72 protein-coding genes are annotated in these 94,443 nt (G+C 37.2%); 19 read left to right on the top strand and 53 right to left on the bottom strand.

The window, feature by feature from the left end:
* The 4 genes from B176_RS19165 to B176_RS0107230 form a co-directional block, all read right to left on the bottom strand.
* On the bottom strand, positions 1-819 hold an 819-nt coding region (locus tag B176_RS19165; protein ID WP_237739811.1), incomplete at its 3' end, for an alginate lyase family protein.
* A 3-nt stretch (positions 820-822) separates the two neighbouring features.
* Positions 823-3,285, bottom strand: coding sequence for a glycoside hydrolase family 2 TIM barrel-domain containing protein (locus B176_RS0107245; protein ID WP_017258128.1), 2,463 nt, complete (start codon positions 3,283-3,285; stop codon positions 823-825).
* A 358-nt stretch (positions 3,286-3,643) separates the two neighbouring features.
* Positions 3,644-6,037: a glycoside hydrolase family 3 N-terminal domain-containing protein gene (locus B176_RS0107235; RefSeq protein WP_017258126.1), complete on the bottom strand. Its 2,394-nt coding sequence runs from the start codon at positions 6,035-6,037 to the stop codon at positions 3,644-3,646.
* Positions 6,038-6,050: 13 nt separating this feature from the next.
* Positions 6,051-6,920 (bottom strand): AraC family transcriptional regulator, encoded by an 870-nt coding sequence (locus B176_RS0107230; protein WP_017258125.1) that lies wholly within the window; start codon positions 6,918-6,920, stop codon positions 6,051-6,053.
* A 472-nt stretch (positions 6,921-7,392) separates the two neighbouring features.
* Here B176_RS0107230 and B176_RS0107225 point away from each other — a divergent pair, with 472 nt between their 5' ends.
* Together B176_RS0107225 and B176_RS0107220 are read left to right on the top strand one after the other, a co-directional pair.
* Positions 7,393-9,549, top strand: coding sequence for an alpha-galactosidase (locus B176_RS0107225; protein WP_017258124.1), 2,157 nt, complete (start codon positions 7,393-7,395; stop codon positions 9,547-9,549).
* Between the two features lie 11 nt (positions 9,550-9,560).
* Positions 9,561-10,397: an SMP-30/gluconolactonase/LRE family protein gene (locus tag B176_RS0107220; protein WP_017258123.1), complete on the top strand. Its 837-nt coding sequence runs from the start codon at positions 9,561-9,563 to the stop codon at positions 10,395-10,397.
* Positions 10,398-10,544: 147 nt separating this feature from the next.
* Here the strand turns inward: B176_RS0107220 and B176_RS0107215 are convergent, their stop codons facing one another.
* The 6 genes from B176_RS0107215 to B176_RS0107185 form a co-directional block, all read right to left on the bottom strand.
* Entirely contained in the window at positions 10,545-11,333 is a 789-nt protein-coding gene (locus B176_RS0107215) for a DUF4350 domain-containing protein (protein WP_017258122.1), read from the bottom strand.
* Between the two features lie 36 nt (positions 11,334-11,369).
* The gene (locus B176_RS0107210) at positions 11,370-11,714 is read right to left on the bottom strand and encodes a cupin domain-containing protein (RefSeq protein ID WP_017258121.1); all 345 of its coding nucleotides are present in this window, start codon (positions 11,712-11,714) and stop codon (positions 11,370-11,372) included.
* A gap of 48 nt (positions 11,715-11,762) precedes the next feature.
* Positions 11,763-12,650 carry a heparin lyase I family protein gene (locus B176_RS0107205; protein ID WP_017258120.1) on the bottom strand — a complete coding sequence of 296 codons (888 nt, stop codon included), beginning with the start codon at positions 12,648-12,650 and terminating at the stop codon, positions 11,763-11,765.
* Positions 12,651-12,831: 181 nt separating this feature from the next.
* The gene (locus tag B176_RS20200; RefSeq protein WP_083852694.1) at positions 12,832-15,195 is read right to left on the bottom strand and encodes a S8 family serine peptidase; all 2,364 of its coding nucleotides are present in this window, start codon (positions 15,193-15,195) and stop codon (positions 12,832-12,834) included.
* Position 15,196: 1 nt separating this feature from the next.
* Positions 15,197-15,661 (bottom strand): hypothetical protein, encoded by a 465-nt coding sequence (locus B176_RS0107190; RefSeq protein ID WP_017258117.1) that lies wholly within the window; start codon positions 15,659-15,661, stop codon positions 15,197-15,199.
* Positions 15,662-16,181: 520 nt separating this feature from the next.
* Complete coding sequence (locus B176_RS0107185) at positions 16,182-18,233, bottom strand: glucosidase family protein (RefSeq protein ID WP_237739810.1); 2,052 nt, start codon at positions 18,231-18,233, stop codon at positions 16,182-16,184.
* Positions 18,234-18,760: 527 nt separating this feature from the next.
* Between B176_RS0107185 and B176_RS0107180 the strand changes: the two genes are divergently transcribed.
* The 5 genes from B176_RS0107180 (at position 18,761) to B176_RS0107160 (ending at position 24,733) form a co-directional block, all read left to right on the top strand.
* Entirely contained in the window at positions 18,761-20,272 is a 1,512-nt protein-coding gene (locus tag B176_RS0107180) for a hypothetical protein (protein ID WP_017258115.1), read from the top strand.
* A gap of 3 nt (positions 20,273-20,275) precedes the next feature.
* The gene (locus B176_RS0107175) at positions 20,276-21,418 is read left to right on the top strand and encodes a glycoside hydrolase family 88/105 protein (RefSeq protein ID WP_017258114.1); all 1,143 of its coding nucleotides are present in this window, start codon (positions 20,276-20,278) and stop codon (positions 21,416-21,418) included.
* Positions 21,419-21,657: 239 nt separating this feature from the next.
* Positions 21,658-22,932, top strand: coding sequence for a PQQ-dependent sugar dehydrogenase (locus B176_RS0107170; RefSeq protein ID WP_017258113.1), 1,275 nt, complete (start codon positions 21,658-21,660; stop codon positions 22,930-22,932).
* 2 nt (positions 22,933-22,934) lie between these two features.
* Entirely contained in the window at positions 22,935-23,357 is a 423-nt protein-coding gene (locus B176_RS0107165; protein WP_017258112.1) for a c-type cytochrome, read from the top strand.
* Positions 23,358-23,866: 509 nt separating this feature from the next.
* Positions 23,867-24,733: a hypothetical protein gene (locus B176_RS0107160; protein WP_154647924.1), complete on the top strand. Its 867-nt coding sequence runs from the start codon at positions 23,867-23,869 to the stop codon at positions 24,731-24,733.
* A gap of 363 nt (positions 24,734-25,096) precedes the next feature.
* Here the strand turns inward: B176_RS0107160 and B176_RS0107155 are convergent, their stop codons facing one another.
* The 17 genes from B176_RS0107155 to B176_RS0107070 all read right to left on the bottom strand — a co-directional run bounded on the left by B176_RS0107155 (position 25,097) and on the right by B176_RS0107070 (position 53,784).
* Entirely contained in the window at positions 25,097-25,414 is a 318-nt protein-coding gene (locus B176_RS0107155; protein WP_017258110.1) for a transposase, read from the bottom strand.
* A 517-nt stretch (positions 25,415-25,931) separates the two neighbouring features.
* Positions 25,932-28,916, bottom strand: a complete 2,985-nt coding sequence (locus B176_RS0107150) for a hypothetical protein (protein ID WP_017258109.1) — start codon at positions 28,914-28,916, stop codon at positions 25,932-25,934.
* Between the two features lie 34 nt (positions 28,917-28,950).
* Positions 28,951-30,618 carry an alkaline phosphatase PafA gene (pafA, locus tag B176_RS0107145; RefSeq protein ID WP_017258108.1) on the bottom strand — a complete coding sequence of 556 codons (1,668 nt, stop codon included), beginning with the start codon at positions 30,616-30,618 and terminating at the stop codon, positions 28,951-28,953.
* Positions 30,619-30,826: 208 nt separating this feature from the next.
* Complete coding sequence (locus tag B176_RS0107135) at positions 30,827-32,263, bottom strand: alpha-L-fucosidase (protein WP_017258106.1); 1,437 nt, start codon at positions 32,261-32,263, stop codon at positions 30,827-30,829.
* 282 nt (positions 32,264-32,545) lie between these two features.
* Positions 32,546-33,955: a GDSL-type esterase/lipase family protein gene (locus B176_RS0107130; protein WP_017258105.1), complete on the bottom strand. Its 1,410-nt coding sequence runs from the start codon at positions 33,953-33,955 to the stop codon at positions 32,546-32,548.
* A 157-nt stretch (positions 33,956-34,112) separates the two neighbouring features.
* On the bottom strand, positions 34,113-35,597 hold the full coding sequence (locus B176_RS19155) for a polysaccharide lyase 6 family protein (RefSeq protein WP_051130012.1): 1,485 nt from the start codon (positions 35,595-35,597) through the stop codon (positions 34,113-34,115).
* A gap of 290 nt (positions 35,598-35,887) precedes the next feature.
* On the bottom strand, positions 35,888-37,225 hold the full coding sequence (locus tag B176_RS20195; protein WP_017258103.1) for a T9SS type A sorting domain-containing protein: 1,338 nt from the start codon (positions 37,223-37,225) through the stop codon (positions 35,888-35,890).
* Positions 37,226-37,654: 429 nt separating this feature from the next.
* Positions 37,655-38,428 (bottom strand): heparin lyase I family protein, encoded by a 774-nt coding sequence (locus B176_RS0107115; RefSeq protein ID WP_017258102.1) that lies wholly within the window; start codon positions 38,426-38,428, stop codon positions 37,655-37,657.
* Positions 38,429-38,725: 297 nt separating this feature from the next.
* The gene (locus B176_RS0107110) at positions 38,726-39,475 is read right to left on the bottom strand and encodes a hypothetical protein (RefSeq protein WP_017258101.1); all 750 of its coding nucleotides are present in this window, start codon (positions 39,473-39,475) and stop codon (positions 38,726-38,728) included.
* Positions 39,476-39,485: 10 nt separating this feature from the next.
* Positions 39,486-41,030 (bottom strand): RagB/SusD family nutrient uptake outer membrane protein, encoded by a 1,545-nt coding sequence (locus B176_RS0107105; protein ID WP_237739809.1) that lies wholly within the window; start codon positions 41,028-41,030, stop codon positions 39,486-39,488.
* Between the two features lie 7 nt (positions 41,031-41,037).
* Positions 41,038-44,160 (bottom strand): SusC/RagA family TonB-linked outer membrane protein, encoded by a 3,123-nt coding sequence (locus B176_RS0107100; protein WP_017258099.1) that lies wholly within the window; start codon positions 44,158-44,160, stop codon positions 41,038-41,040.
* 691 nt (positions 44,161-44,851) lie between these two features.
* Positions 44,852-46,729 (bottom strand): alpha-L-fucosidase, encoded by a 1,878-nt coding sequence (locus B176_RS0107095; RefSeq protein ID WP_237739808.1) that lies wholly within the window; start codon positions 46,727-46,729, stop codon positions 44,852-44,854.
* Between the two features lie 4 nt (positions 46,730-46,733).
* On the bottom strand, positions 46,734-47,270 hold the full coding sequence (locus B176_RS0107090) for a hypothetical protein (RefSeq protein WP_026063205.1): 537 nt from the start codon (positions 47,268-47,270) through the stop codon (positions 46,734-46,736).
* A 33-nt stretch (positions 47,271-47,303) separates the two neighbouring features.
* Complete coding sequence (gene tnpA, locus B176_RS0107085) at positions 47,304-47,750, bottom strand: IS200/IS605 family transposase (RefSeq protein WP_017258097.1); 447 nt, start codon at positions 47,748-47,750, stop codon at positions 47,304-47,306.
* Positions 47,731-48,912, bottom strand: coding sequence for a hypothetical protein (locus B176_RS20190; RefSeq protein ID WP_051130011.1), 1,182 nt, complete (start codon positions 48,910-48,912; stop codon positions 47,731-47,733). The genes tnpA and B176_RS20190 overlap by 20 nt, the downstream gene beginning before the upstream one ends.
* A gap of 138 nt (positions 48,913-49,050) precedes the next feature.
* Entirely contained in the window at positions 49,051-51,198 is a 2,148-nt protein-coding gene (locus B176_RS0107075; protein ID WP_017258096.1) for a glycoside hydrolase family 31 protein, read from the bottom strand.
* A 39-nt stretch (positions 51,199-51,237) separates the two neighbouring features.
* Positions 51,238-53,784, bottom strand: a complete 2,547-nt coding sequence (locus B176_RS0107070) for a glycoside hydrolase family 95 protein (RefSeq protein ID WP_017258095.1) — start codon at positions 53,782-53,784, stop codon at positions 51,238-51,240.
* Between the two features lie 367 nt (positions 53,785-54,151).
* On the opposite strand from B176_RS0107070, the gene B176_RS0107060 reads away from it, so the two are divergent.
* Entirely contained in the window at positions 54,152-55,357 is a 1,206-nt protein-coding gene (locus B176_RS0107060) for a metallophosphoesterase (RefSeq protein ID WP_017258093.1), read from the top strand.
* 155 nt (positions 55,358-55,512) lie between these two features.
* On the opposite strand, the gene B176_RS0107055 is transcribed toward B176_RS0107060, so the two are convergent.
* The 3 genes from B176_RS0107055 to B176_RS0107045 all read right to left on the bottom strand — a co-directional run bounded on the left by B176_RS0107055 (position 55,513) and on the right by B176_RS0107045 (position 61,194).
* The gene (locus B176_RS0107055) at positions 55,513-59,586 is read right to left on the bottom strand and encodes a hybrid sensor histidine kinase/response regulator transcription factor (RefSeq protein WP_017258092.1); all 4,074 of its coding nucleotides are present in this window, start codon (positions 59,584-59,586) and stop codon (positions 55,513-55,515) included.
* Between the two features lie 168 nt (positions 59,587-59,754).
* Positions 59,755-60,312 (bottom strand): DUF4256 domain-containing protein, encoded by a 558-nt coding sequence (locus tag B176_RS0107050; RefSeq protein ID WP_017258091.1) that lies wholly within the window; start codon positions 60,310-60,312, stop codon positions 59,755-59,757.
* 90 nt (positions 60,313-60,402) lie between these two features.
* Positions 60,403-61,194, bottom strand: coding sequence for a C40 family peptidase (locus tag B176_RS0107045; protein ID WP_026063204.1), 792 nt, complete (start codon positions 61,192-61,194; stop codon positions 60,403-60,405).
* Between the two features lie 52 nt (positions 61,195-61,246).
* Between B176_RS0107045 and B176_RS0107040 the strand changes: the two genes are divergently transcribed.
* Together B176_RS0107040 and B176_RS0107035 are read left to right on the top strand one after the other, a co-directional pair.
* Positions 61,247-61,714: a universal stress protein gene (locus B176_RS0107040; RefSeq protein ID WP_017258089.1), complete on the top strand. Its 468-nt coding sequence runs from the start codon at positions 61,247-61,249 to the stop codon at positions 61,712-61,714.
* A gap of 31 nt (positions 61,715-61,745) precedes the next feature.
* Entirely contained in the window at positions 61,746-63,050 is a 1,305-nt protein-coding gene (locus B176_RS0107035; RefSeq protein WP_394330188.1) for an anthranilate synthase component I family protein, read from the top strand.
* Here B176_RS0107035 and B176_RS0107030 read toward each other — a convergent pair.
* Entirely contained in the window at positions 63,047-64,063 is a 1,017-nt protein-coding gene (locus B176_RS0107030; RefSeq protein WP_017258087.1) for a LacI family DNA-binding transcriptional regulator, read from the bottom strand. The genes B176_RS0107035 and B176_RS0107030 overlap by 4 nt on opposite strands.
* Before the next feature lie 42 nt (positions 64,064-64,105).
* A complete protein-coding gene (locus B176_RS0107025) occupies positions 64,106-64,570 on the bottom strand; it encodes an Lrp/AsnC family transcriptional regulator (RefSeq protein ID WP_017258086.1) in 465 nt (154 codons plus the stop codon).
* Between the two features lie 212 nt (positions 64,571-64,782).
* Here B176_RS0107025 and B176_RS0107020 point away from each other — a divergent pair, with 212 nt between their 5' ends.
* On the top strand, positions 64,783-66,660 hold the full coding sequence (locus tag B176_RS0107020) for an Nramp family divalent metal transporter (protein WP_017258085.1): 1,878 nt from the start codon (positions 64,783-64,785) through the stop codon (positions 66,658-66,660).
* Between the two features lie 302 nt (positions 66,661-66,962).
* On the opposite strand, the gene B176_RS0107015 is transcribed toward B176_RS0107020, so the two are convergent.
* From B176_RS0107015 to holA, 11 genes are all read right to left on the bottom strand, one after another.
* The gene (locus B176_RS0107015) at positions 66,963-68,276 is read right to left on the bottom strand and encodes an MFS transporter (protein ID WP_017258084.1); all 1,314 of its coding nucleotides are present in this window, start codon (positions 68,274-68,276) and stop codon (positions 66,963-66,965) included.
* 249 nt (positions 68,277-68,525) lie between these two features.
* On the bottom strand, positions 68,526-70,559 hold the full coding sequence (locus B176_RS0107010; RefSeq protein ID WP_017258083.1) for a S9 family peptidase: 2,034 nt from the start codon (positions 70,557-70,559) through the stop codon (positions 68,526-68,528).
* A 161-nt stretch (positions 70,560-70,720) separates the two neighbouring features.
* On the bottom strand, positions 70,721-71,311 hold the full coding sequence (locus B176_RS19140; protein WP_017258082.1) for an SCO family protein: 591 nt from the start codon (positions 71,309-71,311) through the stop codon (positions 70,721-70,723).
* Positions 71,312-71,379: 68 nt separating this feature from the next.
* A complete protein-coding gene (locus B176_RS0107000; protein ID WP_017258081.1) occupies positions 71,380-72,168 on the bottom strand; it encodes a formylglycine-generating enzyme family protein in 789 nt (262 codons plus the stop codon).
* Positions 72,169-72,171: 3 nt separating this feature from the next.
* Positions 72,172-73,605, bottom strand: a complete 1,434-nt coding sequence (gene nirK, locus B176_RS0106995; RefSeq protein WP_017258080.1) for a copper-containing nitrite reductase — start codon at positions 73,603-73,605, stop codon at positions 72,172-72,174.
* A gap of 295 nt (positions 73,606-73,900) precedes the next feature.
* Complete coding sequence (locus B176_RS0106990; protein WP_017258079.1) at positions 73,901-74,797, bottom strand: polysaccharide deacetylase family protein; 897 nt, start codon at positions 74,795-74,797, stop codon at positions 73,901-73,903.
* An 89-nt stretch (positions 74,798-74,886) separates the two neighbouring features.
* On the bottom strand, positions 74,887-76,134 hold the full coding sequence (locus B176_RS0106985) for a glutamate-5-semialdehyde dehydrogenase (protein WP_017258078.1): 1,248 nt from the start codon (positions 76,132-76,134) through the stop codon (positions 74,887-74,889).
* 27 nt (positions 76,135-76,161) lie between these two features.
* The gene (proB, locus tag B176_RS0106980; RefSeq protein WP_017258077.1) at positions 76,162-77,196 is read right to left on the bottom strand and encodes a glutamate 5-kinase; all 1,035 of its coding nucleotides are present in this window, start codon (positions 77,194-77,196) and stop codon (positions 76,162-76,164) included.
* A 231-nt stretch (positions 77,197-77,427) separates the two neighbouring features.
* Positions 77,428-77,826 (bottom strand): hypothetical protein, encoded by a 399-nt coding sequence (locus tag B176_RS0106975; RefSeq protein ID WP_017258076.1) that lies wholly within the window; start codon positions 77,824-77,826, stop codon positions 77,428-77,430.
* Positions 77,827-77,839: 13 nt separating this feature from the next.
* Positions 77,840-78,244 carry an EVE domain-containing protein gene (locus tag B176_RS0106970; protein ID WP_017258075.1) on the bottom strand — a complete coding sequence of 135 codons (405 nt, stop codon included), beginning with the start codon at positions 78,242-78,244 and terminating at the stop codon, positions 77,840-77,842.
* A 121-nt stretch (positions 78,245-78,365) separates the two neighbouring features.
* Positions 78,366-79,370, bottom strand: coding sequence for a DNA polymerase III subunit delta (holA, locus tag B176_RS0106965; RefSeq protein WP_017258074.1), 1,005 nt, complete (start codon positions 79,368-79,370; stop codon positions 78,366-78,368).
* A 69-nt stretch (positions 79,371-79,439) separates the two neighbouring features.
* On the opposite strand from holA, the gene B176_RS0106960 reads away from it, so the two are divergent.
* Both B176_RS0106960 and B176_RS0106955 read left to right on the top strand, forming a co-directional pair.
* Positions 79,440-79,898 carry a type I restriction enzyme HsdR N-terminal domain-containing protein gene (locus B176_RS0106960; protein WP_017258073.1) on the top strand — a complete coding sequence of 153 codons (459 nt, stop codon included), beginning with the start codon at positions 79,440-79,442 and terminating at the stop codon, positions 79,896-79,898.
* A 219-nt stretch (positions 79,899-80,117) separates the two neighbouring features.
* Positions 80,118-80,588 (top strand): hypothetical protein, encoded by a 471-nt coding sequence (locus tag B176_RS0106955; protein ID WP_017258072.1) that lies wholly within the window; start codon positions 80,118-80,120, stop codon positions 80,586-80,588.
* Positions 80,589-80,643: 55 nt separating this feature from the next.
* On the opposite strand, the gene B176_RS0106950 is transcribed toward B176_RS0106955, so the two are convergent.
* From B176_RS0106950 to B176_RS0106940, 3 genes are all read right to left on the bottom strand, one after another.
* Positions 80,644-81,498, bottom strand: a complete 855-nt coding sequence (locus B176_RS0106950) for an AMP nucleosidase (protein ID WP_017258071.1) — start codon at positions 81,496-81,498, stop codon at positions 80,644-80,646.
* A 206-nt stretch (positions 81,499-81,704) separates the two neighbouring features.
* Positions 81,705-82,946, bottom strand: a complete 1,242-nt coding sequence (gene clpX / locus B176_RS0106945) for an ATP-dependent Clp protease ATP-binding subunit ClpX (protein WP_017258070.1) — start codon at positions 82,944-82,946, stop codon at positions 81,705-81,707.
* A 3-nt stretch (positions 82,947-82,949) separates the two neighbouring features.
* A complete protein-coding gene (locus tag B176_RS0106940) occupies positions 82,950-83,651 on the bottom strand; it encodes an ATP-dependent Clp protease proteolytic subunit (RefSeq protein ID WP_017258069.1) in 702 nt (233 codons plus the stop codon).
* A gap of 529 nt (positions 83,652-84,180) precedes the next feature.
* On the opposite strand from B176_RS0106940, the gene B176_RS0106935 reads away from it, so the two are divergent.
* Positions 84,181-84,498 carry a hypothetical protein gene (locus B176_RS0106935; RefSeq protein ID WP_017258068.1) on the top strand — a complete coding sequence of 106 codons (318 nt, stop codon included), beginning with the start codon at positions 84,181-84,183 and terminating at the stop codon, positions 84,496-84,498.
* 121 nt (positions 84,499-84,619) lie between these two features.
* Here B176_RS0106935 and B176_RS0106930 read toward each other — a convergent pair whose 3' ends face one another.
* From B176_RS0106930 to B176_RS0106905, 6 genes are read right to left on the bottom strand one after another with little or no spacing between them, the layout of a single operon-like run.
* A complete protein-coding gene (locus B176_RS0106930) occupies positions 84,620-85,102 on the bottom strand; it encodes a heme-binding domain-containing protein (RefSeq protein WP_017258067.1) in 483 nt (160 codons plus the stop codon).
* Between the two features lie 3 nt (positions 85,103-85,105).
* Complete coding sequence (locus B176_RS0106925) at positions 85,106-85,900, bottom strand: inositol monophosphatase family protein (protein ID WP_017258066.1); 795 nt, start codon at positions 85,898-85,900, stop codon at positions 85,106-85,108.
* Entirely contained in the window at positions 85,901-86,362 is a 462-nt protein-coding gene (locus B176_RS0106920) for a GtrA family protein (RefSeq protein ID WP_017258065.1), read from the bottom strand.
* Complete coding sequence (locus tag B176_RS0106915; protein ID WP_017258064.1) at positions 86,363-87,526, bottom strand: prolipoprotein diacylglyceryl transferase; 1,164 nt, start codon at positions 87,524-87,526, stop codon at positions 86,363-86,365.
* Between the two features lie 9 nt (positions 87,527-87,535).
* Complete coding sequence (gene mtaB, locus B176_RS0106910) at positions 87,536-88,855, bottom strand: tRNA (N(6)-L-threonylcarbamoyladenosine(37)-C(2))-methylthiotransferase MtaB (RefSeq protein WP_017258063.1); 1,320 nt, start codon at positions 88,853-88,855, stop codon at positions 87,536-87,538.
* 32 nt (positions 88,856-88,887) lie between these two features.
* Positions 88,888-89,463 carry a UbiX family flavin prenyltransferase gene (locus B176_RS0106905; protein ID WP_017258062.1) on the bottom strand — a complete coding sequence of 192 codons (576 nt, stop codon included), beginning with the start codon at positions 89,461-89,463 and terminating at the stop codon, positions 88,888-88,890.
* A gap of 450 nt (positions 89,464-89,913) precedes the next feature.
* Between B176_RS0106905 and B176_RS0106900 the strand changes: the two genes are divergently transcribed.
* On the top strand, positions 89,914-90,303 hold the full coding sequence (locus tag B176_RS0106900) for an acyl-CoA thioesterase (protein WP_026063203.1): 390 nt from the start codon (positions 89,914-89,916) through the stop codon (positions 90,301-90,303).
* Here the strand turns inward: B176_RS0106900 and B176_RS0106895 are convergent.
* Positions 90,293-91,534: a DEAD/DEAH box helicase gene (locus tag B176_RS0106895; RefSeq protein ID WP_017258060.1), complete on the bottom strand. Its 1,242-nt coding sequence runs from the start codon at positions 91,532-91,534 to the stop codon at positions 90,293-90,295. The two genes, B176_RS0106900 and B176_RS0106895, sit on opposite strands and share 11 nt — an antisense overlap.
* Before the next feature lie 665 nt (positions 91,535-92,199).
* On the opposite strand from B176_RS0106895, the gene B176_RS0106890 reads away from it, so the two are divergent.
* The 4 genes from B176_RS0106890 (at position 92,200) to B176_RS21585 (ending at position 94,329) form a co-directional block, all read left to right on the top strand.
* A complete protein-coding gene (locus B176_RS0106890; protein WP_017258059.1) occupies positions 92,200-92,607 on the top strand; it encodes a GNAT family N-acetyltransferase in 408 nt (135 codons plus the stop codon).
* A 130-nt stretch (positions 92,608-92,737) separates the two neighbouring features.
* Complete coding sequence (locus B176_RS0106885) at positions 92,738-93,154, top strand: hypothetical protein (RefSeq protein WP_154647923.1); 417 nt, start codon at positions 92,738-92,740, stop codon at positions 93,152-93,154.
* 100 nt (positions 93,155-93,254) lie between these two features.
* A complete protein-coding gene (locus B176_RS20915; protein WP_017258057.1) occupies positions 93,255-93,413 on the top strand; it encodes a hypothetical protein in 159 nt (52 codons plus the stop codon).
* Positions 93,414-94,164: 751 nt separating this feature from the next.
* Entirely contained in the window at positions 94,165-94,329 is a 165-nt protein-coding gene (locus tag B176_RS21585) for an IS3 family transposase (protein WP_394330187.1), read from the top strand.
* The last annotated feature ends 114 nt before the right edge of the window (positions 94,330-94,443 follow it).

The following is a 94,443-nucleotide window of genomic DNA, read 5'->3' as shown; positions in this document are numbered from 1 at the left end:
TTTGGTACGGGCCATCTCTAGGGGGAAGCTTCCGTCTGTTGCCATCTGGCTGGGTAGTAGAACAGTTTTGTAACGGTCTGAGGCAAACTTAAGCAGTTCCCCATTGCCCGTAAGCTTTGCAAAACCGGCTATCTGTAAAGTAAAACAGGTTCCGTGATTGTTCTTTGCGTTCATCTCCTCGATACCGTTCTTGCTGGTCATCAGCCATTTGGTATAGCTGGAGAACCAGCTCTTGATGGCTTTCAGATCGGCAGGACTGATTTTATCTGACATCACCAAAGCTCCCTGTGCAACATCCAGCAGATGGATGGTATCGATGATACCGATACCCCTGCCTTTGAACCTTCCGGTAATGGCCTGTGCGTATTCCAGGTCTGGGTTCATCTTGGTGCTGGCGTTTACAAACCAGGCTTTCAGATGAAGAACTGCCTGCTTTACATACTTTTCCTCTCCCGTGATCTTATATGCTGATGCCAGAGCACCCACGATCCTGTTCAGACGGATCATCGCCAGCCGGTGTGCAACAAAGTTGTCCGGATTGGTCAGCCCGTCTTTCTGGATATAGGGCGCACTGGCGTCTTTTGGATCCGGCCACCAGTAGTCTCCCTCCGAAAAGAAATCATGCTTCCCGCCCGCACTTCTTGTTGATGTTTCTGCGGTGACGGTGACCGGTTGCTGTTGCATGGCCCAGTCTGCCTCGGCCAGGGTCTGTTGTTTCAGAACTTCTTCTGCCTGCTGTGCTATATTGGTTTTCTTGTCCAGTTTGGGCGAACATCCCACAAAAAACAACACTCCGATAATACTTAAGAATCTCTTCATTTTTTACAAGTTTAAGAACTGGGTCGGGATACTATCTGACTTTACAGAGGCAATGCTTTTCCCCTTGTTTGTATATAAACTGATTACTGCTCTTCCGTTGTACAGCTGTACTTTGCGTGAGCCTGAGGAGGTTCCCTGATCATCGATCAGTTTCCCGTCTCCGGTCAGCCCGAAATAAACGTATTCTTTCGCATCCAAACATAAGACACCATTGGCATCCAGCAGTTTTGCCTCTATCGTGATCTTCCCATCGGCCTCTTGTAGCTTTGTCAAGGTCAGCTTTGCGGGCTTGCCCCATTTGGCGGTCTGGTACTCTTGTCTTATCTCATCGGTTACGGTCTGTTTTCCTCTTTTGGCCACAACCCTGATCTCGTTGTTCCCTTCTTGGTAGTTCACCATCCAGCGTAAACCAGAAGCTGGAAAGTCTTGGCTATTCCGTTTTTTAACGCCCTGGCTTTTTCCGTTCACGAAAAGCTCTGCCTCATCGGCATTGGAATACACTTTTACCATCCGCTTATGTCCCTTATCGCCCCAGCGTACCGGCCAGCTGTGCCCGTAGATGTGTGCCATCAGTCCTTCTGTCCAGTACGACTGGAATACGTAGTATGCTTCTTTCCTGGTAAAATCTCTTTCCACTACTCCCTTCTGGTTCATGTATGGAACGGGATTCTCTGGACGTACTGGTGTAGAGAAATCTTTGAACGGCCAGTATGCGGTCCCGCTCAGCCAAGGCATGGTCTCCTGTTCTTTCAGGTGCCAGTCGATCAGGTTCACGATATATGACTCGCTCCAGTCGCCATCTTTGGATACTCTTGCGCTCCCGCCGTAGAGCGAGGCATCTCCTGCCCGCTCGTCTGCACTGTCTGCTTTCCTTACCTTGCTCAGTGCATCGTCCGGGGATTCTGAATGGCGCCCTGCATGGCTGTCCCCTCCCCATTCTACGTGTATAAAGCGGTCGACGGTATCGAACTCTTTCTTGGATACTTCTTTGTAATCTGTGTAGATCCCGCGGTACCAACCTGCCCAGATAGATGGAGAATACACATCTACGATATCCTTACAGAAATCACAGCGTCTGATCGCGGTCAGCCGGGTGTTGTCAAGTTTATGGCTCAGGCTGTTCAGTTCGCTCATGTAGGTTCTGATCTTTCCTTGGTCAAAGGTGGTAAAATCATTCGGCCAGTCGTTCTCGTTACCCAATCCCCAGATGATTACAGATGGATGGTTGTAGTGCTGTTCGATCATATTGGTAAGCATCCGCTTGCCCTGCGCCTGGTAAACTTCGCCTCCCAGACCGCCACGGCACCATGGAATTTCTTCCCAAACCATAATCCCTAGGCTGTCGCAGAGATTTAGTACGATGCGTGACTGCTGGTAATGCCCCAAACGAATAAAGTTTACACCCATATCTTTCATCAGCTTCATCTCGCTGCGAATCATATCTTCTGTCATGGCTTGGGCCACCCCAGCGTGGTCTTCATGGCGGTGTGTTCCTCGTAACAAAAGACGCTTTCCGTTCAGCATAAAGGGTCCCTTCTTTACGAACTCAAAATTACGGAATCCTACTTTTTCTGTGTGTACTGCTCTCTCGCCGTTCTGTTCCACACTGATCTCTACGGTATAGAGGTTCGGCGTTTCCGGGGACCAGAGCGTTGGCTTTGTCACCTTTAAATGTGCTAGTTCTTCCTGCAGTTTTAAACCTATTATGCTTTTTTGGCTGTTGCTGATGGTTTTCCCTTTTGGGTCGATCACTTTGATATTGACACTGGCTTTCGCGATGTTCAGCGGGTTGTAGAAACGTGATGATATCTTCAAGATTCCCTGTCTGCCTTTTGCATCAACTTCTGACAAAGCAAAAACTTTATCTATTGACAGCTGTGGAGCGTAGACGAGGTTAAGGTAACGGTAAAGTCCGCCATAAACGTTGAAATCGGAAAGATCCGAAGGCATCATCTCTAAATCTCGCGTATTGTCGCAACGGATGGAAATGGGGATTCTGCCCCTGAACCTACCGCTGAACACGCTGTCTTTTCTGAAAGATGCAACCGCATCCGTGATGTCGACAGTCCATTCATCGTATCCACCTACGTGTTCGCCTACCTTGGTATTGTACACATACACCTGTGTCTTCTGCCCGGCACCTTCAAAATGCAGTAGGGTTCTACCGTTCTTATATGGATTCTCAATTTTTAGATTACTGCGGTACCAGCCGGGTCCCTGATAATAATTTACGTCTGGGTCTACCGCGTCTGTGGCGTTGAAGCAGTGCGGAAGGGTTACTCCTGTCCAGATCGGAACTGTCTCCGAACTCCCCGCCTTTGCATCGCGGTTCGCCTCCCAGATCCCGCCAAGGTCGCTCCTCAAGAACTCCCAGCCCTGCCTGAGCCGTTCGCTCTGTTGGCCATAGGTGGTTATATAAGGAAACAAAAATAGGGCTGTAAGTAGAATAATTTTTAGTCTAATCATTGATGGTTTGTGATTTGGAAGTAGGGTTTTAAAACTCCTATTGTGTAATAATTAAAAGATAGATTCGTATTCATATTAATTTCACCTCGCATCAATTCCAAAAAATTGAGCTTGGCTTAACATACACAATTGGATACAACCGCTATCGTCTAATTGCATTGCTCTAGATTTCGAAAAAAACAATATTGTAAACACGTTTTTGAAATTAAAACAGCAGGTTAACAACTCCTTTAAATGTTTAAAGCAATCCCAAAAAAAGGAATTTTAAAATGGAAAAGATTAATGAGATTTGGCTATTTCATAAACTTAATTGGTAAAGTGCAAAACACCTTTCAATAATTAACACTTAAACAAAGAACTAATTGTTTATGGAGAAGTCCTTTCTTAATCTAATATCTTCGGAAGAACTACCAATCATTAGTTCAAACTCACCAGGTTCCACTACCCAGTTCATGTCTTTATCTAATAATTCTAAATCCTGAACCGCGAACTTCAAAGCCACCAGTTTTTCCTCATTTGGCGTAAGATTTACACGTTTAAAAGCTCTTAACTGAGATTCATAAACAATAACACTGCTCAGCTTATCCTTAAAGTAGAGTTGAACCACCTCGTCTCCAGCAAATTTACCGGTGTTTTTAAGGTTAAAACTTACGCTGATACTATCTTTTTGAGATTGATTGATAGACAAATTACTATAGGCAAAAGATGTATAACTTAAACCATAGCCAAAAGGGAACAACGTTCCGTTAACTCTGGTTTTACCAAATCCATTATCTCCCGATGAAGGCTGACTAGCTTGTGAACCAGGCTTAAAAGGAAAGTTCATCTCTATTTGTCCGATAGATTTTGGAAAAGTAACGGGCAATTTACCACCTGGATTATATTCGCCAAACAAAGCTTCTGCTATCACTTTACCTGCACTTGGTCCGGGGAACCAAGCTTCCAAAATAGCGGGTAAATAATGGTTTTCCCAGTTTATAGTTAAAGGGCGCCCATTAACCATTACCAAAATCACGGGTTTTCCTGTGGAATATAAAGCTTTTAACAGCTGATGTTGCCGACCCGGTAAATCTAAACTTGTTCTGGAAAGGCTCTCTCCTACTAATTTTTCGTTTTCGCCAACTACAGCAATAATAACGTCTGATAATTTTGCTTTTTCTACCGCTTCATCAATCATTTGTTGCTCATCAGCGCTTAATGGCGTTTCTATAATTTCTGTCCCAGGCCAACCCGGATTAGTAATATCGCAACCTTTTGCATAATCAAAACTTAATTGTTGGCTTTCGTATTTCTTTAAACCATCAAAAACTGAAACGGATTGATTGTTTGACGGACCATACCTGCTTACGGTATAGTCGATTTCTTTGGCTAACGGACCGGTTATTAAAATTTTCTGTTTCTTATTTTTTGATAATGGAAGTAATTGATCGGCATTTTTTAGCAACACCAGAGATTCTCTATTCAGCTGCTCTGCAAATTTTTGTTCCGCTGCTTGATGAACAATTTTATCTGCTGATTTGGGGTTACTATTTAAAGGCTGATCAAACAATCCTAAACGGAATTTCACACTTAAAACCTCCTTTACTCGTTGGTTTAGTACATCGATACTCAACGTACCTTCTTTAACCGCATCTCTTAAGTTATTGATGTAATTATCTGGTTGTCTAAAATTGGTCCAAACATTTAAACCAGCGTTTAATGCCTTAACAGATGCGTCTTTAAAATCTTTAGCGACACGGTGTTTTGAATAAATAAATTCCACCGCCTCACTGTCAGAAACCACATAGCCGTCAAAACCATATTCCTTGCGCAATAAATCGGTTAAAAAATAAGAACTCGCAGTAACTGGAATACCATCCCAATCGTTATAACTACTCATTACGCCCATTGGGTGCGCTTGTTGGATAACTCTTTTAAACGGATAAAGATAAATTTGGTGTAACTCTCTTGGCGACACATGCGGATCGGTACGAGCATTTCCATCTCTACCACCTTTTGGAACACTGTAAACGGCGTAATGCTTTAAAGTTGCTGCAACTCCGTTGCTCTGTATACCTTGTACCATCTTTTTTCCGAGTTCCGAAATCAGGAAAGGCTCTTCGCCGTAACATTCTACAATTCGTCCCCATCTTGGGTCTCTGGCTACGTCTAAAATTGGCGCATAAACATTCGTATAACCTAAAGCTTTAGCTTCTTTACCCACAATTTGCCCTGCTTGATATACCAAATCTGGATTCCAAGTACTACCAATGCCAATGGGTGCACAAAGTGGTGTTGCCCTATCATGACAAAGACCGTGAATGCCTTCATTTGTAAAATCAACCGGAATACCCAGTCGCGTTTCTTCTATAAACCATTTTTGCAAGGTATTGATAGCCATTGCGTGTTTACTGTATGGAAAGGAGTATGCTGTAACTGCCTTTTTATTATTGGGCAAGCTATTTAAAGCTTCGTCCATATTGGCAATTCCGTCTTTCCAGATGGAATTTTTCCATTCCTGCGTTGGCATTTCATCTTTTAAAACTCTCCCATAACCGTATAGTGTTGCGGTCTGGTTGGTTTTTTCTGCTATTGTCATTTGTGATAGCAAATCATTTACTCTTTCATTTATAGGTTTAGTAGGGTCTTCGTAGATGTCTTTAACGCCATTTTTATTAAAATCTATCCAATTTTTATGAAAGATATTAGTGTTTTGTGCGTAGGAAAGGCTATTTAGAACAGTAAAAAGCAAAAAAGGTAAAAAAAATCTCATAGTTATTATATGTTTAAGCTGCCATCATTTCTTTCTGATAAATTAACGGACTTTTTCCCATAATACTTTTAAAACACTTATGAAAACTCGCAAAATTATTAAAGCCACTCTCGTAACAAACCTGCTTAATATTTAATCTATTATCTATCAATAATTTACAAGCTTGGCCGACTTTTATTTCTGTTAAGAACTGGGAGTAGGTTTTTTGTGTACGTGATTTAAAATATCTGCAAAATGAATTAGGGCTTATTTTTGCCACGTCTGCAATCTCTTCTAAATTTATTTTATTCCGATAATTTGCAAATGTATAATCGTAAATATCGCGGATTCGATCTCTTTCGGACGGCTCGGTATCCATGGCAAAACCAATAGACGTAAGTACCTCAACCTCTTCACATTTACTAATTTCAATTAAAGCATGGATTAGGTAAATAATTCGCTCGGCGCCACTTGCTTTTAACATATTGCCCAACATTTCTGCTATCCGCTCTTTATTTCCTTTGATAATTTTAAGCCCTCTTTTAGATTTCTCAAGCAATACCCTTAATGGCTTGTTTTCGGGTAAATTTAAAAATGCCTCACCCAAAAAGTTTTCGGAAAAGTGAGCCACGTTAACATCCGGAGCTAATGTATTTTCTTCTTGAGAATAGCACTCATCAAACCGCCAATAATGTGGCAAATTTTTACCAACCAAAATAATATCGCCATTGCCGAAAGGCATTACACTATCTCCAACAAATTGTGTCCCTTTTCCTTCAATAAAATGTATAAGTTCAACTTCTTGATGATAATGCCATTTATTATTTATAAAAGGCTTAGAGTCTTGGCGTACACTTAAAGATTGTGTTGGCTCCATGGATACTTTTAATAATTGTGGTTTCATCTTAGTTAAATTTAGGTTAAGAAAAAATAAATTAAAACACAATTAGACTGCGCAACAAAGCCTTCCGCCTTACATCATTCTCTTTAAATCATGTAAAAGCTTATTAAACTCTAGAAGATTATTTCTTTATTCTCGCTTTATAATTGGTATTGCTAAAGTAGGGCTAGTAGCTGAATAGTATAGGTGAATATCTTAGGGAAGATACGGTAGAATCTTAGTATTCGTCGTTTTTCGATGCAAAAACGGGAATCAACCAACATTCTGAAAAATAGTAATGGAAAATGAAAAAGATTGACATTTTTAGTTTTAGCAGCTAATGCTGTTTCTGGAATGAGTTATATTAAGGTGCTGTAAAATTACTAATTGAACATCTTGAACCTTACACTTTTTGATGAAATGCTAATTAGGCTGACTAACTAGCTAATAAACAGCAATAAGTCTGATAAAATTATCACTTCCTTCATCCCTAATTATGAAAAAAATAGCTTTACTATCTACCGCCTTTCTGTTTAGCATTTCACTGCTATATGCACAGCCTGCAAATATAATCGAGGTGAGCACCAATCATATCAACTACCTTTTTACGGGTACACCGGGTGCAACACTTTATCAAAACTACCTTGGTACTTCGCTAAAAAAAGAAAGCTACGGAAACCTTAAGGATGCAACGGAGGCTTATGTTGGTGCTGGAATGAAAGACGTTTTTGAACCTGCAGTTAGAGTAGTTCATGCAGATGGCAACCCCTCTTTAGATTTACGTTTTGTAAAAGTGCAAACCCAAAAAACCAATAGCAACTTAACGGAAACTATTATTTACCTCAAAGATCCGGTGTATTTAACTGAAGTAAATTTACACTTTAAAAGTTTTTACAACGAGGATGTGATTACCACCTGGACCGAAATAATTAACAAGGAAAAAAGTAATATCAGCTTAAGCCATTATGCTTCGAGTATGCTTCATTTTAATGCAGATAAATACTTTCTTACGCAATTTCATGGAGATTGGGCAAGGGAAATGGACATGCTCGAAAGCGAGTTAACCAGCGGAATTAAAATTATTGACAGCAAACTGGGCAGCAGAGCAAATATGTACCAAAGCCCGGTTTTCTTTTTAGCAAATAACCGCCAGGCTACCGAAACAGAAGGTGAAGTTATTGCTGGCACTTTAGCATGGACCGGTAATTTCCAGTTTCTTTTTGAAATCGACCGCACCAATAGGTTACGGGTGCTAACGGGAATAAATCCTTTTGCTTCTACTTTTTCTTTAAAACCTGGCGAAACGTTTAGCACCCCCGAATTTATATTTACCTATAGCAATTCGGGAAAAGGACAAGCCAGCAGAAATTTACAAAAATGGGCTCGGAAATATGCCGTATTAGATGGCGAAGAATCCAGAATGACACTACTCAATAATTGGGAGGCTACCCATGTAAAATTCGACGAAGAAAAACTGGTGGAGCTTTTTGATGGCGCAAAGCAATTAGGTGTTGATTTGTTTTTGTTGGATGATGGTTGGTTTGGCAATAAATACCCCAGAAATGATGATAAAACCGGGTTGGGCGATTGGCAGGAAGACCGAAAAAAATTACCAAATGGAATCTCATATCTGGTAAAAGAAGCTACTGCAAAAGGAATTAAGTTTGGCATTTGGTTAGAACCCGAAATGGTAAGCCCAAAAAGTGAATTGTATGAAAAGCACCCGGATTGGGTTTTAAAACTTCCTAATCGCGAGGAAGCCTATCAACGTAACCAATTAATTTTAGATTTAATTAATCCAAAAGTTCAAGATTTTGTTTTTGACCTCGTTGATAAAATGATGATTAAAAACCCCGATTTAGCTTATATTAAATGGGACAACAATAGATTTATGACCAACACCTATTCGCCTTACTTAAAAAAAGACCAATCGCGTTTATACATTGATTACACCCTTGGCTTTTATAAAATAATGCAAAGAATAAGAGCCAAATATCCACACTTGCCAATTATGTTATGTGCTGGTGGCGGAGGCAGAACAGATTATGGTGCATTAAAATATTTCACTTCTTTTTGGCCGAGTGACAATACAGATCCTGTGGAAAGAGTGTTTATCCAATGGGGATATTCTAACTTTTTCCCTACAAATACCATCTCTAGTCATGTAACCTCCATGGGCAAGCAATCACTCAAATTTAGAACAGATGTTGCCATGATGGGCAAATTAGGATACGATATTAAAGTAAACGGAATGACGCCGGACGAACTAAGTTTTAGCCGTTCTGCAGTGCAAAATTACAAGCAGTTAAGTCCAATAATATGGTTTGGAGATTTGTACCGATTGATTTCTCCGTACGAACAAGACCGGGCAGTACTTATGTACGTTGATTCGACCAAAAACAAAGCGGTACTTTTTAGCTATAACCTATACCTCAGAAAAAAACAAATCTTTGAAAAAGTAAAACTGCAAGGTTTATATCCGCAAAAAGAATATCTGATCAAAGAAACCAACTTAATGCCCGGTTCATTGGCAGAAAACCCTGAAAATGGAAAACTGTACACTGGCGAATACCTCATGAATATTGGGTTAAATGTGAGTCCAGCGAAGTTAAAACCTGTAACCAGTACCGTTTTAGAAATTATATCAGAATAAAAAACCTCAGCATGAAAAAAATATCAAGCATTTTTATTGCACTATTAATCAACAGCATAACAACAAAAGCTCAACAAAAACATCAATTGACAAAACTTTGGCAAACCGATACGGTGGTTGCGGTACCCGAATCGGTTTTACCCGATTTTAAGAAAAATATTTTGTACGTATCGCAAATTGGCTTAGGCAATAACATGGCGTTTGACAATAATGGCAAAATAGCAAAACTTGGAACCGATGGAAAAATAATCGATTTGCACTGGGCTAGCGGATTGGATTCGCCTAAAGGGTTGGGGAGGTTTGGGAATAACCTTTACGTTGCCGATTTAAATAAAGTAGTGATTATTAACATCGCTACCGGAAAAGTAAAGAAGAAAATTTTAGTTGAAAATGCAGTAATGTTAAATGATATTACTGTAAATGATAAAGGAGTAGTTTACATTTCCGACTCTAAAACCAAGAAAATCCATACCCTAAAAAACGACGAACAGCTTAGTACTTTTATGGAAGGTGTTGGCGGTGTAAATGGTTTAAAAGCTATTGGCGATGACCTTTATATTTTAGGTGGAAAACGTTTTTTTAAAGTTGATGCAGAAATGAAGGAAACCGATATTGCGCAAATTTCACAAGGTGGAGATGGCTTAGAACCTATTGGAAATGGCGATTTTTTAGCAACCAGCTGGGGAGGCTATATTTTTTACGTTCATGAAAATGGTGCTGTAGAAACTTTATTAGACAGTCACAGCCCAAGAGTAAACACTGCCGATTTAGCTTATGACGCTAAAAAGAGAATTTTATACGTTCCTTCGTTCAACAATAAAATGGTAACTGCTTACCAACTTAAATAAATTAGGTTAAATTAATATTATCACAAAAGAAGAATCCTTCAGGAATTTACATACACCATGCTGAACCACATTTATCCGAATAGTTTGGACACTATTTAGATGAATGTGGAAACTTGCCAATCTTCATTCCTCTAACAATAAAGAAGGTTATTTACGCTTTACAGGTACCTGCTTAATTAGCCATTTACTCAATTCTTCCATGGCATTATAATTCTCATACTCTTTAGGTATCCTTTTACCGTCAACGTACTCGTTATAAATCCAAGGGTCGCCTACCGCAAACACTGTCCCTTTACCATATTTAGCTACCGCCATAATTACATCCCCTTTATCGCTAATTAAAGCCGTTGCGGGCTGTTTTACAGCTATGGCTGATATTTCTTTTAGATATACTGCTTTAGGTTTGGGAAACACCTCGTTTCCAGCAGGAATATCAATCTTTCCTATTAAGAAATTTTTATCTTTTACCATATTGCGATTATGAGTAAAAGTAACGCCAAATTTACCGGCGAGTTTATTAAAATGTTTAAGTTCTACATTGGTGCTGTCATTGGCCATCAAAACTAATACACCCCCTTTTTTAACCCACTTTGCAATTGCTTTGATATGCTGATTTTCAATATAATTGGGGTTCGGATTTTCTTCTGGTCTATCAGGGTCAACTATAATATAAACATCAGTATTCGCTAAACTTTTTAATGTGGGAGCAGTTTCTAAGCTATTAATTTGAGCACCATACTTTTTAAAAACATCACCCCACATAGAAAAACCAGTCATTTTAGCATCTTCCCACAGGTAATGGAAACGGTAAATTTCGCCAGAAACATCCTTTTTAGTTTCCCGATTAAAATAATAGTCGAGCGTAACTGTTTGTGCATGTGCAACAGTAAAAAAGCTAGCCATTAAAACACTAGTAAAAAATTTTAAGTTGATCATTATTTTTTATTTAAATGATTTCGAACCAAAAAAATGCTAAGAGTTTGTTTTTAAAAAATCCTCACGATGTGGCGTAAATACGTCAATCAGCACACCCGGTTCTTTACAAACCACGCCATGTATTTTGTGGGGAGGTGCATAAAACCCATCACCTTTTTTTAAGGTTTTTGTTTGGTCGTCAATTGTTGTTTCAAAAACGCCGGTTTCTACATAAGTAACCTGTGAATGATGGTGCTGATGTAAAGTTCCAACTGCACCAGCTTCAAACTTCACCTTTACCATCATTACGGTATCGTTATAGCCGTAAATCTGGCGTTTAATTCCGTCTCCTAGATCTTCCCAATTGGTTTCTGTTTCTATTTGGAATAGGTTGTTCTGCATTATTAAGAATTTTATATTTTTTGTTAAACGTATTTACAATTTATCTTTTTATTGGCCATCTCCTTCTACTATAGAAAAATCAGCAAACCTTACCTGCTCATCTCGTAAGTACGATTTGTTATTTAAACTTCTATATATCCCCCATTTTGGTCGGCAAAAAGTGGTTTCTTTACGCCACAAATCTATATCGCTATTGGAGTAAGTCAACAGGCTCGCACCATCAGAAATTCTATTTATCTTCACTTCATAAGTACCATGAGTACCATATTTTATCTTTTCTGTCACTTCTACCCATACTCCTTTGAAAGCAGATAAATCAACTTCCTTCACCTTTCCTAAAGTAGTAGCCGAGGTTCCTGCCGTGTGGATAATTTCTAATTTATCCTGATTTCCATATCTTGGAGAAATGGTAATCAGTGGTGAACCATCGTCTCCGTCGCCAGCTTTAATTTGATGAATATGGGTAAAACTTGGCGATGGCTGAAAACCAACAGGCAACATAAATTTCCAACGATAGGTAACCGTTTCATTTAGAGCTCCTTTTAAACTATCTGGCGAAGGTCCGTAGGTTTTAATTTCATTCCTCTGCCTGTCGGTTGAGCCATTGCAACGATCATCATCTGGGCTTGTGTGGATGGTAAATACAAAAACATTTTTCTTCAAAACATCATCGTAAATTTCAGAAATATGCCTTCCAAAATCTGTATGTCCGCAATCCGGAACTTCCATTGCGGTTCCTCCGAGCTTGCTATTCAACAATTCATAGGTATTCCCTGGGCCGTCTGCCTCTAGTAAAAACCCTAGTTTAGTTTTAATGGGTGGTTCTTCCTTAACCGGCGGATCTTGGTTGTTTTTTTGGTTAGATTTTGATTTAGAACAATTTACGAATAGTAGAATGGTAAAAACCCAAGTCCATTTAAGTGTTGTTTTTTTCATAATATAATTGTCTTTGAAAATGTTTCTTTTTAAATGATTGAGCAAAGCAGGCAATTAAATCATTTAGGTATAAAGTTTATTAACCTATTTTACCATTTTAATAAAGGTTATGAACATAAAAGCTCTTGTTATCCCGAAAATGATACAACAAGAGCTAAAATATATTTGGTCTTTGTAAAATTTAATGCTGTACTACTATCTGCTTTCTGATGGTTTTTCCCTTGTTTAGGATGTGCAGATAATAAGTACCATCAGGTACATCTTTGGTTGAGATATTGATAGCATTTTTATGTCCATCGCTTTTGGCAGATTTCAGCACCAAGCCTTTATTATCTATCAGCTTGATCTCGAATGCCGGCACTTGTATTTTTTTGGCAAAAACTTCATTTTTAACGGGTTGCTTCTGTGGAGCTTCGTAAGTTACCGTAAGTTCGTTTTTTACTGGATTGGGGAAATAGCTATAAGACCTGTTTTGGCTATAATCTACATGTACAGACCGACTATAGCTTTCCACTTCCCCACAAGGCGTGGTTATTTTAACCTGTATATCATAGTAGCCCTCGTAAGGAAAAATGATATCAATTGACTGCTCACTTCCGGTTTCAAATGTGTAAACCGGGTTTCCGGTAATTATCCATTCATAAGAAATGGCATCTGGACATTCTGGAACGAAGTAACCAAAAGAATCTCCATAATCGGTAATATATTCAGGTCCCGAAGGTCTATATAAAGAGGCTAATGGAAGTCCAGTAGTAATGTTTTTAACCGGGAGCGTCAGGTTGCCACAAGCAGTATTCACTGTCGCTGTTAAGGTTCCTGTACCGTTTGCAGTTTTTGTTACACTTACCGGGTTGGCTGTATTTGAACTTGAAATACTGATAGTGCCTGTTGTTGTCCAGTTTACAGTTGCACCACTGAGTAAGTTTGGTATTTCGTAGGTTTCTGAAGTAGAACAAAAAGTGGACGGGCCGGAGATAGATAATGTCGTAGCTAATGCTTTGGTAACCGCTGCACATGCGTTAACACGGCCGTAACCAGCATCAGCGCACCATCCACCATTGGGCTGCCCGGAAACGCCGAAACTATACGTATAGCCACCTACTTTGTCACAGGTTGTTTCTAAAATATTCCTTACCTGTGCAGATGTAAGATAAGGATTTACAGAAAGAATTAAGGCAACTACCGCTGCGGCATTGGGACAGGCTGATGATGTGCCATTAAAACTAGTAGTATAACCACCACTATTTATAGTTGTAGGTATCAAAACTCCTGGAGCAATTATATCTAATCCAGTCCCATAATTGCTTCCCCACCATCCTTCGCCATCGCAACTTACCCCATTCGGATCTGTCGAAACTCCAGAGTTCACTACAGTTGATGAGCTTGAAGAACGCTTCCTTGTGTCACAATTACTACTTGCACCAACAGCGATAACCGATGAATTTGAAGCAGGATAACTTATTGAAGTATTATAATTCCCTGTTGCAAATAGAACGACAGCATTCTTATTTACAGCGTAACTTATCGCGAGGTCAATGGTACTTGAAGGCGAAGTGCTCCAAGAGTTTGATAAGATTCTCGCACCCATATCTACTGCGGTAACAATAGAGTTACTCATTATAGTGCTACTTGAGATGAACCCACCTCCAGAAGTACCAATCCCTATTCTTACAGGGATAATTTTTGCATTATAAGCTACTCCCTTGATTCCTTTATTGTTATCAACACCCGCAATGATTCCTGCACATGCGGTACCATGATAATCAGAAGAATTACTTCCACCAGAACTGCCATTCCCCGTCGCATCGTATCCACTTAGTAAATTATTTTGGAGATCTTCATGGGTTAACTCTACCCCAAGATCCAAAACAGCTACTTTTATTCCACTTCCGGAATACCCCGCGTCCCATACCGGCTTAATTTTCATGTCGGCACCTGTAGTTCCTCCATGTTGTCCCGTATTTTCTATATTCCATTGGTAAGGTAGATATGGATTTTCCATTTTTCCGATCACGATAAAGTTTGGTTCGGCGATACTTACGATTCCCAGATCAAAAAGCTTATTGCATAATGCGATAATGTCATTTCCCGAACGATATTTTGATTCATAAAGACTTAGATAATAACATCCCTCAAATTTTGGATGAGGGATAAGTTTACCATAACCGCTGAATTGCTTAGCTAAATTGTTTTTATTTGTAGGCATAATAAAGAGTTCTGAAGTCGGGACTTGTAACATCCCATTTTCAGTTTTATAAAAGGGCATTATAAACTTTCGTTCGTACATTTTTAAATTTCTTGACACACTCGTTGTATCAGTTACAACGAAGCCGAAAGTACTATCGGTTTTAAAAAAAATCTGTCCTAAAATTTCCTTTAGATTATAATGTTCATTCTTTTCTTTAGTTGTTCTATACTCAACATAATAAACTGAATCTGCTTGGGTCATTTCAGTTCGATATCCATTCGAATATAAGGTTATGCTCTGTGCAGTTACAAAAAAGTAATTTGACAGACAGAATAAAAGTAGGAGTGTTCTTTTCATTCTATTTTTGTGTATTGTTTAGTTTGACCGAATCTATGGATAAGTTATAAGCTGTTATTGGCTGTGTGATCTGATTATCACTGGCACACATGATTTTGTATTTTGCAGAATAGATTACCGATACCGATTTTTGAGCAATAGCATTATCTCTGATTGGTTGAGGAATCAGGGTTGAATCACATACAACGCCATAAAACACTCTTTTGTCATCGCTACTTGTAAACGGATTTGTTAAAACATTACCATGCGAATCGATGCCATTATAAATATTAATATACCACGTTCTAATACTTGTTTCATGATTAAGATCGGTTGTTAATTCACCTAAAAAATTTTGAGCTATGTATTTAAAAGAATTGGCGGCGCATCCGCAATCAGACTCTGATTTTTTCTCACAGCTTGAGATTAAAATCACTAATGCCCAGCTACAGAAAATAGCTGTAAATAATTTTCTTGTCTTTTTCATAGTATTAAATTTTGTTAGAAAAACACCCAAATGATTAATGATATTATTTTTTCATATCAATATTAACTTATAGTGTTTTTCTGATTCGTAAAAAAATATTTTTTTCTTACGAAGATAAAAAATAGCAAGATTAAAAAACTAAACCAAATTGGTATAATAGTATGGCTAATTAGCTATTTTGTGTGGTTTTCATACTTTCAAGATTTATCTTAAATGCTTTTAAAAAATCTGTAATGGCGAGTCGGAGACTCTTATCTGTTATTCAATCCTTAGAAACGCTACGATAACCCTAAGGACAGGTTAGGTAGTTTTTCTCCGTAATGATAAGAAGGATTATATATTGGCTTTTATCAGCTTAAATAAAATATTGAAGTAAGACTTCCGTTTCCGTCATTTCGAACGAGGTACGGGGAGAAATCTGTGAGTTCCATCGAAGAACCAAGCGATTGCAAAGAAACTTGGGGGCCTCTCCTATTGTCGAGATGACGCTCTTAAAAAAATTTCAATACTCCTGGTGGTTTCATAATATAATTTGTTTTGTGACACCTTCTTCAATCATGTATTCTTTGAAACTTTCTCCATTTTGCTGTACACTTATTTTCAGCTTATCAGCACTCACCCGATTTACTGTAAGACTAAAAACCCGCCCAAAGGAATGGATATTTTTAAGCGACATTTGGCTCCAGTTTTTTGGCAAACGGGGTGTACAGTCAAAACTGCTAAAGCCTGTTGGTCTCATCCCAAACAATCCTTCAGTATAAATCCTACAGTATAATCCGCTTTCTGCTGATAAATGTCTTTGGTTACCTTCTGGGTATGCCTCTACGGGGTAAGGCACATGTTCGCCCAATAAACGTCGGTTGCTATAATATTTCAGATAAGCCATCGCTTTCTCTGTTTCGCCCGCCTGCAATACACCACGCAAAGCATATAAAGTAGATCTATCCCAAAAAGTCTCTTTACCGGCTTCTGTTGCTAAACCATCTGCTGTCCAAAGTTTAGGCGAAAACAATGCGGCAATGGTAGCGTCTTTTCTATCTAAAATCCCCATGGTTAGCGGTAAGCAAATCCAGGCTCTTAAAACATCATTATCCTCGTAATATTTGTAAGTATCAAAACCTTGAACATTTCCTCCAAAGTACTTTTCAATATTTTTCTTTAATGCTGCCGCTTGTTGCTGATATAATTTAACGGCGGCGAAGGGTTCATCCAAATTCTGGGCTAACATTGCGGACGAAACCAATGCATCGTAATACAAAGAATTGGTAGAAAGATTTGCTTTTCCAGATGGAAAACGACCTTCGAGCTCGTCAGAGTCTGAAGCTACCACACCAGCATTGTTCATTTTGGTTTGGTTGTAGTGAAGGCACCACTTAATTAACGGCCATAATTTTCTAGCAGAATCAATATTTCCAAAAGTTAGCGCATATCGCGATGCTCCGTAAGCAATCATTGCGGCATCGCCTCTGTCTTTTGCTCCCTGCCAAGTGCTTATACCTTCGGCTATGATAGAACTAGGCAAAGGTTTATATTCCGGATTCATGTATTCGGCAAATAGGCGGTAAGTATTCATCGCCGAAAGGTTGGCAATACTATCCCCTAAAAAACCAAAAAACGGATTGATATACTCGGCTTGGTCATTTGCCCAAACAGCCGCATAATAAGATAAACCGCCGGGTGCATGCATATAACCGCCTTTGGTTTTAAAAATACTCTCAGTAGCTCTAATTTTAGCAAAGTTAAACGCCGTATTTAAAACCGTTTCGGGCGTCTCTAACTGTAAAAGATTTAAAATAGCGTTAACCCGCTCTTCTCTTTTTTGCTCTTCTTGTTGAGGGTGAATTGGTGTTTCTTTTTGAAGTGTATTGCTTGCCAAATAATAAACCGAAAAAGTGGTTGTTGCACCTGGTTCAAGTGTTCTGGTTCCGTCTTCAAAAGAAGCCATCATCACCGAATGCGCTACCGGCGTACTCCGTTCGGGGTTGGTTCGTATCTCTTTTTTTAAATACTCCATAGAAACGGTAATTGCTTCATGAGTTACGTTGGTAAAAGTGAAGTTTTCTAAAGCGAGTGGCCGATTTACGGAAGGAAAAAAAGAGCGTTCAATTTTGGCGAGCGTAGGTGTACCACCTTCTGCATAAATACGCATGATTCCGCCTTGAGTAATAGATTTGACTACGTAAGGCAGATTCCCAGTTTTACGACCTTTACTTAAATCGAGCTGTAACAAGCGGTTGTTGATATAAAATCGTGGTAAATCGTTATCAGAAAAAAAGTAAGAAATATGACTTCTGGTAGAAACCGGCAACACCCGAAAAGTTGGAAAAACAAGTGTCCGATTGACTGAGGATCTTCCTACGCTATCCAATCCATACTTTACCCATAACGAGACTTTTTCTCCGCTCATTTCGATATGGTCTTCATGCGGAATTTTACCATTTATATCCCAACGGATACTACTTCCATCATTTTGAATATGCCACCGATTATTTTGCCCACTTAAAAGCTGAGCGTTGGCCGTTAATATTAGGAAATAAAAAATAATAAGACAGCTGCTTTTCTTTATCGACACAAGTTTTAGGTTTATATAAAGACGTGAATTTTGAATAAGTAACATCATCCTGAAACTTTCTAAATGGCAGTTTTAGCCTTCTAGCACAACCTTCCCTGCCCTCTGCCGGGCAATGGCAGGTACTTTTTTAGCAAAAAAGTACCCAAAAACTCTCGCCTACGCCGGTTGCTACAAAAGAAGTGCTTCAATTTCTTCATCATTTCCGCAACCGCCAAGGGCGAATTAAAGGTCAAGTTAAGTCAGTGCTTAGGCTTGACAATGTTGACAGAGCCAAAACTCACGTTAAGTAGGCAATTACCTTATTTAAACCCAAACTTCATTAACCCATTTTACCTTTCTAGTATAGATTATTAGCATGATGATTTAAGCTTCCGCTCTATATTTTGTTAATATGGCTGAATAACCTGCTAATAAACAACAGTAATGGTTCAATTTAAATGACTTAATTGCATTTTAAAATTCAAGTAAATACTATTAGAATTTTCGAATAAATTGAACTGTGAACCCAATTATTGATAGCTAAAAATATGAGTCGTTTAAATAAATCATTCCTTATCCTTGGCGTAGGTTTTCTCGCTTTAAGTTCTTTTAAACTGGTAAAAGAATGGAATTCAAAGTTTGTACATCAAGGAAAAAATCATGAACTCGTTTACCTGGCTGATGAAAAAGGAAATACCATCCCCGATTTTAGCCATGTAGGTTATCATCATGGAAATAAAGAAATTCCGGATGTAGCCATTGTAAAAACTCTAACAGCACCCGAAGGCGATGCTGGCTCCACAATTCAAAAAGCTATCGACGAAGTTTCAGCTTACCCTATACAAAAAGATGGTTTTAGAGGTGCCATCCTTTTAAAAAAAGGAACTTACCAGATTGCTGGAACTTTGTTTATTAAAGCCAGTGGTGTCGTTTTAAGAGGCGAAGGAGAACAAACAAAATTAATCGCAACTGGAACAAAACAACGGTCTTTAATCATCATCAACGGAACAGGAAAACCTAAAGCTTTAACAGATACTCAAACTTTCATAACCGATGAATATGTACCTACCGGTGCATTTTCTTTCCGTGTAAAGAATGCAGATCAGTTTAAAGCTGGTGACAAAGTGATGGTATACCGCCCTGGTACAGAACAATGGATCAAAGATTTACAAATGGACCGCATTGTAGAACGTCCGGGGACTAAACAATGGAAACCTGAAGAATATAATTTGAGTTACGAAAGAGAAATTACTCAGGTTAAAGGCGATTTAATAACACTTGACAACCCAGTAGTAATGCCTTTAGAATTAAAATATGGTGGTGCTCAGCTTTATAAATACAGTTTTGCGGGCAGACTTGCTGAAATAGGGATAGAGCAGATGAGTTTTGAGTCGGAATTTAGTACTGACACTGCAGAAGACCATGCGTGGACGGCTATAGAAATGGATAATATTGAGAATGCTTGGGTTAGAAACGTGAGTGCTAAATATTTTGGATATTCCTGTGTTTATTTAAAGAGCTGGGCAAAAAACATTACGGTAATAGACTCAAGATGTACGGATGCAAAATCAATCATCACCGGCGGACGGAGGTATTCTTTCAACAACAACGGTCAACAAAATCTTTTCATGAATTTAGAGAGTGAAGATGGAAGACATGACTATGTTACGGGCGCAAAAACCTGTGGGCCAAACGTATTTTATAACTGTAAAGCCAGAAAAACCCATGCAGATATTGGTCCACACCATCGCTGGGCTTCGGGTACGCTTTACGATAATATTGATACCGACGGAGAAATAAACGTTCAGGATAGAGGGAATTGGGGAAGCGGACATGGTTGGTCTGGTGTAACTCAAGTTTTATGGAACTGTAAAGTGAGTGCCGCTGCGATCCAAAACCCTTGGGTTTCTGGTAAAAATTATGCCATTGGCGTTCAAGGCAAAAAAACTGAGGGCCGGTTAAAAGGAAGACAAGAAGCCGAATGGGAAGGACAAAACAAGAATGACCTCCAACCCTCTTCGTTATATTTAGCTCAAAAAAATAACAGAAAAAACAAATAACAAATGAAATTAAATTCCCTCCATGTTTTTAAAACAGCAAGCTGTCTAATAGCCATCACTACTTTATTGAGTAGCTGTGCGGTTTCAAACTACGATTTAAAGCATTGGGCAAAAGCTCAATCTCCAGAAAAAATTGGCGATAAATTAGCTTGGCGATTTAATGCTTCCGCACATACCAATTTTAACAAAACCACGCCACCACGCGTAATCACTTATCCCGAAAGTTGTGCATGGTATGGTGCACTTACTTTTGCTAAAGAATCAAAAAACACCGCGTTAAAAGATGCTTTAATCAAAAGATTTCAGCCGCTTTTTACCGAGGAAGCCAAAATGATTCCTATTCCTGACCATGTTGACTATGCCGTATTTGGAGCTGTGCCTTTAGAAATATACAACATCAATAAAGAGCATCGTTACTTAGAAATGGGGCAAGAAATTGCCGATAAACAATGGGCACCACCTTTTGGTCCGCGAGTAACCGAAGATTCGCAAAAATACTATGACATGGGTTTAACCTGGGAAACCCGACTATGGATTGACGATATGTATATGATTACTGCCATACAGTCTCAAGCTTACCGAGCTACCGGCGATGAAAAATACATTGCAAGGGCAGCCAAAGAAATGGTGTTTTATTTAGACCAGCTGCAACAGCCCAACGGCTTATTTTACCATGCTCCAGATGTTCCGTTTTTTTGGGGAAGAGGAGACGGTTGGATGGCAGCGGGAATGGCCGAATTACTGCGCTCGCTTCCGAAAAGCAATTCCGATTACGATAGAATCATGAAAGGTTATCGTTTAATGATGGCTTCTTTGTTAAAATACCAAACCAAAGACGGTATGTGGCGACAGTTAATTGACGACCCAGAAGCATGGCCAGAAACCTCGGCTACGGGAATGTTTACTTTTGCCATGATAACAGGCGTAAAAAATGGTTGGTTAGATCAAAAAACTTATGGCACAGCCGCTCGCAAAGGTTGGTTAAGTTTGGTTTCTTACTTGAATGCCGATGGTGATGTACGTGAAGTATGTGAGGGAACAAACAAGAAAAACAGCAGACAATATTACTTAGATAGAAAAAGAAACATAGGCGATTTACACGGGCAAGCCCCTATTTTATGGTGTGCAACTGCCTTGCTTCGTTAATTTCTTTATATAATAACCTGAATTCGATTGAAAATAACCAATTATTATTGATAAAGGTTTTTTTTGAATTGGAAAAGATTTGCGTTAGGGATTGCAGTGAAAATCCTTTTTGCGCTTCTTCAGCGTAAAAAGATTGCAACGAAAAGCCCGCTCGAACGCCCAAATGCTATTAATAACACAACTCAGGTTAATAATGTACTAAATCGAAAAAACAAAATCCCTTGATTAAAATTCAGAGAATGAAAACTAAAACTTCCATAATTATTCTTTCGAGTGCGGTTTACCTATTCCTTTTTCCATTTGCATCTGCACAAGAAAATAAAAGTACACCCGAGAACGCCGGATTAGTTTTACCCGCAGGGTTTAAGGCTTCTAAAATAATTGAGAATACCGGAAGGCCTCGGCATATTGCAGTGACAAGCAAAGGCGAAGTGTATGTTAAACTGCAACGTTTATTAAACGGGAAAGGTATTCTATGGCTCACAGATGAAGATAAGAACGGCACTTTCACCATCAAAAAAAGCTTTGGCGATTACGCGGGAACAGGCATTACCATTAAAGATGGCTATTTGTATACTTCGTCTGACCGGGAAGTGTTTCGCTACAAATTAGATGCACAAGAACATGTTATTGACCCAGAGCATCCCGAAAAAATCATCACTGGTTTAATAGCCGGGAAACAGCACCAAACCAAATCAATTGTTTTAGATAACGACCACCATATTTACGTAAATATTGGGGCTTATTCCAATGCTTGTCAAGAACAAGACAGAGGTTTAAACTCGCCTGGAAGACCCGGTTGCCCATTGTTGGATTCTATGGGCGGTATCTGGAGATTTAAAGCCGACCAGCTCAACCAATCTTACAAAGAAGGGTTGCGTTATGCCACTGGACTAAGAAATGTGATGGGCTTAGATTGGAACCAGCAGGACAATAGCTTATATGTGATGCAACATGGAAGAGACAATTTGAACAGCTCGTGGCCAAACCTTTATACCGAAAAACAATCAGCAGATTTACCATCAGAAACTTTTTACAAAATAAAAGAAGGCGATAATGCTGGCTGGCCTTACATCTATTATGACCATTTTCAGAAAAAGAAAATTATAGCGCCAGAATACGGTGGCGATGGAAAAAAAGAAACTAAAGAGAATTTTATTGATCCAATAATGGGTTTTCCAGCGCACATGGCCCCCAACGGATTGCTTTTTTATACGGGCAAAATGTTTCCTGAGCATTATAAAAACGGTGCTTTCATCGCTTTTCACGGTTCATGGAACCGTTCGCCAGAACCTCAAGAAGGCTATTATGTAGCTTTTGTTCCTTTTAAAAATGGCAAACCAACGGGTAAATGGGAAATATTTGCAAATGGTTTTTCTGGCGTTGAGCAAGTAATATCGACCCGAGAAGCACAGCACCGCCCATGTGGTTTAGCGCAAGGTCCAGATGGAGCATTATACGTTACCGATGATGTAAAAGGAACTATTTATAAAATCACTTACCCTAAAAATTAGTTATGAAAAAGTTTTTAGGCTTTACGCTACTGCTGAGTATAGTAACAGCTTTAACCGCTTTAGGGCAACAGAAAGCAACGCCACCAGTTTCTGCAGAAACGATGTTAAAAGGGAAAGCGGTTTATCAAAAATATTGCTTGTCATGCCATCAGGCAGATGGTGGTGGTGTACCCAATTTAAATCCTCCTTTAATTAAAACCACCTATGTTTTGGGAGATCAAACTCGTTTAATCAATATCCTTTTAAAAGGGATGAGTACCGGTGTAATAATTGATGATGAAGAATACACCAACCCAATGCCTCCGCTTAATTTTTTAAGCGATGAACAAGTGGCAGATGTTTTAACCTACGTTCGTAATAATTTTCAAAATAAAGCAAGTGAAATTACGGCTGGTCAAGTGAAAATTGTGAGGGCGAAGAAATAATAAGGAGAAAGGTTAATAGAATTCGATTAAATTTACTGTTAAAAAATGCACTCATAAATAAGCACACAACAAATTCATCAAACAATATTTATGAAATCTATAACCGACAATAATATTATAAACGAGAACATTCATTGGTCCTCTCTACAAAAGTCCACATTTCGGTTTACATTTATTTTACTATCAAGTTTTGTGTTCTTTTATTCAAATGTTTTTGGATTTAACTTTCTATTTAAGATCCAATCATATTAATCAAAATATTACAACCCATTATAAATTTTACAGGTAAATATTTTTTCTCAATTTCCGATGAAACAAAATTTCAATGGAAAGGAGGCGGAGATACCACATCAGATTATCTGCTCGTGTTTTCTCTTATCATTGTTGCTACAACTTTTTCCATTATGTGGACTTATATAGACAAAGACAGAAAGAATTACTATCAGTTATACTTTTGGCTAAGGTTAATCATTAGATATTATTTAGCTATAATCTTAATGCAGTATGGGATGTCAAAAATCATCAAAACTCAATTTCCTTTCCCAGGCTTAGATACACTTACAAATACATATGGAAATTCTTCTCCGATGAATTTAGCATGGACATTTTTTGGCTTCTCAAAAGGCTATAATTTTCTTATCGGCTTTTTTGAGTTACTCGGAATGTTATTAATATATAGACGAACTGTGACTCTTGGCGCTTTAATCTCACTAGGCACCACAATTAATATCATGGCGATTAATTATTTCTATGACGTACCTGTCAAAATATTATCAACAGCCTTGGTGGTTTTATGTATCTTCTTATTGTTGCCCAATATTAAACAGATTTGGAATTTCTTTGTGATGAATACCTATTCTAAACTAACCGTTTTTAACTCATCGACTCTCAAAAGAGCACCTCTCAAAGGGATTATTGGAATTAAAATAGCTTTTATCTCTATTGTATTCTTCATAACCATAAAAGACATAAAAAGTCGTGAACGTATTATCGGAGATACCGCTATAAAAACACCTCTATATGGAATTTATGAAGTAGAGACATTTGTGATGAATTCTGATACTTTATCTCCTTTACTAACAGATAATATTAGATGGAGACAATTGGTAGTTAACTGGCCCGGAAATGCAAGAATTAGACTAATGGATAATACTTCGTATTACACCAATTTTAAAGTAGATACTCTCAAAGAACGAATAACAATAGGGCATGAAAATTCGCTAAACTATAAGACCAACTATAAAAATCAGTTAATTATTTCTGGTGAATTTAACCAAGATTCGATTCTTGTAACATTTAATAGCGTTGATCTTCGAAAATTTAAGTTAATTAATAGAGACTTCCGTTGGATTAGTGAAGTTCCTTTTAATGAATAACGTAAAACCGTTGTCTAGCGCAAGTCTTAGCGGATTAGGTTGTGCGGAAGCCTGACTTGGGCTTCAATGTCCTAGCAGGGTCTCTCGTAGAGGACCCTGCGTTTAATAGCACTACCCTTCTAAATCCAAATAGTGTTTAAGAGCAATATATTTATTTACTAGATTTTTTTCATAAAACCCAGCGCTACTATGTTCGTAATCCATAAAAGTATCCGCTAAATTCCATTTGCCAGAAACAGACTCATAATGGATATAATCTAATTTCTGTTGAAGAAAAGTATCTGTTAAAACTGCCTTTGCATCAAATGATGGTTTGAATACTCTGTGTAATTGACCTTTCTTCTTTTCATCTACTGAACAGGCTTACCTTAATTTTAAAAGTATATCATCTTGAGCTTTTAATTTCAACCTTTTCACTATTTTATAAGCCATAAATCGCTTTCCGTTGGAAATTACTTTGTTAAGATTGTTTGAGGTATTTAAATGCAGAATCGCGTGGAGATGATTGGGCATAATCACAAATGCCGTGGTATCAATTGAATATTTCTCTTTAATTAGGTTAAGCCAATTATAAACTAAACCATATGAATCGGCGATTTGAAACAGCGGTATCCAACTGAAACATGTAAAAGTAATGAACCATGTTTTATCAACGGTATCGTGGATGGCTTTAATTGCCATATTTAAATATATGAATTCTTGGGGTGATCTGTAGATGCGCAGAGTCCTCTGCGAGAGACCCTGCTTGGACACAAGTTGTCTTTATCTTCAGGTCGTCATTTCGAGGTACGAAAAATCTCACAAGTATGGTCTGCATATAGCCATGTGAAACCTATTTGTGAGATGTTTTACTAGCGTTCAACATGACGAATGCTCCAGCATTGGGGAAGTTCTCCTTGGAGAGAAACTAATAGAGTCAACTATTGCTCCCATTCAGCTCTGCGACCTCTGCGTTCTCTGTGGTAAAAAAAACAAACGCAGAGTCCCGAAAAAGGAGACTCTGATTGGCGAGAAGTTAAGTTGTCTTTACCTTCAGGTCGTCATTTCGAGGTACGAGAAATCTCACAAATATGGTCTGCATATAGCCATTTGAAACCTGTTTGCGAGATGTTTCACTAGCGTTCAACATGAACGTTTCAGCAGTGTAGAGGCTCTGCTTGTATAGAATTCTGTGGTCAGATTAAAATTTTACTTGAACTTAATAAGAAGGAAAAACCGAAAAAACTCCACTTTGATGATTGGTAAAAGGCAAAACGGCAGGAGCGTTCCCCCATTTATTTTGATAATAAACGGCATCATTAATCATTACCTCTGAAGAATTAATCAAACAAATAATAGATTTTACGTCGTTTGCTTTCACCATTTTGATAGCCGATAATTTCGCCTTCTGAACATCATCTAAAACCAAAGCATACCTGCTGTCCTCTTTTTCAAAATTAAAAGTACACTGGTTTAAACTTAGACCTTTAACATGTCTGGCCCAGAATCCGTAGGCTGGCTGAACTTTAAGATTTGAAACATTATACTGCCCTACTCCCAGTTCCGGAGGAGTCATTTCTCTATCGGTGCTAGGGTTTCCACCTTTATCTAAAAAGTGAACATCATTGAACGCTATATTTTGGATATAACCTGTATGCAAACCATTGGGCAAACTAAAATCTAAGCCACCTTCTATTTCTGCAGTTTTTGGCAATGCATAACCCCCTACAATAGGACTTGCTTTGGCTTGAGAACCATCGTAAGCTTTCCATCTATTTCCCCTGAAAGAACTTCCCGCATACGTTTCTGCAATATCTATTCCGTTGATGCTGATGTTTTCTACTTTCCCAATATCCACATTGGTAACCAATAGCTCATCATGTTTAAGTCCGTTTTCAGTAAAACGATATCTTTTGGCATTTGCACCCAAAATACGCCCTCTATTAGAAATTGAAATGAAAAAAGGCGTGGTTGTGCGGAACATTTTAGAACGACTGTGTAGCTCGCCAGTATGCCCGCAATTAAGATGGATGTTTTTAACGTGGCCACCATCATTGGTAGAAATAGAAAAACCTGCTTTGTTAGCACCTAAAACATAAATATTATCCACGCAAACATCCATAATATCATCTGCTGTTTCTGAACCTATTTGGAAAAGATTACAATTGGTATCCCCAATAATGTTACGGATTTTGTAATTACCACTTGGGCGAGTGAAACCCAAAGAACAATCACTACCTAATTTCACAATATCATCCGAACTTATCTTCGAATAAATATTTGTTACACTTACATTATTGCAAGCCATAAAATCATAAATATCACGAGCATTTGACGGATTGTATTTTGCAAAATAAGTATCGTGAACATTGATATGATCCGTTCCGGTTGCTAATAAAACGAAATGACCGGCTTGCTCAATTTTCAACATATTATCGCAATCAAAAAACTTGGAACCGTCTTTTTCAAGGTAATAAGGTTCATCTTTAAGAGCATCGTACCATAATTCTTCTGGACGGTAAATTCCTCCAATTTCAACGTTGGTGCATAGCTTCAGACTAAACATTTTATCAGCTCTTTTATCCGGAGCATTGTTCATCACTTTATCACTCGTCACCAAATCTCCATCACCCGTAATCAATCCATTTCCGATAATTTTCACGTTATTTAATCGTTCGCCAAAAAACATACTGTTCTTAAAAAAGGTATGCCCTACGTCTTGTTTAGTCAGCCAGTTTTCTGGATTTTCATACGGACCTAAATCAGTTGGCGATAAACCTGAGCGATATTGCCTATCACTAAACCAAGTCGCTTCTGGCGAATCCGCCCCTTTTAGGGCTTTTAGGGTAGCATCTTTTGAAACATACAAAAAAATATTGCTCTGTAAATGCACTGTTCGCACCTGATAAACACCTTCGCTAAAAAGCAAAGTTCCACCACCTAGTTGGTGCAGGTATAAAATAGCTTTATTGATTTTTCCGGTATCATCCTGTTTGCCATCTCCAACAATACCAAATTGTTTTACATCCAACTTTCCCGAGTAAAATTGTGTGATGTTTGAATATCCTTTATGCTTTCCGTTTTTCACCAAAAGCCTAAAAAAATAGTGTTTATTTGGAATCAAATTTATGATATCCGCTTGTGAGTTTTTAGTATCGATAGTGCTTTTTGACAACTGCCAGGTTTTCCCATTATCTAAAGACTGCTCCATTTCAATTTGTTGGCTTTCGCCTGATGAATTCCAACTAAAACTCGCCCGAGTGTAAGTATCAGTAGCTTCTTTGTAATAAAAATCTTGATAAGGAATTCTTTTAAAACTGGTGATGGTTGGTTTTACCTTTAGCAATACTTCTTCTGCACCTATGCCTGCACTTTTTAATAATGCAGGTTGGGTAGTTTGGTAATTTGCGCTGATTTTGTAACTGCCATTCTTACTTAGCTTTACATCCCGAATTATAATTTTTAAATCAGCGCCGTTGGATGGTCGCAAATCTAAATTGCTAAAAGTGAGTATACTACCTCCATCGGCAGAAGCTGAAATACTTACATTCCCTACTTTTGAATAAGAATAATTGCCCCCAACCCTTCCAATAGATTGTTTTGCAAGGTCTTTTAACTTCACCTCTCCCCTGCCAATCACGTTTACGGTGGTATTCTCTAAATTTGATATGATACCTTCTGGCAAAAAGATATTCACGGTTGCATCTGGGCTACGTTGCCCTGCCGTAAAATAAATGGTTAAGTCTGTCGCGGTGTTTACTGTTAACTCATCCTGCTCTAAACTAAGTTTGCCTGCTATTGCAAAAGGATCTACCCTGATTTTATAATTTTTGGTGGTTTTCCCCTTTGCTGCTTTCACCACTAAAGCATCACCGCTAACTAATTTCCCTTCATTTTTCGGGGATCCGTCTTTATTGATGACTTGATATTGCTGTGCAGAACCATCTTTAGCAATAATCTGCGAAAGCAATTGCGATACCGTTGTTTGGATAGCAACCAATCCCTCATTTTCTGGCGTATCAACGGTGTATGAATAAGTGCTTCCGCTAAGTACTGTTAAAGTATCGTGATGAATACCAACAATATGGGTTGCGTCCTTTTTGCAAACAATTTCGAGAATTGCTTTTTTTTGTGCTTGTAGCATAGTGCTAAAAGACAATGCCAGCGTAACAAGCCAAAGTCTGCTATAATTTAGTTTACTCATAAATGAGGCTTCTCAATTATTTGAATAAAAAATATTATTTCTTTAATACTTCTTCAATGGGCAAACCAATGTTTCCATTAGGTTCTTGTATGTGTAACAAAGCGGCCAACGTTGGTGCAATATCTGCCATGCTGGTTTGCCGATTTAAAGAGCCGTGTTTAATTCCCCAACCCATAAAAACCAGAGGAATATGCGTGTCGTAAGGATTCCAAGTACCGTGGCTTGTCCCGGTTGTTCCGCTTCCAGAAAAAACTCCAGGCTTTAATAATATTTGGATGGCACCGCTTCTTTCTGGATTATAACCATTAATTACCCTGCTTTTAATCGGATCGGGAATACTTGCTAGTGTTGCTTTTTCCATATCAACAGCGTAAGCTACACCTTCCTGCTTTTTTAAAAATTTTATGGTAAAATCTTTAATAGCCTCATAATTTAGGTTTTGGCTTTCAATTAAATTATTGTTAAAGCTTACCTGATAATTGCCAAAACTTAATACAAGTTTTGCCTGTTTAAATTCATTTTCCAGTGCCAAATTCAGATTTTTCAACACCGTTGAAGCTGACCAAACGCCAGCCGGGATTTTATCATCTTTTAAAAACGCAGGGTTGTGCGCAGCGCCATGATCCGCCGAAAGGAAAACGGTATATTGTCCTTTACCAACAGTGGCATCTAAAGTGTTGAATAAGTCCGCTAAGTTTTTATCTAACCTTAAATAAATATCTTCGGTTTCTATAGCATTAACGCCATATTTATGGCCAACATAGTCTGTAGAGGAAAAACTAAGGGTTAAAAAATCTGTACTTGAACCTTTGCCCATCTGCTCATTTTTTAACACTTCTTTGGCAAAATCAAGTGTTAACTGATTTCCGTAAGGGCTTGTTCTTATTATACCAAAATTTCCCTTAAACATTTTGGACAGATAATGTGGGAAAACAGGAGCTTTCTCTCCACTTAGTTTTCCCTCGTACAAGTTATCATCAGCGGTACTTTGGCTATAAGTATCAATTGGATATAAGGTGGTCCAATCTTGGTTGATATACTTTTCGGGAAGCTTTTGGCTATTGAAATTATTTACCCAGGTTGGTAAAACATCCATATAATAAGTGCTGGTAATCCAGTTTCCACTGGCATCATCAAACCAATAAGCGGCATCTGCAGCGTGGCCTGCAGGTAAAATTCCGCCACGGTCTTTCAGCGCAATCCCAATAACTTTTGACTTAAAATTTGTAGCTAGTTTAAGTTCATCAGTAATGGTAGTTGCCAGTAAATTTGCAGGTGACATTTCGCCAGCTTTAGAACTGCTGCCTACTGTTTTTGCGGTACTATCTTCTGTACAATACATTGATTTCCCAGTTGCCTGAATGATAAAATTATTAGCTGAAATTCCGTGAATTGCCGGCACAGAGCCTGTATAAATTCCCGTATGCCCTGCCGCCGTTACAGTTGGTATATAAGGTATGTGCGTATTTTCGCAAGTAAACCCTTCGTTCAATAATCTATTGAACCCGCCTAAACCGTACCTATCCGCATAGCGGTATAAATAATCCCAGCGCATTTGGTCTACAACTATACCAACCACCAATTTTGGTCGGGCCGGAACATTATTGAAATTATTGCCCAATACAGGCTTGATGACTTTTTGTGCCGATGAATAAAACGGAGAAAGAAACACTAGGAGGGCAAGAATTCTGAGGATTTTCATTTTTTTAAACTTTTAGAACTTTAATTTTGTTACTTACAGCTTTTAATATAAAAATTTTAATATAAAAACCGGAAATCGGCTTAGAATTCTTATAACTATGTGGATGGTTGCTTGACTTAGCATATTTTGAACCTATACCTAAAAAGAAATACCCATACATTGTTAAACGTACAGGTATTCTTTCCACTTACAATATAAACCAACCAATTTAGTCCAATTCTCCTGTTTTCATCTTTTTTGCAGCATCAGAAAACCTGGTTTCCATTTTTCCTTTTACTTCTATTTTAATTACAGAAGCAATTTTATCGGGTGCTGCTTTAGGGATGTTAATAATTAAACCTTTTTCTTTAGAAAAAGAAGTTTTAAGCTTCATATTGCCATCTAAAAGTTTTGCCGAGCTTACTTTATGGTTTAAATCTGGAATAACCAGTTTCCCGTCTGTAGGCCAATCAAATACTGATACGTACAAAGTGGTGCCTTTTTTAGAGTTCTTACGGGTACAACGTCCCCATGTAACTGGATCTATCGGACTAGGTTTTGTATCGTAAATGGCTTCGCTATTGATCTTCATCCATTTACTGATGTCGTTTAAACGATCAATACTTTCTTGAGGAAAAGTACCATCTGGTTTAGGACCAACGTTTAGTAAATAATTACCTCCTTTAGATGCGATATCAACCAAATTGCGGATTAAAGTTTCGCTTGATTTCCATTTATGATCCGACGTTCTGAAACCCCAAGTCCCGTTCATGGTCATACAGGTTTCCCAATCTTGCCCATCTAGCTCATCAACCGTAGGTATTTTTTGTTCGGGAGTTTTGGTGTCTCCAGGGAAGTTAGGACGTTTTAAACGATCATTTGTAATGATATTTGGTTGTAGTTTTAAAGCTTCTTGAAATTTCAATGCCGCTTCATCCGTCATATTAGTAGGCGTATCCCACCATAAAACAGCAATATCACCATAATTGGTCATTAACTCTTTCACTTGTGGCACAGCTACCTCATCAATATATTGGTTAAAAGTTTTTGTTTCCTGTGCTGGGTCCCAATGCCCTTTATGAGCTAAAGTGTAGGCATCTATTTTTGTAGAATCTGGATTTGCCCAGCCTTCGCTCATTACCTTTCTTGCTACAGCTCCGCCTGGGTTGTTCCAGTCTTGCGCTTGCGAGTAATAAAAGCCTAGTTTTACACCATATTTACGGCATGCTGCCGCCAAAGGAGCTATTAAATCTTTTCCGTAAGGCGTAGCATCTACAACATCCCACTTACTGGCTTTAGAATCAAACAAAGCAAACCCGTCATGATGTTTTGCAGTAATCACAATATACTTCATTCCAGCATCCTTAGCCATTTTTACCCATGCATCAGCATCGTATTTAACCGGGTTAAAGTTTTTGGCCGTGTCCTGATATTCGGCAACTGGAATTTTACAGCGGTTCATGATCCACTCTGCCCCACCCCTACGCTGTTCATGACCTTGATATACGCCAGCAAACTGCGCATATACTCCCCAATGGATAAACATCCCAAACCGGGCCTCACGCCACCATTCCATGCGTTCGTCTTTGGTCAGTACTTTTTGTGCCGACACTGATTGTGTAAGTAATGCAAAGGAAAATACAACAGCAAAAAATGTTTTAATCATGATACCTTAAATATAAAATTATGGTGGTTTATTAAATGTTATTCCCCAGCTATTACGGCCAAGCAAGTTCCTGCACTCACCTCAAGTTAACGAGCTAAAATAGCTAGAATAAAGAATCTATTTATTATTTGTATAAAAGAAGGACTTTTAAAGCACAAAGCATTAATAGAATTTGGCAAATTGATAAGCTTGATTGGAAATTATCATATAAAATTCCATTAAGTTAGCCTGTTTTAGCATCTATTGATTTTTTTGGATAAGAACAACAACCATATTTATCTTTTACTTTTTTGAAGCCTTTAAAACAAAATCAACTATTGGTTGTGGATTGGCTAAACTATGCGGGTGATGTTTGCCCGATCTATGAATGATGGTGATATTGCCTCCGGCGAGGGTAATTAATTTTGCAAAAGGTATGGTGTTTTCTTTTGTTGGAACAGTGTCGTCCTCGTCGGCCACAACGTGTAACATTGGGTATTTGCCTTTTACAATAGCTTTTATTTTATCCACTGGGCTATCGTTTGCGGCTTTAGCTTGCTCATCCGCTTGGTAGCCGAAATCTGCTTTATAAATTTCCCAATCTTTTTTACTTCCGGCCCTTTCGCCAAAACCTCCAGGCCAGCTTTTTATATCCATTACGGCGTTATCTGCATAAATACAGGCTACTTTTTTAGGGTTAAGCGACGCCCATGCATAAATGTAAATTCCGCCTCTGCTATAACCTTCCAGAACTGCTTTTTTAGCTAAACCCAACTTTCGCATATAAACATAAAAATTATTCCAAATTTGAATGGCTTGCTTATTTCCGTACAGTTCTGCAACGTCGCAATAAACTAAATGATAGCCTCGCTCTAATAAAGCAATATCAGCTTGTGGTTGGTTGCCAAAAAAACGGGCTCGCCAAACCCAAGGTTTTCCTTTTATGGCATTTTTAGGCTGTACAATATGAGCCTTACGTCCTTTAAAAGTAAACTGATAATCTTTAAAGCCATAAAACGATTTTTCTATTTTTGTTTCTTTGATTTCTTTTGAGCTATCAAAGGGATAAAATTTGGTATCTAGAAACTCAAATAATCTTTTTGCGATAAAATTTGCGCCTTCCGCATTGGGGTGAACTTTGTCTGGCATCAACGATTCTTTATCTTTAAAAAGGCTGTGCAAGTCAATAATTTCTAAGTTTCCCTCAAATGCTAGCCTTTCTAGCGCCGGAATCATGATGCTAGAAATCGGCTTGTCCCATATCTTATTTGTATCAACGGTAAAAACCGTAATTGGCTTAAGTAAAACTACTCTTGGCTTTGATTTTAGTTTTTGAAAACTTTCTATGAGCTCGCGATAATCATCAATAAATTGATGTAAATACTTTCTATTGATCAACTTAGAATCGTTAGTTCCCAATGCAATAAAAACAATATTAGGTTCACTTTTTAATGCCGACTGATAAACCGTAGTTGCCCAATATGGTTTATTTCCGTTTTTCAATAAGGTAGTACCGCTCACTCCAAAATTAGTTACCTCGTAACCTTCGCCCAACATTTGCTGTAGCCTAGCCGGATAACTTTGCGATAGCCGATCTGGCAAAAAAGCACCGTAAGTAATGCTGTTACCAATGCATGCTATTTTAACTTTAGCGTACACTTGGTTAGCGCCCATGAGCGTAACAAAAACAAGAATAGCTTTTAGATTTTTCATGTATTGAAGGTTGTCCCCGCACCAAGGGGAGAAGGAATTTGAAAGAAATACTTTGTAAACCAAACCTTAGCTAAACAGCGCTCAAACGCCTATGAACAAGTTTTTATAGTTTATTTTTTTTTAACTGTTTTATATCTTAAAATTGGTTCTTAAAAATTTATTGCGCTTTTATAACTATCGAAGCTGCTAAACCCGGCACCCATGTTGGTCCAATTCCCTCACCCTTTAAAAGGGCATTATGTGTATCGCCCAGTGCTTTTGCACCAACATCAGTAGATGTATAAAAAGGAAAAGTTCCTTGAAAAGCACCAAACGCCGGATGGCCGCTTTGTGGCGCATAAGTACCAAATGTAGTTGTTCCCATTTGTTGAGTAATCTGTACAAAACCTTCTGGCATAGTGACTCCGGTTGCATAGGCCATATTACCTGTATAAGTAAAGCCTGTTGGTGTATCTGCTAGTTTTAAAAGGGTTGCTCCACCTTTTTGCTGCACCAGATTATTAGCTATAGTGCAATTTGCTGGTGGCACAGTGCGGTCGTTACCTCCTTTTCCTGCGCCAATTTCAAAAGCTTCTGCACAGTTCACAATGGTGTTTCCTACAACTTTAACGTTCTTAACCTGAAAATATCCGCTCGGCGCCGAGTTTGGTACACCGTCCATAATGGAAATTGCACACAATTGCCCGGTTTCTTTTAAACCCTGAATATAGTTATTGTAAACAAGATGATTTTCGCCTATAATTCTAATTCCACCGACGGTAGCCAAATTATTACCTATAATATAATTCCCATAAACTTCTGTGCCATTGCCATGACGAAGACTTAACGTTCCGCGGCTTTCAAAAAACAAGTTATTACGAATAATGTTGTTACTCATTTTATTAGAAACAATCTCTGTTTCGCCGTTACATTTATCAAAAATATTGTCTTCAACCGTAACATTACTTTGCGTCAAATAATAATCGCTGGTTCCTACACGAATGGTTTCTCCGCCATTGTTTCCCAAATCGGGTCTGGTGCCAAAATAATTATGATCTATCCGATGGCCCAAAGAAGAGTTTTTACCCCAAACAACAACTGTTGCTCCCTGATGGGATTTGCCTTTGATGTAGCAATGATCCAAGCGGTTTTTTGTGCCATTCATAGAAACCCAACGATAATCTATAGTTGCATCGGTAGGGTTATAATCCACAATAGCGGTATTGGTTAACCTGCAATTACTCGAACTTGAGGTGAAATCAATAATAAATTGTCCGACCGTTAACTTCCCCCCTCTAAAATTTAATCCGCTTACTTCCAAATATTCGCCATCTATTTGAATAGAAGATGCCCCTTTCATATTTACACTCCCTGCTTTTTGTGCTATAAGTACAATAGGTAATTGCGCTGTTCCTTTTGCCTTAAAAACCAGTTTCTGATCAGTCCAGTCGCCAGATTTCATCATAATAGTATCTCCGGGAATAAGTGTAAGCGCCGCTAACTCTGCTGCTGAAGAAATTAATTTACAAGATTTGCAAGCAGGCTCCTCTACAGGAGGGACAACTATCGGAGGTTCTTTTTCTACCTGCTTTGATTTTTTACATCCCGAAATCGCTATCGGCAAAATGAAACAAAATACCAAAAATCTTAATAATACTTTCATAGAAACATTTTTCATAAATGATGAACAATAGGAAAGAGTATTCCCCATATCTTAATAAGCTAATTACTTGATAAATTTTATGAATTTGATATGCTTGATTGCCTATCTACTCAGCAATATTGGCTCTGCTTACGAAAGCTGCTTTTTAAAGCGTGGCTTTGGAATATTTTTATGTAATAAACTCCTGTGCCCAATTTTTTCGCCTATGTTCGCCATACTTTATCAAGGGAGAATTTGAAATAATTTAAAATGGTTTACCCCACAAATTAAAGTGAAGTAAACCATTTATTTTATTGACTGATAAATTTTTTACTAGTAACCTCTGCCCCTACTTTTAAAGTAAGTACATATACGCCGGGCTTAGTTTGCACTGGTAATTGTAAAACATTATAGCCTTTTGATAATTGAACATCTAATGTAGCTAATTGAACGCCTGATACATCTGAGATTGTAACATTTGCTGTTCCTTTTGCTAAAGCATATACCGAAACATGAATATCCGCATCAGCAGAAGATGCATGAACTTTTAAGTCAGTTTGTACTAGATCTGCTTTAACAGCTACAACTTTTGATAGTTCTGATTTTCCATCAAAATCTACTTGACGTAATTGGTAATAATTTGTACCTGAAAGCGGACTCGCATCTGTATAGCTGTAATTATTATTTGACTGTGTAGTTCCATTTCCAGAAATACTCGTTAAACTATTAAAGACCTTGCCATCTTCAGAACGTAATACCTCAAAATGAGAATTATTTTGTTCTGACGCTGTTGTCCAATTCAATTTTACGTTGCTATTTTGAACAGCTACAGTAAATGAAGTTAGCTTAACGGGAAGCGGTACAGCAGTAAGTACGTTCGCCCAAGATTGATCTACTTTAATATTATCAATAATAATATTATCGGAAGAGTTGAATGTTCTAAAGCCAAGACCTTGAATATCTTTTTTGCTTACTGCTGATTCACTCGTATTTGTAACCGTAGCAACTCCTTCTGTAGTATTTTGAGTTTGACCATTGCTATAAATCCATAAACTTACTTTATCAGCAGTGGTTGTTACCGAATTTTTTTCGTATTTTTCAATAATAAGATAGTTTTTATTAAGCTCGTAAGAAAAGGGAGTATAGGTTACATCAACGGCACTATTACTACTTCCTATCGCTCCAATAGCAAATTTACCTGTAGGCACAGGAATTAAATCAGTAGTCATTTCCGGTTTAACATATATTCTACCCCTACCATCTGTATTGTTTGGACTAGTTGACAAATCAGCCAAATAAAAGAAGTAACTCCCATTTACATTACTTGGTACAGCTAAAAATCTCACTAAAAATGAAACGTAAATAGTGCCCGATGTTGCGTTTTTGAGTAATGAAATGCCCGCATTATTAAAAGGGATAACCGGACCGTCGCCTGCACTACCACCCGGATTCATATGAGCCGATTTTGTTCCGCTAAGACTAGTGGCATCGACCTTAATGGAAACACCTGCGTACTTGGAGTTTGCTACCCAGTTTCCTTGTCCAACTAAATCTCCAACAGTATAACTCTCGAAATCTTCACTAAAGGTTTGTGATTTAACCTGATAAGCTATAAAAAAGAAGCTAAATAATAGTACTAGTTTTTTCATGTTAATTTAATTTATATGTATAATAATTGGTTTAATTCATTCGCTGTGGTTCATGCTCAATTATAATTATGGTTGCAATTTTAATACGGTCAATAAGATCCCTAGCATATCTAAAGATTCCTCCAGATGTACGTAACAGTATCATCTTTGACTTAAAAACATTTTATAAATAATTGATAATGAACATTATATTACGATATTACCACTATTTAAACAGGAATTACTCTGCAATTTTGGCTAATGAGTAACTCTTATTGGCAATATTTTACGGGTTTGGGTTAATCACTAAAAAAGGTACTCGAAAGGCAATGGTTACATTTAAGTTGTTAGTGTTTAAACGATCTAAGCTTTTACATTTGAAGCAATAAAAAAGACGTAACAATTTTATTAGTTACGCCTTCTTAATTATCATAATTAAACAATTTCTACTTATTGCGCAGCATCTGCATAAGTAGTTCCAATACGGATTTTCTTCACAAAATGTGTTGCTTGTGATGCATCACCACCGTAAATGCCCCACTTCGGATCACAATCATAGGTATCTAATGTTTGGCAATATACACGCTGGGTACCGTTAGACAAGGTTTGTTTAACGCCGTTGTACCAAAACTCTATATACCCTACAGCTGGGTTACGCGAAACTTTAATTCGCAAAACAAATTTTAACCAATTATTTACAGAAATAGTTGTATTCCAAGGCACCGTAGCGGTATGGTTAGCATCAAAATGCTGTAATTCTAGCTTTCCATCTTTAGTCCTAATCATTAAAGGATGATTTTGTGGAGAACCAGTAGTGGGATATGATTTCCACTGAAATATAGCTTCTGTTTTTAAATTTGTTGGCATATAGATTTTACTGGTCCAACCGATGTAGATATTATCTCCCTCGGCAGCTTGGTAACCTACTGCACCTCTGGTTTCTGTTCGGTGACTGCCCGAAGGTTTCAGATACTTCCAGACCAAAGTTCCGGTCTCATCATTCACTGTAGAAAGTGCTCCAGTTCCCTCAATGTTAATTGCTTTCCAAATAGACGTTCCGTTAGTTGCATCTCCATTAAATAACACCGACTGTACAGCTTGTGTTTTAACCACTTTATCGACTGTTTCTGTCTGTGTTGTTGTTTGTTCAGCATCTTTTTTACAGTTGGACAACATTATACCGGCAGAAGCCAAAGCAAGCAACATTAACTTTTCTTTTTTCATGATTTTTCAATTTTAGTTTATAATTTGGTTAATTGGTGACGTAGAATTTCAGTCAATACACCATGTTAAATCATATCTCACCCAGCCCTCTTTATTTTGTTCCTTGAACATTAAAGAAGTGTGGTGATGAACTATAAGATTTCGCTGCTAAAAAAGGAAAGGCTAATTAATGGGTTTATTGACCTTTTATATAGGTGAATTGTTGGTGGTTAAATAAGCAATATCCACATTGATGATCTTAGCAGGTTGGATTCCGCGAGTCACCAATCTAATCATCAATGTGGGATAAAGCGCTTATTACCTAAAAGGATAGATGGTGTAGTGACTCTTCATGCCATAAACATGAACTATACCATTGGTGGCAATATAACCTCCAGAACGATCATTAGTTTTGTCGTTGATCTGAATCGGAGCTAAATCATTATTGTTCACCAGCTTCAAATTCATTTTCCCCTCTTGGTCAAATCCTTTTCCATCGTTCAAAAAGCCTAAATAGGATTGCTTACTGGCAATTTGATTAGGAGGTAACAATGTTTGAACAGCCTTATTGGTGATGGTAAGCTTATCAAAATTATAATCCCCTTCTGTAATCAGATAAAGAAAATAATTTTTAACATCTTGTTTAGGGTAATCTTCCCACTTTGTTGCTGGCCTGGTTACAGGTACTCCGGTGGTTGGATTAACGCTGGTAACAATTGGAAAATCAAACCATAAACCGGCGGTTACTTTACCACCGCTTATCACTCTCACTCCTTCGTTATGAAGAAAAAAGAAAGTTCTTCCTGGCTTTTCGTACTCGGCTAAGTCAATCTCGGCGTACTCTAAACCTTTTCTCATCCATTTGAAGACCGTATCTGCAGGCGTTACCCCGTAAGATCTATCTTCTAAAAACTGTCGAGCCGTGATGTTAATGTTCGGATCTAAAGTGTCATGTTTATATTCGTACTTTTTCTGCAGATCCATATCAAACAAAGTACATGCTTGGCAAACCATCGCAACCAATGCGATTGCAAAAATGCTTTTAAATGATGTTTTAAAACTTTTCATAATGTCTTTATTAATCTGTGTAACCAGCGTTTTGTACTAGTTGGGTATTTGAGTTAAGTACATTTCTATTGATAGGCCAAAGCACACGGTTTGTTGGATCGATAAATCCTGGTGCGTCTAAGTTTCCTGCTGCAATTTGTCTTCTTTTAAGAATTGGATCCATTACTTCTTTAACATGATCTGTTCTCACTAAATCAAACCATCTTTTACCTTCACCAAAAAGCTCTTTTTGACGTTCATTGAGAATAGCATCTTCTAGTGCTTCTTTTCCCGTCACCAATGGGTCTACAGGTAAGTACTCTGCCACACCCGCTCTTTTTCTTACAAAATTCAGATATTTTAAAGCAGCTGTTGGATTATTGGTACCATTCAATGCTTCTGCATATAACAGGTACATATCAGACAAGCGATACATGGTTAAGTAAACAGGAAGTGTTTGGTTAGTAGCTGGCCAAGGATCTGCAGCTATTGGATTAGCCGCTGTTGGATACCATTTTACTAACCTATCTCTTTTATTACCGGTGGCAGGGTACACATCTAAAGTCTGTTTTGGTCTGATATCCGGTGATGGTGTAGGTGAAGTTTGAACTGCAAACCAAGAACTAAAAATATCTTCATCAACAATTATCTGCTTATTATTTGCAGTCCAAGAGGTTTGCATACAAGCACAACCATTCTTAACATAATCCCAATGAATACTCCAGATGGTTTCTTTACTTGTAGTAGGGTTTGTAAAAATACTCTTCCAGCTTGCGCTAGGTTGTAAATTACCATCATCAATCCCTGCGTACAATGTGTTGGTTGCAGATTTTGCCTTAAACAAATTCTGTATCCACTTAATTGCATTAGGATAATCCTTTTTCCACATATACACATCAGCCAATGTAGCGCATATAGCTCCTTCGTTAATATAGAAAATATTCGCTTTGTCTCCTTTTTTTATCATACCATATGCTTTTTCCAAATCTGGAACGATGATTTCGGTAATGATTTTATCTTTAGACTCTCTTGGTCTTGCTGCTGGAGATTTCAAATCTTCATAAGGTTCTAGCCAAATTGGAGCATCACCCCAAACCCTTACTATATAAAAATAACTCATTGCTCTCATAGCGTAAGCTTGCGCCATATAGCTATTAGAAATCTCAGGAGTAAGCTGTGGATCTAAAGCTGTAGCTTTAGGAATATACTTGATATTATTATTGGACTTACCGATAACGTTGTATAAACCCGTCCAATCCGAAAAATCATTTGTTGGGGTAAGCGAATTTAAAGCGATTTCATCAGTATAATCTTTGGTGTAGGAAATAGCTCTATCAAAATTGTCTGAGCGGTATTCGCCCCAATAAAGATAGTTCTCTGTGTATTGCGAGTTTCCAACCATTGTGAGTTGAAAAGCGGAATACATCCCTGCAACAGCCGCGTCAACGTCATACTTATTTTTATAAAATTGCTCTAAAGCAACTTGTGCTAAAGGTTTTTCGGTCAGAAATTTTTTACAACTTCCTAACACTATCAAAACACTTAAAGCTGATATGGTGATTAATTTCTTCATCATCTTAAATTTAAAAGTTTACATTAAGTCCAAGTCCAATCTCTCTTCTTCTTGGATATCTTCCATCATCATCACCTGGTGTTAAGGGATTGTTTGTGCTAAACTCTGGATCAAATCCTGTATAATTTGTCCATGTTAGCAGGTTATTTCCATACACATATACGGTAAGTCCTTTGAAGAATAGATTTTGCCCAGGTTTAGGTTGTAGCGTATAGGAAAACCTAGCGCTAGAAAGTCTCACAAATGATGCATCCTCTACATATAAACTATTTTGATTGGCTTTTTGATTACCTCTATTGCTTTTTTCCTTATAGTAAGGATACTTTGCAATATCTCCTGGTTTTCTCCAAGAATTATAAACCATATCTGGAGAGCCAGCACCTGTGTTAGACGGATAATTCTGTCTGTATTTAAGCGCATTATAAACTTCTCCTCCAATTGCTCCGTTGAACATAAATGTTAAAGAGAACTGCTTGTAATTAAATGAATTCACTATACCAAAGTAAAAATCTGGTGTTGGATTACCGAGTATGTGACGGTCAGCATCATCAATTAAACTATCTTGTCTGATATTCAACCATTCCGCATCACCACCTTTCAATTTACCATCTGGCGCATACATGTTATGTACAGTACCGTTGTAGTTTTGGCCATTAAAGGTATAAACAGGCTTTCCTGACTCATAAAGGGGCTGTCCGTCAGTACCTAATACCAGGTTTAATTTCTCCCAGTTATCATTGTAAGCGTTAGATTCATTAAATGGGTAAACACCTAAGTTTGTCCAGCCGTAAAAATTACCAATCTTTCCTCCTTCTTCAGCATACCACTTATTACCTGCAAAGAAAGGGATACCATCTGCCAATTTCACAATCTTTCCGCGTTCAAAAGAAACGTTAGCATTTACATTCCACGAAAAATCTTTATTCACAATTGGTATTCCTCCTACGTTAAACTCTACACCTTTGTTTTGGATAGAACCTAAATTGACCTGTGCTTTAGAAAAACCGGTCTCTTTCGGCAGTTCTTTGCTGTAAAGCAAGTCATCTGTAGTTTTTATATAGTAATCAGTTGTAAAACTTAAACGACCTTTAAGAAAGCTCAGATCTAAACCTAAGTTTCTTTGTGTAGTGGTTTCCCATTGAATATAGTTATTACCAAAAACTGATAACAATCCTGCCCCTCCTATTCCGTTGTAATTACCAGAAAAGCCAACCTTGGTTACAGACTCATAATCACCAATCTTATCGTTACCTAACTGTCCATAACTGTATCTAACTTTCGCATCTTCCAAAAATTTCTTAGACCAGTTCATGAATTTTTCATCTGAGAATCTCCACGCTACAGTACCTGAGTAAAAATCTCCCGATTTTCTATCTCCTCCAAACCGAGAAGAACCATCTCGCCTATAAGTTCCTGCTAAAATATATCGGCCCTTGTAATCATAACCTGCTCTAGCAAATACAGACGCTGTAGTACTTGCGGATGCATTAGTATAGGTCTTAGCAGCAGTAAGATAATCTGGAAGCGTAACTAAAATCTCTTCATTCACACTATTTAAATACTCGGTATGGAATAGATCGTATCTTCTTCTGTCTGCACTAAAACCTAACAAACTGGTAATGTTATGGTCTTTACCGATTTTTTTATTGTAGTTAAAAAATGCTTGGTATTCCCACGAGAATGTCTTTCTCATTTCGTTTCGTCCAGCATTTTGATCTTTATTTGCAGATATGAAACGAGGAGAGAAATAAGTGTTTTGAAAATTATCTAATCTAACATTGAACAGCGTAGTAAATTGCAAATCCTTATGAATTTTATATACTATTTGGTTATTGAACTGACTACCAAAAGTTTCGTCTTCATCTTTTTCAAAAAGTGCATTTGCAATTGGGTTTCTTTTGGAGCCCACATAACTGGTTAAGGAACCGTCTGGATAATAAATCAATGAATAAGCAGGTCTATCAATAACAACTCTTACCGTATTTCCAATCGGAATCGCATTTCCTTTTTGCCAAGAAAATGATATATTATTTGAGTATTTAAATTTTTCGGAGAATTTATATTCTACGTTAATTCTAGACTGCAATCTTTTAGCGTAGCTGTTTATAATAATAGATTTATCATCAAGGTAATTTAAACTGGCATAGTAGGTAAGATCTTTTGATCCGCCACCAATACCTAGCTTTAGTTCCTTCTTTTGGGCTAAATTCCCCATCAACAAGTCTATCAAATCATTATCAGCATTAAAACTAGGGTTTAAAGAATCTTGGCTGCTATTTTGACCTTGGATATCTCTAAACTCCCGAACTTCAGCAGCGTTATTAATTGGAATCCCATGAGCCAACCTCCCAAATAAATGGTTATAACTTAAGTTTAGGTTCGGTTTTCCTGATACTCCTTTTTTTGTAGTAATTAGAATAACGCCGTTTGCAGCTCTTGCACCGTAGATAGAAGCCGATCCTGCATCTTTAAGTACTTCTATACTTTGAATATCCGCTGGGTTAATTGATGAGCCATCCTCATTAATAACTCCATCTACCAAATACAGAGGACCACTACCGCCATTAAGCGTAGAATTTCCACGGATTTGAATAGAGCCTGTAGCACCCGGCGCACCGCCACCGTCATTAACGATTAACACACCAGCCGCTTTTCCTTGTAAAGCATCAAAAAGATTAATAGGCTGTCTTTTTTCTATTTCTTTCGCACTAACCGATGAAATAGCTCCAGCAACATCTCTCTTTCTAACTTCTTGACCGTAACCAATCACTACCACTTCATCTAAAGCACTAAGACTTTCGTTCATGGCAATGTTAAGTGTGTTTTTATCGCCAACGGTAATTTCCCTGTCTTCAAAGCCTAAAAAACTAAAAACTAAAACAGTACTTTTTTGTGGCACACTAATACTAAATGCGCCATCTAAAGAAGTTACTGTTCCTTGTTTTGATCCTTTAATTTTAACACTGACACCCGGTAGCGATTCTCCACTTTTGTCTTTCACCACTCCTTTTACAACAATAGGTTGTTGCGCATATAACTGAGTACCTGACGATAAAAGAAAGAAACACAAGGTAATAACAGTGCTGACTTTAAACCAACTGCTTAGTTGGTTTATAATGTAGATTACTTTCATGTTTAATTAATAAGAGTTAATAGATTGGTTAATTTTGTTTGCGAAACTGAAACGATGTTCTTTTTTTCATCACGAAACAGAATCTGATTTGTATTAAAACAGAGGTAATGTTGACCCATAATTTAGATTTATTTAGTTTAGTTGATAATTGCAAGTAATAGAAAATTTAAGATGTATTATTTTACCTTTTTAGCAAATGTATACGCAATATTGGCTATAATAACTTTTAAGAACTCAAATTAGGCCTCTAGTTTATCTTTAGAATAAGAGAGCTATGTAAAAACCTAATGTTCATTTATTTAATTATGGTTATAAAAATTAATTGGTTTTTGGCTGAGTATTTAGCCGGTTTTCACAAAATACTCAATTATCAAATTTAAATTAAAGTGCTCGCGTAATGATGAGCTACATTAGCTAATGATTAAGCTATTTTGGCTTATAAAATGCCAAAGAAATTCACTTTTTTTTCAATAAGGCAATAGTAATCTATCTGGATTCAAGGTTTATTAGCTTCATTATAAAAGATTTTAGCTATGTTCAAACCCTTTATTACCACGCTTGATGAGTTAGGATTTAACTCAAATAAGATTGTTTAGTTAATGATATTGTGGCAATTACCCCCCTGATCGGAATCAAAGGGTCATTTGCAAAGGCTTCGACTCCGCTCTCAGCCTGACAACATTGAATACTACTATTTATTAGCATTGTTTGGTATTAAATCAATTTCTAATATTCTCATCAATTCTACTCCCGAAATTTTTATAGCAGTAATTTTTAACTGGTGCTTACCGGCAGGCAAATCGGCTATGGCGATTTCCTTTATATTTAAGCCTTCTTTATCTGTGGAGTTGTCCGCATTTCCTTTGAAAACATGGCTACCAACGGTAATATTAAATTCTCCTGAATTCTCTTTTTCTTGGATATATTTAATAACAATTTTGAAATTAGTTGCTTTAGATAGCGCAAAATCCCAAGTTAAAAACTGATTTTTATTTTTCCAGCCGGTTACATAATATTTATTTGTTTTACCATCGCCGTAAGAAAGACCATCTCCGTTCAATTCGGCATCAAAAGCAAGTAGCCTATTTAGTGCTGCATCAACATCCAAGTATCTTAAACCGTTTGATTTTATAGGTTGATCTACTTTCATCACCAAAACGGCATCAACAGGATCTGGCGAATTTTTGGGCAAATCTAAAATCAGATTTCCTTGTTGCGATACCGAGGCTTTAATTTTTTTCTTATCAGCCATGGTGTAAACCTCAGTTACTTTATTTGTAATGCCTCCAACCAATAATTTTCCGGTTTTTGGCCAGTTAAAAACATGTAAATAAAGTAGGCTATCTTTTTTGGTGATTACTCCCCAGCTTTGTAAAGGCAATGGTGAAGCTGTAGTTTTATAAATTGATTCTCCATATTTTTTTGTCCATATCGCCATGCTATCTAAAATACGCTGGTCTTTTTTATCAAAAGTACCATCGCCTTTTGGCCCAATATTCATTAAAATATTTCCACCTCTTGATGCTGCATTGGGAATTAATTGGATAAAATGACTGGCTGGTTTATGGCTTTCATCATATTTACTATAACCGTAAGATTCGTTTGTAGTTGGAATGGCTTCCCAGTCTCCCTTAAGCGGAAAAAATTCTGCTGGCCTATCTGCGGTATTTGCATAATCGCCAAAGTTTTGGTTCGATGTACGAGCAAGTCTGCCATTGACAACAACATTTTGATCAACCTCGCGGATGGCTTTCAAAATCTTTAAATTGTCGGATAAGGGTAGTTTATGTGGGGTATCAAACCATAAAATATCCGGATGATACTTTTTTAGCAGTTCTTGAATTTGAGGAATTGATTTTTCGGTCACATATTTTTGAGCTTTAGGTAGTAGTTCAGGGTGTATATCAAACCAATTTCTACCTCCAAATAAGTTTTTATCGCCCCCGGGGTTATTGTATTCCCAATCATTACCCGGCGCATTCGGGTCTTCCCAATCAAAGGCATGAGAATAATAAAACCCGAATTTCATCTCATACTTTTCGCAGGCAGCTTTTAATTCTGCCATCGGGTCTCTTTTAAAAGGAGTTTTATCAGCAATATCGAAACCAGAATAATCTGATGGGTACATCGCAAAACCGTCATGGTGTTTCGCAGTAATCACCAGATAATGCATCCCTGCATTTTTAGCAGTTTTAACCCATTTATCAGCATCAAACTTTGTTGGATTAAACTGAGCGGCTAACTTTAAATATTCTTCTTTCGTTATTTTTTCCTTTCGCATCAAATGCTCGGCATAACCGTCCACTTTTTTTCCTTTCCATTCACCGCCAGCTTCAGAATATACACCCCAATGAATAAACATACCAAACCTAGCCTCACGCCACCATTCAATTCTTTGATCATGACTTTGCATGGAGTTTTTCCACCAGCCATTATTAGCCTCCTCAATCATTTCATTGTCTCGTTTGGTAGCAGCGTTTTTCATCGAAGCATCTTCATCCCCAGTATCTTGTGCAAAAGATGAAACAGTAAACAAGCATAACGCTAAACAAACAATTAATTTTTTCACTTCCCTATTCTTCATTTAATTTTCCTTCTCCTGCCCAAGTTTTTAGAAGTGACTCTATACCACCCAATCTTTGTGCTTTAGTGCTTATATTCTGTACTGCAGTTTCGCCTAACCTGTCTTTCAACTGCGCAAGATATAAACTTCTGGGACTCACCTCCGTTCCCCAGCTTTCCCAGTATCCGGTTCCTAATTTGCTGGTTCCTATACAACCGATACCCCAATTCAAACTTCCTTTAGCACTTTCAACTTTAATGTCGGTTTTGGATGATTTACAGTTATAAAACAAGGTTTGCCCGCCTGCCCAGCCATGTCCCGTACCGCTTGCTCCTCTGTTTTGAACCCTAATTTGTCCACCAGAAATATTATCGAACAACAGACCGGTTGACCACCTGTGGTGCGGACCAATATCTGCAGTGGTATTAATTGCCACACAATCTAAAAACACGTTTGGTCCCGGCACTCTTGATCCGGTTACAAAATCGTGTCTACCGCCATCAGCATAACACCTTTGGAATAAATTAAAACTGGCAGCGCCTTCCAAAATAAACTACCTCGGGGCAGAGCCCCAGAGGTATTAGAACATTTCTAACTGTTGACTGTGTATTTTTTTATATTCTTCTGCTTTTCCTTGAGACTTTACATAATTCTGAATTGTACTCTCATCTCCATGTTTCCCAACTGTGTTAACATAAAACCCTTTAGACCAAAATTCTCCGCCCCACAATTTCAGCTTAACCTCAGGATGTCTTTTGAAAATCTCTTTTGCTGTGATACTTTTTACAGTTCTAATTATTTTTGTTGGACTTTCAATAGGTACACTCTGAATCAGAAAATGAACATGGTCTTTATCTGTCCCAATTTCAATGAAAATTATATCATACCGTTTAGAAATCTCAACACAAATTTCTTTTAGACTGATATCAACCGCTTCACTGAATACCACTCGCCTATATTTTGCCGGACATACAAAATGATATAATAAAACTGATACATTATGCTTCTTATGAATATATTCGCTCACATACCGAAATTACAAAAAAATCGAAGCAGAGCTTCGAGGAATCAAACCAAAAGAGATTGAAAGAATATTTTCTTCCGCCGGTGGTGATTGATTTTGGTGAAAGCATGGCGCATTCCTCTACCGTATTATAGTAGGAACCAGAACTGATACTTACACAAGCGTATCCAAAATATATTGCCGTAACCTGTTTTACCCAACAGTTTTCTGCTTGCTCAAGTTCAATCCCTACCCAAGCATGGTTTTCATCTTCATTTCCAGAAAAAACAGAACTTAAACGCATATTTTCTATGCCGCAATTACTTACTCTTTGGCTCGGATTAATTTTATAAATAGCACCACCACCATATTTTTTTTGCATTGGATCCACAACTGGGGCATTTAAAGTAATACTATCACCTGCCAACGACGCAATTTCTCTCTCAAAACCAATAGCATAACTTGATGCGGTCCAACCGTATTGTGCCATATCCAAATCATCAATCCATGTCTGATTTGGCGTTCTGTAAACAACAATTTTATCTCCTACTATAATACCGGCATTGCTCTCCACTTTGAAACCAATTTTTCCGGTACCTACATATCCTGTGGTAATTTTATTAAGTTGTTTGGTAACGGGTGTTTCAATTCCTTTAATGCTGATTAATGTATGCTGAGCAGTTTTGGTTGCCTTTAAGATAGTTCCGGTTTTTCCCTGACCCATTCCTCTCAATATAACTCCGCTTTTTGTAATTGAAATGGTATTGCTCACATCATAAGTCCCCGCCGTCAATAAAATTACACCGCGAATCCCTGAAGCATTTGGAGTCAAGGCTTGTACTTCATTTATTGCTGATTGAATTTGAGCGAGGTTATCTCCTGCCAATGGCGATAAAGTCTTTGTAATCTCTGTAATTTTAGGGATGGCTACACCTCCGCCTTTGTAACCTGCCATAGAAAAATCGGGAATTTTGTTGATCTTATTGGTTTCCCCTTGATTGGCGAATAAATTATACTGCAAACGCCCATCGCTATTTAAGTAAATTAAATTGGTGGGTATTTTTGGTGGATCAACAACTGGCGGAACTACAACAGGTGGCTGAGTTTCCACTTTAACTTGTGGTTTCTTTTTACAAGCGCAAACAAATAGCAATGAACCGATTAAGGAAAGATAGATATATTTCATACAATTGATTATTAACTAGTTGAAAATTGGCATCCAACTAAATTGGAATATACAAGTAACCAATTTTAAACTTTAAATCGCTTTGTCTATTTGGCATTTTAATCAAGGATATTGGCTGGAATTTGCTTCCGAAAGTTTCTATTTCGTCATCATGGTAAACGTAATATTTGCAAAGGAATTAGGTTTCCCTTTCTCAGACTTGGCAATATTCCCTATAATTTTATCAGCCTTTCTAGTCACACTGATAGTTCTAAAACTATAAGCACCTTTTTCATAATTAAAAGTTTCTCCGTCATCGTCATACAACTGATAAGTCCCCGGCTTTGTACCGTAATACCTAATTTCTAAATTCACTTTTTCGCCTAATTTTGGCGAATGCAATAAAGGTGGCATCATTGGCACAATTCCTCCATCTTTTACAAAAACCGGAATCACATCTAATCCAGGAGTTACGGTAATTACTTCACCATCTCCCACAAATTTTCCGGTATAAAAATCAAACCATTTACCTTTAGGCAATACTACTTTACGAGAAGTTTGACCGGTAAACATTGGCGCTACCAACAAGTTTTCACCCGCCATATATTGGTCTTTGATTTCTTTAGAAACGGCTTCTGCATACGGGTTTTCTTGTAGGTTTACCTCTTTTTCGCCTTCTCCATGCAGCTCCTGCTTAAAACCTGGCTCTAAATTCATCGCTCTAAATGGCGGTATTCCTTCAAAATGATATTTAGCAAATTCTGAATACCAGTAAGGCATCATTTTCATCCGCAACAATGCAAATTCTTTAACCTGTTTTTCCACTTCGGGGTAAGTCCAAGGTTTGGTACCGGTTGACCATGCATTAATCATAGCCATGGGAGAAAAAACGTTGGATTGGAAGCGCCGTAACCATTCTTCGGCAGTTTTAGAAGCCCTCACCTCTGGTGTCCATAATACGCCGGCAAAACCGCTATTGATTAAAGCCGTGATAAAATCTTCATGGTTATAATAATCGTTATAGAGCACATAAGGCAATGCAGAGGCTCCTCCGTTTGATGCCCGAACCAAACCGTAGGTTCTTTGGTTGCGTTCTTTAAATAAATCGACGGTATAGCGCATGGCTAACAAACCGTAGGTCTGTCTCATTTGCTCGGCACTGTGTCCCGATGGAAACTTGGCTACATCTGGCCACAAATAATAATCGTAACCATCAACTTCATCTATTTTATAACCGCTTACGCCGATGTCTACTTGGTCTGTTTTTAGCTGATTGAAAAATGGTTTGCGAGCTTCGGGCATGGTAAAATCTGGAATTACACCCAACCAAACCGTATGCGAAGCGGTATAAGGCAAAATCTCTTTATAAAAAGGTGCGTCTGGCGAAACATAAGGGTTAATCCATAAATTAAGTCTCACTCCTTTGTCCATCATTTTTTTAACAAAAGCTGGCGGATTTGGGAAACGGTTTTTATCCCAAGAAAAAGTACCCGGATAAGCTTTACTCTGCCAACCCGGCTCTAACCCAATAAAATCTAAAGGATAGCCTTTTTGTTTGAAATTTTCTACTTCTGTTTCTACATCTTTTTCTGTAGAGCGAGTCATTACGCGTTGGGTAAAACCTAAACCCCATCTTGGAGGTAAAACTCCGCCACCGTTCATCAAATTATATCTTTTAACCGCATCTAAAGCAGTTGGCCCTCCAAATACGTAAATCTCTGCACCTTCTGCAGGAACTAACATTTCTACCGCATCAGAATATGGGCGAGACGACCATTTTTTATCGGTATTTCTGTCTTTCGGCGTGGGGAAGTTTGGACTGTCTTTTCTAACGCCCGTACCTGCCCAAACCTTAATATATTCTGCCGAGTTGATGAATACGCCATAGCCATTTGAGGAAACATAAAAAGGAACTGGAGCATGCGTACGTCCATTGTCTTTACCTCCGTAGTGATCAACATGCAATTCTAAAATTTTACCTCTTTGGTAAACCGTCTGAAAATTTAGACCAAACCCGAACAGTTGCTCTTCTCTTTTGAGCGGGAACCTTAAATAGGTTTTTCCATTTTCTACCCTAAATTCAATCTCTGATTTTTGTAACGGAAATTCTGCCGAGCCCAATTTTTCTAAAGCTTGCTGATTAGGCTTAGCTCCTGCAGCAGTTAATAAATTGTAATCTCCAGGTTTGCCAACTACGGTTTTCCATACTCCAGGTTCTACCTCTTTCCACTCTGTGGTTTGTGCAATTGCGCAGAGCTGAAGCCCCAATAAAGGACCGATAAAAAACAGCAACCGTAATTTTTTCATAATTTTAAAGCGTTATTAAATTAAAAACTAAAAGATTTATTAATCAACAGGGACAATGGTATAAGTTTTTCCCTTTTCCGTTTTGAAGTTGATCAAATACCCTTTTTTAATATCCAGTTCTACCGTTGGTTTCTTTACTACCTCAAACGTTGGAACAAATGGCTTTTTCAACAAAGGGTTAAAATTTTCATCCGTAAAATCAACTGCTTCTAAAATTTTCACAGGTATTGTTGTTCTCAATCGGCAGTTCCCTCCTATTACAGCATAAATCTTAGCTTGTTCCAATTTTCCTTTTTTCCAACTGATGTCTACCGCAAAATTGCCACGGGCTTTAATTCCTTTAATGCTTCCTTCTGTCCACGCATCAGGCAAAGCAGGTAATATGTTAAGCATTCCATCCTGACTTTGTAGTAGCATTTCCGTAATGCCGGCTGTAGCGCCAAAATTACCGTCAATTTGAAAAGGTGGATGTGCATCAAACAGATTTGGATAAGTTCCGCCACCGCTCATTTGCTCTTTTTTCTCATTTGGGTCCATATATCTAAAAGCATCTTGCAAAATTTTATAGGCGTGGTTCCCATCCTGCAATCTTGCCCACCAATTTATTTTCCAAGCCATAGACCAACCCGTACTTACATCTCCTCTAAAAATCAAAGATTGTTTTGCGGCTTTAGCAAGTTCCGGCGTGTTGAATACAGATATTTGATCACCCGGGAAAAGACTGAATAAATGAGAGATATGACGATGAGTATCTTTCGGGTCGTCCCAATCTTTGAACCATTCCTGCAATTGTCCGTACTGTCCAATATGAAAAGGGTACAGCTTAGCCCTTGCAACCATCAACTCTTTTCTAAACTTTTCATCGATAGCTAAAATCTCTGACGAACGGATTAAATCTGTAAATAACTGCCTCAAAATAGACATATCCATTGTGGACGCTATAGAAAGCTGATATTCTTTTCCATCAATTTTAACGGTGTTTTCTGGCGAAGTGGAAGGATTGGTAATTAAATAGTCTGAATTTGGATCTTTAATTAACCAGTGTAGCATAAACTCGGCAGCATCTTTCATTAGCGGATAGCCTGTTTTTGCTAAAAACTCTTTATCGCCGGTGAACATATAATGTTCGTATAAATGGGTGCTTAACCACGATGCACTCATTGGCCAGGCAGACCAACGCGGCATTCCACGCGGATCCCAATCATAACCGCCCGGAGGAGAAGTTTTTGCCCATAAATCTGAATTATGGTGCGCCACCCAGCCTTCTTTAATGTTATAATTTACTTTTGCGGTTTGCGCACCATTTATAGAAAGCTCTTTAATAAAATCAAATAACGGTTGATGACATTCTGATAAATTTGCATTCTCTGCAGGCCAATAATTCATCTCGGTATTGATGTTCATGGTGTAATTACTGCCCCACGGTGGCTGTACATGATCATTCCATAAACCTTGTAAGTTTGTTGGTCTGGAGCCCGGTCTGGAAGAAGCAATCATTAAATACCGCCCAAACTGATAATACAAAACCTGCAAACCCTGATCGGCTTCTGTGTAATTCTTTAGCCTTTCGTTTGTAGGTTCTGCTGCCAACTGTTCATTATTGTTTAAGCTAAAACTCACGCGGTTAAAAAGATTCTGGTAATCTTTAATATGTGTTGATTTCAGTTCTTCAAAGCTTTTGGTAAAGGCTTTCTTCATGTTCAGCTGTGTTTCAATGGCTGGATTCTTCCCTGCCAATCCCGGAGATTTATCAAAACCATTAAAACTTGTTGCTTCCGTTAGATAAATGGTCACCGAATTCGCATTTTTCACTACAATTCTTCCGTTCTTGCTTGAAACCGTTCCTCCATCATTTTTAACCTTGGCCAAAATCTCAAAAGTCATTCCTTCTCCGCCTGCTTCATCATACGCAACCTGAACTTTCTCATAATCCCTATTGGCTACAAACTTTGGTGCTTTACCTGTCAGTTTAATTTCGTTATTTTGACTAGAGTTGGTTTGGTAACGCAATTTACTACTTAAACCTATTTCGAAATTAAGGGATGCTTTTTTATTTGCCGTAATTTTAACCGCCAACACTTTATCAGGATAACTGGTAAAAACTTCTCTGGTATATTTAGCACCCTTTAATTCATAGTTTACCTTAGCTATTGCCGTTTTTAGGTCCAGTTCGCGATGATAGTTTTTAGTCAGCGTGTCCTTCTTGTTAAAATACAAATTAAGATCGCCCAACGGTAAATATCTGGCAGAATAAGGTCCCTGCATTTTCTTCCAAAGTTCTGCCGCCTTGTCATAATCACCCTCAAAAATCGCTTTCCTTACTTCGGGTAAAATGTTTGGCCCTTTGGGAATATTTCCGGGATCCGGAGAACCAGACCATAAAGTATTATCGTTTAATTGAATCCGTTCTTGCGCTACTTTACCAAAAATCATTGCTCCTGTTTTTCCATTGCCTAATGGCAAGGCTTCTTCCCAAGCATTGGCTGGTGAATTATACCAAAGTTTTAATTGTTGATTAGTTGATTGTCCCGAAACACTCCCCCATCCAATAACTAAGGCTGTGATCGCCTGGAATTTGAATCTCATATCTATCTCTCTAACTGTTAATCTTACATAGCATCATCCACGATACCAATTGGGCAATTACGAAATTTAAGTTGAGGTATTCTTTACCTATTCTGGCATTTTGATAAGCTATATGAGCAATCTCAGCAAAAGAAACGAAAAAAAGAATGTTAGTACCGAGTTGGGTAAGAATCCTTAATACTAAGCTAAAAAACATTCTTATAATCTTCGATTTATGAGCGAGATTTGTACATAAATAGCTGTTGGTAAGGAAGAAGCTCTAAAGGAATAGTTCGTATTTGAACTTGTATGCAAGTCATTGCACTTCACTTATCTAAATAAGTGAATAATAATCAATATTTTAAGTTAAATAAACCAAAACGTACTCATGAACGATCTGAAATTAAAGAGAAGAAGTTTTCTGAATATTGCATTAACTACAAGCGCCGTAATAAGTTTGGGAGGTGGCAGAGACTTAAATGCAAAAGAAATCGAACCCAATGCTGACACAGATCATTCATTTACAACAAAGCCTTATTTACAGAACGTATCTCAAGATAAAATTACGGTAAGATGGATTACCAATAAACCTTGCTACAGCTGGGTGGAGTATGGTTTGGATGAGCAATTAGGCAACAAAGCACAAGCCTCTAATTTAGGCTTGATTGAGGCGAACAACCGTGTTCACGGTATTACGCTAAACGGGCTTAAACCCGGAAAACGTTATTATTACAAGGTTTTTTCTAAAGATTTTGAAAGCTACGAACCCTACAAAATTAAATTCGGCACTACGATAGGAAGCGAAATTTACAGCTTTAAAACCGTAAGCCAGCAAGAAAAAGAAGTCACTTTACTGATAATGAATGATATCCACGACAGGCCAGCATCTATTGGTCACCTGATTGGGTTGAACGGCAAAAATCCTTACGATTTTGTGGTGCTCAATGGCGATATGTTTAATTATCAAACGGATGAAGCTCAAATTGTTGCAAATTTACTAAATCCATGTGCAGAAACTTTCTCTACCGAAATACCGTTTATTTACCTAAGAGGCAATCATGAAGTTCGCGGAAAGTTTGCCCGACAGCTCCCAAGTTATTTTGAAAATGTAAACAAAGCTCAATATTTTACATTTACCCGCGGACCGGTACATTTTATTTGCTTAGATACTGGAGAAGATAAAGAAGATAACCATAAAGAATATTCTGGTTTCGCAGATTTCGATTCATATAGAGAGATACAAGCGGTATGGTTAAAGAAACAGTTAAAAAGTAAAGCTTTTAAAAAAGCTAAATATAAAGTGGTGGTCATGCACATTCCTCATTACCACTCAGACAAACTGCATGGTACTTTACATTGTAGAGCACTATTTGGCACTTTATTTAACCAACATAAAATAGACCTAATGATATGCGGACATACCCATAAACACGGGTTTTACCCAGCGCAAAAAGACCATAACTTTCCGATGATTATTGGAGGCGGACCTAAAGAAGGAGAACGCACTTTGATTACCTTGACAGCAAACGAAAAAGCTTTAACTGCCTTAGTAATTGACGATAAAGGTAAAGAGCTTTATAAATTTAGCACTTAGAAAGTACTGCATAATATTTCGGTTTCCTTCGGAGGTAGCTGCACAGTTATTTTCAAATTTTATAACGCCAAATTGTGCGAAACAGATGAATGTGACAAAAGTAAATCAACCTGCAGAACATTCTTAAAAGTCAGTTTTTAAACTTAAATCTCATTTTAAACATAGTGAGACGGAGGTTTTCCATACTGCTTTTTAAACTCTTTACTAAAATACTGTGCATCATTAAAACCAACCATATAAGCAATTTGAGAAACGTTGCCAGCTTTTTGTTGCAACAGCTGAAACGCTCTTTTTAGTCTGATAGATTTTATAAAGTTGTTAACGGTTAAGCCTGTAAGCGCATCAATCTTTTTATAAAAAACTGAAGTGCTCATTCCTATTTCGGATGCAAAAAGGTTTACGTTAAACTCTGAATTACTGATGTTATCTTCTAACAAACTCAATACTTTATTTAAAAATTCCTCATCAGAAGATTCTATTTTTATCGTTGTAGGCTCCAATGAAAACTGTTGCGAAAATTTCTCCCGCATATTTTGATGTAAGGCAATGAGGTTACTTACAATAACCAGAAGTTTTGTAACACTAAACGGTTTGGTTAAGTAAACATCAGCTCCGGTTTTTAAACCCTCTAACTCATGCAGTTCGCTAGACCTGGCCGTCAATAATACCACAGGGATATGACTGGTTCTAATATCTGTCTTTAATCTCGAACAAAGTTCAAAGCCATCCATTTCAGGCATCATTACGTCACTTATTACTACATCTGGCAGTTTTTCAAAAGCAAGCAACAATGCTTCTTTACCATCGTTAGCGTGTATAACTTGATAAAATGGATTAAGCGTGTTTACAATAAAATCTTTAATATCTTTATTATCATCAACCACCAGCAACAAAGGTAAGTTGCCAACAATCGATGTTTTTTTCTTTAACTCATCAACAGCAATTTCTTCGAGATTTTTATTGAGTTGAAATAAACTAGTCTCCTCAAACGAAACTGCAATAGCTATTTCCTCTGGTTTATACTGCGAAGTACCTGTCATCAATGATAAACAGAAACTGGTATCATCGACATTTTGCTCCAGAACCAGATCGCCATGATGTAGCTTTGCAATACTTTTTGATAATGCCAGCCCTATACCCGTACCTATATTACGTTGTTGATGGTTTGGCACTTGATAAAAATCTGTAAAAAGCTTAGCGCTATCCTCTTCTGCAATTCCTTCGCCGTTATCTTTTATTCTGATATAGATATGCTGATTTTGCTGACTGATTTCTACCGCAACTTCTGCATTATGTTGCGCTGTAAACTTAAATGCGTTTGATAACAGGTTAAAAATCACTTTTTCTAACTGATCTTTGTCAAAATAAAGCTCTATATCTTGCTGGTCGGTTTTAAAGGTATAATTGATCTGTTGCTGTTGCGCCAATTGTTGAAATGATAAATAAATTTCGTTTACAAAACTCACAATGTTACCTACCGATAGGTTAAGTTGCATTTTCCCACTTTCAATTTTTCGAAAATCCATGAGCTCGTTTACCAGTCTCATTAAACGTTTTGCATTTTTATCGATAACCAGCAACTGCTTTTTAAGTGCGAAATTATTCTGCGTATCTTGAATTATTTTCTCTAAAGGAGCTAAAATCAAGGTAAGTGGCGTACGTATTTCATGCGATACATTGGTAAAGAAATCTAACTTCATCTGATGTATATTATGCTCTCTTTTTAATAAAGCTCTAATCAGCAAAAACCTCATCACCAAATAAAGCAAGGCTAAAAACGCCAGTATATAAACCAGATATGCCCACCAAGTACGCCAAAATGGTGGTTTTATAATTATTTCTAAACTTGCAGGTATGTCGTTGTAAACACCATCATTATTGCTGCCTTTCACCAATAAAGTGTATTTCCCATCAGGCAAATTGGTAAACGTTGCCGTAGGTTCTTCAACTTCGTTCCAGTCCCGCTCAAACCCTTTAAGTTTATAAGCATATTTGTTCTTTTTAGGTTTTACAAAATTTAAGGCCGAAAAATCGATACTAAAAACATTTTGCTGATAATTTAGCACTAAGGCCTCCGTTTTATTTAACGATTTTGATAAAACAGGATTACCTTCCTTTACCGGTACTTCTTTATTAAACAGTCTCAAACTGGTAAAAACAACTTTGGGCGCTATCTTATTGTCCAAAATATCGGCTGGATTAAAACTTACCAAACCATTGTATCCACCAAAAAACAAAGTGCCATTACTATCCTTTAAAGCAGAATGGTAATTAAAAACGTTACCCGGTAAGCCGTCGTTACGGTCATAAACTCTTATAAATCCTTTTTTCAGCAAGGCCAAGCCTTTGTCTGTGCTAACCCAAACTCTATTTTGGTTATCTTCAATAATTCCTGCAACTGTATTTGATGGAAGCCCATCTTTTGTGGTGTATAATTTAAACTTTCTATTTACCGGATTATAAAAAACAAGCCCCTCGTTATATCCACCAAACAGCATTTCACCATTAAAACTTTGTGTAATAAAACTAACTTGGTTAAAATAGGTGCTATTGTTAAGTATTACTCTTACAAAACTTTTTGCATTTTCTTTTATAAAAAAAAGCCCTTCATCTGCTGCCACCCAAAGTGTATTTTCCTTATCCATGTACAAACAGTTGATATTATTTGCTGGCAAATGATACTTATTGGTACTTGTTTTTAAGGGGTTGAATGAATCTGTGGAAATATTGTAAAGAAAGAGTCCCCTCCCTTTTGTACCCACCCAAACTCGTTTTTGCGAATCTGTTAATATGTAAGTGATGCGTTTTATACTTGCTATTTTATTGTCTGATATATTGTAATGTTTAAAAACATTTTTTCTGGTATCAAAATAATCAACACCTCCGTCGTAAGCAGCGATCCACAGGTTTTCTTTTGAATCAATACTAATGGCTTTTATAAGGTTAGAACTCACAGAGTTTTTACCCTTTTCCACACTAAAATTCGTGAACAGTCCCGTCTTTCTATTGAAATGGTTTAACCCTTCGGCTTCGGTACCAACCCAAAGATTTCCAAACTTGTCTTCTGTTAATACGCTAATAATATTACTGCTTAAAGAACTTTTATAAGAATAATGCTTAAAAACACGAAAATTGATTGCGTTTGGGTGATAAACATTTACGCCACCGTAAAAAGTACCTACCCAAACAGAACCGGTCCTGTCCTCATAAATATCATAAATAGAGTTCTGGTTCAAACTTTTGGGATCTTCGGGATTATGGGTTTGGTTTTGGAAACTTTTCGTAGCGGGGTCGTAAATACTAATCCCGTTTAACGTTCCAAACCATAGTTTTCCATGTTTATCTACTATTATTTTTCGGATAATATTACTAACGAGACCACTGTTTTCTGATGTAAAATGTGTAAATCCGCTTGTACCCTGCTTTAGCTGGTTAGCTCCTCTAAAGTGTGTCCCGATCCATAAATTTCGCTCTTTATCTTCTATAATAGTATGGATATCATTATCCGAAAGACTGGTAATGTCTGCATCATCATGAAAATAGGTTTTATAGCTATAACTATTGTTTTTTTCGGTTAGCGCTACCAAACCAAATTGTGTACCCACCCATACAACACCATTGCTAGCCTGAAAAACTGCTTTGATAACCTTGTTGACCAAGCCATCACCAGGTGAGCCCTGGCAAAAAAACCTATCGAATTTACCGTTAACATTCAATCTATTTAAGCCGTTCTCTGTACCTATCCAAAGGTTTCCAACCTTGTCTTCATACAAACACCTAATGGTATTATTGCTCAAACTCGATTTATCGTTTGGTATATTAAAATACCTTTTAAAAGATTTAGTTTCTGGAATATATTTGTTTAAACCATTTTGCGTACCTACCCATAAATCTCCTTTACTATCTGTTAGTAAACTATTTACATTTTGGTTGCTACTGATGGAAGTACTGTCTTTCCTGTCGTGTTTGAAAATTTCAAATCGCTTAGAATCGTATCTATTAGGCCCATTCTTAGTGCCGAACCACATAAACCCCATACTATCTTGCGTAATAGCTATTACGCCACTTTGTGATAAGCCCGATTCTACCGTAAGCTTATCAAACGAAATTTGGGTATTTTGAGCGATAGCTGTTGCCGATAAGCATAACGTAAATAATAAAAAGACGGTTGTGTGCTTCGCAACTGCTTTTTTTATATTGACTTTATAGCATGGTTTAAAAAGCAGCATTCTTTTTATTGGTTTAGTAAATTAGGTTTGATAAAGATATTACCTTTTTGAGAATCGAATGCAATAATTGTATAAAACAAGATGGAACGTACAGCTGGGAAGTCAAACAACAATCTCTTCCTTTTTAGACTATTTAAAACTCACTACTTCTATCATTCAATAAATATCCTAAACCCTTAAAATTCCCCTAAATCCTCTTGACGCATAATAAGATTCGGCGCCGTTGTGGTAAGTAAAAACCGTTCCATAACGGAAATCACAAAAAATCGCACCACCTAATTTCCTGATGGGTTCTGGCGTTTGTACCCAGCTAGATGTTTTGTTGTCAAAGTTTCCCAATTTTTGTAAGTTCTGGTATTGCTCTTCGGTTAAAAGTTCAATACCCATTTCTTTCGCTACGTCTTCTACGCAGTTTTTAGGTTTATTTTCTTTTCTTGCACCTAGCGCCTTATGGTCGTAACATAAACTGCGTCTTTCTTTCGGACTCTCAATAGCACAGTCGCAAAAAACATATTCGTCAGTATGCTCATCAAAAGCAATAAGATCTGGTTCACCTCCAGTTATTTCCATCTCATTTAAAGACCATAACTTTAGCTCGTGGTTTTCCAATTTTGTTTGAATTTTCGCCCAGTCTAAGTTTGGGTTCCTTTTACTATTTTTCTCAAACCGTGTTTTAAGAATCAATAAAAGTTCCGTTTTTTGATTTATAGATAACTGCTTTTTCATTCTCTGTTCAATTTTTAAAAACTCAACCCTTCAAAAAACTAACTAACTAACTAACTAACTAACTAACTAACTAACTAACTAACTAACTAACTAAAAACTAACATGCCTTTTTACAATTCTTAGTTTGTGAGTATATTTATTTTGGTCTGTTGCAAAAACACCCTGGTTATCAATTCTATCAATCCTCACGTGACCCGAGGAATGGATAATCTGACTATTATTCAGCATAATGCCTACATGGGTAATTTTACCTTCATCATTATCAAAGAAAGCCAAATCACCAGCCTTTGCCTCGGTTAAAAAATCAACAATTTCACCTTGTTCTGCCTGTTGCCAAGCATCTCTACTCAAACGCAAACCAAGCATTTTATAAACAATTTGAACAAATCCCGAGCAATCAATTCCGGCATGCGTTCTACCTCCCCATAAATAAGGGACATTTAAAAACATTTGAGCAGTTTCCACAACACTCGTTTCAAAATCTTCGGCATTTGGCACAAAAACATTGTTTGATGTTACTTGGTAATTTTCGCCCGCTAACGTAAATTTCCCATCGTTATAAAAGGGTAAAGTTGTGCCAGCATGTAAATAAATTGCAGATTTTAATGGTCCTTTTAAAACCATCGTATTCACTTCATTTGTTAAAAAGGCAGGGTTGTTTATCAATTCAAGCTCCTCATTTTTTAAGGTAACAACCTGCTTGGCATCTACCCAGCCTATGTACGCATCGTGTTGGGTTTTAATCTGTAACCACTCTCCATTCTCTTCAAAAGCTTCAAAGGTATCACCAAAAAGCAATTGAGAAATCATTTCGGATCGGTGAGCAGGGTTTGCCCTTAAAGGGATTGATGATAAAATGCAAGTGCCTATAAAATTTTCCATAGAAAGATAAGGTGGTCTGAATTTTGCGTAATTTAGTATAAATCGATTTAACATGGAAAATTTACAAACATTCGAGCGTATTTTAATTGCAGTTGACGATTCGAAATATGCATATCACGCTGCAGATTATGGATTTGCCTTAGCTAAAAAGCTAAACGCATCCGTTTCTTTAGTACATATTACACAAATTCCAGTAGCCACAAACATTACAGGAGACCCTATTTTAGGAGATACCGGGATGATTTTGCCAAATGTAATGGACATACAGAAAGAACATGCGGAAAGACTTTTTGCGGATCTAAAGCTAAAGTTTGCTCCGGAAACAATTGTAGATGAATATATTCTGATTGGCGATGTTACCAGTGAGATTGTATCGCTAGCTAAGGAACAGAATTTCTCGATGATTATTATGGGCACACACAGCAGAAAAGGGTTTGACCACTTTATTTCTGGTTCTGTTGCAGAAAGTGTAACCCGTCATGCCAATTGCCCGGTTTTAATTATTCCAAGCAATAGTTAATTGTGCTTTTTGAAGTTTTTTCGGGTTATAAATTTTAAAATTACTCCGATTTAGCGAAGCTTATTCTAATTTAGCGAGGTATATGATTTTGCACCTTAATAATTTAGAAGAATTTAAAGCTAAGGCACAAAGTTGGGCATCCAATTTTAAGGTTTACTGTGTTTTAGATTCTAATTCATATCCCGACCCCTATACGAAATTTGATTTTGCAATCGCTGCCGACCCTGCAGATTTTGTAGAAACCAACTCTTTTTTAGAGATAAGTGCATTTAACCTAAAACACCAAAATAGCTGGATTTTTGGAGGTTTTGGTTACGATTTAAAAAATGATATCGAGCCACTTAGCTCTAACAATACCGATTATATTGAATTCCCTGATGCTTTCTTTTTTGTACCCAAGCATATTTTAATTTTAAAAGATAAAGAGTTAGAAATCATCAGCGAAAACGCTGATGAAATTTGGACCGCGATTAACAGTGTCGTGGTTCAAAAGCCGGTAAAAGCCAAAAAACTAGCCATTCAGCAACGCTTTAGTAAAAAAGATTACATAAATACGGTTAAGCAAATTATCCATCAAATTAGTATCGGCAATATTTACGAAACTAATTTCTGTATGGAGTTCTACGCTAGTGATGCTATAATTGATCCATTAAACACTTATCGCCAACTCAACAGTCAATCTCCTACCCCATTTTCAAACTACTTTAAGTGGTTTGATCGGCATATTATTGCGGCTACACCAGAACGTTTTTTGGCTAAACGTGGCGAAAAACTAATTTCACAGCCCATAAAAGGTACTGCTAAAAGAGGTTTAACTGATGAGGAAGATGATAAAATTATCGCTCAATTAAAGGAAAGTAGCAAAGAGCAACAAGAAAACGTGATGATTGTAGATTTGGTAAGAAACGACCTTACAAAATCGGCACAGGAAGGCTCAGTAAGGGTTGAAAAACTGTTTGGTGTTCATACCTTTAAACAAGTTCATCACCTAATATCTACTATAATTTGTATTAAAAAAACTGAACTAGACAGTGTACAAGTTATAAGAAATACATTCCCGATGGGAAGTATGACAGGTGCTCCAAAAATTAAAGCCATGGAATTAATGGAGCAATTTGAACATACAAAAAGAGGAATGTATTCTGGAGCCGTGGGCTACTTTTCTCCGAATGGTGATTTTGATTTCAACGTAATTATTAGGACGATTTTATATAATGAAACTAATAAATACCTTTCCTTTCAGGTGGGTAGCGCCATTACTTATTACGCTATTCCCAGTCTAGAGTATGAAGAATGCTTATTAAAAGTTAAAGCAATCCTCGCTATTTTGACCTAAAGTGATTTTCTGGTCGAATCTCTTTTAATAATAGTTGAGGGTAAACTTAGGTTAGCAAATCCATCAGCTAAGTTTTTACCTTCAATTTCGTCTAGCAAAAGCCTAGCTGCGGTTTTTCCAATTTCAAACGCAGGTTGCGATATTGTTGATAAAGAAGGATTTAACAGTCTGGCAACGTTTAGACAGGAAAATGTGATGATTTTAATATCGTTAGGAATATTCAAACCCAGATTATTGCAAATATCGTAACATCCAATAGCCAAACGTTCTACTGAGCAGAAAATAGCATCTGGCTTTTTTTCTACGATAAACTTTGTTAAATCTTCTAAATCAATCTCTTTAGAAGGTACAAACGATTTAACAAATGAAGGATCTTTGGGTAAGTTATTCTTCTCCAAAACATCAAAATATGCTTTTTCCCGCTGGTGCATGGTAGAGAGTTTATCACCGGCTTTTAAAAAAAGTATGCGTTTGCAACCTCGGTTAACCAAATGGCTTACACCTGCAAAACTACTGTCATAATCATCACTGTATACCTTTGAAGCATTAAAATTCTCAACCACACGATCAAACATCACCATTTTAACGTTTCTATCTACCAGCTCTTGCAGATGCTGGCAATTGTCACTTTCAGAGTTTACAGAAATCAAAACGCCATCAACCCTACCTCCTATTAAATGATTGGTTATGCGCACCTCTTTTTTATAGTCTTCATGAGTTTCATAAATAAGCACATAGTAGTCTTTTTCTGCGCAAATTGTTTCTACTCCTTTAATCACCAAAGAAAAAAAGTTGTTTGAAATTTCGGGAATAATTAAGGCTATTGTTTTACTAATATGTTTGCGCAAAAATGCCGCGAAGGGATTTGGCTGGTAATTTAGCTCCTCTGCTAATGCCTTTACTCGCTTTTTTGTTTCAACATTGATTTCGTAACTGTCTGTTAAGGCTCTTGAAACCGTAGAAACAGATAAACCTAGCTTACTTGCCAAATGCTTTAGCGTTACATTTTTCATATCCCAGCTATTGGTTAATTATTTTGTATGGAGTTTAAATATTTAATATTCTAAAGGAACTATCGGCTCTTTCTTACTTGTAGACATGATCATCATCGTCTGAAAAGTTTTAACAACAGATATTTTACTTATTTTCTGCATAATCAACTGCTCGTAAGTTTTTATATCCTTTACATAAGCCTTCAACAAAAAATCATACTGCCCCGTTACATGGTGGCATTCTGTAATTTCTTTAATGGTTGCAATCTCATTTAAGAAAATATCCCTGGTATCTGGCTGGTGAAAGTCTAAAGATACCTGAATAAAGGTTTTGATTCCCAAACCTAACTTCTCTTCGTCAACCAAGGCATGATAGCTTTTTATATAGCCAGAATTCTCGAGTTTACGAACCCGTTCTAAAGTTGGCGCTGGAGAAAGCCCAATATGTTGCGATAATTGAAGATTAGTGATTCTACCGTTTTCTTGTAAAATCTTAAGAATATTGAAATCTATTTTATCCAGCTCCATAATTGATGATTTATTACAAAATTAGATTTATTCCTCATATCCCAAATTATATTTCACAAAACAGGCATTTTACTTCAATAAATTTTTCTAAATCTTTTTTTTAGATGAGCCTAAAAAAAATGCAGGTCTTTTTAGAAAATTAATAGATTTGTAACACTCAAAGTTTATATGTTTTTACAACAGCATTTAAATCAATTAGTTTTAACCCATAGATGAGCTTAAATGACGATTTAAAATCGCTTAGCGAAGTTCACGGAAGCGTAACCACCAACAAAAGGAAAGGTTGGAAACGTATTTTAGCATTCTTAGGACCTGCGTATTTAGTTAGCGTAGGTTATATGGATCCTGGAAATTGGGCTACAGACATTGCCGGTGGATCGCAGTTCGGGTACCAATTGATTTGGGTTTTGCTAATGTCTAACCTAATTGCGCTTTTACTTCAGTCGCTAAGCGCTCGTTTAGGTATTGTTGGAGGTATGGATTTAGCTCAAGCTTCAAAAAATGCTTATCCTAAATGGGCCAACTTCCCATTATATATTCTAGCAGAAATTGCCATTGCCGCTTGCGATTTGGCCGAGATTATTGGTATGGCCATCGGTTTAAACCTATTATTTGGCATTCCATTGATATGGGGAATTAGCGTAACCATACTTGATACCTTGCTGTTGCTTTTTTTAATCAAAAAAGGAATGCGCTCTTTAGAGCTATTTATAGTTTCAATGGTGTTTATTATTGGATTGGCATTTTTCGTAGAGATGCTTATTGTGGAACCCGTTTACGGAGATGTAATAAAAGGATTAGTTCCTTCCAGTTTAAATGGTTCTGCTTTATATATCGCTATTGGTATTATTGGAGCTACTGTTATGCCTCACAATTTATACCTGCACTCGTCTTTAGTACAAACCCGGAAGTTTGATCGGTCTGTCAGTGGAATTAAAGAAGCGCTAAAGTTTAATTTTATCGATACAACAATCGCTTTAAATCTAGCTTTTTTTGTAAACGCGGCAATTTTGGTTTTGGCGGCAGCCGCGTTTTATGTCAACGGATATCATGAAGTTGCAGAAATTCAGGATGCCTTTGTGCTTTTAGAGAATATTTTTGGGAAGTCTGCCCCTATGCTATTTGCTATTGCATTAATTGCTGCCGGTCAAAGCTCTACAATTACAGGAACGCTTGCTGGTCAGATCATTATGGAAGGTCATTTGAATCTTCGCATCCAACCATGGTTACGCAGGCTCATCACTCGTTTAATTGCAATTGTTCCCGCTTTTTGCACAATACTATTTTTCGGAGAAGACTCCTTAGGGAATTTATTGATATTTAGTCAGGTAATATTGAGCTTACAGTTAGGCTTTGCTGTTATTCCACTTATCCATTTTAATTCCGATAGGAAACTAATGGGCGACTTTACCATTAAACCTTGGGTGAAAGTGTTGGCATGGTTGAGTTCTGCAATTATCGTTTATCTAAACATCCATTTAGTTATTGATGAAATTAGTACTTGGTTAAAAGGAGGATATACTAGTGAGCTTATTATATATTTTGCGGTAATTCCTGTTTTATTGGCAGCAATGGCTTTGCTCATTTACATTTTTATCCATCCGTTTATCTCGAAGCAAAAAGAGAAACAATTGTTGGTACCTCACGGGCAAGCTGTTGGCTATGTGAAAAGTGACAGCATCAAATACAAACACATTGGAATTACTACAGATTTTTCATCAAAAGATGAAAAAATAATCAATAATGCTTTGATACAAGGCGGAAAGCATGCAAGCTATACATTTATTCATGTGGTTGAAACCGCAGCGGCTAGGTATCATGGTAAAAACGTAATGGATCAAGAAACGATACTGGACGAGGAAAATTTAAAGAAATACGCCAAAGATCTAATTGCTTTAGGCTTTAAAGCCGACTACAAAATTGGTTATGGAAGCACCGCTGCCGCGATTGCGAAAATTGTTAACGATTCTGAAATCGATTTTTTAGTAATGGGCTCCCACGGACACAAAGGTTTTAAAGATTTGGTTTTTGGTACCACGGTAGAAAGTGTGAGGCATAAAATCCGAATCCCAGTACTTATTATTAATTAGGCAATACCATAAACCTTTTTTAGTATAAACCTGAGGAGTTCGATTAATTTTCAACCTTAAGTTTCATGAGTGATTTATCTTAACCAATCTAACCAATTGCGAGATTAAAAATGGGAAATCTCGAAATACAAAGATTTGCTTATACAGTAAGATTGAAAAGTTTGGTTTAAAAAGGCAGAAAAAATTATCTATTTATATTCAAAAAGCCCTGATCTGTTTATGCAAATCAGGGCCTATATTTCTATAAAACTTGTACGCACATACTATACAGAGAATTTACAACTTTTTGAAAAACACGTTTACTAAGCTAGTTTTATGTTCTTCTCTTTCTTGAGTACTACAAACAAGACTATAAAGCCGATTATAAAAAACACACCTAATGTTAAAGCACTATTCCGCATATTGCTGGTAAGCTCTTCTATAAATCCAAAACTGAATAAACCTGCTACAATTGCCAGTTTTTCAGTAACATCATAAAAGCTAAAAAAGGATGCGGTATCGGGTGTGTTCTCTGGTAAATATTTTGAAAAAGTGGAACGAGAGAGTGACTGAATTCCGCCCATAATTAAACCTACAACTGCCGCTAAACCATAAAACTGAAATTCATTTTGGATAAAATAAGCTACCACGCAGGTTGCTATCCAAATTAAAACTACAAACATCAATACCTTAATATTCCCAAAAATCTGTGATAATCGCGACATGAAGTAAGCCCCAAATATAGCAACCAGCTGAATAATTAAAATTGTTGCAATAAGTTTTGAAGTACCTAAATGTAAAATCTTTTCTCCAAAATTGGCGGCAACCAACATAATCGTTTGTACACCCATTGCATAAAAGAAGTAAGCAAGTAAAAAAGTTTTTAAAACAGGCATCTCCCCCAGTTGTTTCCAAACTTTTCTCAATTCATCATAACCGCTGGCAGCTTTTGTTTTTAGAACTTTACTATAATTTGGGCTACTTTTTGGTAACACCGTAAAAGGAATGTAAGCAAAACCAACCCACCAAATCCCCACTAATAAAAAAGATAATCTGGCTGGAAAAGATGCATCTGTAATCCCAAATAAATCTGGTTTTAATACAAATACAAAGCAAATGATCTGTAAAATAACACTGCCAATATAGCCGTAGGCAAAACCTTTGGCGCTTACGCTATCTTGCTGGTCTGGTGTGGCAATATCTGGTAAATAAGAGTTATTAAATACAATTCCGCCACAGTAGCCAATAGCAGCAATGGCAAACAAAATTATGCCAAGTTCTAAGGTGTCGATTTTAAAAAAATATAACCCACAACAGGCTAAGGCACCAATCCAAGTAAATACTTTCATAAACAAACGCTTATTGCCCCGGTAATCTGCGGTAGCGGTTAGCAAAGGCGTAATTATAGCGATGATTAGGTACGCAACGGCCAAAGCGTAATTTGAAAGTGCTGTGTTTACAAAACGCAATCCGAAAAAATTGACTTTATCATTCACCATGCCGTTTATTTGGGTGGTTGTTATGGCTGTGTAATAGGCTGGGAAAATGGTTGAAGTTATGACGAGGTTGTAAGCAGAGTTTGCCCAATCAAACATTGCCCAGGCCTTAATGGTTTTTTTATCGTTTTTCGCGGTCATTTAGCGGTTTAGGTTAGCGGTGATTTTTAATAAAAAAGGCCGAAACTTAGTTTCAGCCTTTAAATATCAGTAAATTAATTAAAACGTGACGAATTTTAATTCTGTTTTAAACCCATTATAAGTGCATTAACGATTATTGTAACGGCATCTTTTTTTTGTCGTTAGACTATGTCCATGCAACAAAAAAAGGTACAGTGTAAAAGCGTGTTAAAATGCCAAAACCTAAATTCTTAAAAAAATTTGAACTAGCTACAAGGTCTCCTTTAACCAACTAAAAAATTCCCGTTGCCAAACAATTCCATTTTGCCCAGAAAGCACCCAATGGTTTTCTTCTGGCAAGTAAAGCAATTTACTTTTTATACCTTTCAATTGTGCGGCTTGGAAAGCTTCTAAGCCTTGTTCAATAGGTACCCGGAAATCGTTACCACCTTGGATAATCATAATTGGCGTGTTCCAATTTTTAACAAAATTTGCAGGATCAAAATCTTTGTAAGATTTAGGCGCATCTTTGCTCCAATACGGTCCGCCGATATCTTTATTAGCAAAAAACAATTCCTCGGTTGTACCATACCAGCTTCTTAAATCAAACAAGCCATCATGAGCGATGAATGTTTTAAACCTATTCTTATGCATCCCGGCCAGCATAAATACCGAATAGCCACCATAACTTGCGCCAACACAACCCAAACGGTCTTTATCTACGTAAGATTCTTTTGCAACATCGTCAATAGCGGAAAGATAATCTCGCATTGGCTGCCCCCCCCAGTCTCCACTGATGGCCTTATTCCACTCTACACCGTAACCTGGCATTCCGCGTCTATTTGGTGCAACAACAATATATCCTTGCGCTGCCATCAATTGAAAGTTCCATCGAACAGAATAAAACTGAGACAGTGCAGATTGTGGTCCACCTTGGCAATACAATAAAGTAGGATATTTTTTAGTGGGGTCAAATCCTGGAGGATAAATTACCCAAGTCAACATATCTTTTCCGTCGGTAGTTTTTACGATCCGCTCTTCAATTTCACTCATTGCCAAACCATCGTAAACTGCTTTGTTAACCTGGGTTAATGCTGTTAAATTTCCCGATTTTAAATCTACTTTAAATAGTTCCGCCGAATGATTCATATCTGTACGGGAAACCACCATGGTATTACCCGCCTGACCAACAATTCCGTTGATATCCCAACGTCCTTTAGTAAGCATGCGAACGTTTTTTGCGGTATTCTTACTTAAATCTTTATTTAAAGAAATTTCAAAAAGCTGTTCTGTACCCCTATAAATAGCTAAAAAATAGATCTTTGTATTGTCCTCACTCCAAACAAAACTACTTACGGTTTCATCCCAGTCTTTGGTTAAGTTATGGCACTCATTGGTTTTATAGTCGAAAACGATAATATCGTTTTTATCCGCTTCATAACCGTCTTCTGCCATACTTGTCCATGCAAGCTTTGATCCATCTTTGTTAAAAGCGGGTTGCATATCGTAACCCAACATTCCATCGGTTAAGTTAAGCGTTTGCTTACTATCCAAATCGTAACGGTAAATATCTGTGTTGGTACTTTGTGCGTAATTTTTACCGTACTTCTTTTTTGATACATACAGTACTGATTTACTGTCCGGCGACCAAATCATGTCTTCCAAACCTCCAAAAGGTTTCTGTGGCGTATCATAAGGTTCATTTACCATGATATCAACCTCGTTGCTGATTTTACCGTTGTTATAATCGGCTACAAAAACGTGAGAAAACTTTCCGTCTTCCCAAGTGTCCCAATGGCGGATGCTTAAGTCTGTAAAAATGTAGGCGTTTGACTTCGGTAAATCCGGATATTTATCACTCGCTATATTTTTCACCATCAGCACTTCTTTACTAAATAAAATATGCTTTCCGTTTGGCGATATGCGGGCATTATCCAAACCGCCGTTATAACTGGTCAACTGTTTAGTAGCAGTACCGTCGGCGTTCATCTCCCAATACTGACCTTTGTAAGTATAGGTGATTTTACCTGTGACTTTATTGATGCTGACCACGCTTTCTGAACCCGAGGTTTTGGAGATTTGTGTAGATTTTCCACCGTTAAGTGGGATGCTGTATAGTTTTCTTTCGGATTTGTTGGTTGCCAAATCGTAATTAGAAACACCAAAAATCACTGATTTATGATCGGGAGTAATGGCTTCCCCTCCTACTCTGCCTAATTGCCAAAGCATTTCTGGCGTTAAACTTTTTTGTGCGAATGTGACTGTACTAGCTAGTAATAAGCCTAAGAATAATATTTTTTTCATGTGATGTGCTATCGATTAATGAGGATTTAAAGGTAAGAATTATCGATTACTGTTAGAAAATAGGACTGTAACATTTTGCATTAAAAAATTAACCTTACTAAAACGCAGTTTCATCGCTTTTCCGCTAATTCTTCATGATACAAATTCAGCCTCACAGAGATTTACATCGCCTTTATTTTATCAACAATGGGTTGCTGGTTTTTCCCTAAACCTTCAACTTGGGCAATTATAGCGCCTTGAGTATCCAAAAGAGTCACTTCATTTGAATGGGCAAAATCGCCGTTAGGTTGCTTTTTATACTTCACGTTAAGTAGCATAGACATTTCACGAACTTCGTCTTCATCACCATGCAACAAAAGCCATTGATCATCAAGTTGCTGACTTATTGCAAATTCTTTTAACCGTTCGGGGGTATCTCGTTCTGTATCAAAACTGATTAAAACATATACCATTTTTTCTTTTTGATTTACGGGAACCTGGCGTTTAACCTTTTGAATATCTTCTATAATTTTAGGGCAAGCGTAAGTACAACTGGTAAAAACCATTGCTACTACGGGTATTTTTCCTTTTAGCTCACTTAAGTGGAAGGTGTCTCCATTTTGCGTAGTCCATTTTCCGTCCATCTGATAAAGAGACTCGCTTTCCGTAACTGCCGGCTCATGAACTGTCTGCTGATTTCTTTCTCCAGAACTACAGTTGCTAAACCCAATTCCGATAAGCGTTACGACTAAAATGTTAAAATATCTTTTCATGTTACTTTTATTATCGCGGGATGATTTACCCAGCTAATTATCGAGCTATTTACTTGATTTTTCCTGGGTTATAAAACGTCTTTTGCACAACGGAAACCTAAATTGCTAACGGTATATTTCGCTTTAAGGCTACCTCGGAATGCATAACGCATAAAGGCTGCATAGTCTTCCTTATCAGCAGCGCCAAATGAACCCGATGCGCAGAATAAATCTCGATTGATTGCTGAATTGCTTCTTGAATCACCATCAATTACTACACTGTTAAAATCAACTACCCATTCCCAAACCAGTCCATGCATATCAAATACGTTAAACTTGTTTTTTAACGTTGTGCCTACCGACGGAAAACTTACAGGAGTAGGTTTGCTGTACCAACTCAAAATAACTTCCTCCATAGGGCGTTTTTCGTTTAATATTGGAGCGCTTCCAACGTATTCCCACTCAACTAAGTTTGGCAACCGTTTTCCTTTCCATTTTGCATAAGCGTTTGCTGCATACCAAGAAACATTAACTACGGGGCTATTTTTAAGCTGACTGGAACCATAATTGAAATCGCTCTTCCAATGCTTTAGATAGCCTGCATCCGCGTACAGTTTTGAAACCTTCGATTTTACCCATTTTGGATTTTGCTTAACGAAGTTGAAAAAATCTTCGTTGGTTACGGGAGTAATATCAAGATAAAAAGCTTGTACATCCACAGTTTTACCCTGCTTTTCTTCGAAAAACAACCGGTGTTTGCCTGCCGGAATTTTAACCATTCCTTCGGGCGCAGCTTTGTGCTGGCTAAATCCCGAAGAAATGGTTGTTATAATACTTATAAAAATTATTAAAATCGTTTTTAAAAAACTACTGATCATATTCTATCTTGCCTTTCTCACTTCACCCGCTTTCACTAAATCACTCTTATTACCCCAACTGTTGCGAACGTAGGTCAAAATGCTGGCGACTTCGTCATCGCCAAGTTGCATTGCCGGCATTACGCCATCGTATTTTTTTCCGTTTACGATAACCTCTCCAGACAAGCCATGCAGTACAATACCAACTCCTTTGTCTTTTCTCGCCATTAAATAATCAGATTTTGCCAACGGAGGAAAAGCTCCAGACAGTCCCTCACCGTTTGGTTGATGACAGGCAGCACAGTTAGCATTATACAATATTTGACCATTTTTCATGCGCTCATTCATCGATTTCTCTGGTATTGGTGCTGATTTTTCTCGACTGGTAATAGACTGTACAGCAGATCCTTCTGGAAGATAAACTACATCCTTCTGTTTGCCCGTGTAAACTTCTTGTTTTTCGTCCCCCGTTACTCTGATTTGTGCCAATGCACCTTTGTTAAACGCTCTGAAAATAGAATGATCTACTACCGTAAGTGTGCCTGGAACATCGCATTTAAACTCTACAATTGCAGCTCCACCCGCAGGAATAACTGTTGTCTGTATATTCTTATTAATTAAATCACCGCCTTCAATATGTACTTTATCGAAAATTTCACCGATAACATGAAACGACGATATTAAATTAGGTCCTGCGTTCCCTACAAAAAGCCTTACGGTCTCTCCTACCTTTACCTCCATGGCTTTATCCGCCATATTAGCACCAACACTTCCATTGAAAACCACGTAATCTGGTCTTTCATCCAACGCTTTCTGCATATCAAAAGAAGTTAAGCCAATTTTACCGAACTGTGCTTTTGTGTAGAACTCGCTCTGCATAATGTAGAACTCTTTATCAACTTTAGCATATCCTTCTTCTGGTTCAACTAAAATTAGTCCATACATACCGTTGGCAATGTGCATACCTACAGGCGCTGTTGCACAATGGTAGATATATAAGCCAGGATTAAGCGTTTTAAAAGTAAACTGTGTAGAATGCCCCGGCGCTGTCATGGAAGCTTCTGCACCACCGCCTGGCCCGGTAACCGCATGTAAATCAATATTATGGGGAAGCTTATTATTAGGATGGTTGTGTAAATGGAATTCGATAACATCACCCAAGCGCACTCTGATAAACTTACCCGGAACCTTGCCTCCAAAAGTCCAGAAGTTATAATCAACACCGTCTGCCAGTTGCATCACATGTTCTACAATTTCTAATTCCACCTTCACTTTTCGTGGAGATTTGTAATTGGGTGCCACGGGAACGTTTGGAGCATCTGTTAGCTCTGCAGTATACATATCGCCTACTGAGTCTTTGCTGTTGTTAGCAGACTTTTTCTGTGATGAAGTACAATTACTTAAAAGCACCACAATTGCTAATAAAAAAGGAATAAGTTTAAGTTTCGAAATTTTCATAATGGGGTAAGGTTGATGTACTGTAAGCTCTTATACACTATTTTAACATAAGATACCTAGGAGATAGTTTATTTCTATTCAGACTAAGATAAAATTTTCTTGTCTATTTTTTACTTTTTGTTGACTTTAGTAGACTTCATCTAGCAAAAAAATCTAATCACTTTTAAAGTCGTTAAAACTCATTTCCGTAAAGCATACCTTATTGAATTTATTGGTAAGATATTTCAATAAAAACCCCTGAGAACAAAAAAGCCCGAAACAGACGTCTCGAGCTTCACTTTTATATAAAATACGTTTAAAAACTTCTTACCATGCTGGTGTGCAATGTTTTTGGACTCCAGTAACCACTAGCTATAATTCTTCTGATAGTATAAAGTGGTTCCTTTTCATCTCTTTTATCAGCTAAAGCATAAGCCGCTCTAAATCCTCTTTTCTTTAATTCTGGGATACCTTCTGAATTCCACAAACCGAAAGGATAAGCAAAGTCTAGCATTTTTCTGCCAGTAATTTCTTCCAATTTCGCAGTAGGTTTATCTAACTGCTGTACCCAATCTTCCCCAGTGTATTTCTTGAAGTTTTTATGATCATAAGTGTGGCTACCAATGGTATTTCCACGGTCTGCAAGATCTTTGATGTCTTCTTTGCTCATGTAATGTACTTTTCCTTTTTTACCGATAGAAACTGTCATGATGAAATAAACACCTTTGTAACCATATTGGTCTAAAACTTTAGCACCAACTTCGTACTGGTCGTAATCTGTATCATCAAAAGTTAGCATCACCGGTTTTTCTGGCAAAGCGTCTCCGTAAGCTAAATAGTTGTAAAGTTGTTCTGGCTGGATACTGTTGTAGCCGCTATCTGCAAGCATTTTCATCTGTGCCTTAAAAGTTGCCACCGGAATAATATAATCTTTCGCTGTTTTTGAATCCGTTGCTCTCCAGTCTCTAATTTGGTGATAACATAAGATAGGCACTTGTTTACGAGCTAAAATCGTAGCAGCGTCGGCAATTTTCTTGCCTTCATGATTTTGCGTAACCGTGGTCTCCGTTTTTTCTTCCGTTTTCACTGATGCTAATACTTCTGTAGAGTCATTAGTAGTGGTTACCGAATCGGTAGTTTTTGAATTTGAGGAATTACATCCGCCAAGAAAAATCAACGACAAAACGCTGATACTTAATATTATTTTTTTCATTTTATTGCACATTCTTTAAATGCAAAGCTAAATCAATTGTTTTGGTTTTTGGTATGAATTTATGAACAAGCTAACATATTTTAAACACCTTATCTCACCTGTCCGTTTCCGATAACCACCCATTTTTCGGTCACTAGCTTTTCTAATGCAAAAGGTCCCCTAGCATGAAGTTTTTGCGTAGAAATTCCAATCTCTGCACCTAAACCAAATACACCGCCATCTGTAAAACGGGTAGAAGCATTTGCATAAACCGTAGCGGCATCAACCTGATTTAAGAACTCCTCTATTTTTGAAGTATCTTCGCTTACAATGGCTTCAGAATGTTTAGAAGAAAACTTCTTGATATGCGCTAACGCTTCTTCTGAATTGTTTACCACTTTAACTGAGCATTTCAGTGCTAAAAACTCGCGACCAAAATCTTCTACTTCAGCTTCCTGTAAATATGGATAATGAACAGACTTTAAAATCGGGTGAGCAGTTTCATCAGCAAACATTTCTACCTTATATTCCTTTAATAGATCTGCAATTATATATAAAGCATCTCTTGCGATTTCTTCATCTAAAACAATGGTATCTAATGAATTACAAACTGACGGACGAGTTACTTTTGCATTGCATACTATTTTCCCTGCCTTTTGTAAATCAGCCGTCTTTTCGATGTAAGTATGACAAACACCCGCTCCTGTTTCTATAACCGGAACTTTTGCATTTTTACGAACAAAATCAATCAAACTTTTAGAGCCACGAGGGATAATGATATCCACGTACTTTTCTGCAGTCAATAACTCTTCAACGTATTTACGGTCAACAGGTAAAAGCTGTACAATATTTGAATTTAGTTTAAAAGCCTTTAAAACCTTTTGGATGATAGCCACCAAACAGATATTGGTATCATCAGCATCAGAACCTCCACGCAATAGGCAAACATTGCCAGAACGGATGCACAGCGTGGCAACATCTACCGTTACATTTGGCCGGGCTTCATAAATCACACCAACAACACCTAAGGCAACTGTTTTCTTTTGAATAAACAGACCATTTTCTAGGGTACGTTCTAATATTACTTTTCCGGTTGGATCTTCCAGATTTGCGACATCGCGGACGCTAGCTGCTAAATCTCCGATTCTTTCCTCATTCAACAACAGCCTGTCTTTATTAGGATTGTCATCATCCATGCGGTTCAAATCTTTTAAATTTTCCGCAATGATATTTGCTTTATTTACCAATAATTCGTCGGCAATTGTATTTAAAACTGCCTGTTTTCTTTCATCCGAAAGCACCCTGATTGCTGCAGTCGCATTTGAAGCATTGATCAGTAATTCTTGAATATTATCCATTATATATCTTTTAATCGGTCGATTTGTTTAAATTAAAACAATATCATCCGCATGCGCAATTTCTAAGTTCTGTTTATCGTCTTTCTTTACAATGGTTTGAGAATCTATCTTTGATTTTGCAACTGCAACTACAATCTGTGCCGCATCCAAAATTTCGAACACCTCACCCGCCTCGAAATGCCTGATCACTTTTTCAACACCTACAGCCAGCAAGCTACGACGCTTTAACAATGCTTTTACAGCGCCATCGTCAACTTGTAACTGCCCTTTAATTAAGCTACCACTTGCCAACCATTTGTTACGGGCCGAAATATTACTAATCTGTGGCTGGCAAACTGTCCCTGTTTTACCCTCAACCGCATTGATAATTGCATTTTCTGATTTGATGCCAAAAATCACCGCTTTAATCCCCATTTGCGTAGCCAAACGGGCAAATGTAAGTTTTGATGTCATTCCGCCTAAGCCTACACTTGATTTCTCCTTTTTAGCCAAAGACAGGGCTGCTTTATCTATGACTTTAATTTCATCGATAATTTTCCCTTTTTCGTCATAAACTCCAGGAACGGAAGTACAATACAAAATCATGCTTGCGCCGAAACCAACGGCTATCAATGTGGCCAGTTCATCGTTATCAGAAAACTTAATTTCCATATTGCTCACTACGTCGTTTTCGTTAGCCACTGGTATAATATTATTTTCCCAAAGCAACTCGTAGGTTTTCTTGAGCTGTAAAAACTGATTTCTGTTTGAGAAATGATGACGTTCGCAAAGACTTTGTGCTATAGAAAGGTTGTAGGGTTCGAAATAACGCGAGTAGGTTTGTAACAACAATGGATTACCAACTGCTGCGGCGGCCTTTTTTTGACTTAAAGTTCCTTTATAATTGATCAGCTTTTTTTTACCCGCAGCTACCGCTCCAGATGAAACCAGTACAATATTGTATTGCTTGCTTAAAATGGAAACTTGTTTTGCAACGGAGGCGATAACTGCTTCGTCAATTTCGTGACTTGCCGTAGTTACCGATGCCGAACCAAATTTTATTACTAGTATAGGTTTTTTCAAAACTTTGTATTAAAGCCCTAAATTAGAAATAGCAGATTGAATTATTAAATTAAATGTATTTTAATTGGGAAATCGGATTAATGAAATTGTAGTTGCTTTCGTTTTATATTTGATTGCACTAATATAGACCCAGAGATATGAAATTCAAAACTGACTTAAACTAAGCTCACATAGACTAAGGTCTATAGCGCTCTAAAATTATGTCAATAAGCTCCATTCAAATTATATCAATCATTCTTTAACTGCCGTAATCACCTTAACTTCCGCATCCATTGTTTGAAAAACAAGGTCCTTAGCTGTTAAAGATTTAATCAAAAAAGGAATCGCTCTTTTTTTACCGTCCTCAAGGGTCTCGGTATAACGGATAATTTTATTTTCAAGATAATAAGTTCCTTCGGATAAAAATTTACCGCTAGAAACAATTTTACACTTACCATCTTTATCAAACTCAATGTATGGCTTTTGAATGGCGATATCAGCCAATGGCTTGTTAAGTGATTTATTAGTGTACTCGTAAGAAACATAATTCCAGCGACCAATTAAATCGTCGGATTTAATCCCACAAGCAGAAAAAATTGCAATACAAAAAATAAGAACAGTTAAAATAACTTTGACCTTTGAACTTTTCACTTTAAACCCTTAGCTATGAACCCAATTCTACGATCCGATCAAACTCTTCCACTTTAAGCGTAGTTACGGACAGCCTACCTTGACGCACCAGCGAGATATCTTTCAAACGTTCATCGCCTTTAATCGTTTCTAAACTCACTGGGTTTTTAAGACTTTCTATTGGCGCTAGATCAACCACTACCCAACGATCGTCATCTGTTGTTGGATCTTGATAAAACTCTTTTACCACCTTTGCTATTCCAACTACATTCTTCCCTTCATTGCTATGATAGAAAAGCACAAGATCGCCTTTTTTCATCTCTTTCATATTGTTGCGGGCTTGATAATTACGAACACCGTCCCAAAAGGTTTTGCCATCTTTAATAAACTGGTCCCAACTGTATTTAAATGGTTCTGATTTTACGAGGAAATATTGCATGTTTTATAATGATTGAATGAATTTTGAATGAATGAATTTTGAATCTAACCAACGAAATAAGCCTGACACATGATAAGCTAACAACCTAACTAACAAACAAGCCAACTAAAAACCTAATCAACTAATGAACTATTTTAAAAATCAGCTCCTTTAACAAATCGCCTGGTTCGGTATTACCTGTACTGTCTACTCCTTTTGATTTTAAATCATATTCTCTTAATAACGAAACGACCTCAAAAGTTTTTCCCAAGCTATAGTTTCTTGCTGCCAGCTCATAATCTTTCAAAAAGTAAGGGTTAACACCTAATTCTCTTGCCGCTTGGGATTTATCTGTTACGTAATGATATTTCAAAATTTTAGTAAACCAGCCGCTTAGGTTTCCTATAATTAGTACAAATGGGTTTGCTTTCGGATTTGCTTCAAAATAATTAATAATCTGGTTGGCTTTAAATACATCTTTGCGAGCTAAAGCGTTCTGTAATTCGAAAACATTGTATTCTTTACTGATTCCAATATTGTCTTGCACTTCTTTTGTACCGATTTCCTGCCCTTTTGCTACGTTTAGCATTAATTTATCGAGCTCATTGGCAACTTTACTCAGATCATTTCCTAAATATTCGGCCAACAAAGCCGAAGCTTTTGGGTTAATATGGTGTCCCCTACTTTTAATGAAATCATCAATCCAAGCTGGCACTTTATTGTCGTAAATACTTGCCGATTCGAACACAAGTCCGTTTTTTTCTAAAACCTTATAAACCTTTTTGCGCTTATCAAACTTACCGTATTTATGGCCAAGCACTAAAATGGTACTTTTTAAAGGGTTCTCGCAATACGCCTGAAACTGTTCGGGCGCTTTATCAATCTTCAGCTCCTGTGCTTCCTTAACCAATACCAACTGATAATCACTCATCATTGGATACCGTTTAGCAGCATTTAACACGGTCATCATTTCCGTATCCTTACCATACAGCACCGTTTGATTAAAACCTTTTTCCGCATCAGACAAAACGTTTTCTTCCAAGCAGTCGCTAATCAAATCTATATAATAGCTTTCATCGCCATGCAACAAATAAATAGGCTTTAGCTTTCGGGCTTTTATGTCTTTGATAATATCTGCAGCTGTCATGTTCTGCTAAATTATAAATATTAGCTTTCAAAAATCAGAATGTTGAAAATTCTAAGCTATTTTAGCACAATGTTTAAACCCGTTGCGCTTAATCTTCCTCCTTATGCTTTTAAATTAACGCAAAAAGAAAGTATCGTTTTCATTTTTGATGAACTTAGGAAAAAATATTTAGTGTTAACTCCCGAGGAATGGGTACGCCAGCATTTTGTGCAGTTTCTAATCATCCAAAAAAAATATCCTAAAACACTTATCAAACTTGAAGGTGGTTTAAAATTGAATAAACTCCAAAGACGCACAGATATTTTAGTATTCGATAAAAGTGGAGAGGCCCATATTTTAGTGGAATGCAAAGCCACATCGATAAAAATTACGCAAGACGTTTTTGAACAAGCCGCCCGCTATAACATGGTGCACAAAGTAAAATACTTGGTCATTACCAATGGCTTACAACATTATTACTGCGTTATGGATTATAAAAAAAACAGCTATCAATTTTTGAAAGAACTGCCAGAATGCATAAAATGTTAAGTTTATTATCATCAAATCTGTAAAGTAATTTCAGCTACACTCACCCTTTAATAGTGCAGCATAAAACTATTCTTCAACGATTCATTAGGATATAATATCACAATTTACAAATCAAGGTTAAAAATAAATCTACTGAACTAACTACCTATTAAGTGATTATAAAAAAAAGCTGTAACTTTATGTTTGGGCTTTCGTAAAAAGAAAAACACCAAACCTTAAATGATGAAAACAGAAAACACTTTTTACCTTAAATGTGATAATTGTCTTTTATCCAAAAATCATCTTATTACTATTCTAACAACCGCTAGTGGCCTCACCTTACTTTCATTCGTCCTTAAGTATTACCAAGCCATTACGCCTGTTAACGCCTATCTCATTTCGTCCGTTTGTGCTTTATTTGCTGTTTTAAGTCTATACCAGCTGTTTAAAGAATCGACGGGCCAGTATATTTTTATGGATAATGAAGAAATCTTGTTCAAGCAAAGTAGGTCAACCGACGAAATACGTTTACGGTTTGATGGGCTTGACAATTTCGAAACTCGATTCTCTGAAATTATTTTGAGTACAAAAGAGCAAGAAAAAATTATTTTACCACTAAACGAAGTGGCTAACAAGCAGAAACGCTGGGAAATCAAAGAATTTTTACGTCAGCGGATTAAACAGATTAAAGCAAACGCTGTAGCTGCCTAAAAGAAAAAGCTGTGATCAAAAAATGACCACAGCTTTTTTCGTTATAAAGCATATTCTAGAACTTTAAGTGCTTCACCGTTTTACCGTTATTGATCAACTGCATAAGTGAGTCAATCCCGATTTTTAGGTGAGATTCTACATGTTTTGCAGATGTTTTACTGCCATCTGTTTCAGCAGTTTTAACACCTTCTGGAATCATAGGCTGGTCAGACACTAACAACAAAGCACCAGTAGGAATTTTGTTGGCAAAACCCGTCACAAATACAGTAGCAGTTTCCATATCAACCGCCATTGCCCTTAGCTCTTTTAAATACTTTTTAAATTCCTTATCATGTTCCCAAACCCTTCTATTGGTTGTGTAAACAGTACCCGTCCAGTAATCTCTAGAATGATCTCTAATTGTGGTTGATATTGCTTTCTGCAGAGCAAATGCAGGCAATGCGGGCACCTCAGGGTGTAAATAATCATTTGATGTTCCCTCGCCCCTGATCGCTGCAATCGGTAAAATCAAATCCCCAATTTCATTCTTCTTTTTCAAACCACCACACTTACCTAAAAACAAAACGGCTTTGGTCTCAATAGCTGTTAGTAAGTCCATCATGGTAGCTGCCAAAGGACTTCCCATTCCGAAATTTATGATGGTAATTCCCTTTGCAGTAACGCTTTGCATAGGTTTATCTAAGCCATAAATTGGAGCATTATCATGCCATTCGGAAAAAAGCTGAACGTATTTTGAAAAATTTGTAAGCAGAATATATTCGCCAAACTCTGATAAGGGTCTTCCGGTGTAACGTGGCAACCAGTTGGCAACAATATCTTCTTTAGATTTTAAACCTTTTTTAATTGGACTTTTAACTTCCTTATCCGGCGTGTTCACCGGTTTCTTTTTTATATCTTTCTCTTCATTCATAATCAATAGATTTATTTAACGCAATACATAAAGTCATGTACTTAAAACTGTTGCGCAAAGTTCAATATCGCGAATTAATTCTGTATAAAGTAAACATGTTGATTTTATTACTTAACAGTTAGTTTTAGTTTTCAAGACGCAAGCACCTAAAAAAAGCGCTATAAACAAAAAAGCCTCTCGAAAAAATCGAGAGGCTCCTCATAGCATTAAGCTACTTTCAGTTTCTTAATATCCGATTTTTCAAACTGCTCTCGGGCATAAGCCAAATCAATGACCAATTTTTTCGTCTTGGTCTTCTGAGATGGGATTTCAAACATGGCATCAATCATAATCGCTTCGCAAATAGAACGTAAACCTCTGGCACCTAACTTAAATTCCATTGCTTTATCTACAATAAACTCATAAACATCACTCTTAAATTCTAAAGCAATATCTTCATATTCAAAAAGTTTTTGGTATTGCTTCATCAATGAATTTTTAGGCTCGGTCAAAATGCTCAACAAAGTTTCACGATCTAATGGATTCAAATGCGTAATCACGGGTACACGACCAATCAATTCCGGAATCATCCCAAAAGATTTTAAATCTAATGGCGTAATATACTTATAAAGGTTTTTCAAATCTACCTCTCCGTCATCAGACTTAACTTTATAACCTACCGTTTGTGTTCTCAAACGATTTGCAATTTTCTTTTCAATACCATCAAAAGCACCTCCACAGATAAACAAAATATTATTGGTGTTTACCGGAATCATTTTTTGATCAGGGTGTTTTCTTCCTCCCTGTGGTGGAACGTTAACAATAGTACCTTCCAAAATTTTCAACAAAGCCTGTTGTACACCCTCGCCAGAAACATCACGAGTGATCGACGGGTTGTCGCTCTTACGGGCAACTTTATCCACCTCATCAATATAAACTATACCCCGTTCAGCAGCGTTTACGTCATAATCTGCGGCTTGTAACAAACGGGTTAAAATACTTTCCACATCCTCACCTACATAGCCAGCCTCTGTTAAAACAGTAGCATCGCAAATACAAAACGGAACGTTTAAAACCTTGGCAATGGTTTTAGCCAATAAAGTTTTACCAGTACCGGTTTCACCCACCATCATAATGTTAGATTTTTCAATCTCCACCTCGTCCTTGGTGATTTTTTGGTTTAAACGCTTGTAGTGGTTGTAAACCGCTACGGCAAGTACTTTTTTCGCATCATCCTGCCCAATTACATATTGGTCTAAATGGTTTTTAATTTCCAAAGGCTTTAACAGCGTAAGGACAGAATTTATATTCTTCCCTTTCTTTAGGCTCAACTCCTCGCCCAAAATTTCATTGGCCTGTTGCACACATTTATCACAAATATGGGCATCCAAACCAGCAATCAGCATTAAGCTATCCTGCTTTCCCGCTCCACAAAAAGAACATTTAATATCTTTTACGCTCTTACTCATTTTTTATTTCTTTTCTTTATTCGGTTCCAAAATCTCATCAACCATGCCATATTCTTTGGCTTCATCTGCTTTCATCCAGTAATCTCTGTCTGACGCTTTCTCAACCCAATCGTAAGACTGTCCAGAGTGCTTTGCAATAATATCATAAAGCTCTTTTTTTAACTTCAGCATCTCACGTAAGTTAATCTCCATGTCAGATGCTACGCCTTGCGCACCGCCAGAGGGCTGGTGAATCATAATTCTAGCATGTGGCAACGCTGCTCTTTTACCTTTTGTACCTGCACACATAATTACCGCACCCATAGATGCCGCCATACCTGTACAAATAGTGGCTACATCTGGCGAAATGTACTGCATGGTATCATAAATACCCAAACCTGCATATACAGAACCCCCTGGCGAGTTGATATAAATCTGAATATCTCTTTTAGCATCAGCGGACTGTAAAAACAATAGTTGCGCCTGAATGATGTTCGCGTTTTGATCATAGATAGCATCACCTAAAAAAATAATTCTATCCATCATCAAACGCGAAAAGACGTCCATTTGCGCAACGTTCAACTGGCGCTCTTCAATAATATAAGGCGTCATTCCGCTTGGGCGCAAAATTCCTTCGGTTTGGTTTATGTATTTGTCAACATGTAAACCACCAATTCTATGGTGTTTTACGGCATATTTACGGAATTCGCTTTTATCAATATTCATATCTAAACGTTTTGCTTTTTTACTCTGCTAATGTATTAAAATTTTATCTTTCTTATCAACGTTAATTGTTAACGCATTGTTTTTTTACGGTAATGATTTTGAGGTAATAATTTTGAGTGAGTGAGATAATTTTGAATGACTGTAAGGACAGAATGATAGAATATTGAATGATAGAATCTCAAACCAGCATCATGTACTTTTCGCTTTTTCCTTTTCACTTTCTACTTTAAACATTGTTTAGGGCGTTCCCGTAAAAACGGTCGGGCTTTGCATTCATACGCCACAAGGCATTAGCCACAGGCCGGTATCCATTTCAATCCCTAACGCAATAGAGTAGCATCTTATTTTACATAAAGGCTAAAAGCAGAATGCACAAAGCCTAAAGCTAAAAACATAAATAATAACACATTATAATGATTGATTGTGAAATTAAATAATGGACTCTATGTAATTTATCGGCATACCATTGTAAACACTTATACCAAATTGCGGGATAAATAATGTCTAAAAACCGTATCTTCGCCAAAATATGGGTTACGCAAAAGAAAGAGGAAAGCTTGAAAAGCTAGCAACAAAGGTTAGTGCTTTAAAAAATTACGATGATAAAAGTCTTACTGTTATCACAGATATATTTGAGCAATATTCTCATTCTGTTAGAATATTAAAAAACAAAAACCCAGAAGCTTTTACTGGTTTGTACCAAAACGAGTTAGAGCAGGTAAAAATTGTTAAACGAGCGCTAAAATTAAGTGAAGAAGCAGATCGTGAAGCTAATTTTGTTAAATATAAAGAGGCTTTATTGAGGGCTTTGAACAGTGCGGTTAAAGTAACGAACGAAGCTGTTTAAAGATTCGTGAGATTTTTATGAAAAGTAAGTTAAACCTATTGATCGCAATAGGTTTTTAAAATCTCATTTAGAAAAACTACAAAAGACCAAAACGTTGCACCTCGCGTGGCTACAGATAGATTTATTTCTTTGCCGAAGACGCGAATAAACTGTCCGCTTGGATAATTTTCCGGGTTTCGTTTGCCCAATCAATCAAAACTTTTCGTTGCTTTTCTGATAATTTTGCATCAGTATGGATTACCGAATAAGATTCTAAAGGCATCCAATGATCCTTTTGAGACTCAACCAGCTCTTCCAGTTTATGATCCTGTCTTTTTAGGCTGTACTTTGTAAACTCATCTAAATTAAAATGTTTTTTACCATCATTCACATGGCTTGCTAACCACCAAGCAACGGGTTGGATATTGCTGTACCAAGGATATTTTGTATTGTTAGAATGGCAATCGGCACAAGCTACCGCCAATATACTTGCTACCGTATCCGGAACGTTATATTTGGTGGTAATGGAATTTACCTGTTCTGTTGCTTCTATGTTTTTTGCTGGATGAAAAAACTGGATAATTACCAATATTGCCGCAATGACCATCAAAATCTTTTTAGACATTGCTTAGCTGTTAAAATGATGATGGATAATCTGATTCAGTTCTGCAGAAACTTTTCCGTTGGTTGCTACAATGTCGCCACTACCCAACATATCATCTCCACCCACAAAATCAAAACATTCCCCTCCTGCCTGCTTAACAATCAAAATACCCGCTGCAACATCCCAAGCTTTCAAATTATATTCAAAATACGCATCAAACCTACCACAAGCAGTGTAAACCATATCTACAGATGCAGCACCAATCCGGCGTAAGCCATGGCATTTTTGCATTACATCACTAAACAGATTCATATAATTAGCTTGCCTTTTAAAATCGTAATACGGAAAGCCTGTTGCTACCAAACTGGTTGAGAGGGCTTCGTTATCAGAAACATGGATTTCATTTCCGTTTAAATAAGCCTTGCTATCTTTCCAAGCGTAAAAACACTCGTCTTGGTTGATTTCATAAACCACACCTACCACCAACTCATTATCTTTTTTAAGCGCAATACTTACCGCAAAAGCCGGAATGCCATGTATAAAATTTGTAGTACCATCTAAAGGATCAATAATCCAATTATAGGTTTCACCTGTTTTGTTGGAAGTACCTTCTTCTGCTATAAAGCCAGACTCTGGCAAAAGCTGAGAAAGCTGGTCTACAATCATTTGTTCCGCAGTTTTATCCACATAAGAAACCATGTCATTTAAACCTTTATACTCAATTTTTGAAGCACTAAAGTTTTTGGCTTCGTTGAGGATAAAAGTACCTGCTTTTTTAGCGACGATGATTACCTCATTACATAAAGCTTCGTAATTCATTTATTCTTTTATTTTAAAGGTGAACAGTTTGTGAACGTAATAACTGGCGACGCCCAAGCTTAAAGCAGATACAATTCGTGAAGGTGTAGGATAAAAACCGACTATTTCTACAAAAAATCTTAACAGTGCGTAGTTTGCAAAAAAACCTAAAAAAGCAATGAGTGCAAATCTGCGAAACTGCTTTCTGCCTGCTATATTCGATTCGCTAAATACTGCATATTTGGTTAACAAAAAGTTAACCACTACCTCGCTTGAGTACGAAATACAGAGCGAAAAATTATGGGCACTGGAACTGTAACCGCCCAGATCAATTCTTTGGTAATTTAAAATGTAATTTATAACGCCGAAGTAAATAAGCACATCAACCAGTGTAGCTACACCTGCTGATAAAAAAAACCTGATTACTTTACTATTAACAATACGGTATAAATAATTTGTTTCGTTGGTTAATTCAGAATCCATTTAAGCGATATCCTTTCGCTTTTTGTGGTTTGCTGTAAAAACTACAATTCCTGTTAATCCACCTAAAACCAATAACGTTGAGATCAACTCGGCCTGTGTAAAGGCGAACGAACCAACGTGGTATTTAGAGTTTACCCTAATTAATTCTACAAAGAATCGCTCTAAACCATTCAATATTAAATAAATAGAAAACAAAACACCTGGCGTTGTAATTTTTTTACGGATGCTCCATAAAAAGAAAAACAATAAAATACAGGCAACCGCTTCGTAAAGCGGAGTTGGGTAAACGGCTACTGCCAATTCATGACAAAATTTGCCCTCGCAACCGGGAATAGCAATTCCTTCATTAATTACATTGTGCGGATATTTGAAAGACCACACCCAATCTGGTGCCCAAGAAAGCCAGTTTGGTTTTGGATTGGTATTGTTTATGCCCCAGTCTCCATCACCAGCTAACTGGCAACCAATTCTACCTACGCCATAAGCCAACATCAATCCCGGACCAGATACATCTGCCATGTGAATAGCCTTAATTCCGTTTTTACCTGAAATGTAAAGCACTGCAAAAGCGCCGCAGATTAAGCCTCCGTAAAATGTTAAGCCACTAAAAGACAACAGGTTTTGGATGGGATCTTGCATAAACCTATCCCAATACTCCAAATTATCAAAAACTTTAGCACCAATAATCCCTGCAATTGCTGCATAAGCTATAAAAGTGCCCATCATCTGGTAGGGATGAACAACCTCTGTAACTGTTTTAGGCTGTGGTAACTGGGTTTTCTTTTTATCGCGGTAAGCCCAATAAGCAAATACACCAGCTAATAAAAGCCCGCCAAAAAAGTTCCCGTCTGTAGAAAGGATAAACCCCTGCGGATCATCCACAAAAGCGGTATAGTTTAAAAGACCGTAAATAATTTTGTAGCCAATGATGAATCCAAAAAGTCCGTTCAAAATAAGCTCTGTGGTAGTTGCGGGTGCACCAATAATCACTGTACGTTTTACGGGATGCACTTGGCCTAATTTTTCTCTGCGTTTTAATTCTTCAGAAAAACCCCAGTAACCGGCAATAAAAGCCATTGCAACAAAAAAACCAAAAGTTTGGATGGGCAAAGGAATGTTAATGCCAAAAAGATAATCGATAAGGTGTGATAAGGTTGGGAACATAAGTCTTTTTTAATGTTTTAATAGCTCAACAGCTTCAATTACGCTCATGTCTCCATCAGGCAATATCGCATCTAATTTTACGGCTTTTATTTCGTTTACCATTACAGGATCATACTTAGCTTTTACTTTTACATAGTTTTTGGTAAAACCATGCATATATCCTTCTTTATGGTCTGCTTCAAAAAGCACATCTTCATATTTACCAATCTGGGTTTCGTAAAATGCCCTTCTTTTCTTTTCCGAAAGGATATGCAGCATTTTACTGCGATCTGCTCTTTGCGAACCAGGAACAGCACCTTCCATATCAATAGCCGGTGTATTTTCTCTTTCCGAGTAGGTAAACACATGGAGGTATGAGATGTTCAGTTCGTTTAAAAAGTTATAGGTATCTATAAAGTCTTCGCGGGTTTCTCCGGGGAAACCAACAATAACATCAACCCCGATACAGCAATCCGGCATTAAAGTTTTAATGGTATTTACCCGATCAACGTATAAATCTCTTTTATACCTTCTCCGCATTAAACCCAAAATCTTATCGGAGCCGGATTGTAAAGGGATATGGAAATGAGGCACAAAGCGATCTGATTGCGCTACAAATTCTATAATTTCATTGGTTAACAAATTTGGTTCGATGGACGAGATTCTGATTCTGTTAATGCCTTCAACTTTATCCAAGGCTTTTACCAAATCCAAAAACTTATCTTCCCTTTTCCCATCTCGCAATCCAAAATCGCCAATATTTACACCGGTCAACACAATTTCTTTAATGCCCGAAGCTGCAATTTCTTCTGCCTGTTGCACAATATTCTCAATGGTATCACTACGGCTTTCGCCTCTAGCTAGTGGAATGGTACAAAAAGTACAGGAATAATCACAGCCGTCCTGCACTTTTAAAAAGGTACGGGTACGATCGCCAAATGAGTGGGAAGCAACAAATTGTGTAGCTTCTGCAATTGGACTATTATGAATAACCGCTTTGGGGGATTTTGTTAAATCGCTGATAAACTCAACAATTCTGAATTTTTCGGCTGCGCCTAAAACCATATCTACGCCTTCAATATTGGCAATTTCTTGAGGTTTTAATTGCGCATAACAACCTACAATAGTTACGTAAGCGTTAGGCGAATGTTTAAGTGCTTCTTTAACAACCTTCCGGCATTTTTTATCAGCGTTATCCGTTACAGAGCAGGTATTTATAATATAAACATCAGCGGTATCGGTAAAATCAACGGTATCAAAACCCGCCTGATTGAACTGTCTGCCTATGGTAGAAGTTTCGGAGTAATTTAGCTTACAGCCAAGGGTGTAAAATGCTACTTTTTTATTCATAATAAATTGATCGCAAAGATATAAAATTTGCGCTAAAGTGCTTCACTTTTACCCCACTGATAGCTATTGGTCACAAATCCCGCTAAATCCAGTACTCTATCTACAACGGTCGCTGCCACTTCTTCGATGGTTTTTGGCCTGCTGTAAAAAGATGGAACAGCCGGACAGATAATTCCCCCGGCTTCTGTTACTGTTTTCATATTGTTAATGTGGATTAGGCTCAAAGGCGTATCTCTAGCTACTAAAATCAATTTACGCCTTTCTTTCAATATCACATCTGCTGTTCTGGTCGTTAAATCGTTAGAAATACCGTTAGCAATTCTCCCTAAAGTTCCCATAGAACAAGGTATAATCAACATGGTGTCATATTTTGCAGAGCCAGAAGCAAATGGAGCCATAAAGTCATTTTTATCGTAAAAATGAAATGGAAAATCTTTAAAAGATTCATCGCCAAGCTCAAAACGCCATACGTCTTTTGCATTATCGGACATCACTACACCTACCTCAGCTACCTGATTTTCTAGACTTCTCAATTTCTGCAATAACAATTTAGCGTAAATTGAACCACTTGCGCCAGTAATTGCTACTACTAATTTCTTCTTTTCCATATTATTCAAACAAAATAAAGACTAAAAGGTTGCAAAACAAAAAAGGGCCGAATATAAATATTCGACCCTACATCTACCTATGAAAAACATGCCCTTTGGGAGGGCATTACAAATATAGAAACATTTTAGTTGTTTAAACAAACTTATTCGAAAAAAAATAAAAAAAAATCTGCTGATACAGACCGTACTCTTAATAATTATACGTTTTACCGCTTCAAAATATCTCGAAAAGAAACAAACACGCACACATGAATAATTTTAATTACTACTTTATTTTATAAAGAAATTTTATCTCTCAACGATAAATCGGTATGTGTATGTACACATCCTGATTTTGGCAAAGGCCACTCTCGCTTATCCACGTTTTTACGATATTTGCACTACAATTTATCGAATAACATATTTCGCGAAGCTTTTTTCTCGAAAAATAATATCAGAAAAATGAACAAAATGAATTTTCATACCCGAAAATGGGTAAAGCCTGAAGACTTAAACCCTAATGGTACATTGTTTGGTGGCAGCTTATTAAAATGGATTGATGAGGAAGCAGCAATTTACACCATTTGCCAATTAGGCAATAATAAAGTGGTGACTAAATATATGTCTGAGATTAACTTCGTAAGCTCTGCAACGCTGGGCGACATTATAGAAATGGGTTTAATGGCTACAAGTTTTGGCAACACTTCAATTACGCTAACCTGTGAAGTACGTAATAAAATTACCCGTCAGAGTATTTTAACCATTAACAAAATAGTTTTTGTGAATATCGACGATAATTTTAATCCCGTACCTCACGGAAAAACAGAAATTACTTATTCGCAAGATCGCTTTAAGGATTAGCTTTTTTATGTGGTGGCCTTTTATGTTGTGGCTGAGACTTTTTCTTTTTCCAATCGGGACTAAAAGTTTTCTTGGGGCGTACAGAAGGCTGGTAAACGGGGCCGATTTCAAAACCTTCTGGCAATGGCATTTTTACAACCTCGTTGCCTATTAACGCTTCAATTCGTCCAAATTTTTGTTGGTCTTTTTCGTTAATAAAGGTAATTGCTGTCCCTGTAGTTTCTGCTCTTGCAGTTCTTCCAATCCGGTGAATATAATCTTCTGGATCTGGCGGAACATCATAATTAACTACCAAACTAATTCCTTCCACATCAATTCCACGAGAAATTACATCGGTACCAATCAACACTGCCAGTTTTTTACCTTTAAAGCGCATCATTATATCTTCGCGTTCGCCCTGTTCCAAATCAGAATGGAATGCTTCTGAGGGTATTCCTTTACGGTTTAGCGTAGAGTTAAGCTTTTTAACAATTTCTTTTCTTGATGCAAAAACAATTACACTTTTATAATCAGCGTTACTCAATATTGCTGTAAGCAAAGCCAATTTTTGCTCATCAAAAGCCAAATAAGCCTGTTGCAAAATCCCAGCAGATGGTTTAGAAATTGCAATACTCACCTCAACCGGATCAACCAAAATCTTTTTGGATAATGAACGGATTTTTGGAGGCATGGTTGCAGAAAATAGCAGATTTTGCCGTTTTTCTGGCAGATAACTGATGATTCTTACAATATCTTCGTAAAAACCCATATCCAACATTCTGTCGGCTTCATCTAAAACTAAATGTTTTAAATGCTTTAAATCAATTGTACCCGATGTTAAATGTGCGATTAAGCGACCGGGTGTGGCTACAATAATATTTACACCGTCTGTTAACGAACGCTTTTGTTGCTCGTAACTAAAACCATCGCCTCCACCATAAACGGCTATAGAAGTACAACCGGTGAAATAGGCCAAACCCATAATCTGTTGGTCAATTTGCAAGGCCAGTTCCCTTGTTGGCGATAGAATAAGTGTATCAATTACGCTCTTATCTTCCTCCTCTATTTTATGTAGCAAGGGCAATAGATAAGCTCCAGTTTTACCAGTACCTGTTTGTGCGCAGGCGATTATATCTTTACCAGCTAAAATATGCGGGATAGCTTCTTGTTGTATCGGGGTAGGTTTTGTAAACCCCATGGTGTCAAGTCCTTCTTGTAAAGAAGGAACAAAATTAAAATCTTCGAACTTCAAAAATTGTGGTTTATTATGTATAGTCACAAATATACTTTAAATAATTAAACGTCATAAAGTCAGCCGTTTTTATTTGAATACTGCGAAAAACTATTGACTTTTTGAGTTTCCACTTTTAACTTCTTACTTACTGAGGGCAAATGTTGTAAAACAACAGCGGGCTATGCGGTACTGCGCTATGCTCCGGTATTTGCAAAAATGCAAACACAGCTCCAAATAGGAGCTTACCTTCTATCCCTTTTGCAAATTTATACTTATTATGGTTAAAGATGTTTTTTAAAACTGAATCTACGAGTTAGTGTAAATCTATTTGCATGCTAGATCTGCGCACTGGGAAATCTGTTTAGATAAAAATGACCTTCTAAGTCAATAGATAAGGTTTTTTTATTTAATTAAAACAAAATCAATCTAACTTTTCAATAGCTATTAGCTGTATTTGTTTTATTTTTATTTAAATATTAGTTTATTTATTTAAAATTTTTATGCTAAATTTAACTCTAGAAAGACCTAACGAGAAAAAAAACGAATCAAACAAAAGTTTATATAGAGCAGTATTGAAGAATGAATGCGTATGAGACTGTACTTTGTGCAACAGGATTTTGTAGCATAATATGAAGGACTTGCGTAAGTAAGTTAGCGGGGTTTTAAACCAAATTAAACCGCGAATGAACTTTATAATAAAAGAAACCAAAAACGTCAAACAAGGGGACATCATTGAAATTTATAAAGCGAATAAGTGGTCTTCTGCTGACAAGCCAGAACTGCTTTACAAAGCTTTATTAAACTCTCATTCCTTTGTGACGGCTTGGTACAATGAAAAACTTATTGGATTAGGAAACGCAATTTCAGACGGGCATTTGGTTGTTTATTATCCTCACCTAATTATACATCCCGACTTTCAGGGAAAAGGAGTTGGTAAACTTATCTTAAAAAAAATTCAAGAAAAATACGCAGATTTTCATCAACAAATTTTAGTTGCTAACGGAAAAGCAATAGATTTTTACGAAAAAAGCGGATTTAAAAATGCAGGGGAAACAAAACCAATGTGGATTTATCAGGGACATGAACACTAGAAAGCCTGCCCTAAAACAGGTTTGCAAATTTACGGAGCGAAGCGCTTATAGGTTAATAACTGCTAGGAACTTCGCTAATCACTTAAAAAGAATTGAATTAAAATAGTTGTAAATTAATTAAAACACTATCATGAAAAATTTAAATATACCTCTATTGTATTTCTTCCTAATTATATCAATGTTTAATTTTAGTAATTGTAAAAAAGAATCTGAGGATAATTTTTGCTCAATAAATAGAATGGCTGTTAGCACTATAAACACTCAAACGGCAATAGTTATCTATTATCAAAAATATAACAGATATGGTGTTCGTATAAACACTACTCTAGCGGGAAATATAGACTCTCAAATAATTGGATTGACTTGCGATATACCAAGAGAATTCCGTAAAGAAGGAACAAATGTCAAGATTAGCGGACAGCTAAAAAAGTTTAATGCTGACGAGAACATGAGTCCTCAAATGGCAGGTGATGATTTGTATTATTTAGAAATAACTCAAATAATTAACAGTAATCAAACTAAACCACTATGCACTTTCAGTGCATAGTGGTTTAGTAAGTTAAGGGAATAACCAATTGATTATCAGTAAATCAACTTGTTATTGTGATTATGTTTTCTTATATTTAACTCATAATCAGACAGTTAAAATGAAAAAAGAATATCTTTTTAATTGTAGAAAAATTGAGGGAAGTTATATTCAGCGAGGAACTTGCGCAACCCTTCAAGATGAAAAAACAGTATTTTACCAGAAACAGAAAACAGCCATTCAGCGCTACGTTGCTTTTCATGTTCAATTTGTTGCGTAGGAATCTTGCAATTGAAATAGATAGGTTTGTACGTTGTTTAAACGAACGTTTTCCATTAAAAAGCATAAAGCACTTTACCTGAAGTGCATTTATCCAGAACACAAAAAAGATAAATCCTATGGTCTTCAGTCATTTATCATCAGTAGTGATTGAGAACTTTTATACCGATGAGAATAAATCATTGATACTTTTAAACGGTGTCAGAATACTTGCCGTAGATGGTTCCAGGATTACACTACCCTTTACATCAGAACTGAATCATGTTATGGTGTAACAAAGAACCAGTCAGAGGTAGAAATAGTTCAGGTAAGATCATCAGTCCTTTATGATGTTACTAAACGGTATAACGCTAGATGCGGTTCTGGAGAACCTCAACTTAGGTGAGCGGGAATTGGCCCTGAAGCATTCTCATATCACTTAGATAGCAACGGCCCAAGGATGGCTAAACCTAACAACGGTAATAGATCTATTTGATAGGAAATTAATTGGATGGGCACTCAGTCATACTATGAAAGCTGTAGAAACTAGATTCCTGCTTTTAATACGATCAAATTAAACGGGACTATAGACAAGTACCAACCGATTATTTTCATACCGACAGAGGTCTACAATACGCTTGTAAAGATTTTACAGATGTATTATCGAACAATAAAAACATCATAAGGAGTATGAGCAGAAAGGGAAAAGGGAAACTATTGGGATAACGCTGTAACAGAAAGCTTTTTCAAGACCTTAAAAACAGAATTGATTTATCATAGAAAATCAGACAAGGAACGAAGCAAAATTATCGATATTTGAATACATCGAAACATTCTACAATACCAAAAGGAGACACAGACATCTAAATAATCTCATAATCCCCGAATATAATAAAGCAACAATTAACAATTTAACTAATGCTGCTAAACCTCTTTGAGATTTTGTTCACTTTTTTCGGGATATCCTGTGACAGGTATTGCCCTTCCCCTAAAAAAAGTGCACAAAAAAAGCCCCCCATCAGTTATGATGGGGGGCTGGCATTACCGCCGTC

It is taken from the genome of Pedobacter arcticus A12, from assembly GCF_000302595.1.
GTDB classification, from domain to species: Bacteria; Bacteroidota; Bacteroidia; order Sphingobacteriales; family Sphingobacteriaceae; genus Pseudopedobacter; species Pseudopedobacter arcticus.
The sequence above is the reverse complement of the archived record's forward strand: the minus strand, read 5'-3'. Positions and strand labels throughout refer to the sequence as shown.

Coding starts and splice junctions, on each gene's coding strand:
- B176_RS0107245 (WP_017258128.1), bottom strand. CDS start 3,285: ATGATTAGACTAAAAATTATTCTACTTACAGCCCTATTTTTGTTTCCT.
- B176_RS0107235 (WP_017258126.1), bottom strand. CDS start 6,037: ATGAGATTTTTTTTACCTTTTTTGCTTTTTACTGTTCTAAATAGCCTT.
- B176_RS0107230 (WP_017258125.1), bottom strand. CDS start 6,920: ATGAAACCACAATTATTAAAAGTATCCATGGAGCCAACACAATCTTTA.
- B176_RS0107225 (WP_017258124.1), top strand. CDS start 7,393: ATGAAAAAAATAGCTTTACTATCTACCGCCTTTCTGTTTAGCATTTCA.
- B176_RS0107220 (WP_017258123.1), top strand. CDS start 9,561: ATGAAAAAAATATCAAGCATTTTTATTGCACTATTAATCAACAGCATA.
- B176_RS0107215 (WP_017258122.1), bottom strand. CDS start 11,333: ATGATCAACTTAAAATTTTTTACTAGTGTTTTAATGGCTAGCTTTTTT.
- B176_RS0107210 (WP_017258121.1), bottom strand. CDS start 11,714: ATGCAGAACAACCTATTCCAAATAGAAACAGAAACCAATTGGGAAGAT.
- B176_RS0107205 (WP_017258120.1), bottom strand. CDS start 12,650: ATGAAAAAAACAACACTTAAATGGACTTGGGTTTTTACCATTCTACTA.
- B176_RS20200 (WP_083852694.1), bottom strand. CDS start 15,195: ATGAAAAGAACACTCCTACTTTTATTCTGTCTGTCAAATTACTTTTTT.
- B176_RS0107190 (WP_017258117.1), bottom strand. CDS start 15,661: ATGAAAAAGACAAGAAAATTATTTACAGCTATTTTCTGTAGCTGGGCA.
- B176_RS0107180 (WP_017258115.1), top strand. CDS start 18,761: ATGAGTCGTTTAAATAAATCATTCCTTATCCTTGGCGTAGGTTTTCTC.
- B176_RS0107175 (WP_017258114.1), top strand. CDS start 20,276: ATGAAATTAAATTCCCTCCATGTTTTTAAAACAGCAAGCTGTCTAATA.
- B176_RS0107170 (WP_017258113.1), top strand. CDS start 21,658: ATGAAAACTAAAACTTCCATAATTATTCTTTCGAGTGCGGTTTACCTA.
- B176_RS0107165 (WP_017258112.1), top strand. CDS start 22,935: ATGAAAAAGTTTTTAGGCTTTACGCTACTGCTGAGTATAGTAACAGCT.
- B176_RS0107160 (WP_154647924.1), top strand. CDS start 23,867: ATGTCAAAAATCATCAAAACTCAATTTCCTTTCCCAGGCTTAGATACA.
- B176_RS0107155 (WP_017258110.1), bottom strand. CDS start 25,414: ATGGCAATTAAAGCCATCCACGATACCGTTGATAAAACATGGTTCATT.
- B176_RS0107150 (WP_017258109.1), bottom strand. CDS start 28,916: ATGAGTAAACTAAATTATAGCAGACTTTGGCTTGTTACGCTGGCATTG.
- pafA (WP_017258108.1), bottom strand. CDS start 30,618: ATGAAAATCCTCAGAATTCTTGCCCTCCTAGTGTTTCTTTCTCCGTTT.
- B176_RS0107135 (WP_017258106.1), bottom strand. CDS start 32,263: ATGATTAAAACATTTTTTGCTGTTGTATTTTCCTTTGCATTACTTACA.
- B176_RS0107130 (WP_017258105.1), bottom strand. CDS start 33,955: ATGAAAAATCTAAAAGCTATTCTTGTTTTTGTTACGCTCATGGGCGCT.
- B176_RS19155 (WP_051130012.1), bottom strand. CDS start 35,597: ATGAAAGTATTATTAAGATTTTTGGTATTTTGTTTCATTTTGCCGATA.
- B176_RS20195 (WP_017258103.1), bottom strand. CDS start 37,225: ATGAAAAAACTAGTACTATTATTTAGCTTCTTTTTTATAGCTTATCAG.
- B176_RS0107115 (WP_017258102.1), bottom strand. CDS start 38,428: ATGAAAAAAGAAAAGTTAATGTTGCTTGCTTTGGCTTCTGCCGGTATA.
- B176_RS0107110 (WP_017258101.1), bottom strand. CDS start 39,475: ATGAAAAGTTTTAAAACATCATTTAAAAGCATTTTTGCAATCGCATTG.
- B176_RS0107105 (WP_237739809.1), bottom strand. CDS start 41,030: ATGATGAAGAAATTAATCACCATATCAGCTTTAAGTGTTTTGATAGTG.
- B176_RS0107100 (WP_017258099.1), bottom strand. CDS start 44,160: ATGAAAGTAATCTACATTATAAACCAACTAAGCAGTTGGTTTAAAGTC.
- B176_RS20190 (WP_051130011.1), bottom strand. CDS start 48,912: ATGAAATATATCTATCTTTCCTTAATCGGTTCATTGCTATTTGTTTGC.
- B176_RS0107075 (WP_017258096.1), bottom strand. CDS start 51,198: ATGAAAAAATTACGGTTGCTGTTTTTTATCGGTCCTTTATTGGGGCTT.
- B176_RS0107070 (WP_017258095.1), bottom strand. CDS start 53,784: ATGAGATTCAAATTCCAGGCGATCACAGCCTTAGTTATTGGATGGGGG.
- B176_RS0107060 (WP_017258093.1), top strand. CDS start 54,152: ATGAACGATCTGAAATTAAAGAGAAGAAGTTTTCTGAATATTGCATTA.
- B176_RS0107055 (WP_017258092.1), bottom strand. CDS start 59,586: ATGCTGCTTTTTAAACCATGCTATAAAGTCAATATAAAAAAAGCAGTT.
- B176_RS0107050 (WP_017258091.1), bottom strand. CDS start 60,312: ATGAAAAAGCAGTTATCTATAAATCAAAAAACGGAACTTTTATTGATT.
- B176_RS0107045 (WP_026063204.1), bottom strand. CDS start 61,194: ATGGAAAATTTTATAGGCACTTGCATTTTATCATCAATCCCTTTAAGG.
- B176_RS0107040 (WP_017258089.1), top strand. CDS start 61,247: ATGGAAAATTTACAAACATTCGAGCGTATTTTAATTGCAGTTGACGAT.
- B176_RS0107030 (WP_017258087.1), bottom strand. CDS start 64,063: ATGAAAAATGTAACGCTAAAGCATTTGGCAAGTAAGCTAGGTTTATCT.
- B176_RS0107025 (WP_017258086.1), bottom strand. CDS start 64,570: ATGGAGCTGGATAAAATAGATTTCAATATTCTTAAGATTTTACAAGAA.
- B176_RS0107020 (WP_017258085.1), top strand. CDS start 64,783: ATGAGCTTAAATGACGATTTAAAATCGCTTAGCGAAGTTCACGGAAGC.
- B176_RS0107015 (WP_017258084.1), bottom strand. CDS start 68,276: ATGACCGCGAAAAACGATAAAAAAACCATTAAGGCCTGGGCAATGTTT.
- B176_RS0107010 (WP_017258083.1), bottom strand. CDS start 70,559: ATGAAAAAAATATTATTCTTAGGCTTATTACTAGCTAGTACAGTCACA.
- B176_RS19140 (WP_017258082.1), bottom strand. CDS start 71,311: ATGAAAAGATATTTTAACATTTTAGTCGTAACGCTTATCGGAATTGGG.
- B176_RS0107000 (WP_017258081.1), bottom strand. CDS start 72,168: ATGATCAGTAGTTTTTTAAAAACGATTTTAATAATTTTTATAAGTATT.
- nirK (WP_017258080.1), bottom strand. CDS start 73,605: ATGAAAATTTCGAAACTTAAACTTATTCCTTTTTTATTAGCAATTGTG.
- B176_RS0106990 (WP_017258079.1), bottom strand. CDS start 74,797: ATGAAAAAAATAATATTAAGTATCAGCGTTTTGTCGTTGATTTTTCTT.
- B176_RS0106985 (WP_017258078.1), bottom strand. CDS start 76,134: ATGGATAATATTCAAGAATTACTGATCAATGCTTCAAATGCGACTGCA.
- B176_RS0106970 (WP_017258075.1), bottom strand. CDS start 78,244: ATGCAATATTTCCTCGTAAAATCAGAACCATTTAAATACAGTTGGGAC.
- holA (WP_017258074.1), bottom strand. CDS start 79,370: ATGACAGCTGCAGATATTATCAAAGACATAAAAGCCCGAAAGCTAAAG.
- B176_RS0106960 (WP_017258073.1), top strand. CDS start 79,440: ATGTTTAAACCCGTTGCGCTTAATCTTCCTCCTTATGCTTTTAAATTA.
- B176_RS0106955 (WP_017258072.1), top strand. CDS start 80,118: ATGATGAAAACAGAAAACACTTTTTACCTTAAATGTGATAATTGTCTT.
- B176_RS0106950 (WP_017258071.1), bottom strand. CDS start 81,498: ATGAATGAAGAGAAAGATATAAAAAAGAAACCGGTGAACACGCCGGAT.
- clpX (WP_017258070.1), bottom strand. CDS start 82,946: ATGAGTAAGAGCGTAAAAGATATTAAATGTTCTTTTTGTGGAGCGGGA.
- B176_RS0106940 (WP_017258069.1), bottom strand. CDS start 83,651: ATGAATATTGATAAAAGCGAATTCCGTAAATATGCCGTAAAACACCAT.
- B176_RS0106935 (WP_017258068.1), top strand. CDS start 84,181: ATGGGTTACGCAAAAGAAAGAGGAAAGCTTGAAAAGCTAGCAACAAAG.
- B176_RS0106930 (WP_017258067.1), bottom strand. CDS start 85,102: ATGTCTAAAAAGATTTTGATGGTCATTGCGGCAATATTGGTAATTATC.
- B176_RS0106925 (WP_017258066.1), bottom strand. CDS start 85,900: ATGAATTACGAAGCTTTATGTAATGAGGTAATCATCGTCGCTAAAAAA.
- B176_RS0106920 (WP_017258065.1), bottom strand. CDS start 86,362: ATGGATTCTGAATTAACCAACGAAACAAATTATTTATACCGTATTGTT.
- B176_RS0106915 (WP_017258064.1), bottom strand. CDS start 87,526: ATGTTCCCAACCTTATCACACCTTATCGATTATCTTTTTGGCATTAAC.
- mtaB (WP_017258063.1), bottom strand. CDS start 88,855: ATGAATAAAAAAGTAGCATTTTACACCCTTGGCTGTAAGCTAAATTAC.
- B176_RS0106905 (WP_017258062.1), bottom strand. CDS start 89,463: ATGGAAAAGAAGAAATTAGTAGTAGCAATTACTGGCGCAAGTGGTTCA.
- B176_RS0106900 (WP_026063203.1), top strand. CDS start 89,914: ATGAATTTTCATACCCGAAAATGGGTAAAGCCTGAAGACTTAAACCCT.
- B176_RS0106890 (WP_017258059.1), top strand. CDS start 92,200: ATGAACTTTATAATAAAAGAAACCAAAAACGTCAAACAAGGGGACATC.
- B176_RS0106885 (WP_154647923.1), top strand. CDS start 92,738: ATGAAAAATTTAAATATACCTCTATTGTATTTCTTCCTAATTATATCA.
- B176_RS20915 (WP_017258057.1), top strand. CDS start 93,255: ATGAAAAAAGAATATCTTTTTAATTGTAGAAAAATTGAGGGAAGTTAT.